This window comes from Billgrantia sp. Q4P2, assembly GCF_052806135.1.
On the sequence record NZ_JBRBAI010000002.1, the window covers coordinates 110408 to 223868 of the forward strand.

The 113461-nt window shown below is 62.2% G+C and carries 108 protein-coding genes and 4 tRNA genes (1 of these 112 only partly in view); 47 read left to right on the forward strand and 65 right to left on the reverse strand.

Annotation, left to right across the window (positions count from 1 at the left end; genetic code table 11):
• Window positions 1–107: 107 nt before the first annotated feature.
• On the forward strand, window positions 108–269 hold the full coding sequence (locus tag ACUY1T_RS03330) for an integrase core domain-containing protein (protein WP_446020736.1): 162 nt from the start codon (window positions 108–110) through the stop codon (window positions 267–269).
• Between the two features lie 18 nt (window positions 270–287).
• Here ACUY1T_RS03330 and ACUY1T_RS03335 read toward each other — a convergent pair whose 3' ends face one another.
• The 8 genes from ACUY1T_RS03335 to ACUY1T_RS03370 form a co-directional block, all read right to left on the reverse strand.
• Window positions 288–4856 carry an FkbM family methyltransferase gene (locus ACUY1T_RS03335; RefSeq protein WP_446020313.1) on the reverse strand — a complete coding sequence of 1523 codons (4569 nt, stop codon included), beginning with the start codon at window positions 4854–4856 and terminating at the stop codon, window positions 288–290.
• A gap of 117 nt (window positions 4857–4973) precedes the next feature.
• Entirely contained in the window at window positions 4974–5903 is a 930-nt protein-coding gene (locus ACUY1T_RS03340; RefSeq protein ID WP_446020314.1) for a flagellin N-terminal helical domain-containing protein, read from the reverse strand.
• A gap of 294 nt (window positions 5904–6197) precedes the next feature.
• A complete protein-coding gene (fliD, locus tag ACUY1T_RS03345; protein WP_446020315.1) occupies window positions 6198–7580 on the reverse strand; it encodes a flagellar filament capping protein FliD in 1383 nt (460 codons plus the stop codon).
• Window positions 7581–7735: 155 nt separating this feature from the next.
• Entirely contained in the window at window positions 7736–9169 is a 1434-nt protein-coding gene (gene fliD / locus ACUY1T_RS03350; RefSeq protein ID WP_446020316.1) for a flagellar filament capping protein FliD, read from the reverse strand.
• Between the two features lie 144 nt (window positions 9170–9313).
• The gene (locus ACUY1T_RS03355) at window positions 9314–9676 is read right to left on the reverse strand and encodes a helix-turn-helix domain-containing protein (RefSeq protein ID WP_446020317.1); all 363 of its coding nucleotides are present in this window, start codon (window positions 9674–9676) and stop codon (window positions 9314–9316) included.
• Window positions 9673–9969, reverse strand: coding sequence for a type II toxin-antitoxin system HigB family toxin (locus ACUY1T_RS03360; protein ID WP_446020318.1), 297 nt, complete (start codon window positions 9967–9969; stop codon window positions 9673–9675). The genes ACUY1T_RS03355 and ACUY1T_RS03360 overlap by 4 nt, the downstream gene beginning before the upstream one ends.
• A gap of 63 nt (window positions 9970–10032) precedes the next feature.
• Entirely contained in the window at window positions 10033–11046 is a 1014-nt protein-coding gene (locus ACUY1T_RS03365; RefSeq protein ID WP_446020319.1) for an OmpA family protein, read from the reverse strand.
• 165 nt (window positions 11047–11211) lie between these two features.
• A complete protein-coding gene (locus ACUY1T_RS03370; protein WP_446020320.1) occupies window positions 11212–13734 on the reverse strand; it encodes an EAL domain-containing protein in 2523 nt (840 codons plus the stop codon).
• Between the two features lie 307 nt (window positions 13735–14041).
• On the opposite strand from ACUY1T_RS03370, the gene ACUY1T_RS03375 reads away from it, so the two are divergent.
• Window positions 14042–14407 (forward strand): flagellar protein FlaG, encoded by a 366-nt coding sequence (locus tag ACUY1T_RS03375; protein ID WP_446020321.1) that lies wholly within the window; start codon window positions 14042–14044, stop codon window positions 14405–14407.
• Window positions 14408–14410: 3 nt separating this feature from the next.
• On the opposite strand, the gene fliE is transcribed toward ACUY1T_RS03375, so the two are convergent.
• Window positions 14411–14740, reverse strand: a complete 330-nt coding sequence (gene fliE, locus ACUY1T_RS03380; RefSeq protein ID WP_446020322.1) for a flagellar hook-basal body complex protein FliE — start codon at window positions 14738–14740, stop codon at window positions 14411–14413.
• Window positions 14741–15048: 308 nt separating this feature from the next.
• Between fliE and fliF the strand changes: the two genes are divergently transcribed.
• From fliF to fliR, 13 genes are all read left to right on the forward strand, one after another.
• Window positions 15049–16785, forward strand: coding sequence for a flagellar basal-body MS-ring/collar protein FliF (gene fliF, locus ACUY1T_RS03385; RefSeq protein ID WP_446020323.1), 1737 nt, complete (start codon window positions 15049–15051; stop codon window positions 16783–16785).
• A complete protein-coding gene (fliG, locus tag ACUY1T_RS03390) occupies window positions 16782–17786 on the forward strand; it encodes a flagellar motor switch protein FliG (protein WP_446020324.1) in 1005 nt (334 codons plus the stop codon). Before fliF ends, fliG begins: the two co-directional genes overlap by 4 nt.
• The gene (locus ACUY1T_RS03395) at window positions 17779–18528 is read left to right on the forward strand and encodes a flagellar assembly protein FliH (RefSeq protein ID WP_446020325.1); all 750 of its coding nucleotides are present in this window, start codon (window positions 17779–17781) and stop codon (window positions 18526–18528) included. Before fliG ends, ACUY1T_RS03395 begins: the two co-directional genes overlap by 8 nt.
• A gap of 15 nt (window positions 18529–18543) precedes the next feature.
• Window positions 18544–19944: a flagellar protein export ATPase FliI gene (gene fliI / locus ACUY1T_RS03400; protein WP_446020326.1), complete on the forward strand. Its 1401-nt coding sequence runs from the start codon at window positions 18544–18546 to the stop codon at window positions 19942–19944.
• Complete coding sequence (fliJ, locus tag ACUY1T_RS03405) at window positions 19941–20396, forward strand: flagellar export protein FliJ (protein ID WP_446020327.1); 456 nt, start codon at window positions 19941–19943, stop codon at window positions 20394–20396. Before fliI ends, fliJ begins: the two co-directional genes overlap by 4 nt.
• An 18-nt stretch (window positions 20397–20414) precedes the next feature.
• Complete coding sequence (locus ACUY1T_RS03410; protein ID WP_446020328.1) at window positions 20415–21704, forward strand: flagellar hook-length control protein FliK; 1290 nt, start codon at window positions 20415–20417, stop codon at window positions 21702–21704.
• 104 nt (window positions 21705–21808) lie between these two features.
• Window positions 21809–22285, forward strand: coding sequence for a flagellar basal body-associated protein FliL (gene fliL, locus ACUY1T_RS03415; RefSeq protein WP_446020329.1), 477 nt, complete (start codon window positions 21809–21811; stop codon window positions 22283–22285).
• An 18-nt stretch (window positions 22286–22303) separates the two neighbouring features.
• The gene (gene fliM, locus ACUY1T_RS03420; protein WP_446020330.1) at window positions 22304–23350 is read left to right on the forward strand and encodes a flagellar motor switch protein FliM; all 1047 of its coding nucleotides are present in this window, start codon (window positions 22304–22306) and stop codon (window positions 23348–23350) included.
• The gene (gene fliN / locus ACUY1T_RS03425) at window positions 23343–23921 is read left to right on the forward strand and encodes a flagellar motor switch protein FliN (RefSeq protein WP_446020331.1); all 579 of its coding nucleotides are present in this window, start codon (window positions 23343–23345) and stop codon (window positions 23919–23921) included. Before fliM ends, fliN begins: the two co-directional genes overlap by 8 nt.
• On the forward strand, window positions 23918–24355 hold the full coding sequence (fliO, locus tag ACUY1T_RS03430; RefSeq protein ID WP_446020332.1) for a flagellar biosynthetic protein FliO: 438 nt from the start codon (window positions 23918–23920) through the stop codon (window positions 24353–24355). Before fliN ends, fliO begins: the two co-directional genes overlap by 4 nt.
• Window positions 24352–25131 carry a flagellar type III secretion system pore protein FliP gene (fliP, locus tag ACUY1T_RS03435; RefSeq protein ID WP_446020333.1) on the forward strand — a complete coding sequence of 260 codons (780 nt, stop codon included), beginning with the start codon at window positions 24352–24354 and terminating at the stop codon, window positions 25129–25131. The genes fliO and fliP overlap by 4 nt, the downstream gene beginning before the upstream one ends.
• A gap of 42 nt (window positions 25132–25173) precedes the next feature.
• Window positions 25174–25443 (forward strand): flagellar biosynthesis protein FliQ, encoded by a 270-nt coding sequence (gene fliQ / locus ACUY1T_RS03440; protein WP_446020334.1) that lies wholly within the window; start codon window positions 25174–25176, stop codon window positions 25441–25443.
• Between the two features lie 7 nt (window positions 25444–25450).
• Window positions 25451–26242, forward strand: a complete 792-nt coding sequence (gene fliR, locus ACUY1T_RS03445; protein ID WP_446020335.1) for a flagellar biosynthetic protein FliR — start codon at window positions 25451–25453, stop codon at window positions 26240–26242.
• Window positions 26243–26420: 178 nt separating this feature from the next.
• Here fliR and flgL read toward each other — a convergent pair whose 3' ends face one another.
• From flgL to flgB, 11 genes are all read right to left on the reverse strand, one after another.
• A complete protein-coding gene (gene flgL / locus ACUY1T_RS03450; RefSeq protein ID WP_446020336.1) occupies window positions 26421–27683 on the reverse strand; it encodes a flagellar hook-associated protein FlgL in 1263 nt (420 codons plus the stop codon).
• A 20-nt stretch (window positions 27684–27703) separates the two neighbouring features.
• A complete protein-coding gene (gene flgK, locus ACUY1T_RS03455) occupies window positions 27704–29377 on the reverse strand; it encodes a flagellar hook-associated protein FlgK (RefSeq protein ID WP_446020337.1) in 1674 nt (557 codons plus the stop codon).
• Window positions 29378–29438: 61 nt separating this feature from the next.
• Window positions 29439–30563, reverse strand: a complete 1125-nt coding sequence (gene flgJ / locus ACUY1T_RS03460; RefSeq protein ID WP_446020338.1) for a flagellar assembly peptidoglycan hydrolase FlgJ — start codon at window positions 30561–30563, stop codon at window positions 29439–29441.
• Window positions 30563–31660, reverse strand: a complete 1098-nt coding sequence (locus ACUY1T_RS03465; protein ID WP_446020738.1) for a flagellar basal body P-ring protein FlgI — start codon at window positions 31658–31660, stop codon at window positions 30563–30565. Before ACUY1T_RS03465 ends, flgJ begins: the two co-directional genes overlap by 1 nt.
• 63 nt (window positions 31661–31723) lie before the next feature.
• Window positions 31724–32410: a flagellar basal body L-ring protein FlgH gene (locus ACUY1T_RS03470; RefSeq protein ID WP_446020339.1), complete on the reverse strand. Its 687-nt coding sequence runs from the start codon at window positions 32408–32410 to the stop codon at window positions 31724–31726.
• Between the two features lie 70 nt (window positions 32411–32480).
• Complete coding sequence (flgG, locus tag ACUY1T_RS03475) at window positions 32481–33263, reverse strand: flagellar basal-body rod protein FlgG (protein ID WP_446020340.1); 783 nt, start codon at window positions 33261–33263, stop codon at window positions 32481–32483.
• 45 nt (window positions 33264–33308) lie between these two features.
• Entirely contained in the window at window positions 33309–34064 is a 756-nt protein-coding gene (locus ACUY1T_RS03480; RefSeq protein ID WP_446020341.1) for a flagellar basal body rod protein FlgF, read from the reverse strand.
• A 20-nt stretch (window positions 34065–34084) separates the two neighbouring features.
• Entirely contained in the window at window positions 34085–35356 is a 1272-nt protein-coding gene (gene flgE, locus ACUY1T_RS03485; protein WP_446020342.1) for a flagellar hook protein FlgE, read from the reverse strand.
• Window positions 35357–35508: 152 nt separating this feature from the next.
• Window positions 35509–36201, reverse strand: coding sequence for a flagellar hook assembly protein FlgD (flgD, locus tag ACUY1T_RS03490; RefSeq protein ID WP_446020343.1), 693 nt, complete (start codon window positions 36199–36201; stop codon window positions 35509–35511).
• A 5-nt stretch (window positions 36202–36206) separates the two neighbouring features.
• Window positions 36207–36614, reverse strand: coding sequence for a flagellar basal body rod protein FlgC (gene flgC, locus ACUY1T_RS03495; RefSeq protein ID WP_446020344.1), 408 nt, complete (start codon window positions 36612–36614; stop codon window positions 36207–36209).
• 31 nt (window positions 36615–36645) lie between these two features.
• On the reverse strand, window positions 36646–37059 hold the full coding sequence (flgB, locus tag ACUY1T_RS03500; RefSeq protein WP_446020345.1) for a flagellar basal body rod protein FlgB: 414 nt from the start codon (window positions 37057–37059) through the stop codon (window positions 36646–36648).
• 183 nt (window positions 37060–37242) lie between these two features.
• Between flgB and flgA the strand changes: the two genes are divergently transcribed.
• The 3 genes from flgA (at window position 37243) to ACUY1T_RS03515 (ending at window position 38803) form a co-directional block, all read left to right on the forward strand.
• A complete protein-coding gene (flgA, locus tag ACUY1T_RS03505; RefSeq protein WP_446020346.1) occupies window positions 37243–37932 on the forward strand; it encodes a flagellar basal body P-ring formation chaperone FlgA in 690 nt (229 codons plus the stop codon).
• Between the two features lie 143 nt (window positions 37933–38075).
• The gene (gene flgM / locus ACUY1T_RS03510) at window positions 38076–38357 is read left to right on the forward strand and encodes a flagellar biosynthesis anti-sigma factor FlgM (RefSeq protein WP_446020347.1); all 282 of its coding nucleotides are present in this window, start codon (window positions 38076–38078) and stop codon (window positions 38355–38357) included.
• Complete coding sequence (locus tag ACUY1T_RS03515) at window positions 38354–38803, forward strand: flagella synthesis protein FlgN (RefSeq protein WP_446020348.1); 450 nt, start codon at window positions 38354–38356, stop codon at window positions 38801–38803. Before flgM ends, ACUY1T_RS03515 begins: the two co-directional genes overlap by 4 nt.
• Window positions 38804–39030: 227 nt before the next feature.
• Here ACUY1T_RS03515 and ACUY1T_RS03520 read toward each other — a convergent pair whose 3' ends face one another.
• Window positions 39031–41028 carry a diguanylate cyclase gene (locus tag ACUY1T_RS03520; RefSeq protein WP_446020349.1) on the reverse strand — a complete coding sequence of 666 codons (1998 nt, stop codon included), beginning with the start codon at window positions 41026–41028 and terminating at the stop codon, window positions 39031–39033.
• A 276-nt stretch (window positions 41029–41304) separates the two neighbouring features.
• Here ACUY1T_RS03520 and ACUY1T_RS03525 point away from each other — a divergent pair, with 276 nt between their 5' ends.
• Complete coding sequence (locus tag ACUY1T_RS03525) at window positions 41305–43050, forward strand: putative bifunctional diguanylate cyclase/phosphodiesterase (RefSeq protein WP_446020350.1); 1746 nt, start codon at window positions 41305–41307, stop codon at window positions 43048–43050.
• Window positions 43051–43093: 43 nt separating this feature from the next.
• Here the strand turns inward: ACUY1T_RS03525 and ACUY1T_RS03530 are convergent, their stop codons facing one another.
• Window positions 43094–44515, reverse strand: coding sequence for an amidase (locus tag ACUY1T_RS03530; RefSeq protein WP_446020351.1), 1422 nt, complete (start codon window positions 44513–44515; stop codon window positions 43094–43096).
• 295 nt (window positions 44516–44810) lie between these two features.
• Between ACUY1T_RS03530 and ACUY1T_RS03535 the strand changes: the two genes are divergently transcribed.
• The gene (locus tag ACUY1T_RS03535; RefSeq protein WP_446020352.1) at window positions 44811–45053 is read left to right on the forward strand and encodes a hypothetical protein; all 243 of its coding nucleotides are present in this window, start codon (window positions 44811–44813) and stop codon (window positions 45051–45053) included.
• 71 nt (window positions 45054–45124) lie between these two features.
• On the opposite strand, the gene ACUY1T_RS03540 is transcribed toward ACUY1T_RS03535, so the two are convergent.
• Window positions 45125–45200: transfer RNA gene (locus ACUY1T_RS03540), tRNA-Ala, on the reverse strand.
• A 262-nt stretch (window positions 45201–45462) separates the two neighbouring features.
• Here ACUY1T_RS03540 and uvrY point away from each other — a divergent pair.
• The 7 genes from uvrY to nadB all read left to right on the forward strand — a co-directional run bounded on the left by uvrY (window position 45463) and on the right by nadB (window position 50729).
• Window positions 45463–46110, forward strand: coding sequence for a UvrY/SirA/GacA family response regulator transcription factor (gene uvrY / locus ACUY1T_RS03545; RefSeq protein ID WP_446020353.1), 648 nt, complete (start codon window positions 45463–45465; stop codon window positions 46108–46110).
• Between the two features lie 49 nt (window positions 46111–46159).
• Entirely contained in the window at window positions 46160–47974 is a 1815-nt protein-coding gene (gene uvrC / locus ACUY1T_RS03550) for an excinuclease ABC subunit UvrC (protein ID WP_446020740.1), read from the forward strand.
• Between the two features lie 70 nt (window positions 47975–48044).
• Window positions 48045–48593: a CDP-diacylglycerol--glycerol-3-phosphate 3-phosphatidyltransferase gene (gene pgsA, locus ACUY1T_RS03555; RefSeq protein WP_446020354.1), complete on the forward strand. Its 549-nt coding sequence runs from the start codon at window positions 48045–48047 to the stop codon at window positions 48591–48593.
• A 71-nt stretch (window positions 48594–48664) separates the two neighbouring features.
• Window positions 48665–48739 (forward strand) — tRNA-Gly (locus ACUY1T_RS03560).
• Between the two features lie 109 nt (window positions 48740–48848).
• Window positions 48849–48922: transfer RNA gene (locus ACUY1T_RS03565), tRNA-Cys, on the forward strand.
• A gap of 40 nt (window positions 48923–48962) precedes the next feature.
• A tRNA-Leu gene (locus ACUY1T_RS03570) sits at window positions 48963–49049 on the forward strand.
• 87 nt (window positions 49050–49136) lie between these two features.
• Window positions 49137–50729 carry an L-aspartate oxidase gene (gene nadB, locus ACUY1T_RS03575; RefSeq protein WP_446020355.1) on the forward strand — a complete coding sequence of 531 codons (1593 nt, stop codon included), beginning with the start codon at window positions 49137–49139 and terminating at the stop codon, window positions 50727–50729.
• A 20-nt stretch (window positions 50730–50749) separates the two neighbouring features.
• On the opposite strand, the gene ACUY1T_RS03580 is transcribed toward nadB, so the two are convergent.
• Window positions 50750–51142, reverse strand: coding sequence for a hypothetical protein (locus ACUY1T_RS03580; RefSeq protein ID WP_446020356.1), 393 nt, complete (start codon window positions 51140–51142; stop codon window positions 50750–50752).
• Window positions 51102–51395, reverse strand: coding sequence for an FAD assembly factor SdhE (locus tag ACUY1T_RS03585; RefSeq protein WP_446020357.1), 294 nt, complete (start codon window positions 51393–51395; stop codon window positions 51102–51104). The genes ACUY1T_RS03580 and ACUY1T_RS03585 overlap by 41 nt, the downstream gene beginning before the upstream one ends.
• Window positions 51396–51596: 201 nt before the next feature.
• On the opposite strand from ACUY1T_RS03585, the gene ACUY1T_RS03590 reads away from it, so the two are divergent.
• Genes ACUY1T_RS03590 through lapB form a run of 3 tightly spaced genes read left to right on the forward strand, consistent with a single transcriptional unit; the run spans window position 51597 to window position 53416 of the window.
• Entirely contained in the window at window positions 51597–51893 is a 297-nt protein-coding gene (locus ACUY1T_RS03590; RefSeq protein ID WP_086508802.1) for an integration host factor subunit beta, read from the forward strand.
• 29 nt (window positions 51894–51922) lie between these two features.
• Window positions 51923–52228, forward strand: a complete 306-nt coding sequence (locus ACUY1T_RS03595; RefSeq protein ID WP_446020358.1) for a LapA family protein — start codon at window positions 51923–51925, stop codon at window positions 52226–52228.
• On the forward strand, window positions 52229–53416 hold the full coding sequence (gene lapB, locus ACUY1T_RS03600) for a lipopolysaccharide assembly protein LapB (protein WP_446020359.1): 1188 nt from the start codon (window positions 52229–52231) through the stop codon (window positions 53414–53416). It abuts the gene before it with no gap.
• A gap of 5 nt (window positions 53417–53421) precedes the next feature.
• Here lapB and pyrF read toward each other — a convergent pair whose 3' ends face one another.
• Window positions 53422–54123 (reverse strand): orotidine-5'-phosphate decarboxylase, encoded by a 702-nt coding sequence (pyrF, locus tag ACUY1T_RS03605; RefSeq protein ID WP_446020360.1) that lies wholly within the window; start codon window positions 54121–54123, stop codon window positions 53422–53424.
• Window positions 54124–54291: 168 nt separating this feature from the next.
• Here pyrF and cfa point away from each other — a divergent pair, with 168 nt between their 5' ends.
• Entirely contained in the window at window positions 54292–55443 is a 1152-nt protein-coding gene (gene cfa / locus ACUY1T_RS03610; protein WP_446020361.1) for a cyclopropane fatty acyl phospholipid synthase, read from the forward strand.
• Window positions 55444–55675: 232 nt separating this feature from the next.
• Window positions 55676–56602 (forward strand): GGDEF domain-containing protein, encoded by a 927-nt coding sequence (locus ACUY1T_RS03615; protein WP_446020362.1) that lies wholly within the window; start codon window positions 55676–55678, stop codon window positions 56600–56602.
• Here ACUY1T_RS03615 and ACUY1T_RS03620 read toward each other — a convergent pair.
• Window positions 56594–57208 (reverse strand): hypothetical protein, encoded by a 615-nt coding sequence (locus tag ACUY1T_RS03620; protein ID WP_446020363.1) that lies wholly within the window; start codon window positions 57206–57208, stop codon window positions 56594–56596. The genes ACUY1T_RS03615 and ACUY1T_RS03620 overlap by 9 nt on opposite strands.
• Before the next feature lie 111 nt (window positions 57209–57319).
• Here ACUY1T_RS03620 and ACUY1T_RS03625 point away from each other — a divergent pair, with 111 nt between their 5' ends.
• The 3 genes from ACUY1T_RS03625 to ACUY1T_RS03635 are packed head-to-tail and all read left to right on the forward strand — an operon-like array spanning window position 57320 to window position 58810.
• Window positions 57320–57454 (forward strand): hypothetical protein, encoded by a 135-nt coding sequence (locus ACUY1T_RS03625; RefSeq protein WP_446020364.1) that lies wholly within the window; start codon window positions 57320–57322, stop codon window positions 57452–57454.
• Window positions 57455–57502: 48 nt separating this feature from the next.
• Complete coding sequence (locus ACUY1T_RS03630; RefSeq protein WP_446020742.1) at window positions 57503–57622, forward strand: 4a-hydroxytetrahydrobiopterin dehydratase; 120 nt, start codon at window positions 57503–57505, stop codon at window positions 57620–57622.
• Window positions 57623–58810, forward strand: coding sequence for an amino acid aminotransferase (locus tag ACUY1T_RS03635; RefSeq protein WP_446020365.1), 1188 nt, complete (start codon window positions 57623–57625; stop codon window positions 58808–58810). It begins immediately after the preceding gene.
• A 95-nt stretch (window positions 58811–58905) separates the two neighbouring features.
• Here the strand turns inward: ACUY1T_RS03635 and ACUY1T_RS03640 are convergent, their stop codons facing one another.
• A complete protein-coding gene (locus ACUY1T_RS03640) occupies window positions 58906–59652 on the reverse strand; it encodes a Crp/Fnr family transcriptional regulator (protein ID WP_446020366.1) in 747 nt (248 codons plus the stop codon).
• A gap of 199 nt (window positions 59653–59851) precedes the next feature.
• On the opposite strand from ACUY1T_RS03640, the gene ACUY1T_RS03645 reads away from it, so the two are divergent.
• Window positions 59852–61390 carry an NCS2 family permease gene (locus ACUY1T_RS03645; RefSeq protein WP_446020367.1) on the forward strand — a complete coding sequence of 513 codons (1539 nt, stop codon included), beginning with the start codon at window positions 59852–59854 and terminating at the stop codon, window positions 61388–61390.
• Window positions 61391–61473: 83 nt separating this feature from the next.
• Here ACUY1T_RS03645 and ACUY1T_RS03650 read toward each other — a convergent pair whose 3' ends face one another.
• The 4 genes from ACUY1T_RS03650 to ACUY1T_RS03665 form a co-directional block, all read right to left on the reverse strand.
• On the reverse strand, window positions 61474–62052 hold the full coding sequence (locus ACUY1T_RS03650) for a hypothetical protein (protein ID WP_446020368.1): 579 nt from the start codon (window positions 62050–62052) through the stop codon (window positions 61474–61476).
• 451 nt (window positions 62053–62503) lie between these two features.
• Window positions 62504–62974: a Spy/CpxP family protein refolding chaperone gene (locus tag ACUY1T_RS03655; RefSeq protein WP_446020369.1), complete on the reverse strand. Its 471-nt coding sequence runs from the start codon at window positions 62972–62974 to the stop codon at window positions 62504–62506.
• 83 nt (window positions 62975–63057) lie between these two features.
• Window positions 63058–64428, reverse strand: a complete 1371-nt coding sequence (locus ACUY1T_RS03660) for an MATE family efflux transporter (protein ID WP_446020370.1) — start codon at window positions 64426–64428, stop codon at window positions 63058–63060.
• Window positions 64429–64483: 55 nt separating this feature from the next.
• Window positions 64484–66307, reverse strand: coding sequence for a putative bifunctional diguanylate cyclase/phosphodiesterase (locus tag ACUY1T_RS03665; RefSeq protein WP_446020371.1), 1824 nt, complete (start codon window positions 66305–66307; stop codon window positions 64484–64486).
• Between the two features lie 284 nt (window positions 66308–66591).
• On the opposite strand from ACUY1T_RS03665, the gene ACUY1T_RS03670 reads away from it, so the two are divergent.
• Window positions 66592–67386 carry a 2OG-Fe dioxygenase family protein gene (locus tag ACUY1T_RS03670; protein WP_446020372.1) on the forward strand — a complete coding sequence of 265 codons (795 nt, stop codon included), beginning with the start codon at window positions 66592–66594 and terminating at the stop codon, window positions 67384–67386.
• A 97-nt stretch (window positions 67387–67483) separates the two neighbouring features.
• Here ACUY1T_RS03670 and ACUY1T_RS03675 read toward each other — a convergent pair whose 3' ends face one another.
• From ACUY1T_RS03675 to asd, 18 genes are all read right to left on the reverse strand, one after another.
• Window positions 67484–68068, reverse strand: coding sequence for a YceI family protein (locus tag ACUY1T_RS03675; protein ID WP_446020373.1), 585 nt, complete (start codon window positions 68066–68068; stop codon window positions 67484–67486).
• Between the two features lie 38 nt (window positions 68069–68106).
• Window positions 68107–68661: a cytochrome b gene (locus ACUY1T_RS03680; protein ID WP_446020374.1), complete on the reverse strand. Its 555-nt coding sequence runs from the start codon at window positions 68659–68661 to the stop codon at window positions 68107–68109.
• A 150-nt stretch (window positions 68662–68811) separates the two neighbouring features.
• Window positions 68812–70008, reverse strand: coding sequence for an O-succinylhomoserine sulfhydrylase (locus tag ACUY1T_RS03685; protein WP_446020375.1), 1197 nt, complete (start codon window positions 70006–70008; stop codon window positions 68812–68814).
• Between the two features lie 11 nt (window positions 70009–70019).
• Entirely contained in the window at window positions 70020–71543 is a 1524-nt protein-coding gene (purF, locus tag ACUY1T_RS03690) for an amidophosphoribosyltransferase (protein ID WP_446020376.1), read from the reverse strand.
• 64 nt (window positions 71544–71607) lie between these two features.
• A complete protein-coding gene (locus tag ACUY1T_RS03695; RefSeq protein ID WP_446020377.1) occupies window positions 71608–72171 on the reverse strand; it encodes a CvpA family protein in 564 nt (187 codons plus the stop codon).
• 4 nt (window positions 72172–72175) lie between these two features.
• A complete protein-coding gene (locus ACUY1T_RS03700; RefSeq protein ID WP_446020378.1) occupies window positions 72176–72862 on the reverse strand; it encodes an SPOR domain-containing protein in 687 nt (228 codons plus the stop codon).
• An 18-nt stretch (window positions 72863–72880) separates the two neighbouring features.
• Complete coding sequence (gene folC / locus ACUY1T_RS03705) at window positions 72881–74167, reverse strand: bifunctional tetrahydrofolate synthase/dihydrofolate synthase (protein WP_446020379.1); 1287 nt, start codon at window positions 74165–74167, stop codon at window positions 72881–72883.
• A gap of 9 nt (window positions 74168–74176) precedes the next feature.
• Window positions 74177–75202, reverse strand: a complete 1026-nt coding sequence (accD, locus tag ACUY1T_RS03710; protein WP_446020380.1) for an acetyl-CoA carboxylase, carboxyltransferase subunit beta — start codon at window positions 75200–75202, stop codon at window positions 74177–74179.
• 75 nt (window positions 75203–75277) lie between these two features.
• Entirely contained in the window at window positions 75278–76093 is an 816-nt protein-coding gene (gene trpA, locus ACUY1T_RS03715; protein WP_446020381.1) for a tryptophan synthase subunit alpha, read from the reverse strand.
• Window positions 76094–76095: 2 nt separating this feature from the next.
• Window positions 76096–77310 (reverse strand): tryptophan synthase subunit beta, encoded by a 1215-nt coding sequence (gene trpB, locus ACUY1T_RS03720; RefSeq protein WP_446020382.1) that lies wholly within the window; start codon window positions 77308–77310, stop codon window positions 76096–76098.
• 61 nt (window positions 77311–77371) lie between these two features.
• Window positions 77372–78025, reverse strand: a complete 654-nt coding sequence (locus ACUY1T_RS03725) for a phosphoribosylanthranilate isomerase (protein ID WP_446020383.1) — start codon at window positions 78023–78025, stop codon at window positions 77372–77374.
• A gap of 23 nt (window positions 78026–78048) precedes the next feature.
• Complete coding sequence (locus ACUY1T_RS03730; protein ID WP_446020384.1) at window positions 78049–79059, reverse strand: hypothetical protein; 1011 nt, start codon at window positions 79057–79059, stop codon at window positions 78049–78051.
• A 41-nt stretch (window positions 79060–79100) separates the two neighbouring features.
• Window positions 79101–80336: a PqqD family protein gene (locus tag ACUY1T_RS03735; protein WP_446020385.1), complete on the reverse strand. Its 1236-nt coding sequence runs from the start codon at window positions 80334–80336 to the stop codon at window positions 79101–79103.
• Window positions 80337–80399: 63 nt separating this feature from the next.
• On the reverse strand, window positions 80400–80633 hold the full coding sequence (locus ACUY1T_RS03740; RefSeq protein ID WP_446020386.1) for a lasso RiPP family leader peptide-containing protein: 234 nt from the start codon (window positions 80631–80633) through the stop codon (window positions 80400–80402).
• A gap of 164 nt (window positions 80634–80797) precedes the next feature.
• A complete protein-coding gene (locus ACUY1T_RS03745) occupies window positions 80798–82711 on the reverse strand; it encodes an asparagine synthetase B family protein (protein WP_446020387.1) in 1914 nt (637 codons plus the stop codon).
• 265 nt (window positions 82712–82976) lie between these two features.
• Entirely contained in the window at window positions 82977–83891 is a 915-nt protein-coding gene (gene truA / locus ACUY1T_RS03750; RefSeq protein WP_446020388.1) for a tRNA pseudouridine(38-40) synthase TruA, read from the reverse strand.
• Between the two features lie 7 nt (window positions 83892–83898).
• Complete coding sequence (locus tag ACUY1T_RS03755) at window positions 83899–86481, reverse strand: FimV/HubP family polar landmark protein (protein WP_446020389.1); 2583 nt, start codon at window positions 86479–86481, stop codon at window positions 83899–83901.
• 219 nt (window positions 86482–86700) lie between these two features.
• On the reverse strand, window positions 86701–87813 hold the full coding sequence (asd, locus tag ACUY1T_RS03760; protein WP_446020390.1) for an aspartate-semialdehyde dehydrogenase: 1113 nt from the start codon (window positions 87811–87813) through the stop codon (window positions 86701–86703).
• Window positions 87814–88198: 385 nt separating this feature from the next.
• On the opposite strand from asd, the gene ACUY1T_RS03765 reads away from it, so the two are divergent.
• Together ACUY1T_RS03765 and ACUY1T_RS03770 are read left to right on the forward strand one after the other, a co-directional pair.
• Complete coding sequence (locus ACUY1T_RS03765) at window positions 88199–89407, forward strand: nucleotidyltransferase domain-containing protein (RefSeq protein ID WP_446020391.1); 1209 nt, start codon at window positions 88199–88201, stop codon at window positions 89405–89407.
• Window positions 89408–89534: 127 nt separating this feature from the next.
• The gene (locus ACUY1T_RS03770; protein ID WP_446020392.1) at window positions 89535–91250 is read left to right on the forward strand and encodes an ABC transporter ATP-binding protein; all 1716 of its coding nucleotides are present in this window, start codon (window positions 89535–89537) and stop codon (window positions 91248–91250) included.
• 13 nt (window positions 91251–91263) lie between these two features.
• Here ACUY1T_RS03770 and ACUY1T_RS03775 read toward each other — a convergent pair whose 3' ends face one another.
• From ACUY1T_RS03775 to leuC, 5 genes are all read right to left on the reverse strand, one after another.
• Window positions 91264–91536 (reverse strand): PqqD family peptide modification chaperone, encoded by a 273-nt coding sequence (locus ACUY1T_RS03775; protein WP_446020393.1) that lies wholly within the window; start codon window positions 91534–91536, stop codon window positions 91264–91266.
• A gap of 266 nt (window positions 91537–91802) precedes the next feature.
• A complete protein-coding gene (locus ACUY1T_RS03780) occupies window positions 91803–92279 on the reverse strand; it encodes a lasso peptide biosynthesis B2 protein (RefSeq protein ID WP_446020394.1) in 477 nt (158 codons plus the stop codon).
• A gap of 101 nt (window positions 92280–92380) precedes the next feature.
• The gene (leuB, locus tag ACUY1T_RS03785; RefSeq protein ID WP_446020395.1) at window positions 92381–93460 is read right to left on the reverse strand and encodes a 3-isopropylmalate dehydrogenase; all 1080 of its coding nucleotides are present in this window, start codon (window positions 93458–93460) and stop codon (window positions 92381–92383) included.
• A 220-nt stretch (window positions 93461–93680) separates the two neighbouring features.
• A complete protein-coding gene (gene leuD / locus ACUY1T_RS03790) occupies window positions 93681–94334 on the reverse strand; it encodes a 3-isopropylmalate dehydratase small subunit (protein WP_446020396.1) in 654 nt (217 codons plus the stop codon).
• A 3-nt stretch (window positions 94335–94337) separates the two neighbouring features.
• On the reverse strand, window positions 94338–95783 hold the full coding sequence (gene leuC, locus ACUY1T_RS03795; protein ID WP_263580292.1) for a 3-isopropylmalate dehydratase large subunit: 1446 nt from the start codon (window positions 95781–95783) through the stop codon (window positions 94338–94340).
• A gap of 559 nt (window positions 95784–96342) precedes the next feature.
• Between leuC and ACUY1T_RS03800 the strand changes: the two genes are divergently transcribed.
• Both ACUY1T_RS03800 and ACUY1T_RS03805 read left to right on the forward strand, forming a co-directional pair.
• Window positions 96343–97233 carry a LysR family transcriptional regulator gene (locus tag ACUY1T_RS03800; RefSeq protein ID WP_446020397.1) on the forward strand — a complete coding sequence of 297 codons (891 nt, stop codon included), beginning with the start codon at window positions 96343–96345 and terminating at the stop codon, window positions 97231–97233.
• Window positions 97234–97292: 59 nt separating this feature from the next.
• Window positions 97293–98621, forward strand: a complete 1329-nt coding sequence (locus ACUY1T_RS03805) for a hypothetical protein (protein WP_446020398.1) — start codon at window positions 97293–97295, stop codon at window positions 98619–98621.
• A 61-nt stretch (window positions 98622–98682) separates the two neighbouring features.
• Here ACUY1T_RS03805 and ACUY1T_RS03810 read toward each other — a convergent pair whose 3' ends face one another.
• Window positions 98683–99198, reverse strand: coding sequence for a zinc ribbon-containing protein (locus tag ACUY1T_RS03810; protein ID WP_446020399.1), 516 nt, complete (start codon window positions 99196–99198; stop codon window positions 98683–98685).
• Between the two features lie 206 nt (window positions 99199–99404).
• Between ACUY1T_RS03810 and leuS the strand changes: the two genes are divergently transcribed.
• From leuS to ACUY1T_RS03840, 6 genes are all read left to right on the forward strand, one after another.
• Entirely contained in the window at window positions 99405–101987 is a 2583-nt protein-coding gene (leuS, locus tag ACUY1T_RS03815; RefSeq protein ID WP_446020400.1) for a leucine--tRNA ligase, read from the forward strand.
• 22 nt (window positions 101988–102009) lie between these two features.
• Window positions 102010–102507 carry an LPS-assembly lipoprotein LptE gene (locus ACUY1T_RS03820; RefSeq protein ID WP_446020401.1) on the forward strand — a complete coding sequence of 166 codons (498 nt, stop codon included), beginning with the start codon at window positions 102010–102012 and terminating at the stop codon, window positions 102505–102507.
• A 39-nt stretch (window positions 102508–102546) separates the two neighbouring features.
• Window positions 102547–103605, forward strand: a complete 1059-nt coding sequence (holA, locus tag ACUY1T_RS03825; RefSeq protein WP_446020402.1) for a DNA polymerase III subunit delta — start codon at window positions 102547–102549, stop codon at window positions 103603–103605.
• Window positions 103606–103786: 181 nt separating this feature from the next.
• A complete protein-coding gene (locus tag ACUY1T_RS03830) occupies window positions 103787–104179 on the forward strand; it encodes a PA2779 family protein (RefSeq protein ID WP_446020403.1) in 393 nt (130 codons plus the stop codon).
• Between the two features lie 11 nt (window positions 104180–104190).
• The gene (locus ACUY1T_RS03835; protein ID WP_446020404.1) at window positions 104191–105141 is read left to right on the forward strand and encodes a PA2778 family cysteine peptidase; all 951 of its coding nucleotides are present in this window, start codon (window positions 104191–104193) and stop codon (window positions 105139–105141) included.
• Between the two features lie 45 nt (window positions 105142–105186).
• The gene (locus tag ACUY1T_RS03840) at window positions 105187–105612 is read left to right on the forward strand and encodes a DUF488 domain-containing protein (protein ID WP_446020405.1); all 426 of its coding nucleotides are present in this window, start codon (window positions 105187–105189) and stop codon (window positions 105610–105612) included.
• A 73-nt stretch (window positions 105613–105685) separates the two neighbouring features.
• On the opposite strand, the gene ACUY1T_RS03845 is transcribed toward ACUY1T_RS03840, so the two are convergent.
• The 9 genes from ACUY1T_RS03845 to ACUY1T_RS03885 all read right to left on the reverse strand — a co-directional run.
• Complete coding sequence (locus tag ACUY1T_RS03845) at window positions 105686–106528, reverse strand: aldolase/citrate lyase family protein (RefSeq protein ID WP_446020406.1); 843 nt, start codon at window positions 106526–106528, stop codon at window positions 105686–105688.
• Window positions 106525–107172 carry a sugar transferase gene (locus ACUY1T_RS03850; protein ID WP_446020407.1) on the reverse strand — a complete coding sequence of 216 codons (648 nt, stop codon included), beginning with the start codon at window positions 107170–107172 and terminating at the stop codon, window positions 106525–106527. Before ACUY1T_RS03850 ends, ACUY1T_RS03845 begins: the two co-directional genes overlap by 4 nt.
• 97 nt (window positions 107173–107269) lie before the next feature.
• Window positions 107270–108448 carry a hypothetical protein gene (locus ACUY1T_RS03855; RefSeq protein ID WP_446020408.1) on the reverse strand — a complete coding sequence of 393 codons (1179 nt, stop codon included), beginning with the start codon at window positions 108446–108448 and terminating at the stop codon, window positions 107270–107272.
• On the reverse strand, window positions 108445–109617 hold the full coding sequence (locus tag ACUY1T_RS03860) for a glycosyltransferase family 4 protein (protein WP_446020409.1): 1173 nt from the start codon (window positions 109615–109617) through the stop codon (window positions 108445–108447). The genes ACUY1T_RS03855 and ACUY1T_RS03860 overlap by 4 nt, the downstream gene beginning before the upstream one ends.
• A 2-nt stretch (window positions 109618–109619) precedes the next feature.
• The gene (locus tag ACUY1T_RS03865) at window positions 109620–110582 is read right to left on the reverse strand and encodes a D-2-hydroxyacid dehydrogenase (RefSeq protein WP_446020410.1); all 963 of its coding nucleotides are present in this window, start codon (window positions 110580–110582) and stop codon (window positions 109620–109622) included.
• Window positions 110583–110639: 57 nt separating this feature from the next.
• Window positions 110640–111407, reverse strand: a complete 768-nt coding sequence (locus tag ACUY1T_RS03870) for a hypothetical protein (RefSeq protein WP_446020411.1) — start codon at window positions 111405–111407, stop codon at window positions 110640–110642.
• Window positions 111407–112114: a hypothetical protein gene (locus ACUY1T_RS03875; RefSeq protein ID WP_446020412.1), complete on the reverse strand. Its 708-nt coding sequence runs from the start codon at window positions 112112–112114 to the stop codon at window positions 111407–111409. The genes ACUY1T_RS03870 and ACUY1T_RS03875 overlap by 1 nt, the downstream gene beginning before the upstream one ends.
• A 58-nt stretch (window positions 112115–112172) precedes the next feature.
• On the reverse strand, window positions 112173–113366 hold the full coding sequence (locus ACUY1T_RS03880; protein ID WP_446020413.1) for a CDP-glycerol glycerophosphotransferase family protein: 1194 nt from the start codon (window positions 113364–113366) through the stop codon (window positions 112173–112175).
• Window positions 113367–113379: 13 nt separating this feature from the next.
• Window positions 113380–113461, reverse strand: the 3' end of a protein-coding gene (locus ACUY1T_RS03885) for a glycosyltransferase family 2 protein (protein WP_446020414.1). 869 nt of this gene lie beyond the right edge of the window; 82 of the gene's 951 nt are visible here — the last part of the coding sequence; its start codon lies off the right edge, out of view — the gene reads right to left on this strand; it ends in the stop codon at window positions 113380–113382.

A 113461-nucleotide genomic window follows, 5' to 3' on the forward strand; every position in this document is an offset into this window, starting at 1 on the left:
CCTGGCCGATGCCTGGCCGATGCCTGGCCGATGCCTGGCCGATGCCTGGCCGATGCCTGGCCGATGCCTGGCCGATGCCTGGCCGATGCCTGGCCGATGCCTGGCCGATGCCTGGCCGATGCCTGGCCGATGCACGATACGAAATCAGTCAATGGAGAACCCACTACAACCATGTCAGACCTTACAGCTCGCTGGGCGATTTACCACTCGTGGCCTATGCTCAACAGTGTGCATGCAGAGGTGGATTCTCACATTGGAGTCGGACCTAAACCAGGGTGTAGGCCACTTTAATTATAACCCAATTTACTCATTATAGTGCATGTCTCGCTGTTAATAACTGAAATTTCTTCATTAGACAAACCTCCTTTCCAAATACCTCTTCTATCATGTATCGGTTGTGTCATTTGCCAAGCACGACGCTCCAGGTGACTTTTCTCTCCTTTACCATCCGTTTCACTTGGATCAGCCAACCCAAACCAAGCAGTATTATTCTTATAAAATTCAAGCATACCTGACTCAAATGAGACTCCGAGAAAATCACAAATATTCTTTACCATTTCTTTAGGATTCACAACCAGATCTTCATAACGCACAAGCAGGACATTTTTATTTTTCAGCTCCTCCAAAACAACCTTATTATCGCCCACCCACCTATTTAAAGCTGATCGAAAATCCCCCGTGCGATTCTTTATCGAAAAAACCACATCCTTGACATCTCTAGTCATAATTATAAATTTTGCTGAAGGAAATTTTTCTCTTATGGAAGACATTTTATGCAAATGCCTTGGGGTTTTCTCGCACAAAATCGTCTTATCTTCAGAAACAGCTTTTAAAACTTCTTTCCGATACTCCTCATGGAATTTCCCATCATCTGACAAAAACCAATTTGTTTCTCTAGGAATAGAAAAGATATTAGAATGAGCACCAAGAATACTAGCCATAAGAGTTGTTCCCGTATGGCCACAACCAGCAACGAAAACAAGCTGGTTAATTGAACTTAGCTTATTATTTAACGAAACGTCATTATTTAAAATTACAGAAAAATCATTTTTTATTTTTTTTATATATTCATTTTCATCAACACTCTCGCATGACGATAAAATACGAAGAGCAAGATCATAGCTTCCGTACGCCGAGTGCAAAATCAGCGCCATTTTCTTCTTCTGCTCTTCTGTCAACTCGTCAAGAAAATTCACATCTCTTACATATATAGCGTCAGCGGTAGTTAGCTGGTTAATGCCTTGGTGTATTTGTTTTCGGAGTACCATAGGAGCATAGAGGCGCTTCCGTTGTTCCAATAGAGCATGAAGCATAAAACCACGCTCTCGCATCCATTCATCAATATCGCTGAAAAGAGGCTGATTTTCATAAAGTGAGATAAAATTTACTTCAGTCTGAATCACCAACGCATCTTTTAACTTTTCTTCCGCATTTTGAAAAACAGTCAACTCTCCGCCTTGAATATCAATCTTCAGCCAGTCAATTTTGACGACTTCATCGATATCATCCAGGCGTACCGTAGGTACGCTTACTGTTTTTTCAACTTTCCCCCAAATAGGGTAGCCTTGAAAAAGATCAAGCACTTTTTTATTTGGCTTCAAGGTAGACGTCATGCCAGGCGCCTTGCATAAATAAAGCGTTGCCTCTCCACCATCCCCCACCGCATGCGGAAAGTAAGTCTCAGCTTCTCCCTTCAGTTGATTAAGTTTCGCAAGTGCCTCTCTTTGTGGCTCGAATCCAAAAAGCTGCAAAGCCCCTTTTCTCAATAGCTGTGAATAGGGAGGAGTACCATCAATGGGGTTAGCGCCAATATCAGCCACAAATATCTTGTCATTTATATGCCATTGATAACATTTTTTCTCCATTCCCCTTTGATCAACACTCTTATAGTTTTCGTCGCACCCTGTTCCCACGGGTGCTAACGCATCTATTTTTTGATTGACCTCGTTCCGCTCAAAAAATTCCGGTTTTCCAATTTCTTGGTTTTCGCCAGCAGCAAGAGATTCATCATGTATGTTTACCCCCCCCCCTGAGTGACAGGAGTCAATATATTTTTTGTTTAGCAAATCGTGGGGGAAATCATCCATAGCATATACTGTGCGCAGTATAAAGGTCAGCTTAACCCGTTGTTCTCTGCTTAGCTTAGTCATACGCTCTTGACTAGGCATGAACAACGCACCACAACTCTCTCTCTCAGCTGCTTGATATGGTGGCGAGGCATCACAAGCCGAAAAATCTCTACAATTCGACAAATCCACATATCCACTGAAACGAAAACCGTGCAGCGACATCCAACTGCCAATTTCATCAACATTGCACTGCCGTTCATGTGTTGGCTGAAATAGAACCTTCACCTGGATCAGTAATGTTTTTTTAAGCGTTTCCAGGCCATTTTCTAATACTTTCATAGCATCGTGAAGGTCATCAAGCACCAACATGTCCACGCTGGGCAAGCCTTCGATCTGGTCAAGCGCGACAGTATTGATAGGTAATTCCGCCAATACCTTGAGCTTGTCACGCATGTATTCAGGCTGCTGCTCTTCCGGTAACGGCTTGAGCGTGGAGCCTTTCTCTGCATCTAGCGTTGCATAGAGCGTCGCTGGCTGGCCGTCGCCCAGTAGCGCGTGCGGGTAATGATGCAGCTCACCATATCCCTTGAGTTCCTCCACACGCTTATTGAGCAGGCTGGCGGGGTCGAAGCTGATCACAGCCAAGTGGCCGCTGGCCATCCACTTGGGGTAGTCCGGGTGACGTGGTAGTACGGCAGCGTTGTCGATGATGGTGATGGGCTCGTCGAGCTGCCATTCAAAGGCTTTGCTCTCAGCTTCCTCCTCGCTGCATGCTTCAGGAAGTTCGAGCGGCTGCTTGTCGTCCTCAAACCAGAGCTCGCCTTCCTTATTGAAGGTCAGCGCTTCCGGCGATTTACCCTCACAGTAGCGTACCCAGATGGCGCGCAGGGCCTTATTGAAGTGGTTGGCAAATCGCGGGGCGTCGCACACCGGTGAGTAATGCAGAATGGTGCGCAGGCCTGCGCGGATTACCGCCAGGTTGGGCATGTCTTTGGCGAGTTCGAGCACACGCTGGCGGTACTCATCCCAGTTGTTCACTACCAGTTCTTGCAGCCCAGCATTGGTAAGGTGTGTTGCACTATGCCGCCCTGCAAAGGTAGGCCCTGGAAGAGTCACTACCGGCACTCCCATAAGGAGGGCTTCACAGGTCGTCAACCCACCGGAATAGGGCCAAGTATCCAACGCAATGTCGATACGTTGGTAAGTCTTTAAAAATTCTTCATGCTTGGTAGGACCTTCCAGTATGACGCGAGTCGCGTCAATACCAAAGCCTGTAAAAATTCCGTGAATCTTTTGACAAAAGCTTTCGCTTTCGTACTGAGCGCCACGCAGCAGAATACGGCTTTGAGGCAACTCATGCATCAGCTTAGCCCATTCAGCCAGCAGTTCTGCGCTAATCTTGGCCGGATTGTTCAAGCAGCCCAAGGTAATATAGCCATTCTTGAGAGCAGGCGGTGACGTGGTTGGCGGAGCATAGGGGCACGGCGTATAGCAGATATAGTCGTCTGGCAACCGAATCAGCTTTTCCGTATACTGGTCGTCCACCCCCTCTGGGGTTTCAATACTGTCCGAAAGCAGGTAATCAATACTTTCCACAGCCATGGTATTGACCAACCCGCCTACCCATTTGACATTTATCGGCGCTGGACGCATGGAAATGGCTTGCAGGCAACTACCATCCCCATGGCCGGAAAGATCGATCAAGATATCTATTTGGTCGTCACGTATCAGTTGCGCGAGCTTCGTTTGAGATAGATGACGGATTGGCCGCCATTCCGAGCAGGCCGCACGCAGCCGTTCGGTAACCTGATCGACTTGATCGTTAGTGGTATAGCCATAGAACTGGATATCGGTCTGGCTGTTTTCAAGCGCAGTGGTTATCATTTGCCCAACGGGGTGGGTCCGAAACCCAGAAGAAATCAGCCCTACTCGCAACACCTTGCCTCTCGCAAGCTCTCTTGCAACGGGAGGCATGGGGGGCAACGCAAACCTATCGTCCCAGCGCTTGGCAAATGTTATGATTTCCTCTTGCGTAGCCTTCGGATTATAATGCTTGGCATAGAAAATATTGGAATATGCCATGACATAATCAGGATTGACTTCAAGCGCACGGCTATAGTAGCTCTCTGCCTTCTGATAGTCGCCAATATCTTTATATAAATTCCCCAAGTTATTCAGTACAGCGTCACTCGGCGGAAAGCTTTCTTCCAGACAATGGTAGATTTCAAGCGCTTCACTGAAATACTTTGTCTGGTATTTCAGCGCCCCGATCAACACCCAGCACTTGAAAGCATCGAAGCCCAGCTCTTTCGCTTTCTCAGCATGTTTCAAGGCCTTCATCATATTGCCGGCTGACTGAAGCATTTCGGCGAGGTTGTACTGCGCCATTGCATAGTCTGGCTTTAAATCAACCGCCCTTTCTTGGTAAGTGACAGCTTTCTGAAACTCTCCCAGGCGGTAATAAGCGGCAGCCAGGCTTGTCAGCGCCAAGCCATCGTTACCATCCAGCTCACAGGCCCTCTCCAGGCAAGGCAATGCCTCCATCGGCTTTCTATCTTCAAGCAGGCTGGTACCCAAAGCCTTCCAGGCAAAAGCGCTTTCTGGGTAACGCGCCACAAGGCCTTGAGCGATATTCTGAGCTTCGGAAAGTTGCCTGCTTTCATAAAGCGACATGAAATGCCTGACGTCAGCTTGAGGCACCCCAAGATTCCCGTAGCCTTGGGACTGATACTTGGCTTTTGGGCCTTTCTTTTGTTTCAGGCTTTTCCTTGGATGTTTCTTGGACATGTCGAACCTTGAGTGGCAGCATTTGGCATGGTACCTACTCTACAGCGAAGCCGCTCGCCCCATAACGCAAAAAACCCGGGCAAATGCCCGGGTTTCTTGCTTTTGCTGTGGTCCAGCTTAGCCAAGCAGCGACAGAACGCTCTGCGGGCTCTGGTTCGCCTGGGCCAGGATGGAGGTACCGGCCTGCTCCAGGATTTGAGCCCGGGTCAGGTTGGAAACCTCGACGGCGTAATCGGCATCCTGAATCCGCGAACGGGCGGCTTGCAGGTTGGTCGAGGTGGTTTCGATGTTGTCCAGTGCCGTCTCGAAGCGGTTCTGCATGGCACCGAGGTTGCTGCGCTCCTTGTCGACCGCGGCAATCTTGTCGTCCAGGATAGCCAGCGCGGTACGTCCATCCAGAGCGGACGGATCGCTGTCATCATAACCTTCCATCACATCGAAGCCGAAGGTGCTGATGGTACGTGCCACACCCCCAACGCTCTCGGCTGCCGCAGTACCTGTAGATGTATACATATTCCAGCCACCGCTATCGGTTGCGGTGCCATCCGCCTCGGCGCCGCCGACCTCGATAGAGATGAACTCATCATCCTTGGAGCCGACCTGAATGGCGAATGCAGTGCCGGTCGTACCAGTAGCAAACAGCGAACGGCCGTTGAATTCCGTCTGCTGGGTAACGCGGTCGATCTCTTTCAGGCGCTCGTTGACTTCTTCCTGGATGGAATCGATGTCCTGAGCGGAGTTGGTGCCGTTCTGGGCCTGAACGGTCAGTTCGCGGATGCGCTGCAGGTTGTCGTTGATCTGGTCCAGAGCGCCTTCGGCAGTCTGCGCCAGGGAGATACCGTCGTTGGCGTTACGCGCGGCCTGGTTCAGACCGGTGATGGTGCTGGTCATGCGGTTGGCGATGGCCTGGCCGGCAGCATCGTCCTTCGCGCCGTTGATGCGCAGCCCTGAAGACAGGCGCTCTTGAGCCTGCTGCAGTGAAGCCTGCGAATTCTTCAGGTTGTTCTGACCGATCAGGGCAGTGATGTTGGTATTGATCACAGACATGGTGATTACCTTCCTATCAATTGAGGGCTCCATTGGCTGCCCGACCGCTAGGTGGGGCCTCCACAACGGCGCCGTTGGCCGTTACCCTATATAACGGCCGCCTCGGGCAGGACTTTAGGGCCAGAAGAAAAAAATTTTTGCGGCGGGAGCGTATCTAAACAGCAGCCATGAATTCATGGCTATTGCATGGCTACTACTGTTAGTTAGTAGCCAAAAAAAGCGAGCACTAACCACAAAGCAAGAAGCCCCGGCAAATTGCCGAGGCTCCAGAACCAAGCAGGCGTGGAAAGCCGATCACTTTCGGCGAATCATTTGAGCATTGAGCATGTCGAGCTGTTGCGTCAGGTAAGAACCTACCGAGTTCATCCTTGCCATCATGTTATCCAGCTGTCCGAATTGCTTGCGATAGCGCTCCATCGTACGCTCTATGCTTTGCTCCATACGTTCGAAGCGCTCCTCCAGCCCTTTCACTCGCTCCTCGGAGCCGCTGAGGGCTCGCTGGACCATTCCATCCTTGCTATCAAGAGCCAGTTCAAGCGTACCCGCCAATCGCCCCGCCATGCCGGATTTTTCATCGGCACCGGCAAAGAAATCGGCGAGGGCCTGAGGGTTGTCAGCGATGACATTGGCGAGCTTGGTTGAATCCAGTTCCAACCGGCCGTCTGCCTTGAGCGATATCCCGACCTGAGACATCCGGGTCAGGTCTCCACCACTGACGATGTCCGTCAGATTACGACTAAGGCGGGTTTCGATGGTTCGTATCGTCCGGTCACCTACCAATTCGCCAGCCGTAGCAGCATCACCAGTGACCTGTGTCATACGCCCCAGGGTAGATTTCAGTTTGTTGAAGGTATCTACAAAACTCTGTATGGCCTCACGGATCGCTTCATTGTCTTTCGCAACGACCAAGCTGAGTGTTTCGTTCTCCAGGCCAGGATCCAGCTCCAGTGTGACGCCCTGAATCGCGTCTTTCACCGTATTGGTAGAGCTGGTGATATCGATGCCGTTGATCGTCAGGCTGGCGTCCAGTCCGTCCTGCAGGGTGCCTTGATCCTCACCCAGCGTGACACCAGTTGCCAGCCCTGAGAATGCCATATTGGTAATGCCGGCATCGGCGCCGGTTTCGCGCGAGGAGAGCACCAGGCGATGGTTCGTGCCATCGAAGACGATCGAGGCGTTCACGCCCGCTTCGGCATCGGCGTTGACGGCATCGCGGATCTCTTCCAGGCTCGCGCCTTGCGTCAGGTCAATCTCCTTGGTGCTGCTGTCGCCGAAGGTCACCGTGAGCTTCGGATCGGTGGCATCGGCTGCGATCACGGGCATGTCGCGATCGGTGATTCCGGTGCTGGCCAGGCTGCCGGCCTGTGCCGTATTGTTGATGACTACCTTGTAGCTCCCCGGGCTGGCTTCCGCGCTGGTGGTGGCGGTCATGCCCTCTCCACCCTTCACGCTGGCCTTCAAGCCTTCGTACAGCGAGCTGCTATTCAGCTTGCCAATCGCATCTTGCAGCTCGCTCAACCCTGACTTGAGACGCCCATAGGCAGAGATTTTCGCCTGCTCCTGGTTCTTTTGCTGCGTAATGGGCTGCAGCTTCTGACGTTCTGCAGCACGCAATTGATTCAGCAGACCCGTAAGGTCCAAACCAGAGCCTACGCCGAGCGAGGTGATGCTTGCCATGGGTGTCGCCCTCCATGAGCGTCAATGGTCGATATTCATACTGTATCGGCTGGTTTTCCAGCAACTTTAGCCCCACACGATTTATTTTTGCACCGCTATCGTTACCCTGTCCTGCCTACTGCCCCACTCACCTCTTGCCTGCTGAGGACCGTGAATCAGAGTCCACTTCCCGATTGAGCGTTCAGGATGCTTAGCTGCTGGGTCAGGTAGGCGCCTACCTGATTCATTTGGGACAGCATATTGTCGAGCTGGCCGAACTGGGTCCGGTAGCGGGCGATGGTGGCGTCAATGCTCTGTTCCATGCGTGCATGGCGGTCGTTGAGGCTCTCGATACGGCTCTCGGCACCATTGACGGCTCCGCCCAGGGCGCCGTTGTTGCTACTCAGCTGGGTTACGGTCTCGCTGATCTGCCCAGCGAAGCCGCCCTGAACATCGTTGCCGGCAAAGAAGGCGCTCAGGGCATCCTGATCGCTGGCAATCACTTCATCCAGGCGCTGCGTGTCGATCTCCAGCGTGCCGTCGAGCTGGAGCGAGATGCCGATATCGCTGAGCATGGCGAAGCCGCCCTCTTCCGCCGCCACACCGCCTGCCAGCACGCCACGCATACGCCCTTCGATGCTGCGCACCGCGCTGTCGCCCATCAGGTCGCCTGCGGTTTCGCTATCACCATCGAAAGCGGTCAACTCGCCGATGGTACCCTTCAACGCATTGAAGGCCTCGACGAAACCGGTGATCGCCTCGCGTACGGCATGGGTATCCTGTTCCACCGTCACCGTACTGCTGCCCTCACCGGTCAGGTTCAACGTTACGCCCTGAATGGCTTCCTCCACCTGATTGGTGGAGCTGGTGATGGTAATGCCATTTACCTTGAGGCTGGCATCTGCGCCATCCTCAACGATCTCCTCGGCCCCGGTTGCGGTGCTGAACGCTACGTCGCCGGTGAAAAAGCTGTTGGGGTCGGCGTATTCATTGCCGTCTGCGTCGCCGAAAGCAAGGCCGGTAACGGTGGCCTCCGTTCCCGTTTCAGCGGACATCAGCGCCAGCCGGTAGCCCGCGCCATCGTTGACGATCGAGGCCGTGACTCCGGCGTCTTCGTGGGCATTAATGGCATCGCGGATATCTTCCAGTGAACTGCCTGCGGCGATGGCAACCGGCACCTCGGCCCCCGTGCCTTCGTCCACATTGGCGAAGCTCAGCGTTAGGGTCTGCTCGCTGTCGGTGAGCGCCTGGTCCAGGCTTTCGACCTCCTCCAGGCGCCCCGACGCCATGGTGCCAGCGGTTGCAAGGTTCTCTACCGTGATGGCGTATTGTCCCAGCGCGGCTTCGCTACCCGCCGCAGCCGTTACGGCTTCGCCACTGACGGAGGAAGAAAGGCTCTGGTAAAGCGATGCATCGTTGAGCACCTCGGCGGCGGCTTGAAAGGACGAGAGCCCCCCTTTCAGTTCGCCGTAGGCGGATATCTTGACCTGTTGCGTCTCGATCTGCTGCTCGATGGGCTGAAGCTTGCCGCGCTCGGCGGCGTTGAGCTGATCGAGCAAACCGTTGAGATCGAGCCCTGAGCCGATACCGAGGGATGAGATGCTGGCCATGGGGAACTGCCTTGTGTCGGTGCATTTACTTCCTAATACACATTACCTCGGCAGCCAAGCGAATAACTTTAGGCTTCAAGCCAAAAAAGCCAGCTTGAGGGCGAAAGGCGCTACCATCCATGCGGCTGTCCAAAGTGGCGTTGATCAGGCAGCGGACTCACTCATGAGACTCTCATAGGGTATGTTCAAGCCATCATGAAGCCTTTTGATCATGCGGAGGCTGAGCTTGCGCTTGCGATTGAGCACCTCGGATACCCGACCGCTCGAGCCGATGTAGGCCTCAAGGTCACGCTGCGTGAGCCCCTGCTGCTCCATTCGAAATTTAATCGCCTCGATGGGATCTGATGGGCCAATGGAATAATGTTCATCCTCGTATTTCTCGATCAGGATCGAGAGCACTTCCAGCTCGTCCGCCTCTGGCGTGCCATCTGCTGCACTCCATAGCGCTTCCAGGCGAGCGAAAGCACGTTCGAGATCCGCATCGGAGTGAATTGGCTGTATGTTCATATCGTCTCCGCATCCACCAGGTCATACTGGGCATGGGTACCAACGAAGCGTATCCAGGCAATCTGCTGCCTGTATCGTATCGCCACGATGATCCGGTACTTGTTGCCGCCGATGTTGAAGACGACTCGGCCTCCCTTGAGGATACTGGCCGTACGAATGTCGGTCTTCAGTGCCTGAGGTGTCGCCCAAGAAGCCTTCAACATCATGTTGTACCACTCGGTGAGAGGCGTCTCGGCATCGCCATGCCCTTCTTCCCAGAACTCTCGCAGTGTTCGCTTGGCGATGACTCTCATCCAACCTCCCATTTTGGGAGAAGCATAACTTCCCCCCTTTTGGGAGTCAAACACTGCCTCCCTTCAGCGCGCGTGGATGATCACCTCGACGCGGCGATTCTGCGCCCGCCCCTCCCCCGTGTCGTTGCTCGCCAAGGGGCGGGAGTCGGCCAGGCCCACCGCACGCAGGCGCTGCGAGTCGACGCCTGCCCGCTCCAGTGCGTGAACGATGGCGATCGCCCTGGCGCTCGAGAGCACCCAGTTGGAGGGAAATTCACTGGTCTGGATCGGACGGCTGTCGGTATGCCCTTCCACGGCGACTTCCCCCGCGTGGCGCTGGATCACCTCCACCAAACGCTGTACGAGCGCTTCACCATCCTCGGTCAGTTCGGCAGCGGCGGTCGGGAATAGCCACTGATCTTCCACTCGCAGCTTGATGCCTTCGGCCACCCGCGAGACTTCCACGCCCTCGAGGTCGGCCAGGTAGGGGGCGTCATCCAGCCGCTCGCCCAGCGCCTGTTGCAGCGCCAGCGAACCCTCCACGGCATCCAGATCGAGTTGACGAACCCCGGCCGGCGGTCGGTCCGTCAGCACCAGCATGAAATCTGCGGCGGGTAGCGGCATTTCACCGTTCGCCTGCACTAGCGGCTGCGGCAGTGCCAAGGGCGGCGGTATGCGCCGCTCGAGCAGGGCCAGTGGCGTGGGTGGCGCCACAAAGGCGACTATTTCACTCGATATCGGCGAGGGAGCGACGCGCCGCGGTAACCCAGCCACCCCCAGGGCTGCCGAAACGGCCGCCTGGCTCAACCGGCCAGGTACCGAACGGGACTCGGCCGGCACGGGCAAAGCATTGGCCATTTCACTGGGCAGCGGTATCGCGAAAGGTACGAGCGCGGTGAGCGGTGCCGCCTCGTCATCGGAGCGCCCGAAGCTGGAAAGCGTGATGATGAGCACCATCAGCGCTACCAGCAGGGTCATGATGTCCAGATAGCCGATCATCCAGGCGTTATCCTGATCGTGATCGTGATGGGTCGGCATCAGCGACTCATGGCGCATGGGGCCACGATGATCGCCGCTACTGGCGTGCAGGGAGCTCATCGAAACGGTAGTTGATCCGGGGCATGAGATGGCAAATGAAGAGAGGGGTGTAGACTAACGGGTCACGGCCACCAGTGAAACCGCGAAAAGCGCCCGCCGAAGCCGGTTCCTCTTCACCAAGTGCCAGGTGCCAGGTGCCAGCTGCCAGCTGCCAGGCGACAGCGTTCAGGCGTCTTGCGGCGTCACATCACTTCGGGAGAGCAGATAGCGGCTGGCGAAGAGGTCGGCCGGTACCGGCTGGCCGACGAGGTGGCCTTGGATCAGCTCGACACCATGCCGGGCCAGGATTTCACGCTGAGCTTCGGTCTCGACCCCGACGGCGGCAAGGCACAATTCCATTTCGCGGGCCAGCCCGGCCACCGCGGCTACGATTGCCGCACTGCCCCGCTGGCCGTTGTCCAGGCGCTGCACGAAACGCCGGTCGATCTTGAGCATGCTGATTGGCAGTTCCTGCAGGTAGCCGAACGAGGCATAGCCCGTGCCGAAGTCGTTGATGGCGACCTCGCCGCCAAGGCGCCGCAGGCGCTTGAGTACGACGGCTGCCTGGTGGGGCTTGTCCAGCAGGGTACGCTCAGCGATCTCGAAGCCCAGCAGGCCCGGTTGCAGCCTGTGTTCCTTGATCTTGGTCGCTACCCGTACGGGCAGGTCGTGCTGCCAGAACTGGCGCGCCGACAGGTTGATGCTGATGGGAATCGGGCCTGCCCCTATGGCACTCCAGGCGGCCAGTTGCGTGCAGATCTGCTCGAGAACGTACTCATCCAGCTGCGGCAGCAGCCCCGCGCGCTCGGCCACGGTGACGATGCTGTCCGGCGGCACGTTGCCCAGCAGTGGGTGGTGCCAGCGCAGCAGCGCTTCGGCGCCATGTAGCGTGCCTCCATCACGCTCGAAAACCGGCTGGTAGTGCAGCTGCAGGCCTTCGCCGGTAGCGAGGGCTTCGCACAGCGCGGTTTCCAGCGCACGTTGCCGGTCGTCCTGCAGGTTCATTTCGTTGCGGTAGAGGCGGTAGCCGTTGCGCCCTTCCTGCTTGGCCCGGTACATCGCAACATCGGCATTATGCACCAGCGATTCGGCCGTCGATGCATCGTCGGGGTAGAGGCTGATGCCGAGGCTACAGCCAAGACGAAACTCCTGGCCTTCGATTATGCATGGCTCGTTGACGGCTTCCACCAGGCGCCGGGCGACCCGGGCCACTTCGTCCACCTCTTCCAGATCGGGAAGCAGCACGAGGAATTCATCGCCCCCGAGACGGGCGAGGGTGTCGTCTTCACGCAAGCGCAGCTGCAACCTCTCGGCCATCATCACCAGCAGCTCGTCGCCAAAGGCATGGCCCAGGGCATCGTTGACCTCCTTGAAGTGGTCCAGGTCGACGAAGATCACCGCCAGCCGGCTCTGGTTGCGATGGGCATGACGTATCGCCAGATCCAGGCGGTCTTCCAGCAGGCGGCGATTGGGCAGCCCGGTGAGGGCATCGTAGTAGGCCAGCTTGCGAATGCGCTCTTCGTTGTCGCGCAGGTGCGTGATGTCGCTGAACAATGCGGCGTAATGGGTGGCCGCACCGCTGTCGTCGGTAATCGCCGTGATCGTCAGCAGCTCCAGGTAGAGCTCGCCGCTCTTGCGCCGGTTCCAGATCTCGCCGCGCCAGTAGCCGCTGCGCTGCAGGGCGTCCCACATCTGACGGTAGAAAGCGGCATCGTGGCGCCCCGAAGCAATGATCGCCGGGGTCTTGCCGATGACCTCCTCAGCGGTGTAGCCGGTCATGTGAGTAAAGGCGCGGTTGACGAATTCGATACGATTGCTGGGGTCGGTGATGATGATGCCTTCCAGCGAGGAATCGATCACGCGTTCGGCCAGTTGCAAATTCTCCCGCGACTGGGCGAGCGCGCGGTCGCGCTGCTCCAACGCATTGCGCAAATCCTGCATGTAGAGGTGTTCCGCACCCGCCAACATGTCGCGGAAGCCCAGCAGCCCCACTACCTCGTCGGCCTCGTCCAGCACCGCCAGGTGGCGTACGCGATGATTCACCAGTAGATCCCGCGCGGCAATCAAGGTGTCATCCTGGTGCACCGTCAGCAAGGGATGACTGGCGAGCCCCTCGATGGGCGTGTTGCCGGGGTGGCGCGCTACGAACCGCACCAGGTCGCGCTCGGTGAGAATGCCCAGCTCGCCATCTACACATTTGACCACCACGGCATCGCATTCCGAAAGCCGCATGGAGCGCGCGGCCTGAGCCAGGCGCTGCCCGCCTTCCAGCACCAGCACCCGCTGCCGCATGGCTGCCTGAACCTCGCGCAGCCGCAGATAGGGCTCGAGCCCCTGATTCAGGGCGACGTCGGTCTGCGACAGGATGCCCACCGAAGCCCCGCCGTCATCCACCACGAGGAAGTGCCGGCGCCGCTCGGCATTGAAACGCAGCGCCGCTTCACTGATCGGCGTTTCACAATGCAGGCTCGCAACCGGCTGGCTCATGACCTGGGAAATAGGTATGCGAACGGCATCGGGATCGGCGAAATTGACCGCCAGCGCATCGTGCTCGGTCCAGATCCCCAAGGGCTGCCCCGCCTTGACCACGATGATCGAGCTGCACTGGCGTGCCGCCATGCGCTCGGCGGCCATCCACAGCGGCGTCTCGGGTTCGCAGGTCAGAAGCCCGGTCTGCATGATGCGTTCGATAGGTAGCTCTTGGCTCATGGCGCCTCGCTGGCTTGACCCGCGTGCTTCCCTGCCCCTGTTCAGAATCCCTGCCTGGTCAAGATCGGAACATTCGGAATGTAGCCAATCCGTAACTGCATTTTATCTAGTTGGCTTCAGTTTGCATCAACGAATGAAAAAAATGGCCAACGGTGCGACCTTTTGCCCGCCGCAAAAATCTGCACAGAACACTAAAGTTGTCGCCGAGCTTGCCGATAGTGTCTGTGGGAGGGGCTGTCCGTCAGGCGGCCTTTGGGGAGGATGCTGATATCGCTTCAGCAAAGGGCATAAACAAGGAAAACACGATATGTCTTCGCCACTGACCGATGCCACCAACGCCTTGAGCGCCTCGGCACTGCATGACCTGACCCCGCGTCAGCGCAAGGAAACCGTACTCGCCACGCTGCCTTCCGCCGGCACCATGCTGGCGCAGGCCACGAGCCACGGCCAGTCGCCCAGCCAAGCCGACCTGGTGGAGCCGATTCAACGCATCAACGAAGTACTTCGACAGTACGGCATAGAGTTCGAGCTCAACGACACGTCACGGGTCATTACCCGAATCGTGGACCGTGAATCGGGCGACGTACTGCGCCAGATCCCCGCCGAGGAAGTGCTGGCCATTGCCGAGCGGCTGGAGGAACTACAGGGGAACTTGATCAGCCTGAAGGTGTGATGCTCACACTTGCATGTTCATGACGTCCTTATAGGCGCTTACCAGGCGGTTGCGGACCTGCAGGCCCATCTGGAAGGCCACGCTGGACTTCTGCATGTCGACCATGACGTCGTTGAGTTCGACGTTAGGGTCGCCGGCCTGGAACGCCATGGATTTGGCGGCAGATGCCTGCTGCAGGCGATTGATGCGCTGGATCGAGGCCTGCAATTCGCCGGCAAAGCCGCCTTGCCCCACCTGGGTGGAAACCAACTGCCCCTTGCCAGCCTGCCCGCCGGCCTGAGTCGCCAGGGTCTGCATCTGTGCCAGCGCCGATTGGATGGCAGGTGAACTCATGATCCGCGCCCCTCATTCGTCAAGAAACATTCATCAAGAAACGTTCGTTTTCTACCGTCAAAGGCTGCCAAAACCGGCCCCTGGCGAATGTAGAGCAAGGCTAACAGCTTACGAAGATTAACCAAACTGCCAAATGGCAGGTAAAAAAGGGGCTTTTCCCGCCTTTGGACTGGATAGCGGCTCGCATAATAGCGTTCATCACAGTTGCGCCCCATGGGGCAACCAGAACGCGGTGAACGGATGCAGTCGATGCCATCTTCCAGCAACACTTTCCTAGCAGCCGGCAGCGCTCTCCTTCGGGGGGACGCATGAGCAACGGCGCCACGACGCAAGAGCGTCAGGACTCCCCGGGCAGCGCGTCTTCCGCTGCGCTGCTGGAGCGTCTTCAGCAGCAACTACGCGGGAATCCGCTGATCGCCGTCCTGATCGGCGGTGCGGCGATGATCGCGATCGTGGTTGCCCTGCTGATGTGGGCCCGTGAGCCCGAGTACCGCGTCCTCTACAGCAACCTCACCGAAGCCGACGGCGGACGCATCATCAGCGAGCTGGAGAGCCGTGGCGTGCCCTATCGCTTCAGCGAGGGCGGCACCGCACTGCTGGTGCCGGGCGATGCCGTGCATGGGCTGCGCCTGCAACTGGCCGAGCAAGGCCTGCCGCGCGGTGGCAATGTCGGCTTCGAGCTGATGGACAACCAAGCCTTCGGTGTCAGCCAGTTCGCCGAGCAGGTCAACTTCCAGCGCGGCCTCGAAGGCGAGCTGTCGCGCTCCATCGAATCGCTCGGGCCGGTCTCGCGCGCGCGTGTCCATCTGGCCATGGCCCGCTCTTCCGTGTTCGTGCGCGACCGCGAGCCTGCCAAAGCTTCGGTCATCGTGACCCTGGAGCCAGGCCGGGTCATCGGCGATGGCCAGGTCAGCGCCATCATTCACATGGTATCGAGCAGCGTGCCGGAACTCACCGCCGAGAACGTCACCGTGGTCGATCAGAACGGCCGCATGCTGTCGATGCCCAACAGCCAGGCCCGCGGACTCGACGCGACCCAGCTCGACTACATCGCCGAGGTCGAGCGCTCCTTCCAGCAGCGAATCGAGAACATTCTGGCGCCAATACTCGGTCGCGAGAGCATCAGCGCCCAGGTCGCGGCGCAAATCGATTTCTCGCGCCGCGAGGAAACCAACGAACGCTTTGGCCCCAACCAGCCACCCAACGAAGCCGCGGTACGCAGCCGCCAGTCAAGCCTCTCCTATAACGGCGGCGATGACGTGGCGCTGGGCATTCCCGGTGCACTGAGCAACACGCCGCCGGGCGTGGCCCCCTCCCCTATCGAACTGCCCACCGATGAGGACGGCGAGCTGACCGAGGAGGCCCAGCAAGGCCTGCAGGCACTGAACAATCTGCGCCAGGACGACGTCGTCAACTTCGAAGTCGATCGCAGCGTTTCTCACATCCAGCATCGCCAGGGCCAGGTGACACGCCTTACCGCCGCCGTGGTGGTGGACTATCGCGAAGAGCGCGACGAAGAAGGCGAATGGCGCCGCGTTGCGCTCAGCGAAGCCGAGATCGCCCAGATCGAACGTCTGGTGCGCCAGGCCATCGGCTTCTCCCAGGCTCGCGGCGATGCGATCGAGGTGGTCAATAGCCCGTTCACCCGCGACGTGGAAGAGTTCGAGGAACACGAATGGTGGCAATCGCCTGAGGTTCATGCGCTGGCGCTGACCCTCGGCCGCTACCTGCTGGTGGCGCTGGGCATCCTGCTTGGTTACCTGCTGATCCTGCGCCCGCTGATCAAACGCCACACCGCGCAGCCCGTGCTGGCCACGGCACCCGGTACCGGCTTGCAGGTCCGCGTGGGTGACGAGTCGGAAGCCAACGAAGGCGAGCTGCAAGCGGCTGGTGACGAAGACGACGAACTGCGCCCGTACCAGAAGCCGAAGCGCAAGCGCCGCTCCTCGGCCTATGAGGACCATCTTGCCGAACTGCGCGAACTCGCCCAGGAGGATCCACGCATGATCGCCATGATCGTACGCAGTTGGATGAATAAAGAATGAGCAGTGCCAAGCCCATGAACGGTGTGCGCCGCAGTGCCATCCTGATGCTGGCCCTCGACGAGGACAGTGCCGCGGAGGTGTTCAAGTACCTCGGGCCCAAGGAGATCCAGCAGCTCAGCATGGAGATGGCGGAGATGGATCAGGTCTCTCATGAGGACATGCAGCAGGTCATGCTGGAGTTCCACCGCGAGACCGAAGAGTTCATCGCGCTGAACCTCAACTCCAGCGATCATATTCGCTCGGTATTGACCAAGGCCCTGGGCAGCGAACGCGCCACCAGCCTGATCGAGGACATCCTGGAGTCCACCGGCTCGAGCAGCGGTATCGATTCGCTGAACCTGATGGAAGCCTCCATGGTGGCCGAGCTGATCCGCGACGAGCATCCGCAGATCATCGCCACCATCCTGGTCCACCTGGAGCGTCATCAGGCCGCCGATGTGCTGGAGCTGTTCGACGACAAGCTGCGCAACGACGTGGTACTGCGTATCGCCACTTTCAGCGGCGTTCAGCCGGCCGCCCTGCAAGAGCTCACCGAGGTGCTCTCCGGCATGCTCGACGGCCAGAACCTCAAGCGCAGCAAGATGGGCGGCGTGAGAACCGCAGCCGAAATTCTCAACCTGATGAATTCTTCCCTGGAAGAGACCGCCATCGAAACGGTGCGCGCCCACAGCGAAGACCTGGCCCAGAAGATCATCGACGAGATGTTCCTATTCGAGAATCTCATGGACCTGGACGACCGCAGCATCCAGATGGTGCTCAAGGAGATCGACACCAACTCGCTGGTGGTGGCACTCAAGGGCGCGCCCGAGGGGCTCATGGAGAAGTTCCTGCGCAACATGTCGCGGCGTGCCGCCGACCTGTTGCGCGAGGACATGGAAGCCCGCGGGCCGATCCGCGTCTCCCAGGTGGAAGCCGAGCAGAAATCCATCCTCCAGGTGGTACGCCGCCTGGCGGATTCCGGCGAGATCGTGCTGAGCGGCGGGGACGACACCTATGTCTGAGCGGGCGTCCTCTTCTTCCGAGCGGCATGCGCCCTGGCAGCGCTGGCAAATGGACGAGCTGCATGCCGAGCGTGCGGAAGAGAGACCTCCAGCTCAGGAACTGGACCCCGCCGAGCAGGCAAGGCGCCGTGCCGCCTTCCAGCGCCAGGCAGAGCTGAAGGCGCTGCGTGAAAAGGTGATGCAAGAGGCGCGCGAAGAGGGCTACCAGGCCGGCTTCGAGGCGGGACGCAGCGAGGGCCATGCCATAGGCTTGAAGGAGGGCCGCGAGGAAGCCCTGCACGAGCTGAAGCAGCAGGTACGTGACACCGTTGCCCCCCTCAGGCCGCTGGCCGAGCAGTTTGCCAGTGCGCTGGAACAGCTCGACGAAGAAATCGCCACGGAAATGGTGGAGCTGGCCCTTGCGACGGGACGCCAGTTGGCTGGTGAAGCGCTCAAGGCCAGGCCGCGCCAGGTGCTGGAGCTGGTCAAGGCGTTGCTGCACACCGAGCCACCGTTGGTCGGCCAGCAGCGCCTGTGGCTGAACCCTCAGGATCACAAGCTGGTCGAGGAGCACCTGGGCAGCGAGCTGGCGGCCGCTGGCTGGAAGCTGCAACCCGATGCCCAGTTGACCCGCGGCGGTTGTCGCGTGACGAGCGCCAACGGCGAACTGGATGCCACCTGGGAGACACGCTGGCAGGCAGTGAAGTCACAGGTCAGAAGGCGGCACTCGGCGACTCCCGCCGATGATGGCAGCGACGATTAACAGCGAGACGCAGACATGACCGAAGCGGCGGTATCGACATCCAATGTGCACCGGACACGCTGGCAGCAAGCGCTGCGGCATGTGCGTGAGCGCGTGGAGACGGTACCCGGCTATCGCACCAGCGGCCGTGTGCTGCGCGCCACCGGCATGGTGATCGAGGCCATCGGCCTGCGCGTGGCACTGGGCAATGCCTGCCGCATCGAACTGCTCTCCCCCGGCAGCAACGAACCGCCGCACTTTGCCGAAGCCGAAGTGGTCGGTTTCAATGGCGAACGTCTGCTGCTGATGCCGCTCACGGAAATTTCCGGCCTGATGCCTGGCGCCAGGGTATACCCGCTGGGCGATGGCCCGGATCATGCCGCCCGCCGATTCCCCCTCGGCGAAACGCTGCTGGGGCGAGTGGTCGACGGCAACGGCGAACCTCTCGATGGCCTGGGTCCGCTGGACAACGCCCCGCGCGCGCAGCTCTCCACCCCGCCGCTCAACCCGCTGAGCCGCGCCCCGATCAATGAGCAGATCGACGTTGGCATTCGCGCCATCAATGCCCTGCTCAGCGTCGGTCGCGGGCAGCGCATGGGGCTGTTTGCCGGCTCAGGTGTGGGCAAGTCGGTTCTGCTCGGCATGATGGCCCGCTACACCGGAGCCGATGTCATCGTGGTGGGCCTGATCGGCGAGCGCGGCCGTGAGGTGCAGGACTTCATCGACAACATCCTGGGGCCGGAGGGCCGCCGCCGCGCCGTCGTCGTGGCGGCACCGGCCGACACCTCGCCGCTACAGCGGCTGCAGGGCGCCGCCTATGCCACGCGACTGGCGGAAGGCTATCGCGACCAGGGCAAGAACGTGCTGCTGATCATGGACTCTCTGACCCGCTACGCCATGGCCCAGCGCGAGATCGCCCTGGCCATCGGCGAGCCTCCGGCGACCAAGGGCTATCCGCCTTCGGTATTCGCCAAGATACCCAGCCTGGTGGAGCGTGCCGGCAATGCCGAACGCGGCCGTGGTTCGATCACCGCCTTCTATACGGTACTCACCGAAGGCGACGACCAGCAGGACCCCATTGCCGATTCGGCACGCGCCATTCTCGATGGCCACATCGTGCTGTCACGGGCACTGGCCGAAGCCGGCCACTACCCGGCCATCGACATCGAGGCCTCGATCAGCCGCGTGATGACCCACATCATCGACGACCAGCAGTTGGCCATGACCCAGGCATTCAAGCGGCTCTTCTCACGCTACCAGCGCAACCGCGACCTGATCAGCGTGGGCGCCTACAGCCCCGGGCACGATCCTCAACTGGACGAAGCCGTGCAGCGCTACCCCCAGCTGGAGCACTTCCTCCAGCAGGGCATGAATGAAAATGCCTCGATCGAGGCTTCCCGACACGTTCTGGCCGAGACACTAGGAGTCAGACAATGAGTGCATCGTCACAACTCGCCATGCTGAGTGATCTGGCACGCGATGCGCGCGATCAGGCCGGCCAACTGCTGGCAGGCGAGCGTCAAAGCGAACGTCAGGTGGCTTCCCAGCTGGAATCGCTCAACCGTTATCGGCTCGAGTATGCCGAGCGCCTGCAACAGGCCATGCGCGAAGGCATCGACCCAGCCAGCATGCACAACTACCAGCATTTTCTGGCCTCGCTGGACGCCGCCCTGCAGCGGGCCAGGCAGGCGCTCGATGCACAGCAACAGCGGGTCCAACAGAGCCAGCAGCAGTGGCAACAGGAACAGAAGAAGCTCTCGGCCTTCGATACCTTGATATCGCGCCGGGACATCGAGCGGCAGCGTCAGGAGACACGCCGCGAACAACGCATCAGTGACGAGATGTCTGCCGGGCGGCTATTGCGCCAACGCGCCGGGCACACGTCGTGATTCGGTAGAGGAGTAACCATGAATATCCAGATGATATTGTCCGCCCTGCCGACACAGCTCTCCGGCAAGCCGGAATCCGGCGCCGGCCAGGGCCACTTTGCCTTGGCCCTGAGCCAGGCGGCCCACCCCCTCCAGGCCGGTGACAGCACACTGCCCATCCCGCTCGATGCCATGCCGGGACAGGGCCTCCCGCAGACCCTGGCAGCCCCGCAAGCGCTGCTTCAGGCGTTGAATGCCCGCCCGGCGCAGCCGCTTGGCGACGAGGCGGCGCTTGCCCAACTCGATACGCAGCTGCCTCAACCCGATGCACAGCTGAGTGAGATCATGGCACGGCTCGCCCTGATCGAAGGCAGCCACCAGGAGCCCATCGACACCGACGTGCCGCCACTCCCCATTCACGAACTTTCAATAGCGGCTGACGATAAAGCGCCCGAGCTTGCCGAGCAGCCCCAGGCCGCCGCCCTGGTGACGGCCGTTGCGGCAGAGGCCCAGCGCCCGAACGTTGCCAATCCCGGGATGAACGTCCTGGGAGAAGAGCGCGCCACTCGCTCGGACCTGCCAGCCACGCCGGCTTCGCTGGTCTCTGGCACCCCGCTGACGGCGCAGCTGGCAACGGCCGGCACCGCTGCCGCCCCGGAAGCCGATAGCAGCTCCGGTACTTCGTCACGGCCAGCCGACTTCACGAGCGCCTTCGCCAAGGTTGCGGCTGCCCAGCCCGGCGGTTTAGAGCTGCGTTCGGTAGCAGCCGATGCATCGCGTGGCGGCTTCGTGCCGGAATCCGCACCGCTGGCACCGCCTTCCGCCAGCACGGCAGCACTGGCCAACGCACCGGCTCAGACCACTCCGTTCGCCCAGACCAGCCTTGCCGCCCCGGTGCAGAGCCCGGCCTGGCCCAGTCAGTTGGGCCAGCAACTGGTGCAGTTCGCCCGCCAGGGCGGTGAACGGCAGGTCGAGATGCGCTTGAACCCGGCCGAGCTTGGCCCGCTTTCCGTGACCCTGAAGATGACCGAACAGGGCGCTCAGGCACAGTTCCTGTCAGCCCATGCCCAGGTACGCCAGGTACTCGAGCAGGCCATCCCCCAGCTTCGCGAGGCACTTGCCGAGCAGGGCATCAGCCTGGGCGAAACTTCCGTGGGCGAACAGCACCGGCAGGATACCCAGGCATTCGCGGGCCATGACGGTCAGCGTGGCCAGGGAGCACAGCCGGGAGCCGAAGACGACCTGGCCCTGTCTGGAGCCGATGAAACGGGCACGGAGCCCTCCACCGCCGCGCTCTCTCTGGATGGCCGCGTGAATCTCTACGCCTGAGACAAAAAGCCAAGATAGACCCTTTCGCGCGGCTTGTTCCTGTCATCGGGGGCTGCGCGACTTGGACATAATGCTCTCCAACAGCTGACTCAATAGGCAAGGCAATGGCGAAATCGACGGGTGGCTCCTCCAAGCTCCTGTGGCTGATGATACTGCTGGTACTGCTCTCCACTGCAGCGGCCGGAGCGGCCATCTACATGGTCATGACTGACCGCGGCAGTGATGGTGAGAGCAGGCTCCAGACTCAGCAGATCCAGAGACAAGCGCCAATCTTCGTCAAGATCGATCCGTTCACGGTCAATCTCGCCGACGACAATTTTGGCTCGCGCCTGCTCTACACCGGCATTTCGCTGAAAGTCGGCAACGACGAGACTCGCGAGATTCTCAACGAGCACATGCCACAGGTCCGGAGCCGGTTGCTGATGCTGTTCTCCGGCAAGCAGGCAACCGAGTTGACCACGCCGGACGGCAAGCGCCGCCTGAGCGACGAAGTCGTCGCCGTGCTCTCGGAGCCGCTGACCGCGCCACAGCCGTCCCTCGAGATCCAGGACGTGCTGTTCACTGAGTTCATCGTGCAATAAACGGGTGCCCTGGCCACCATGTCCCAAGACGATCTGCTGTCACAGGATGAGATCGACGCCCTACTCAAGGGCGTCAGCGGCGACGACGAGCCCGATGCGCGAAGCGACGGCATCTCTCGTGTACGCCCCTATGACCCGGCGACCCAGCACCGCGTCATCCGCGAGCGCCTGCAGGCGCTGGATATCATCAACGAACGCTTCGCGCGGCACTTCCGCATGGGGCTGTTCAACCTGCTGCGCCGCAGCGCCGACATCACCGTGGACTCGGTACGCTACTTGAGCTACAGCGAGTTCTCACGCAACGTGCCGGTACCGACCAACATCAATATCATCGGCATGAAGCCGCTGCGTGGGTCGGCACTGATCGTGTTCCCACCCAACCTGGTCTTCATGGTGGTGGACAACCTGTTCGGCGGCGACGGACGCTTCCTGACCAAATCGGAAGGACGTGAGTTCACCAACACCGAGCAGCGTATCATTCAGCGCCTGTTGAACCTGGCCATCGACGCCTACGAGGAGTCGTGGAAGTCGGTCTATCCGCTACAGATCAACTACTTGCGCTCGGAAATGCAGTCGAAGTTCGCCAACATCACCAACTCGCCCAACGAGATCGTGGTGAACACGAACTTCAACATCGAGGTCGGCAATCTCTCCAGCAGCTTCCAGATCTGCATTCCCTATTCGATGGTCGAGCCCCTGCGCGACCTGCTGGCCAACCCGCTCAGCGATGGCCACCACGACCAGGATGGCTCCTGGAGCAAGCGCATGGCCGGAGAACTGCGTCGCTCCGAGGTGGAACTGATCGCCAATTTTGCCACTGTTCCCACCCGTATTGCCCATGTCATGGCACTCAAGGTGGGGGACGTCCTCCCTCTCGAGCTACCCGAGACGGTCACCGCCAGCGTCGACGGCGTACCGGTGATGGAGTGCGACTACGGTAGCCAGCACGAGCAGCGCGCGCTGCGTGTCATACGCATCATCGACCATGGTGCACAGAACCCGGTGTCAAAGGACGCCTTCATCAAGGGCGCAGCGCCTCAAGCCAAGGAATCCAAGCATGACTGATCCCAAGAAACCCGATCAGAACGTTTCCGACGACGATTGGGCCTCCGCCATGTCCGAGCAGTCCGAGAACGAGCCCGCGGCCGACGACGACCCCTGGGCGGAAGCCATGGCCGAGCAGGAAGCGGCCGAGGCCGCCACCAGCGCCGGGGGTGATGACGACCCCTGGGCGGAAGCCTTGGCCGAGCAGGAAGCGGTCGAAGCCGCAGCCGACGAGACGCCGGCGGCAGCCAGTGCACCTGCCTCTGCCCCCCAGTCTGCCGGCGACCGCGTGTTCCGCCCACTCGACAAGGGCAAGGAAGGCGGTACTGCCCGCGACCTCGAAATGATCATGGACATCCCGGTCAAGCTGACCGTGGAACTGGGCCGTACCAAGTTGACCATCAAGCAGCTGCTGGAATTGGCCCAGGGCTCCGTCGTCGAACTCGACGGCCTGGCCGGCGAGCCGATGGACATCCTGATCAATGGCTACCTGATCGCCCAGGGTGAAGTCGTCGTGGTCGACGACAAGTACGGTATCCGTATCACCGAGATCATCACCCCTTCCGAGCGGGTGCAGAAACTCAACCGATGAGCAACACCCTCTCTCCCGCAGCTTCCGCAGGGCTCGAGTCCCTTGCCGTAGGTGGCGATGCCCTGGTGGGCATGGCCACCCTCGGCAAGACAGCTGCCGCCTTGGCGCTGGTCATCGCCATCATTCTGGTCTGCACCGCTCTGCTACGTCGCTGGGGCCTTCAGAAACGCGCGGCCGGTGGCCATCTGCAGGTGATTGGCAGTGCCGCTCTCGGCAGCCGCGAGCGGGTGGTGATCGTCGAGGTCGAGGGTACCTGGCTGGTGCTCGGCGTTGGCGGCGGCCAGGTCAACAAGCTGCACGAACTGGCGGCCCCTGTTCGGCCAGTCGAGGAGGCATCGCATTCGCCACACGAAGGTGAGCGCTTCGCCGCTCGCTTCGCGCGGGCGTTAAAGCAGAACGCCGGCCTGGGCGGTCCCGGGCGGGGAGATTCATGATTCGCCCTTCTCTCCCGATTCGCCCTTCTTTCCCGTTGCGTCAGCTCGCCCTGCTTGCCGCAGTGGTACTAGCCCTGTTGCCGCTGGGTGTCCATGCCCAGCAAATTCCCGGCATCGTCAGCCAGCCGCTGGACAACGGCGGCCAGCAGTGGTCGATCCAGTTACAAACGCTGCTGCTGCTGAGTTCACTGGCCTTCCTGCCGGCAGCGCTGCTGATGATGACCAGCTTCACTCGCATCATCATCGTGCTCAGCCTGCTGCGCACCGCCATCGGCACTCAGGCTACGCCGCCCAATCAGGTGCTGCTGGGCCTGGCGCTGTTCCTGACCTTCTTCGTGATGTCTCCGGTCATCGGCATGGTCTACGAAACCGCCTGGGTACCGCTGACCGCCGAAGAGATCAATTTCGACGAGTTCCTGCTGCTGGCCCAGGAACCGTTCCGCGAGTTCATGCTGGCCCAGACCCGTGAGCCCGACCTGGCGCTCTTTGCGCGCCTGGCCGAGGTTGGCCCCATGCAAGGCCCTGAGGACGTGCCGCTGCGGATCCTGGTGCCGGCCTTCGTCACCAGTGAACTGAAGACGGCGTTCCAGATCGGCTTCACCATCTTCATTCCGTTCCTGATCATCGACCTGGTGGTCGCCAGTACGCTGATGTCGCTGGGCATGATGATGGTACCGCCGGCGACGATCTCGCTGCCGTTCAAGCTGATGCTGTTCGTGCTGGTGGATGGCTGGCAACTGATCATCGGCTCACTGTCGGAAAGCTTCTTCATCTAGGCCGACGTTCATAGGCCGAGCCATGCTCGGCGAGGAGTCAAAATGACACCGGAAATGGTCATGAGCATTGCCTACCAGGGCATGCGCGTCACGCTGTTCCTGGCCGGCCCGCTGCTGATCACCGCCCTGCTGACAGGCCTGATCGTGAGCCTGTTCCAGGCCGCCACGCAGATCAACGAGATGACGCTCTCGTTCATTCCCAAGATTCTCGGCGTGTTCACCGTGCTGGTACTCGCCGGCCCTTGGCTGCTCGGATTGATCGTCGATTTCACCCGCACCCTCTTTACCAGCATACCCAGCATGTTGATGTGAGGCACGCATGGTCGAGGTGACCTTCGCTCAACTGCACGGTTGGCTGGTGATCCTGCTGTGGCCCTTCGTGCGGATCCTGGCGTTCTTCTCCGCCGCGCCGCTATGGGGCCACTCCAGCGTACCCAGCCAGGCAAAAATCGGCCTGGCTTTTCTGGTCACATTGGTCATCGCGCCTGTGCTGCCACCCATGCCCGACGTACCAATCATGTCCTGGGCGGGGTTTGGCATCATGGTGGAGCAGATGCTGATCGGCATCGCCATTGGCTTGGTCATGCATGTGGTCTTTGCCGTGGTCCAGGCCGCCGGCGAATTCATCGGCCTGCAGATGGGCCTTGCTTTCGCTACCTTCTTCGATGCCGGTAGCGGCACCAACACCATGGTTCTCTCTCGAGTGTTCTTCATGATCGCCCTGCTGCTGTTCCTGGCCTTGGGTGGACACCTGATGATCCTGGAAGCATTGGTCTCGAGCTTTCATGGTTTACCTGTCGGCATCGGCGCCTTCAACCCCGCGGCCTTCGAGATGCTGGTGCGCTACGGCGGCACCATCTTCGTGGCGGGAATGTCCCTAGCGTTGCCGCTAATGGGCTCATTACTTATCATTAAGCTCGCCATGGGCATCCTCAACCGCTCTGCCCCACAGCTGACGGTATTCAACATCGGTTTTCCCATGACCCTCACCGTCGGTCTGGTGCTGCTGATGGTATTGATGACCGACATGGCGCGCTTCCTGCAGCGCCTGTTCAGCAACGGCATCCAGTTCATCTACTCGCTCATCGAAGCACTGGCGCCACTCGCCTGAGCCCACCAGCCATCTAGCTAGCGCGGCCATCTCGCCAGCAACAGCAACAAAAAAACCGCCCCGGCAGGCCAGAGCGGCGAAAAGAGACCCCATGGGCTTGCACCTATAAGGTCTGCAGGGAAGCGTTAAGGCCAAATTCCTGCGCGAGCGAATCGCTGCGTTGCATGCCCCCTGGACCTTACAGGAAATTGAATAGCGACAGGCTCTTTACGTCGACGAAGGCCTTCTGGGCCGCCTGCAGGCCCACCTGGCGCAGGCTGTACTCGGCAATGGCCTTGCTGTAGTCGAGATCGATCAGATCGGAGAGCGTCTGCTCGTAGTTCACCATGCGGTTGTCGCTGACGGCATCGACTACGTCCAGCTCATTGAGCCTTGCGCCCATGGAGGCACGCACGGTCAGAACGTTATCGAGGCTGTTGTCGAGTTCACGCATGGCAGTTCGAAGCGTATTGCGCAGCTCGGCTTTCTCGGCCGGTGTGCCAGCCGGATTCTCGAGAACACTTAGCGCCTTTTCCAATGTCTCGAAGAGGTTATGATTCATGCTGTCGGCGGTGGCAAACCTGACCCCATCGCCATCTTCCGGCGTGCCTTGCAGTTCGAGCCGCACACCTCCAACGCTTATCGTCTGTCCAGCTGGATCATAGGCCTCACCGTTCAGAGGCGGTACCGTATCAACCCAGTCGCCATTCTCGTCCTGCATCTGTACGGTGTACGTATGTGTTACGCCATCGCTGGTAAAATCGACACGAAACGCACTGCCATGATTCGGATCTGAGTTATTTACAACTTGCGGCCCGGAGAATGTCACGCTGCCTTCGTTTCTCGCGTTGATATCGCCGGCCACATCAAGCTTTCCTGCTTCCGACAAGTAACCGGCACCGCTCGCCACACTATTGAATATGCTGGCTCCGTTGTCCGAAACCGGCATCTCACGCGAGGCGTCGACACGCTGAGCTCGCGTATTGTTATCCCCTACGTAGGTGATAGCGTCACCGTTACGCACAAAGGGAGCGCTCGAATCCTGATAACCGCCGAACAGGTAGCGGCCGTTACCATCGGTCGCATTGGCCTGGCCGATCAGGGTCTCGTAGACACCACGCAGCTCAGAGGCCACGGATTGACGATCAGAATCACTCAGGGTGTCACTCGAGGCTTGTACCAGCAGCGTCTTGGCGCTGATGACAGCATCACTAACGCTATTGAGCACGCTCTCGGCCTGAGCCAGGGAGTTGCGCGCCGACACTCGGGCATCGGCATACTGCTTGGTCACGGCCTGGGCCTGTGATACGCCCACCGCTCGGGAGGCTGCCTGGGGATCGTCGGACGGGTTCACTACCCGACGGCCGCTGGCGATCTGCTGGCTGACCTTGAGGAAGTCGCCCTGCTGGCGATTCATGGATGCCACGCTCTGATCGAACATGGTCACGGTGCTGATACGCATCGAACTGGACTCCCTGATGATCAGTTACGCAAGCCGAGGATGGTATCGAACAGCGTCGAGGCGGTGTCGATGACCCGGGCGTTGGCCATGTAGAACTGCTGGTAGCGAATCAGATTGGCCGCTTCCTCGTCCAGGTTGATACCGGATTCGGACTGCTGCACCGCCTTGAGCTGGTCGGTGAGGCCCTGACGCGCATCGAGGTTGACCTTGACGATATTGGTACGGTTGCCCACGTCGCTGACCATGCCGGCGTAAGCCTGGCTGAGCGAAGCGCGACCGCCCACCAACGCCTGACTCTGCAGATTCTGCATCGCCAGCGCATTGCGGTTGTCGCCGGTGCCGGACATGATCCAATCCGCCGGATCGTCTTCCGGGTTGATCGGCTGGGCCGCGGCAACCTTGTCCAGATCGGAGATCTGCGACTCGAAATCGGCTGCAGCTCGACGCACCGGTTGCACCTCATAGCGATCGCCATTGGCCGGTGTGCCGCTGAACTGCAGTGTGATGCCCCCGAAGCCAAGGGTGGATGCTCCATCATCCCACGTGATTTCATCGGCCGGCATCGCCTGACCATTGTCCTTGCGAATCACCTGGGGAGGATCACCCGGGTTGCCAAAGCGCACCGTATAATCGGTGGCGCGCAGCTTGTCGATATTTGCCGTATCGAAGCTCGCCCCCACGACTTCTTCGCCACTGGTGTTGCGCGGGTAGGAGTAGGCCTGGGGCTGGCCGATAGCGAAGAAATCCTCGCCCGGGTCACCGTTGAGGTCCATGCCCAGGCGGTGCTGCTCGTTGAAACCCACCGTCAACGATACGGCCAGTTGACCGATCTGGTTCTGGGTCTTGTCCAGCGTTTCGGCACGGAAGGTCATCAGGCCACCCAGGGTACCGCCCTTGATGGTGTTTTCCGCCAGCGCCACCAGGTTGCCGCCTGAGTCGCGATAGCCCAACACGGTACGCTGCGGGTCGTTGGGCGCATCCATCGCCTCAATGCGATAGGAATTGGTACCGGATACCAACGGCTGCCCATTGGGCAGGCTGATGTTGTAGCTCTTGCCGTCCTGGATATCCAGGCGGATGTCCATGCGTTCGCTGAGTTCGGCCACCAGGTGGTCACGCTGGTTGAGCAAACTGTTGGGCGCCTCGCCGCTGCGCGCTCGCGCCAGGGCAATCTCGCGGTTGAGAGTGGCGAGCTGCTCAGTCATGTTGTTGATCTGGGTGACCTCGTCCTTGATCTGGCCGTTGATACCCTCCTGCATGTCCTGCAGGTAGCCGTCGAAGGCACGGAACTGGGCGGTCAGCGTATCGGCAGTGCCGAGCAGACCCTGCCGGGCCGCCGGGTCGGAAGGCGCCCCGGCAAGGTCTTCCAATGACGAGAAGAAGTTCTGCATCAGCGGTGCCAGGCCCGCTTCCCGGTCGGCCAGCAAATTGTCGATCTGGCTGATCTGGTTTTCGTAGGTCTTCAGCGCGCTGGAAGAGCTAGTGGCGGCGTTGAGCTGCGAGGCCACGTACTGGTTGAACTGGCGCTGGATGGCGTTGACCTGCACGCCGGCATCGGCGCGGCTCTGGCCGAGGATCGTCAGTTCCCGGTTGTAGCCGGGTGTATAGACGTTGCTGATGTTGTTGCTGGTCGTGTTCAGCGCGTTCTGGGCGGCATTCAGGCCGCTCAGGCCGACGGAAAAAATGATGCTCATGGTGTCGTTTCCTTTCGCCAATGCCCGTTATATCGGCCTGAAGACGCGAAACTTTAGAAGATTAATAACTGAAAAAGACCAACGAATCGCCGCGCTGCTGCATCGGCCCCATGCTGTTCATCACCGCGATCAGCTTGTCGGCGTAGGCCGGGTCGGTGGCATAGCCACCCGCCTGCAGCGCTCTCGCCGCCTGCTGGGCGTTCCCCGCCGTGGTCACTGCCGCATAGCGCGGGTTGTTGCCGATCAGCCGTGCATAGTCGGTGAAGGCTTCCTCGAAGGAGCCGTAGACGCGGAAAGTGTCGACGACTCGAGTACGCCGGCCGTTGACGTACTCATGAGTGGCGATATCGGTGGTGCGCCCCTGCCAGCTGCTGCCAGCCTTGATGCCGAACAGGTTATAGCTGTTGCCGCCAGTGGCAGTGGCGATCTCGTGGCGCCCCCAGCCGGTTTCCAGCGCTGCCTGGGCCAGTATCAACTCCGCCGGCACGCCGGTCTTGCGGCTGGCGGCCTGGGCGGGCGCCGAGAGACGCTCCACGAAGCGCTGCACGTGCTCGCCTGTGGGTGCATTCGCGCGAGACGCCTGGGGAGTCGCCGGGTTGCCCTGGGCCAACGTTGCTGCCTGAGCGGCTGGGGATGCGTCGTGCAGCTCGGCATCGAGAGCCGACATGAAGCCGCCACGTACCGCCTCGAGCTCCTCGAGGAAGTTGGCCGGCATCGTTGCCGCTTCCACCTCACGGGCTGACGTCTCACGCTCATCGAGGCGCGCTTCCTCTTCACTGACCGGCTGCAGGGCATCCTGGAGCACCCTGGGCGTTCCACGCGGAATGCCGGCGATCAATTCGCCCAGTTCACGGTCGGCCACGCCGGAGCGGGCCGAGGAGACACCCAACTGACTTTCCAGCTGTGCAACGAGATGGTCGGCCAGACCGATGCCACGTCCGGCCATGGTCTGGGCCCATTGCTGGTCGAGCATCGACTGGTAGAACTCGCCCTGCTGGCTGTCGAGCAGGCCACCCGAAGGAATGGTGTCGCGCATGCTCTTGAGCATCATCTGCAGGAACAGCGCCTCGAACTGCTGGGCGGCACCGCGCAGACCGGCAGCCTCATCGTTCCTCGCGGTGTGCTTGAGCCGTTCGAGCCCCTGGACGTCGAGGGCGAACTGACTGCTCATATCCTGGATGCTCATCAGATGATCTCCAGGTCGGCACGCAGCGAACCGGCCGCCTTGAGCGCTTCCAAAATCGACATGAGATCGCTGGGCGTGGCGCCGAGGGCGTTGAGCGCATTGACCACATCGACCAGGTCGGCGCCTTCGACCACGCGCAGATAGGCGTCCTGCTCCTGGATCTCGATTTCGGTGTCGGGTACCACCACCGTCTCACCTTCGCCGAAGGGAGCCGGCTGGCTGACCAGGAAACGCGTATCGATGACGATCGACAGATTGCCGTGCGCCACCGCGGCACGCCGCAGGGTCACGGCACTGTTCATGACCACCGAGCCGGTGCGGGCGTTGAATATCACCTTGGCCGGGGCTTCCATCGGCGTGATGCGGATGTTCTCCACCTGGGCCATGAAATTGACCCGGGAATTGGGGTTCATGGGCCCATCCAGGGCAATCACGCGACCGTCCCGCGCCGCCGCCACCGGGCGGCCGAATTCGCTGTTGATGGCGTTGACCACCCGCTGAGCGGTACCGAAGTCGGCCTGCTTGAGTTCGAGTTCGAGCAGGCCGGCATTGGCGCCGAGATCCAGCGGCACTTCCCTTTCCACCATGGCCCCACCGGAGATACGCCCGCCCGCCAGCTGGTTGACTTGCACCTGGGCGCCGCCCGCGGCCGCCCCGGCCCCGCCCACCAGCAGGTTGCCCTGCGCAATGGCATAGGTATCGCCGTCGGCGCCCTTGAGCGGGGTCATTAGCAGAGTGCCACCGCGCAGGCTACGGGCGTTACCGATGGAGGAGACGTTGACGTCCAGCCGCTGCCCCGGGCGCGAGAACGGCGGCAGGTCGGCAGTGACCATGACCGCCGCCACGTTGCGCAACTGCATGTTGGTGCCCGGCGGCACGGTAATGCCCAGCTGCGACAACATGTTGGTGAGACTCTGGCCGGTGAAAGGCGCCTGCATGGTCTGGTCGCCGGTACCGTCGAGCCCGACCACCAGGCCATAGCCGACCAGGACGTTGTCGCGCACGCCAGCAAAGTTGGCAATCTCGCGAATGCGTTCGGCCTGGGCTGGCAGCGCCAGCAGGCACAGCCACGCCAGCAGCATAAGTTTCGCCGCCATCGAAGGGGAACGGTTTGGCTTGGACATCGTGAGAGTCGTCATGGTCGCCTCGCTCGCGCTCGCTCAGAAAGGCGAAATGTTGAGGAAGAAGCGCTGCAGCCAGCCCATATGCTGCGCCTCGCTGATATAGCCGTTGCCGACGTACTCGATCCGCGCATCGGCCACTGCGGTCGAAGGCACCGTGTTCTGACCGGTAATGGTGCGCGGGTTGACCACACCGGAGAAACGGATGAACTCGACCCCTTGGTTGATGCCGATCTGCTTCTCGCCACGTACACGCAGATTGCCGTTATGCATTACCTCGAGCACCGACACGGTGATGGTGCCGGTAAAGCTGTTGTTGGCCTGGGAGCCACCGCCGCCATTGAAGCTGCTGTTGCCGGAAAGGTCGGCGGACAAGTCGACGCCGTACTCGGCCAGGCGCTCCAGCACATCGGGAAGCGCTGAAAGGTCGAGCCCCGCCGAGCCGTTGCGACTCATGTTGGACTGCGAGTTCTTGCTGGCGCTGACCTGCTCGTCCAATACGATGGTCAGGATATCGCCCACCATGCGCGGGCGGCGATCCTCGAACAGCGGCTGTACGCCACGGTGAGCCTGGTAGATGGAACCATTGGCCATTCGCGGCGGCGGCTCGGCGATGTTGATCTGCTCCTGCTCCCCCACCACCGAGGCGCGTGGCACTTGGGCGCAACCGCCCAAGGCCAGCATTGCGATGGCGGTGATCGCCAAGGCCACTCGTGCGGCCGACATAACCGTACCTTTCATTCTCACTCGCTTCCGGCCGAACCGTTCAGGCCAAGGTGTTTCATTGGAACGTCGATCAGAGCTGGCTCAGGCGCGCCAGCATCTCGTCACTGGTCTGCACGGCACGGCTGTTGATCTCATAGGCCCGCTGGGTCTGGATCATGCTGACCATCTCCTCCACCACGTTGACGTTGGAGGTTTCTACATAGCCCTGGAACAGACGACCGGCACCGTTCATCCCCGGCATGGTTTCATTGCGCGGGCCGGAAGAGGTAGTTTCCCGGTAGAGATTACCGCCGATGCTCTCGAGGCCGGTCGCGTTGACGAAAGTGGAGACGGTGATCTGACCCACTTCCAGCGCCTGGTTGACGCCGGGCTGGGTCACCGAAACGATGCCGTCCTCACCGATGGAGATCGACAGAGCGTTGTCGGGAATGATGATGGCCGGTTCCAGCGGGTAGCCATTGGCGGTGACCATCTGGCCGTTCTCGTTGAGCTGAAAGCTGCCGTCACGGGTATAGGCGGTGGTACCGTCCGGCATCAGCACCTGAAAGAAGCCGTTACCGTTGATCGCCAGGTCGCGCGAGTTCTCGGTCTGTTCGAGCCCACCCTGCGTGTGCAGGCGCTCGGTAGCAACCGGGCGTACACCGGTACCAACCTGCATACCCGAAGGCAGGCGGTTCTGTACGTCGTTCTGGGCGCCGGGCTGACGCAGGTTCTGGTAAAGCAGGTCCTCGAACACCGCCCGCGAGCGCTTGAAGCCGTTGGTGCTGACGTTGGCCAGGTTGTTGGAGATGACGTCCAGCTTGACCTGCTGGGATTCCAGTCCGGTCTTGGCCGTCCACAGTGACTTGATCATGTTTTTTCCTCGACCCTGCGGGCCTCAGTCCTGAATAGAGAGCCTTCAGCCCTGGATAGAAAGCAGATTATTGGCCCGCTGGGCGTTTTCGTCCGCGGTGCTGATGACTTTCATCTGCATTTCGTAGCGCCGGGCGACATCGATCATGGCCACCATGGCCTCCACCGCGCTGACGTTGCTGCCTTCCAGCGCGCCACTGGTGAGGAGGGCTTCATCGTCGGCTTCCAGCGCCGCGACCTCCCCCTCGGCATTGGGCGGCATACGGAACAGGCCGTCGTCGCCGCGCAGCAGGTTCCGCTCCGGCGTGACCAGCTTGAGCCGGCCCACGTCGACCAGGGCTTCCGGCCCTTCCCCTTCGCCGATGGCGCTGAGGGTACCGTCGGCACCGATGGTCACGCTCGAGCCCAGTGGCACGATGATGGGGCCGCCTTCGCCGATTACCGGGCGGCCCACTACGGTCACCAGGCCATTGCCATCCACCTCGAGGTCACCGCGCCGGGTGTAGGCCTCGGTACCGTCGTCGGCCTGCACGGCGAGCCAGGCGTTACCCTGCAGGGCAACGTCCAGCTCACGGCCGGTGCGCGTGATCGGCCCGGGGCTGAAATCGCTGCCCGGGGTGGTGGCCGCTACCGAGACACGGGTCGGCAGAGCTCCGTCACCCTGCACTGGCACGGCGCGCATGGCATGCAGCTGGGCGCGAAAGCCGCTGGTAGAGACGTTGGACAGGTTATGACTGACCACCGCCTGCTGGTCCATGCTCTGCTTGGCCCCGCTCATGGCGGTATAGAGGATGCGGTCCATGATTCAGGCTCCGTCCCGGCTTAACGCAGGTTGATCGCGGTTTGCAGGAGTTCGTCCTGGGTCTTGATCGTTTGCGAGTTGGCCTGGTAGGCGCGCTGCGCCACGATCATGTTGACCAGCTCACGGGCCATGTCGACGTTGGAGGTCTCGACGGCGCCGGAGACGATACCACCCAGCAGACCGGTACCCGGGGCACCGATCAGCTCCTGGCCCGATTCGTTGGAGGCGCGCCATACGTTATCGCCGGCAGGCGTCAGGCCCTCGGGATTGCGGAAACTGACCAAGGAAATTTGACCGGCGGGGCGCGACTCCTCGTTGGAGTAGTTGCGCATGATCACGCCATCTTCGTTGATGGTGATGCCCACCAGGGTGCCGGAGGTGTAACCGTTCTGGGTCAGGCTGCTGACGGTGGAGGTGTTACCGAACTGGGTGGAACCGGCGAGATTGAGGTCGAACTCAAGATCCAACGGCTCACCATTGAAGAATTCATTAGTAGGAAACTGTATACCAGCAATCGCGCCGTTAGCCCCTACGTTGCCTCCGCCATGTACAAGCTTACCGTTGGCATCGAACTCCAACGTGTACGTAGTAGCAGTATCAGGAGTCGCCCCACCCAAGGCTTGTCCATCCAGCGTCATCTTGGCGGTCCACTCATTGGAACCGACCTTCTCGTAGTAGACCGAGATATTGCGTGGATTGCCCAGCGAGTCGTAGACGGTGAAGTTGTTCGAATAGTGGTAATCGATCGATACCGGATCGCCATTCACGTCACGGGCCTCGACTGTGCTCATGTCGTCGGAGCCCGGCTGCATGCGCGCATCCAGATTTAGCGTAGTGCCGACACGTGTCGTGGCACTGGCGGCCAGCTCCTCGGCGGAAACGTTCAGCGGCACCGGCTGGCCACCCACCTGCACCTGGCCGGCGGCATTGAGGCCATAGCCCATGATCTGAAAGCCCTGGGCGTTGATCAGGTTGCCTTCCGAGGTCATCGAGAGCTGGCCATTGCGCGAATAGACCACCTCGCCGCTGGTGTCCATGTAGCGAAAGAAGCCATTGCCGGCCACCGCCAGGTCCAGGTTGCGGTTGGTGGACTCGATGTTGCCTTCGTTGAAATTCTGCAACACCGCAGAGACCCGCGTACCCAGGCCGACCCGGGAATTGGCGAAGACGTCGGAAAACTGGACGTTGGAGCCCTTGAACCCCACGGTCTGGGAGTTGGCGATGTTGTTGCCGATCGCCCCCAGTTTCTGCGACTGGGAGTTCAGGCCGCTCAATGCTTGTGAAAAGCTCATGTTTCGTTCCTCTGCCTACCGGCTGTATTTGCCGCTATGCGCGGTTCTTTTAGTAAGCACTGCACGAATGCCTGCACGAGTGTATCGCTGCGTTGCGCGGTGCTCGGCTATTCGTACAGCACTTCCTTGATGCTGTGTTAATGGATGAAGAATCAGAGAATCTGCTTGACCTGGTCGAGGCCGACCTGACCATAGACGGCACCCAGGTCCAGCCTCACGCCACCGTTCTTGTCGGGCGGCGTCACACCGCCGACCACGGCGTAGTTGAGGGTGCTGGCATCCAGCGCCTTGTCGCCGCTGGTGGCCTCGATGCGCACGCGATAGGAGCCCGAGGCGGCTGCCTCCCCCTCGCTGGTGCGGCCATCCCAGGTGAACGATTCCACCCCGGCCTTGACCGGCCCGATGTCGTAGCGGTTGATCACCTGGCCACTGGCGTTGGTGATCACCACGCGCACGTTGTCGGCCGACTGGGGCAGCTCGATGCCGAACGGGGTGGTATGCAGCTCGCCATCATCGCCATGTTCGAGTAGTAGGCGATCGCCCGGCACCAGCACGCCCTGCCCGATCAGGGCGGTCGCCTGCAAGGTCTGGCCGGCGTTCATCTGGTCAGTGATACCCTTCAGGGTCTTGTTGAGATCCTCGATGCCGCTGACCGTATTGATCTGGGCCAGCTGCGTGGTCATCTCATGGTTATCCATGGGATTGAGCGGATCCTGATGCTGCATCTGGGCGATCAGCAGCGTCATGAAGTTGTTGCGCAGCTCGGCGGACTGGCTGGCATCGCGGGCGGAAGGGCCACCCTGGTTCAGGCGTGTAACGACGTTGGCGTCGATGGTGTTGGACATGACGATCAGCCCTCGCCCAGCGTTAGTGTCTTGAGCATCATTTGCTTGCTCGTGTTCATGACTTCGACGTTGGCCTGATAGGAGCGCGATGCCGAGATCATGTTGACCATTTCATGCACCGGCTCGACGTTGGGCATGGTTACGTAACCCTCCTCGTTGGCCAGCGGGTGCTCGGGGCGATACTCCATGCGCAGGGGCGAGGGGTCCTCAACCACTTCGCGTACACCGACACCGCCAATGCCGTGGCCACCCTGCAGGCGCGATTCGAACAGCACCTGCTTGGCCCGGTAGGCTTCGCCGTCCGGCCCGGCCACGCTGTCGGCGTTGGCCAGGTTGCTGGCGGTGACGTTCATACGCTGCGACTGGGCGCTCATGGCCGAGCCGGCGATATCGAACACGGAAAACATCGACATGGTAAGATCTCTCTCCGTCTGATCCGGTCTGTTATTCCGGCTGCATGGCGTTCTTCAGCCCCTGGATGCGGCTGTTCATGATGGTCAGCGCCGCCTGATAGCGCACTGAGTTGTCGGCAAACTGAGTACGCTCGCGATCCATGTCCACGGTATTGCCGTCCAGGCTCGGCTGGTCGGGAACGCGGTAGAGCAGCTCTTGGGAGGGCGCCGCCATGGCCTGGCCCGACAGGTGCCGCTCGGAGGTACGTGCGAGCGATAGCCCGCCGCCGGTCGTGCGCCCCTGCTCGACCGCCTTCTTCAGTTCACTGGCGAAATCGATGTCACGCGCCTTGTAGTTCGGCGTATCGGCATTGGCAATGTTGCTCGCCAGGATCTGGTGACGCTGCTGGCGCAGGCCCAGCGCCTGCTGGTGATAATTAAAGGCGGCCTCGAGCTGGTCGATCATGCCGGCACTCCCCGTCCAAACCCAGTGGATGACATGCGGAACTTCTTGAGGTTGAAGAATAGCGATGCCCCTGTCATTTCAATGGCAGGAACAGGCCGGTTTTCCTTGTTCATTTCCACTGTTTCAGCCTGGCGCGGCCAGCTAGAATCCTGCCATTACCCTCATGCTGGACGGCCTTGCCCCATGCGTTTGACCCGCCTCGCCCTGTTGCCACTGCTGTCGCTGGCCGGTTTGCTGGCGATACCGGCAGCCTCGGCCGATGACACCGAGCTGCTGCAAGTCGTGCACGGCTTCCTGCACGAGGAGGCCAGCGCGCTGGGCGACGAGCTCGTCATCGAACTGCATCCCCCGTCCGCCAGGCTGCCGGCCTGCGAATCTCCCCAGCCCTTTCTCACGCGCCCGGGCGAAGCCCCCCTTGGCCGCGTCTCCGTCGGCGTACGCTGCGGCAGCGACGGCCGCCAGGTACGCTACCTGCAGGCAGAAGTCGGCGTGATGGGTGAATATCCGGTACTCGGCGCCCCGCTTTCCCCAGGCGAGACCGTGCGCCGCGATCAACTGATCATGCACTCAGGCAACCTCGCCGAGTTGCCAAACCGAACCCTGCTCGACGTCGACGAGATCGTCGGCCAGATGGCGACGCGCGCCCTCGCCCCCGGCCAGCCGCTGCAGGCCCATCAGTTCCGCAGCCTGCCGCTGGTGGAGAGAAACCAACGCGTCGTGGTCGAGGCCAGGGGTACGGCATTTCGCGTTTTGCGAGAGGGACAAGCGTTGGAACCGGGAGGACTCGGCGACCGGATCCGGGTTCGCTTCGATAGCCGCGAAGTCGTGACGGCAGAGGTGGCCGGAGAGGGCGTCCTTGTCGTAGACTTCTGACACTGACCGCTGCGCGTTGACGCAAGCACACCAGGAATGGCACGCGCATGTCCGCCTGAGACACTTGCGCCCGCAAACAGGCCTAAAGTTATCCAGCGCGCTGCCGATAGCAGGTGAAAGCATCCGGTCATGAGGCCATTATCGTGAAGATCAACAGCCAGAATCCCCTGACTCGCCCGACGCAGACGACACCGCGCGAGGAGACTCAGCCAGTCAAGGGCGCCACCCCCTCAGGGCAGCAGGAGCCCGGCCCCTCGGCGGCCACCCATCTCAGCCATCAGGCTGCCGATACCTCGCGCGACGTCGATATGGCGCGGGTCGAAGAAATTCGGGAAGCCATTCGCGAGGGGCGGCTGGAAATCCGTGCCGACCGTATTGCCGATGCCCTGATCGAATCCCTGACAGCGGAGCGCGGTGGGGAATGAGCCTGGCGAAGCTTCTTCAGGAACAGCAGCAACGTCTGGACGGCGTCATTGGACTGCTCCAGCAGGAGCGCACCTTGCTGGCCGATGCGAAAATCGATGGCAACGTGCTCGGCGACATCGCCGCACGCAAGCAGGCGCTACTGGCGAAGCTGGAAGCCAGCGAAACCCTGCGTCAAAGCGTGCAGCAACGGCTGGGCTATGCCAGTGGAGCGGAAGGTGCACGTCAGGCGGCAGCCGACGCCGGCTGCGAACACGCCTGGACACATACCCTGGAGCTGACTCGTGAAGCTCAGCGCCTCAATGCACTGAACGGCAAGCTGGTGGAACTGCGCATGGAGCAGAACACACGCCTTCTGACGTTCATCCATGAAGCCGCGGAAAAGACCGTCTATCGCGCCAGCGGGCGCGTTGCCGCCCAATCGGGGCACATCAACGCCTCGGTTTAAGCCGCTCCCGGCCGCCTCTCTCGCACCCCTTCTTCCGCCCCGCCTTCACGAGTTCAGCGATTCAGCGATTCAGCGATTCAGCGATTCAGCGATTCAGCGATTCAGCGATTCAGCGCATTATTGCCGGCCGGCCAGTGAGGCCGGCCGATAGTGATAGTACGTGCTCGCTGCGCGCCAGCAAGGCAACGTCCTCGCAACCGCGCACCCCCTACCCGTTGTCGGGTCCGTTACCACAGGCTGTCGATCAGATCATCATCGCAGGTAGTGATCACCACGGTATTGCGCCCATCAGCCTTGGCCTTGTAGCTTGCCTCGTCGGCACGAGCGAGCACGACTTCGACGGATTCGTCGCCCTCCTGCAGCGCCGTGACCCCCATGCTGAGCGTGATGCTGTAGATCTTGCCCTCGTTGGTCACAGTGACCTCGGATACCGCGCGACGCAAGGATTCGGCGATCTCACCCGCCTGCTTGAGCGTGCAGCTGGGCAACAGGACCGCGAATTCATCCCCTCCCTGGCGTGCGACGTGGTCGCTGCGCCGCACTTCCCAGGCCACCACCTGAGCGACTCGCCGCAGCATTTCGTCACCCAGGGCATGGCCACCTTCATCGTTGATCGGCTTGAAGTGGTCGAGGTCGAACAGAATCAGCACCGAGGGCGTGCCGGTCTTGGAGTATTCCGCCAGCGCCTCTTCCAGGCGCCGCTCGAAGCCACGCCGATTGAGCAGCCCGGTCAGCGGGTCGTGCTCGGCCTCCCAGCGCTGGAGCGCCTCCTGCTGCCGCCGCTCGGTGATGTCCTTGACCATGCCCACGAATCCCAGCGACTGTTCATTGCCTAGCACTTGGCTGGCATGCACTTCGACCCAGAGCGTAGCACCGCCAGGATGGAGGAAACGCAGTTGGCGCACGAAGTCGCTGCCGGTCGCCAGGGTATGACGCCACATGTCTTCGGTGCCCTGCTTGTCGGCGGGGTGAATACGCTCCCACCACTCCCTGGCGCTATGCATCGCATCGAGCCCGAGCAGTTCGAGCAACGCCGGGTTCAAGTAGTTGAGGCGACCTTTCAGATCCGCCACGAACATGCCGATGGGTGTCGAACCCAATACCGCATCGAGAAATGCCTGGCGATCGCGCAAGTGTTCGAGCGCTGCCAGCCGCTCATGCTCCAGCCGGTTGAAGCTACTGGCCACCTGACGCAGCTCGTGCATGCTGGTAGAGAGTTCGAGGTAGCGCCTCTCACCCGCCCCGACCTGGGCGATCTGCCGCTCGAGCCGATGCAGGGGGCTCAGCAACCGCCTGACCAGCAAACGCATGGTGACCAGCATCATGATGGCCAGTACCAGCCAGGCCCACCACAGCCGCACCAGAAAATCGCCCAGCGGCACCCGGACCTGAGCCTGGGGCACCGCCACCTTGACGACCCAATCTGCCGGCCAGATCTGACGATACGACATGAGAATCGGGGGGCCGCCACCACTCTGGCTAACCGTCTCGCCTTGCCAGCCGTCCAGTGCGAGCTGCAGCGTCGCAGAGTCGTCGAAGGCTTCACTCAGGGTCACCGACGGCTGGCGCCGCGGATGAAAGAGCAGCTCACCCGCTGCGGTGAGTACCGACACGTAGCCATCCTCACCCAAGCGGATCCTCTCCAAACGACGGAACAGGCCACCGTGAGTAAGATTGATCATGCCGCCGACCAGGCCGGCAAAGCTTCCCTGCTCGTCGAAGCGAGGCACCAGCATGAGCACCAGGGAATCACCGCTCGCCCTGCCGATGAAGGGCTGGCTCACGTATGGCCATGGCGAATGACGAACCAAGCGGAAATATTCCGTGTCGGCAGTTTCGAGTCCCACTCGCCCCGGCACGACAGGCCAGTCCGCCACGACGCGACCGCCAGCGTCGGTCACCATCAGGCCCTCGAACCACTCCAGCAGCACCTGGTTGCTCGCCAACCGGGACGACAACTCTTCCATTTCCGCACCGCGCATGCTTTGCTCGAGCCGTTTCAGCGCACCCAGCCTCCCCTCGACCTGCTCGGCCAGGTCATCGGCGATCAGCTGCGATTCGTAGCGCAGATGAGCAAGATTGACTTCATCGACGAGCCCCTTGCCGAACTGCCAGGCCAGCACCAGTACGATGCCGACAATCACCAGCCAGGTCATGGCCAGCCCAGCAAGAAGACGACCTTGCAACGAGCAGAGTGAGCGAGCCAGGGACGCGATAGGTGCCATCACGTGCAAGAAGATTCCCCTTGATCGAGGTAAATAGCTTGTCAGTTCAGCTTTACAATAGGCACCGCCTTCCCATGGCAGCCCGCAAGGAAGCAGGAGAGCTACTTACGTTATCGGCACGCCCAAAGCGAACTTGAGACTTGGAAACACATCAAAGCATCTTACCCAACATCGCGTCGCCATCCCTCAACGGAAGAGAGCGCCAGGCTCAAGTCTTGGCGAGAAAGGACGATATAGACCCAATGACACGAATTTGACTTAACCGAAGCCGTTCCGATGACCCATAAAGGTAACCGCCCACCGGGCAAGCACGTGCAACTCCTTGCCCAGCATCCGGCTCGGCTGATTCAGCATGCCTTCGAGCAGAGCCAGACCGGCATGGTCATCACCGACGGTGAAGGACTCATCTTGAGAGTCAATGACGCCTTCTGCCGCATTGCCGGGAGCGATCGAACCGAAACGACCGGTTGGCCGATCGAGCATTTTTACGCGTCTCTACGCACCCCTTCGCACCTGCCGGCTACGGCGGGTACCACACAGGGCCTGGCCCGCTCCTGGCAGCAGGAAGTGCTTTGCCGCCGTGCCGATGGGGAGTCGGTACCGGTACTGATGACTGTCGACGCCCTGCTCGACGAGCACCAGCAGGCGCGTCATTTTCTGCATACCTTCGTACTATTCACTCCTGCCAATGGTGAAGTGCTCGACGATCGTCACTGGATACACATCGACCCCATGACCGGCCTGCCCAACTGGCTGCTGCTGCGGGATCGCCTGAATCACGCCCTGGCCCAGGCCGAGCGCACCGACACCACGCTCGCGCTGCTGTTCATCGATATCGATCGGTTCAAGGCCATCAACGATGCGGTAGGACATATCGAAGGCGATCGCATGCTGGGCGAACTGGCCCAACGCCTGCAGCGCGAGGTACGCAGCAAGGATACCCTGGCAAGGCTCGGCAGCGACCAGTTCGTGGTGCTGCTGGAAAAGGACGGGGCAGCCGAGTCGGCACAGCGGGTAGCGGAACGCTTGCAGGAAGCGCTGGAAGCGCCATTTACTTCCGGGGATCGCTACCTGCTGGTGACGGCATCGATCGGCATCGCGCTCTACCCCACCGATGCGCAGGACGTCGAGACACTGATAACGGCGGCGCGCAGCGCCATGTTCATCGCCCGCAAGAAGGGGCCCGGTCGCCTGGCCTTCGTCGATCGTCGACTGACGGCACGGCTCAAGGAGAAGCACCGGATCGAGAGCCTGCTCAGCGAAGCCATTCATATGCCGGATCAGCACTTCGTGCTGCACTACCAGCCAGAGTTCGATCGCCGTGATCTGCACTGCACCGGCATGGAAGCCGTACTGCGCTGGAAGCAGCCCAAGCGCTGGCAGCATTCACCCGGGCATTATCTCGACATGATCGCCCGCCAGGGGCTCGGCGTACGCCTCAACCGCTGGATGATCAAGACGGCGGTCGCCGATCATCGCCAGTGGCACGACACCGGCTCCCCTCTGGGCAAGCTGTCGGTTTCCATCCACCTGTGCGAAGCGCATCTGGCGCATGACACCTTCGATCGCCGGCCGCTGGACCACTTCCTGCGGCATCAGGAAATGAACTCCTTCGAATGGCTGACGCTCAAGGTTCCCGCCCAGGGCCTTGGCAACGACCTGGACAAGGCAACCCACCTGCTCAAGCGGCTCGAACAGCTCGGCATTCGTCTCGCGGTGGAGGGGCTCGGCAATGATCCGATCGATCTCGTCTGGCTGTCTCGCCTGCCCTTCCACAAGGCCACCATCGATGCCCGACTGGCCGGCATTCACCACGATGGCCGACGCTTGGTCGAGGCGTCATGCCGTATGCTGAACTCCCTCGATATCGAGCCTGTGATCGTTGGCGTTGACGATGAAAGCCTGGCGACCATCGTGGAAACCGTCTCCGCACGCCTCGCGCAGGGCCGCCTGTATTGTCCGCCCATGGCCGCAGAGGCGTTGGCACACTGGCTCGAGGAGCATGGACCAGCCGACGAATGACGAAAGTCGAGCCAACGGGGGAGGCGCCGCCTCGGCCACAACGCTACGCCGAGCTGTCGCGAGCCATATCGAGTTCATCGGGAAATTGCGGCGGAAAGGCCGAGAGATACGCATGACTGACCCGTAACACCCGCACATCGTCATGCTTGCCCCCCGCCAACTGGAACCCCACGGGCAGGCCATCCGGCGTGAAGCCACAGGGCACGGACGCAGCCGGCTGCTGACTGAGGTTGAAGGGATAGGAGAACGGCGCCCACTCCTCCCAATCACGCATACTGCTGCCCGGCGGCACATCGTGCTTGAGGGGGAAAGGACGCACCGCCACCGCAGGCGTCATGACCAGATGATAGCGCTGATTGAAATGTTCGAGCCTCTCCGTCAGCAGCGCCCTCTCCTTGAGGGCGTAGAACATGTCCAGCGCACTGAACTGCTCGGCCCGCTTCGCATCGGCCACCATGCCGGGATCGAGTAGCCGGCGCTGCCGCTCGCCGTGTTCGCGATACACCGCAAGCGACGCCGTGAACCAGAGCGTATTGAAGATACGAATGGGCGACTCGAAGCCAGGGTCCACTTCCTCGACCACGGCACCCAGCTCTTCCAGGCGTCGAGCGGCCTGGCGCACGCACTCGGCCACCGCCGGCTCCACTCGGGCATAGCCCAGCGTCGGAGAATAGGCGATGCGCATACCCTCTATCCCAAGCCCAAGCTCCTCTCCCCAGTCGGCGGGCTGTCCACGCAATGCATAGGGGTCACGATAGTCGTAGCGGCCGATCACGTTGAGCATGCGCACCGCATCGGGTACGGTACGTGTCAATGGCCCCAGGTGAGAGAGCGAAGCCTCCTTCGAACGCGGCCACTCCGGCACCCAGCCGAAGGTGGGCTTGAAACCGAACACACCGCAGAACGAAGCGGGTATGCGGATCGAGCCGCCTGAATCGCCACCTTGGTGAAGCACCCCCATGTTGAGTGCCGCAGCCACCGCCGCACCTCCCGACGACCCTCCCGGCGTCAATCCCGTGTCCCATGGGTTGGCCGTCGCACCAAAGATGCGATTGTCGGTAATGGCCTTCCAACCGAATTCCGGTGTATTGGTCTTGCCCAGGATCACCGCACCGGCCTCGCGCAGCATGCGTGCCGGCGGAGAATCCCGCTCGCAGGGGGCGTCCGATTCCGTCAGCGATCCCTTGCGCGCCGGCAGTCCGGCAGATTCGGTCAGGTCCTTCAACGAGACGGGAATACCATCGATGTGACTCAGTGGACGCCCTTCGCGCCAGCGCCGGGCCGAAGCCTCGGCGGCAGCTTCTGCGCCCTCCCGGTCGACCACCACGTAAGCATTGACGCTATCGTTGAAGCGATCGATGCGCTCGAGTGCGGCTCTCGCCGCTTCCAGGGGCGAGGCCGCGCCGCTTTCAAAGAACTGGCGCAGCTGGCCCGCATCCATGGTGCCAAGATCGGTGTCGCTCACAAGAACCTCCGTTTTTCCAGTGAGACCTCTTACGATTGTGGATAACACCCATCCAGAAGGGCAAATTGGACTGACCGACACATGGCAACCTTGACCACGGCCAACGGCGAGCCGAGCGACCCTCCCGATGCTTGCCGCTCAGCCCTCTGATGCAAGGGGGGAGCGAAACTGGCCGTGCCCGCAACGTAGCCGACGAGATGCGAGATGACACCGCGAATGCAGTCGACTTTGTATCCGTGCGTTTCGAGAGGCTAACCTTGGTTAATAAACTCGAATAAATGACAAGGAATAGGCCATGAACAAGGCATTGGTGGCTGCCGCCTGCGTGGTCGGCATCGGCGCTGGCATCCATCTGCTCAATGATGCAAAGGATCGGGCAGTGACGGTAAACCCGGCTGACCTGACACCAGACCAGCAGCGCTACTGCGAGAAGGTCGAGCAGTGGTACAGAGAGGAAATGCTCGATGTCGCGCCCAAGTGGCGTCTCGGCCACCCTGACGACCAGGGCACCTATGCCCAGTGGTGCACGGAAAGATAGCGGAAACATCGGAAGCACACGAAAAAGCCGCCTAGAGAGTTACTCTAAGCGGCTGATTCTTTGAAACTTGTTGGTGGAGCCTAGCGGGATCGAACCGCTGACCTCAACACTGCCAGTGTTGCGCTCTCCCAGCTGAGCTAAGGCCCCAGGCGTTCTCGCCTTGCGAGAACGAGGCATATCTTACCCATCTCAGCAAGGCACGTCAATACTGCTGCGCAAGATCCCTCCCTGCGTTGATGAGAAGCGGAAATTGAGATGCGCGTTCAATTTCCCTCGCTCGACGACTGTGGCAAGCTTGCTCCTGAAAGGTAAGGGTTCTGCGCCGCCAAGAGCCAGCCCCGAGTTCAAGCTCCGCTGCGACTGTCTGTCCGTCGCCGCCAGCTCTCCGTTATGACGAGGAATGTCAGCCTTGATCAAGGTGCTCATTGTCGATGACCATCACCTGGTTCGCACCAGTCTTGCTCGCCTGCTCGAGAACGAAGAGGACTTGGATGTCGTGGGCGAAGCCGCCAGCGGTGAGGAAGCCATTACCCTTTGCCGCCAGCTCGAACCGGATGTGATATTGATGGACCTGCGCATGCCAGGTATCGGCGGCCTTGAAGCGACTCGCAAGATCATGCGCAACAACACTGACGTGCGCATCCTGGCGCTGACCGGCTTCATGGAAGACAACTTCGCCCAGCGCATGCTCGATGCCGGTGCGGGCGGCTTCATCAGCAAAGACACTCAGGTGCCGGAGATGGTCGACGCCATCCGCAGCGTGTTCGCTGGGCACCGTTACATCAGTCCCGACATTGCCCAGCGCCTGGTGCTCTCCCGCTTCGATTCGGAAGAGAACCCGTTCGATAAGCTCTCGCAGCGTGAGCTGCAGGTCGCCATGATGATCGTCAACTGCCAGCGAGTCTCGGAGATTTCCGACCGACTGTTCCTCAGCCCGAAGACCGTCAACACCTACCGTTACCGGATCTTCGAGAAGCTCGGTGTCGAGACCGACGTGGAGCTGACGCACCTGGGCCTGAAGCACGGCTTGGTCGAGGGATTCGACACCGCCAACTGAGTGGCCGCTTCTGGTAACCTAGGCTTCCATGCAAGACAGCCAGAGCACCATGACCTTCGATTCGCGGCAGTTCCTTGCCAACCTCACACAAGCCCCCGGCATCTATCGGATGCTGGACGAGCGCGGCGATACGCTCTACGTGGGCAAGGCCAAACGCCTGAAGGCCCGCCTGGCCAGCTATTTTCGCGGTGCGCTCAACACCAAGACCCAGGCCATGGTGTCGCGGATCGCGGATGTCCAGGTCACGGTGACGCGCAGTGAGATCGAGGCCCTGCTGCTCGAGCAGACCCTGATCAAGGAGCTGCGGCCGCCCTATAACATCCTGCTGCGCGACGACAAGTCGTATCCCTTCGTATTCGTCAGCGATCGCCACCCCTACCCGGCGCTCGAATACAAGCGTGCCCGCAGGCGTCACGACGATGGTCGCTATCTAGGCCCCTACCCAAGTAGCGGCGCGGTACGGGAAAGCCTGTCGCTGATGCAGAAGATCTTCCGCATACGTAACTGCGAGGACAGCGTTTTCGCTCACCGCACGCGCCCATGCCTGCAGTATCAGATCCATCGCTGCAGCGCGCCTTGTGTCGGCTATATCGGCGAAGCCGACTATCGGCGAGATCTGGAGCATGCCGTGATGTGCCTCGAGGGACGCAGCGAGCAGGTAACCAAGGAACTGACCGAGGCCATGGAAACCGCCAGCCGTAACCTGGCCTTCGAGGATGCCGCCCGCCTGCGCGACCAGATACAGCATCTGCGCCAACTGCAGCAGCGCCAGTTCGTCGACACCGAAGGCGGTGATGCTGATGTCTTTGCCCTGGCCGAGCGCGAGGGCGCACTCTGTATTTCGATCCTGGCGGTACGTCAGGGGCGGCTACTGGGTGCACGCCATCACTCGCCGGACAACGGCCTCGGCCTCGAGGCCTCCGAGCTGCTGGGCGAGTTCGTCAGCCAGTACTATCTCGGCCAGGGACGCGAGATCCCTCGTGAAGTGATCAGCAGCCTGCCCCTCCCCGACAGTGACATCCTGGAGAGCGCACTGAGCAGCCGTGCCGAACGACGCGTACGCGTGACACACAAGGTGCGTGGTCACCGCAGTCAATGGCTCGAGCTGGCGCGCACCAATGCCGAGCAGCAGTTGGCCAGCCGCCTGGCCAGCCAGAACGAACTGGATCGCCGCTTTGATTCCTTGCAAGAAGCCCTGGCGCTGGAAACCTCGCCGGCGCGGCTCGAGTGTTTCGACATCAGTCACAGCCACGGCGAGGCGACCGTGGCATCCTGCGTGGTTTTCGACCGCAATGGACCGCGCAAGTCGGATTATCGGCGTTTCAACATCGAGGGCGTGACTGCCGGCGATGACTATGCCGCCATGCGCCAGGCACTGAGCCGACGCTTTCGTCGACTCGCAGAGGGCGAGGGAGCCATCCCGGACATCCTGCTGCTGGATGGCGGCAAGGGCCAGCTCAACCTGGCGCGCGAGGTTCTCGGCGAACTTGGGATCGACACGATCCGGCTGCTTGGTGTGGCCAAGGGCACCACGCGCAAGGCCGGCCTCGAGACGCTGTTCATCGAGACCACCGATCGCACCCTCGACCTGCCTGCGGCATCACCGGCCCTGCACCTGATCCAGCACGTGCGCGACGAGGCGCACCGCTTCGCCATTACCGGGCACCGTAACCGGCGTGACAAGGCCCGCCGCAGTTCCGCCCTGGAAGATATCGAAGGCATCGGCCCCAAGCGCCGCCGGGAACTGTTGCGCTTTTTCGGTGGGCTACAGGGCGTCAAGCAGGCCAGCCGCGAAGAACTTGCCCGCGTCCCCGGCATCAGCGCCACCCTGGCGGAGACGATTCATCGCTCCCTGCATGGATGATGGCGCCCGGTACAGATAGAATGGTGCCCACTTTGGCTTTCCTGACCCCAAGGCAAGGACTCCCCGTCACATGAACATCCCCAACATCCTGACGCTGGCAAGAATCGCCTTCATCCCGCTGCTGGTGGTGTTCTTCTATCTCCCCTACGCCTGGAGCATGCCGGTTGCCGCTGGCCTGTTCGCGCTGGCCTCGGTCACCGATTGGCTCGATGGCTACCTGGCCCGGCGCTGGGATCAGTCCACGCCCTTCGGCGCCTTCCTCGACCCGGTAGCGGACAAGTTGATGGTGGCCGTCGCCCTGGCCCTGCTCATCGAACGCTTCGACAGTATCTGGCTGACCCTGCCGGCCCTGGTAATCATCGGACGCGAAATCGTGATTTCGGCGCTGCGCGAATGGATGGCCGAGATGGGCAAGCGCGGCAGTGTAGCCGTGTCCTGGCTGGGCAAGTTCAAGACCTCCCTGCAGATGATCGCCCTGCTGCTGCTGCTGGCCTTTACGCCCGGCACCCAGCTCTCCCTGCTCGGGGTCGCCACCCTGCACGTCGCCGCGATCATGACGCTCTGGTCGATGCTGATGTACCTCCGCGCGGCCTGGCCCCACCTGTCTCGTTCGATGTAGCCGGGCATCACTCAACGCCAACAAGTGATTGACATTAACGAGCTTATCCTTATAATTCGCACTCGAGTCGAGCGGGAATAGCTCAGTGGTAGAGCATCGCCTTGCCAAGGCGAGGGTCGGGAGTTCGAATCTCCTTTCCCGCTCCAATCTCTTCGGGAAACGTCTTCGGGCAACCCCAAGAGAAGCGGTATCGAGGGTCGTGAGCCGGTGCGCCGGTCCGATCGATCTCCTTTTCCGCACCAGACGACTCATTGAGGCTGGATGGCAGAGTGGTCATGCAGCGGACTGCAACTCCGTGTACGCCGGTTCGATTCCGACTCCAGCCTCCATTTCTTGACCCCTTTCAGCTGCCTGCTCGAAAACCGTGCCGCCCGGATGGCGAAATTGGTAGACGCAAGAGACTTAAAATCTCTCGGTGGCAACACCGTGCCGGTTCGAGCCCGGCTCCGGGCACCAGGCTCTTCGCTATCCTCTCACTCCTATCCCGACGGGCACCTTTGCGGCATGCTGGCTGTTGCATAGCAAGCTTCAGCGAGAACGCGCATGGCTCCTAGTACCCCGACTCGTAGCGAACACGATATATTGGTGATCGGCGGAGGCGTTGCCGGCCTGACCCTGGCCCTGCATGCCGCCGAGACGCGCCATGTCACCCTGGTACGCCCCGCCAGCGACGACCAGGGCGCCAGCCGCTGGGCCCAGGGCGGCATTGCTGCCGTACTCTCCCCCCAGGACGATTTCGATGCCCATGTGGCCGATACGCTGGTGGCCGGCGATGGCCTGTGCGACGAGCGGGCCGTGCGCTTCACCGTCGAGCAGGGGCCCGGCGCCATCGAGTGGCTGCTTTCGCTCGGCGTGCCATTCACTCGCGACGACAGCCCGACCGCCAGCTATCCCTATCACCTGACCCGGGAAGGCGGACACGGTGCCCGTCGCATCATTCATGCCGAGGATGCCACCGGGCGTGCCGTACTCGATACCTTGAAAGCCCACGCCCAGGCGCATCCGGCGATCGTCATCCGCGACGATCTCGTTGCCATCGGCTTGCTGGCCGATGCGGAGAAACGCTGTCGCGGCGCCCGCTGCCTGGATGAACGAGGCCAACTGAAGGAATTACTGGCCGGCGATACGGTACTTGCCACCGGCGGCGCCAGCGGACTCTACCGCCATACCACGAGCCCCCACCCCGCGAGCGGCGAGGGCATGATGATGGCCGCCGAGCTGGGCGCCGAACTGATGAACCTCGAGTTCCAGCAGTTTCACCCCACCTGCCTCTACGACCCCGACGGCCCGCCCTTCCTGATCAGTGAGGCAGTCCGCGGCGAAGGTGGGCGACTTTACAGCACCGATGGCCGGCGCTTCATGCCCGAACTCGACGAGCGTGCCGAGCTGGCCCCACGGGATATCGTCGCCCGCGCCATCGATGCCGAGATGCAACGCACCGGCTCACCTCATGTGTGGCTGGACGTGACCCACCTCGGTGAAGCGGCCATTCGTCACCACTTTCCCACCATCCATGCCCACTGCCTTACCCGCGGGCTGGACATCACCCGCCAGCCGATTCCGGTCGTGCCCGCCGCTCACTACAGCTGTGGCGGGATTGCCACCGACCTCGACGGCAGCTCCAGCGTGCCGCACCTGCACGCCATCGGCGAGGTAGCCTGCACGGGCCTGCACGGCGCCAACCGCATGGCCAGCAACTCGCTGCTGGAGTGTCTGGTCTACGCGCGCAGCTGCGCCGCCAAGCTAGCATCCAGCAAGGCGCCCGTCACGTCTCCGCTGCCGTCAGACAGCTCGGGCGGCAGGCAGCTGGAGGCCCAGCGCATCCGGCAGTGGCGCACGGCCATGCGTGACATCATGAGCCGCCACGTGGCGATCGTTCGCCGCGACGCGGGACTCGATGCCGCGGCAAACGAGCTGAGCGAGCTGAGCCGAGAGATAGAGGCCGCGCTGGAAGGCGCCGCACCCAGTGCGGCGCTGGCGAGCCTAGGGCATGCCATCAGGCTGGCTCGTCTGACCGTGCTGGCAGCTCGTCAGCGCCGTGAGTCACGCGGCCTTCACTTCAATCCGGACTGCCCGCATCACTTGTCGCCTCAGCCTTCGAGATTCCATCTGGATGACCTGATACGCCCCGCCTGAAACCCCTTCGAAGCCCCGCCTCAGCGAGCCAAGGCGCGCCGCAACTCACGTAACGCTGCAGACGAAGCGCTGTCGGGCCATAGCCAGGTCCGACGGCGTTCGATGTCCAGCGCAAGCAGCCAAGGGCCGAGGTAGGCGCAGCGCAGCTTGACGGGAACGGCCTCGGCGGCCGCCGCCGGGCGCCATAACCAGCGCCAGCCGCCCCCGGCTTCCGGCAGCATCTGCAGTTCGCCGCGGGCTTGCCCACGCCAGAGCCACCAGCCCAAGGGCAGAAGCCACGCCAGGGCCGGTAGCGTCAACCAGTCAGGCGCCTGGGCCAGCACGGTACCGGTGACCACCAGCGCCAGCAGCCACTGACAGACCCAAGCCAGCCTAGATGGGGCGACGCGGATCGTTATCGGCGTTTTCGGCATGTTCCTGGATCAGCGCCACGATACGACGAAACTGCGGGGCGGGCTCCTCACGCTGCATCAGCCAGGCAAAAAGATCCTGATCCTCGCCTTCGATGAAGGCACGATACGCTGCCTGGTCGTCGGCTCCAAGCTGGTCGTAGCAGTGCTCGAGAAAGGGAATCAGCAACAGGTCGAGTTCCCACATCCCGCGGCGGGAGTGCCAGTAGAGCCGCTTGCGCAAGGCAGCGGCATCGGGGGTATTCGCTTCGCTCAACGTCGGCCTCGGTGGTAGGAGGAATGAGTCGGCCAGTATACCGGAGCCGGGAAAATGAGGCAGTGCTTCGGCATACTTTGCCATCTTTCCTTGACCATGGTCGTAGTGCGTTGTTTTATCTCGGTTTGAGCAGTATGCTGACGAAAGAATAAGAATGCCGCCCAGGTCCCACCGGACCGGGAATCGCCTGGAGATGACCCGATGACCAAATCCGAATTGATCGAACAGATCGCCATGCGACAGCCTGAGCTTTCGATCAAGGAAGTCGAATCTGCGGTTCGCCTGATTCTCGATGACATCACCGATACGCTGGCCGAGGGGGGGCGGGTCGAGATCAGGGGCTTCGGCAGCTTTTCCTTGCATTACCGGGAGCCACGGGTCGGCCGTAACCCCAAGACCGGCGAACCAGTCGCGCTGGAGGGCAAGTTCGTGCCACACTTCAAGCCTGGCAAGGAGCTTCGCGAGCAGGTCAATGCCAGCCGCGCCCTCGGCTATTAACACTTTCGTCACTCACAAGGGATAGACTCATGCGTTGGCTCAAAGGCCTGATCCTGGCCATCATCCTGCTGGCGGTACTTCTTGTCGGCATTCTCTTCGCCGTCAACAACCAGCAGACGGTACCGCTCAACCTGATCTGGGTGGAGCTACCGGCCGTATCGCTCTCCGTCTGGCTACTGGCGGCGCTGGTAGGCGGTGTGGTGCTGGGCATGCTGGCGATGACAGGGGTCTGGCTGAGGCTACGCACTGCGCTCTCCCGCGCCCAGCGCTTGAACCGACAGCAGCGCAAGGAACTTGACCGTCTTCGCGTTCAGGAGCTCAAGGAACTGCCCTAAATGCCTGATGCCCTGCTGCTTGTCATGCTGGTGGCCGCCGTTGCCATTGGCTGGTGGCTAGGCCGCCGTGAGCGCCAGGGTAGCCACGATCCCGCGCCACCGAACACGCTGTCGCGGGATTACTTCGTCGGCTTGAACTATCTGCTCAACGAACAGCCCGATCGCGCCATCGAGACCTTCGTCAGCGCGCTGGAAGTGAACAGCGAAACCATCGACACCCACATTACCCTGGGCAACCTGTTCCGCACTCGCGGCGAGGCGGACCGCGCCGTGAAGATCCACCAGAATCTGCTGGCTCGCCCTACCCTGACGGCCCTGCAGAGCGAGCAGGTACAGCTCGAGCTGGCGCGGGACTTCCTCCATCTGGGGCTATTCGATCGCAGCGAGCGACTGCTCCAGCAACTGGTACACGACTCCAGCCACGACGATATCCGCCATGCCGCCAAGCGCCTGCTGGCGGACCTGTTCGATCGTGAAGGTGAGTGGCTGGCTGCCTTCGACGTGGCCTATCCCAGCCTGATTCGCCAGCACGAGGACATCCGCCGCTCAGCGGCCCACTGGCTCTGCGAGCTAGCCGATCAGGAACGCCATTCGGCCAGCCCCGGGCTTGCCCGCAAGCACTTGCGCCGGGCACTTTCCATCGACCCTCGTTGCGTGCGCGCCAACCTGTTGCTGGCGGCATTGTCCCAGGATACCGGGCATTATCGCGAGGCGATCCGGATTCTCATGCGCATCCCGGATCAGGACCTGGACATGATGCCGATCGTGCTGGAACCGCTCCACCACGCCTATGTGTTGCTGGATGACGAAGCGGGGCTGGTGGCTTGCCTGGAGCAGTTGCTCGAACGCGCCCACGTCACCAGCCTGATCATCATGCTGGCGGAAGCCCAGCGCAAGCGGCATGGACTACAAGTAGCCATCGACCTGGTCAGCGAGCAGCTCAGCCGGGCGCCGAGCCTGGGTGCGCTCGACTACCTACTGGACCTCTACCAGCACCAGCAGCAGGAACAGGGCGCCCCCGACAGCCGGCTGCAATTGCTCAAGCAACATACCCATACCCTGCTGACGGCACGCCCAAGGCATCGCTGCCAGCGCTGCGGGTTCGCGGGGCAGCCGCTCCACTGGCAGTGCCCCAGTTGCCGCAGTTGGGGTACCACACGCCCCATTACCGGCATCGAAGGAGAATGACGGGTTCAACCCGCGGCCAACTCCTGCTCGATGGCCGTCAAGGCTGCCATCGGATCGTCCGCCTGGGTCACCGGCCGACCGATCACCAAATGCGTGCTTCCTGCCGCCATCGCCTCGGCCGGCGTCATTACGCGGCGCTGGTCGCCGTGCTCGGCGCTATGGGGCCTGATGCCCGGTGTCACCTTCAAGAAGCCGCCGCCGCATAGCTCGCCCAGCCGAGCCGCCTCCTGTGCCGAACATACCACCCCGTCCATACCGCATTGACGCGCCAGCACGGCAAGTCGCTCGACGTGCTGTGCCGGAGTCGCATCGATGCCCACGTCGGCAAGATCGCTTGCCGTCATGCTGGTCAACACCGTTACGGCAATCAGATGGGTGGTCAGGCCATGGCGATCGATTCGCTCACGTGCCGCTTCCATCATTCGCCTGCCACCACTGGCGTGAACGTTTACCATCCACACGCCCTGCTCGGCGGCTGCCTGCACGGCTCCGGCCACGGTGTTGGGAATGTCGTGAAACTTGAGATCGAGAAATATCTGGAAGCCGCGTCCATGCAGCGCATCGATCACCTCCGGACCGCTGCGGGTGAACAGTTCCTTGCCCACCTTGACGCGACAGCGCTCGGGATCGAGCCGGTCGGCCAGGCACAGGGCCGCATCGAGAGAAGGATGGTCGAGGGCAATGATCAGTGGTGAATCACTAGACACGTTGAGGGGCTCCGGCTGCGTGGTAGGTAGCTCGATTATACCAGCCACGGCCGGTTAACCGTTCTCTGCAGCCTGAACTATGCTCTTACCTAATATGAACAGCCATTGCGCCCGCACGACGTACAGCGGCTAACGCCATGCCTTGAGCCGATGGACCGGGAGGACTCCATGACAAGTGAACAACGCATTGGCCCCATCGCCCTGCCTGACAGCCGAGCCCAGCGAGTGCTGAGTTCCTTGCTGGAGGGCTCCGGGGTGACCCTCAACGGCGAGGCCCCCTGGGACCCGCAGATCTATCATCCCGAGTTCTGTTCGCGGATCCTGCGTCAGGGCTCCCTGGGGCTGGGGGAGTCCTACATGGACGGCTGGTGGGAGTGCGAACAGATCGACGAGATGGCCTGCCGTCTCCTCCAGCACGGTCTCGGAGAGCGTGCCCGCCCCCCTGCGGATCGCATCATGTATCGCCTCCAGACGGGGCTGCTCAACCTGCAGAGCAAGGCCCGGGCCTATATCGTCGGCGAAGCGCACTACGACCTGGGCAACGATCTGTTCGAGCGCATGCTCGACCCCACCATGTGTTACTCCTGCGGCTACTGGAAGGAGGCCAACACGCTCCACGAAGCCCAGCTTGCCAAGCTCGAGCTGGCCTGCCGCAAGCTCTCACTACGCCCCGGTATGCACGTGCTCGATATCGGCTGCGGCTGGGGCAGTTTCGCCGAATACGCCGCCCGTCACTACGGCGTCTCGGTCACCGGAATCACCATCTCCAAGGAACAGGTCGAGCTGGCACGCGAGCGCTGCGCCGGCCTGCCCGTGACGATCGAGCTCAAGGACTACCGCGAACTGACCGGTTGCTACGATCGCATCGTCTCCATCGGCATGTTCGAGCATGTGGGGCATCGCAACTACGAGGTCTACTTCCAGACCGCAGAAAAGCTGCTGGGGGACGACGGCCTGTTCCTGCTACATACCATCGGTTCGAACAATTCCGAGATCAGCGTCGACCCGTGGATCGACCGCTACATCTTCCCTAACGGGGTCCTGCCCTCGGCCCGCCATATCGCCGATGCCAGCGAGGGTTTGCTGCTACTCGAGGATTGGCACAACTTCGGCCCCGACTACGACAGGACCCTGATGGCCTGGCGCGACAACTTCGACGCTCACTGGCATGAGATCGCAGACCGCTACAGCGAGCGCACCGAACGCATGTTCCGCTATTACCTGTCGGTATGCGCCGGCGCCTTTCGTGCCCGGGACATGCAGCTTTGGCAGGTCGTCTTCTCTCGCGGCAGAAGGGCGCGCTACGACGCACCGCGCTAAGGGCCGCCACGGCATGGGTTTATTCTTACAAGCGGTATAGTCAATCTCTTACAGCTTCTGCTAGATGATTTACTCACTGTTACATCGTATATTAGGCATTCTCTCAACGGCTCCTTCCTGCAGGTAGGTGGCTTCTCGTAGAAGCCAGGCATGCTTTTGGCGAGGCGCTGAGCCGTTACATAACAACATCAGGATGTATGCCTGTGCGCAGCAGGCCACAAGGGACACCCGCATGCCTGAAGAGAATGCCATGACGGGAGGGGAGCTGAATGAATCGATCAGCATGCGTGACTTCACGGAACGCCTGCCTGGCGTCGTCTTTCAGTTTCATCGTGACCATCACGGACACATGCATTTCCCCTACCTGGCCGGAAGCGGCGCCGGCCTGCCAGGAATCGACCGCGACGCCTTGAGCCAGGACGCGCGCCATATGCTCGACCGCCTGGATGAAGAGGACTATCCACGTGTGATGGCCGCCATCGAACGTTCGGCTCGCTGGCGCATTCCCATCGCGACCAAGTTCCGCATACGCCTGTCGAGTCGCCGTTGTCGCTGGGTCGCGCTTCGCGCCCAACCCGAAGACGCGACGTCCGGCGTACTCTGGCATGGCCTGATGATCGATATCACCGAACAGATGGCCGAGGAGGCCAGGCTGCGCCGGCTCTCGGATACCGACGACCTGACCGGCCTGGCCAACCGACGCAGGCTGATGGCCCGGCTGGACGAGGAGACCGCCAGGAGTAACCGGCATGGCAACCCGCTGTCGTTGATGCTGATCGACCTTGATCATTTCAAGCGCATCAACGATACCTGGGGACACCTGCAAGGCGACCAGGTGCTTGCCGAGTTCGCCAACCTCTGTCAACAGTTACTGAGGGAAGAGGATGTCGTAGGCCGGCTCGGCGGCGAAGAGTTCGCCGTGGTGCTGCCATTGACGCCCCAGGTAGCCAGCCTCCCTCTGGCCGAACGACTGCGCCGCGCCATCGCTGAGCACGATTTCGGCATCGAGGCCGGCCAGGTCACGGCCAGTATCGGCCTGGCCGAGTATCGCCTGGGCGAGTCGAGAGATACCTTGATCGACAGGGCCGATCGCAGCCTTTATGCGGCCAAGCGCCGGGGGCGCAACCGGGTCGTCACTTGCAGCAAGGGTTCAGCGTAGCAGGCGGCGGCCCTGCAGCCAGCACATCGCCCCATGCACCGGCAGGTAAAGTACGAGCGGCCAGGCCACAGTCAACATAGCCAGGTAAGGCAATGGGTCGAGCAGCGTCTGTTCGCTCCCGAAGGGGCCGTGCACCCAGTTGATATTGCGCTCGGGCTCGGTGAACAGATACGTCAGCGGCAGCAATAGCCAAGTCAGGCCTGCTTGCCACCACAGGGCACGCCGGTCATAGCCCAGCCTCACCATGGCAAAGCCCGCCACTAGCGGCAGGAAGAGGTGATAGAGCGACAAAACCCGGGCCAACCAGGGGTGCTCCGGATCGAACATGTACTCCGTGCCGCCGATGGGGTGCACACCGGTCATCCAGGCCGAACCGACATCCAGGGACCAGAAGATGCCCACCACTGCCACGGAGAGCCACTGCATCGAGAGCAGCAAACGACTCTCCAGCCACAAGCCGGCCAGGATCAGAAAACTCGCCACGTTGCATAGCCAGAAATAGTTCTGCGCTCCAAGCATCAACGCAAAGGAGGGTGCCCAGAACAGGATCCATCCCGTGAACAGCAACTTGAGCCAGAGCGGCAAGGCGCTATCCTGATGAAGCATTGGACTCCCCCATGCATAGTACGCATCTTGAAGCGTCCAGCGCGGTTCGGGATTCGAGAGACATCTATCGTCAGCGTAGCCACATCCGGGCCAAGCGTACCAGGAAGCCATATGACACCACTCTCACGCCAGCCCTGCGATGCCTGTCGCAGCGGCACGCTCACCGTTGCGGAAGCCGACATCAGGCCGTTCAAGCCCGAAGTACCCGAGTGGCAGATTGTCGAGCGCAGTGGCATCATGAGCTGAGCGGGTCTTTACCGATCGCGTGGGCGAAATTGCCGGGGCCGCGGGTTAATACCGGCGCTGCTCACCGAATGGAGCAAGGTCGCCGTGAGCTGGTGGACACGCGAGATCCTGGGCCTGCATCGCAACGACTTCATTCTTGCCGCTAGAACCGACGAGGTAGCGAAATAAATGTTCGAACATATTGAGCGGGTTCCCGGGGACGCCATCCTCGGCCTGATCGAGGCCTTCAAGAAGGATACCAATCCCGAAAAGGTCGATCTCGGCGTTGGCGTCTACAAGGATGCCCAGGGCAACACCCCTGTGATGCGCGCCGTCAAGGAAGCCGAGGCCCTGCTGCTCAAGAACGAAACCACCAAGACCTACATCGGCTCCCACGGGGCGCCCGAGTACGGCGAGGTGATCCTGCCGATGGTATTGGGCGAAGGCTCACCGGTGCTCGCGGCCGGCCGCGCCAGTGCGACCCAGTCACCGGGAGGTACCGGTGCGCTGCGTCTGGCTGCCGACTTCATCAGCACCCAGCTCCCCGGCAAGGGTATCTGGGTCAGCAACCCCACTTGGCCGAACCATCACGGCATCTTCACTGCCGCCGGTATCGAGCTGCACAAGTACCCCTACGTCGATGCCGAGAATCGCCTCGATTTCGACGGCATGTTGTCAGCTATCAAGCAGATTCCCGCTGGCGACGTCATCGTCTTGCACGCCTGCTGCCACAACCCCACCGGCTTCGATCTCTCCCGCGAGCAGTGGCAGCAGGTGCTGGAAGTGGTCCGTGAGCGCAACCTCCTGCCGCTGGTCGACTTCGCCTACCAGGGCTTTGGCGAGGGCCTCGACGAGGACGCCTATGGCGTTCGCCTGCTGGCCGAGAACCTCGACGAGGTGATCATCACCAGTTCCTGCTCGAAGAACTTCGGCATCTACTGCGAGCGCACCGGCTGTTTGATCATGGTGGCAAAGAACAACGAGCAGATGGAGAACATTCGCTCGCAGGTGGCCATCGTCGCCCGCGAGAACTACTCCAACCCGCCCGCTCATGGCGGCGCCATCGTCAGCGAGATCCTGCATTCCGCCGAGCTGGCCGCCATCTGGCGCGAGGAGCTCACTGAAATGCGCGACCGCATCAACACCCTGCGTCGCGATTTCGTCGAAGCGCTGAGGCCCTACGGACTCGACCAGAAATACGCCTGCGTGGCCGAGCAGCGCGGCATGTTCTCCTATACCGGCCTGCAGCCGGAACAGGTCGACCGCCTGCGCGATGAGTTCGGTATCTACATGGTACGCTCGGGCCGAGCCAACGTGGCCGGCTTCTCCCATGAGAACCTGCCCTACCTGGCCAAGGCCATTGCGGCGGTCAACTGACCGATTTACCGCTTCCCGGTAGCAGCGCAACGCCCCGGCCCATGGCCGGGGCGTTGCGTATCATGGCGAACATTCCGGCCTGGCCGGTGTTCGCTTCAAGCCTTCGAATCCTCGAAGAGCGAGCGCATGTTCTCGATCAGGTAGCGGTCGTCGAACCCAGCCTCCTGCGTCAGTGCCTCGAGGTCCGGTATCGTCACGCTGTAACGCTCACGGAACACCAGTCCTTCATCGCTCAGCGTCGTGAAGGTCCGGCTGACATGTACCGGGCTGAGCCCGAGCAGATCTGCCAGGATCTCCTGCGATAGCGGCAGGCGGAAGCTTTCGCAGCCGTCACCGTGGGTCTGCTTGGTGCGCTGACACATTTCGAGCAGAAAATGGGCCAGTTTCTGGCGCGCGCTGCGCCGTGCCAGGTTGACCAGACGCTCCGTCAGCATCACCTGCTGGCGGCTGGCGATGGCGAACAGGATCGAGGTAAGGGTGAACGACTGGCGAAAGATATCGACGAGATTGCGATGGGGAAAGAAGCAGATTTCACCATCCTCTATCATCTGCACCCCGGCCAGTCGCTGCGAGAAAGCGAACTCGCGCAAACCAATGATATCGCCAGGCAGGTAGATATCGAGAATCTGACGCGTGCCGTTTTCCAGTTCGCGATACGAAAACGCCCAACCGCGCTTGAGAGTACAGAACTCGTACGCCTGGTCCCGCTCATTCCACAAGACAGCCCCCGCCCTGACCGGAGTGGAGCTATCTTCCAGTTGGACCAGCAAAGCCTTGTCCTCGGTGGACAAGGGGTAGTACTGATTGAAATGGCGGACTATGCAGCTCTTGTCTGGGTTCATCGAGCATCCCTCAGCTATAGGTTCATGGGGCTCGCAACGCGACTGTGCGCCATAGCGCAACGAACTCTCGCAATGAGTCAACACACTTCGCTTGCCCGTTTCGCGGCGGATACGACAAAGGCAGTCTTGACCAATTAGTCAGGTGACAGTCAAACTGATGCTGCCTTGACTACAACCCCAACACACAAGAGGCTTTATCATGGCGGCTTCCCCTGTGCATTACCCTTGGTACAAGAAGGAGGACACCGATGCCTTCTTCGCTCTCTTCCAGAACAATATCGCTAACTTCGTCATCATTGCCATCAGCATGCTGGGCATGGGCTTCCCCGCCTCCATCGTATTCGGCCAGGTACTGCCGGGGGCAGCGGTAGCGGTAATGGTGGGCAATTTCTACTATGCCTGGACGGCAGCCCGCCTGGCGCGCAAGGAGAACCGCGCGGACGTCACCGCACTCTCCTACGGCATTTCCACCCCGGTCATGTTTGTCTTCCTGTTCGGTGTGCTGCTCCCCGCGAAGCAGCTCACCGGCGATGCCGAGCTGGCCTGGAAGGTGGCCGTCGCCGCCTGCTTCATCAGCGGCGCCATTGAGGCAGCCGTCAGCCTGGTCGGCCGCTGGGTCCAGTATCATCTGCCACGAGCCGCCATGCTCGGTGCCGTGGCCGGGGTTGCGCTGACCTTCATTGCCGGCGAGATGCTGTTCAAGACACTGGAAATGCCGGTCATCGGGCTGCTGGTACTGGCGATCATCATCGTCGGACTGGTAGCACGGGTCAGCATGCCTTTCCGCTTGCCCACCTCGCTGTTCGCCATCGTCATCGGCACCGCCATGGCTTACCTGATCGGTGACGCCGGCGGCGAGCGCTTCAGTGACGCCTTCACCCACCTCGGCTTCTACCCGCTGCTGCCCAACCTGGCCTGGTTCGAAGGCCTCGGGCTGTTGTTCACCGGCATGCTGGCAGTACTCACCGTGGTATTGCCGATCACGCTGTACAACGCCATCGAGACCATGAACAACGTCGAGGCAATGGAAGCCGCCGGAGACAAGTACGACGTCCGCGAGTGCCAGGCCGTGGATGGCGCTGGCACCATGATCGGCGCCCTGTTCGGCGGCGTCTTCCCCACTACCGTGTACATTGCTACCGTCGGCGCCAAGTGGATGGGGGCGGGCCGCGGTTACAGCATTCTCAACGGGGCGGTCTATGCCTTGGCCACCATGTTCGGATTGATCGCCGCCCTGGCGGCCATCATCCCGGTCTCGGTGGTTGCCCCCATCCTGGTCTTCGTCGGCATGTCGATGATTGCCACCGCCTTCCAGAGCAACGACACGCGTTACTACCCTGCCGTGGCGCTGGCCATGCTGCCCTACTTCGCCAATTACGTGATGACTCGCTTCAACCGTGGCGCCGGCGATGTAGTGGCCGACATCTCGGGCGGTATCGTCGCCATGGGCCAGGGCGCCATGTTCATGGCCATCTTCATCGGTGCCATGACCGTCTCGGTCATCGATCACCAGTTCCGCCGGGCGGCCATCTTCGCCGCGGTGGCGGCCGCCTTCTCCTTCGTCGGCCTGATGCATGCCCCAGAGCTGGCCCTCAATGCCGCCTGGGACTTCACCCTCGGCTACCTGGTAATGGGCGCCCTGTTCCTCTACTTCGCCTGGCAGCAGGAGAAGCTGGCGGCACCGCGCGTCTCCTCATCGCGGCCTGCTCCGGCCACACCACCGCCGCCGGCCGACTGACCTGAACGAATGCCGGGGGGCTCAGCAGCGCCCCCCGGGTTCCCTTGATCTCTCCAGCAGGATCCAGATTGCGGGATGCTGCCTCAGTTGGCGTCGATGCCGCCTTCGGCTTCCGCCTCAGTCTCCGCTGTGCCCCTGATACGGTCACGATTCGCTTCGATCCGATCCCGGGCAGGCTCTGCGGCCCGCTCCATCGCGCGATCCAGCCCGGGGGCTTTCGTACGGCTATCGGCTTCGACCTGGGTCTCCACTTCCGCATCGGCCGCCACACCTGATTCCACCCCGGTGTCCACTGTGGAGTCCGTCTCCACATCGCTCTCGGCATCCCCTTCTAGGCTACCTTCGGCATCGCCTTCGAGACCACCATCGGCACTGCCATCGAGGCCGCCATCGGCACTCCCATCGAGGCCGCCATCGGCACTCCCATCGAGACCGCCATCGGCACTCCCATCGAGACCGCCATCAACTCCGCCTTCGACGCCGCCTTCGACGCCGCCCTCGGCATCACCGGCCTGTGCCAACAGTACGGTAGACCCACTGGTCATCGTCGACATGGTGGCAAGATTGCCGCCCTGCCACTCTTCCGTCTCGGCATGAACGGTTGCACCGGCTAGACCGGCAAAAATCAAGGCCATGCTGGCAGTCAATGTCTTGAGCTTCATAGTGCCTCCTCGTCCCGTTTCCTTGGGGCTATTTCGGTGAGAGTCCTCGCGAGCGGTTTTCAGTGATACCGCTCATACCCCACCTAGCGAGAGGCATGCCATGGCATAAAAATAACCATATAAAAGATATAGTTATAGAAGAACACCGTTCTATTAACTACTTGCGTCATGCATGACAGCCTCATTGGCTGTCGCAGCAAAGCAACGGGAAAAGGTAAAGAGTCGTGAAGAATGCCGAGCTGACGGGATGTAGACCACTGTCCGCATTTCGCTACACGAGGTTCACGAGAGCGCCTGAAGACTTGCCAGTGCCACTCTGATGCAACAAGGCCCTACCGATCTCGGCAGGGCCTTGGCCACGGCTTCGACCTGGGCTTCGCTCCTGAAGAGCTGGAGCAGGCTGCCCTGGCGCCAGAGGCTTCCCGAAAGGAAGCCGCTGTCGAGGCCGAACTTACTGTGCGGGTTGGGCCGGTTGGCCCTCCTGCTGCTGCATCTGGTTCTGCAGGTCTTGCATTTGCTGCTGCTGCTGGGCGATCGCCTCATCCAGTTGCTGGCGCTGCTCATCGGTAAACACCGATTCGATGCGAGACTGCAGCAATACCGTCTCGGCGGTGATTTCACCGGTCAGATCGCCAAGCCGCGACGCATCCTCACGAATGGCGTTTTCGTCGAAATCGGGCCCGACATGATCGCCCAGGCGCGCCTGGAGCGCCTGGGCCTCCTGCTCCTTGGGTGCCAGCTGACGTTCGGCCTCGTCCAGCAGGCTACGAATTTCCTGCTGCTGGTTCTCGTCCAAATCGAGCAACTGATCGAGCTGATCCACCTGATCCCCCTGCGGCGGGGCCTGCATCTGCTGTGCTGCCGCTACACCGGCAATACCCAGAGTGAGCGCGATCGTTGCCAGAAACTTGGTGAACTTCATTACGTACTCCATTCCATCAGAGTTGCTTTCATGACCCGATCCAGTCGAGCCACTACGTCCTAACCCTGACAGCGGAATGAGCGTCAGGTTCGCCCACGCGGTAAAAGTTTCGCCTCGGAGCGGGCACTGGCCTCTCTTCGTGACAGCATACGGCGCATCAGTTGCCAGGCGGCTACCCCGGCCAACACGTTACCGAACGCCGCCCCCGTGGCCAGCCCCGGCAGGCCGCCAAGCGAAGCCCCCAACCAGAGGAACGGGAGATAGCACAAGAACAGCCGCGCCGTGGACATCAGCATGGCACGCAGCGGCCAACCCAGCGCGTTGCCAGCGGAAACCACCAGCATACAGACACCAAGGGCGGCATAACTCGGCAGTAGAAAACGAATCAGTACCGTCAAATCGGCACGCACGTCAGGACTGCCCGCCAGCAATTGAGCGGCCCAAGGTGCAAGCAAAGCCAATGCCATTCCCAGAGCGAGCTGCCATGCCACCACGATCCTCAGCGCCAGGCGCACCAGTTGCCTGACCTGTGTCCAGTCGCCGGCGCCATAGCAGCGCCCCAGCCAGGGGGGCAGCGACATGGTCATGGCCAGCACCACGACCAGGACCAGCATTTCGAGCCGGCTCGCAAGGCCCCATGCCGCCACGGACGATTCCCCCAGGCTCGCCACCACCGAGACGGCGAGCATCGCCGCCAGCGGTGGCATCAGTTGGCTGACCATCGCCGGCCCGGCAATACCGAGAAAGGGCCGCGCCGAACCTGCCAGCTCCCGCCGGAGCCCTCCACGCGCCAGCCAGTCGTTCTGCCGCAGCCGCTTGACACCCAACAACAAGCCACCGGCAAAAGCGATCGCCGTGGCCCAGGCCGCCCCGGGAAGCCCAAGCCCGGCCCAGGGGCCAACGCCGAAGATGAATAGCGGATCGAGCAGCAGGTTGATGAGACTGGTCATCACCATCATCTTGCCGGGCAGTCGCGTATCGCCGTGGGCACGGAACAGGCTATAGATGAAGTAGAGAACCGCCCCCAGCCAGGCCGCGAACAGCTGCGGCGCCCAGTAGTCGCGAATCAGCTCTTGCGTTGCGGCATCGGCCCCCAGACGAGAGAAAATGGGCGCCTGGGCCCACCACAGCACGAACGAGAGCAGGGCGATGGTCACGCTGCCCATCATCAGCACCAGCGAGCCAAGGCGCTTTGCCCTGGCCGTTTCGCCGGCACCCAGCGCACGCGAGATCAGCGCCGCGATAGCGATGCCAAGCCCTACCTGCACGCCGATGATGAGAAAAGTGAGTGGAAAGGTGAACGACTGCGCCGCCAGCGGCGCCGTGCCCAGGCGAGCGACGAAGGCGCTGTCTACCAGCTGGAAGCCGAGCAGTGCCAACACTCCGATGGCCATCGGCCAGGTCTGCCGCCAGAGCATCGGCCCCAGGGAGGCATCGGTTGAAGAAGGAGGCATGGGCAGCTCCGTCGGCATGCGGGGAGACGCATTCTACGCGAAAGTACGCCCCTGCTCAGCCTTGCAAGTCCCCGGGGTTGCTTGCCACCAGCCCCAGCAGGACACGCTCGGTCATCGCTGCAGGCATCGGACGGTAGAAGTAATAGCCTTGCACGAGATCGCACTTTATCTCGCGGATCAACTCCAGCTGCTGCTGATCCTCGACTCCCTCGGCCACGACCTCGAGCCCGAGGCGGTGACCGATGAATACCGCCGCCTCCATGATCGCCCTGTCCTTTGGCTCCCCCGGGGCATCACGCACGAAGGTGCGATCGATCTTCAATGCCGTCACCGGGAATCGCTTCAGGTAGCTCAGCGAAGAGTAGCCAGTACCGAAATCGTCGATGGCAATGCGAAAACCACGATGATAGAGCTCCCAGAGGCATTCCAGGATCCGGCCATCGGCTTCGATCAGCACGTTCTCGGTCAGTTCGATGCCGATCTCTCGCGGCCCGAGCCCGTGGCGTACCAGGCACTGGTGCAGCCGTTCGAACACATCCGGCCTCGATAGCTGTCGCCCCGAGACATTGATGTCGATACGCTCCAGCGGCACACCGGCATCACGCCACAGCGCCCGCTGCCGGCAGGCTTCTTCCATGACCCAGTCGCCCAGGCGGTGAATCAGTCCGGAGCGTTCGGCCACGCGGATGAACTCATGCGGGGATACCGTCGGCCCTTCGCGCGGCTCCCAGCGCAGCAGGGCCTCCAGATTTTCGATTCGTCCACTGATCGCCGATACCTGTGGCTGGTAATGTAGCGTGAGTTCATGGGCATCGAGGGCGCGCTCCAGGTTCTCGGCCATGCGGTGCTCCCGCACCAGCTCGTCGTGCAGGTACTGGTGAAAGAAGCGCACGCTTCCACGCCCTTCCAGCTTGGCACGGTTCTTGGCCACGTCGGCATTACGGATCAGCTCGCGCGCCCCGCTGCCATGATCGGGAAAGAGGCAGACGCCGATGCTGGCCGAGATGCGACGCTCATGTCCTTCCAAACCAAAGGGGAGCTTGAACAGCCCCTGAATCTTGTTCACTACCTGCAGCACGTCCTCCTCTCGACGCAGGCCGGGAAAGGCCAACACGAACTCGTCGCTCGATACACGGGACAGCAGGTCGGTGGAACGCAGCTCATGGTGCAGGCGGCGGGTCAACTCCACCAGCAGTTGGTCGCCCTGTTCATAGCCCAGGGCGTCATTGATCTCGACAAAACGATCGATATCGAGATAGAGCAAGGCCAGCCCGACATCGCGCCGCCGGATGCCACCGAGAACATGGTCGAGGTCGGCCTCGAAGGTCTGCCGGTTGGGCAGTTTGGTCAGCCTGTCATAGCGTGTGGCGAATTCGAGGTCCCGATGTGCCTGCTTCTGGTCGGACAAATCAACGTCGACACAGAACATGAGTGGGTCGTCGGTATGCTCCTTGAGCATTACGTGGTGCGAGAAGACCGGCACCAGTTCGCCGCTCTTGTGTTTGAGTTCCAGTTCTTCCGCTGGTATCTCGATGCCTTGCCGAATCCAGGCCCGGTGTGCCTGGATGACTCCCTCCCGCATGAAATCGGGAATGATCAAATCCTCGAGCAGACCGCCGAGAGCCTCCTCGGCCTTGTAGCCATAGAGCCGTGTACTGGCCGCGTTCCAGTAGATGACTCGGCGATCGCGGTCATAGCCCTGCACCGCCACCTTGGGCAGGCTCTCGAGCAAAGCTCGGAAGCGTTGTTCGCTTTCCAGGTACTGACGGCGCACGCGCTCGACGGCATCGTCGCTTTCCGCAGAGCCTGCGGCTACCGCGGCCGATGGCTTTACCAGCCATCGGCGCAGCCACCGTCTGAAGCGCTGTTCGCGGAACATACGACATTCCTCGCAAGGGGCATGACGGTGCTCATGTTTCCATAATGAGAACAATCTCACCGTTTTTCGTTACATCCTACACAGCATTGTCAGAATTCTCCTACGTCGTTGGTCGTAAGTCTTCCGTCTTTTTCTGCCTTGGCCTTCAGGCTTCAGCCTGACGGTCTAATATTTCCAGCTACAATCTTTGACATTTAGTTTCATTTCTTTTCATTTTTTATTTGTTGCACGGGGCATCCCCGACAACATCGGGCAATCCCGCCCGGCCACCTGGAGATAGCGACATGAAACTCGACACACTCAAACATGGCTACGATTTCACCGGCATGCCAATCGATCCGCTGGTCCACTACTGGGCACCAGACGTCAGCCGCGACCTGGCCACCCGTCACTGGGCCTTGACCGACGTTCGCTCACGCGTGGATTTGTCGGCCTGGCAGGCATTCACTGCCGACCTGCCTCGCGACCCCTACGTCAACAGTCGCTGGAAGCGCATGTCCTGGCTGGCGCTGGACGAGGCCGGAGAGGTCAGGGACATGGGGCACTGTCCCATGGCCCAAGGTGGCGCCTTCAATGCTGCAGAAAGCATGGCAGACCGGCTGCGTTACTATGACCCCCTCACACCGGAGTTTCTAGCCCGCCCCGACGTCAAGGCCTTCGTGCACGCCTGGGCGATGCTGTGGAACCTAGGGCCCAACGAACCGATCCTGATGCAGATTACCGGGGTGCGTGGCGAAGGCCAGGTCGATCCCCTGCAGGGCCAGGGAATCCATGCCGACGGCTGCAAGGCCTTGAGCATCCTGGTGCTCCAGCGCGAGAACGTCAGCGGTGGCGCCAATCATCTGTATGCCGACCAGGCCGGCACGCAGTCACTGATGGAAGCCACGCTGCAGGAAGGCGACATCCTTCACCTGCACGACGACCGCCTCTACCACAGCATCGACAGTATCGCCCAGCAGGACCCGGATGCCACTTTCGAGCGGTTCATCATCATCATCAATAGCCGGTTCGTGGATGACTTCCAGAACCGCATCCTCAGGCGGCATTTCCCCGATGCCGTGCTCAACGAGACCCGCTAAGACCGACCCGCTCCCGCCTGCCTCCCAATAAACGACACCCCCGGCCATGGCCGGGGGTGTCGTTCGTGTTGCCTGGCGAATCGCTCGTCGACTGAGCTTACTGGCGTACCCCCTCGAAGGTGACGTAGAGCTCGAGCTCGTGCATCACTTCGGGGAAATCACTCATGTCGATACCGAAGTCGGCAAGCGTCAGCGTGGTCGAGCCCTCGAAACCGGTACGGTAGCTGCCCCAGGGATCCTCCCCCTCGCCCACCAGTGTCACCGGCATCTCGATCTCACGGGTCTCGCCCTTGAGGGTGAAATCACCGGTGAGTACGCCTTCATCGTCCCCGGTCGGCTCGAAGCCGGTGGAAACGAAGGTCGCGGTGGGATAGTCGTCGGCACTGAGGAAATCGTCGCTCAGGAAGTGACGGTCGCGCTCCGCGTGGTTGGTGTTGAGGCTGCCCACCTGCACTTCCATTTCGACGCTGGAAGCCTCGAGGTCTTCCGGGTCGTAGTGGAAGCGACCTTCGAACTCCTCGAAGTTACCCAGAATGTAGGAATAGCCAAGGTGATTGATCTTGAACTGGATGAAGGCGTGCTGCCCCTCGGTATCCACCACGTAGTCGTCGGCCAGGGCCTGACCAACGGTGGCCAGGGAAACGGCGCCAAGGGCAGTAGCGAGTGCGGCTTTCTTGAACATGGGTCTCTCCTTGGTGAAGCGCGCTGAGGCGCTGGTGTTCAACGGCGACGCGTACGTGCCGGATTCAGCATGCGAGTGAGGGTATCGTGGCGATCGAGAAAATGATGCTTCAGCGCCGCACAAGTATGCCCTGCTGCCAGCAGTAACAGTGCCAGGGCGCTGTACCAGTGGATCTCACCGGCAATGCTGGCCTGATCGGGCAGGTGGCTAATAAAAGCGGGCACGTCGAACCAGTCGAACACGCTGATGCCACGCCCACGAGCAGTGGAGATCAGGTAACCGCTCACCATTACCGTCAGCATGAGGACGTAGAGGGCGATATGACCGAGGTGTGCGGCGATGCGTTCGACACGGCTCCCCTGGGCGATAGGAGTCGGCTGGAACAGCCGCCAGAGAATACGCAGCAGCGTGGCGAACAGCAGCAGCATGCCGATGGAACGGTGCCACCATGGCGCACGGTTGTACCAGGGATCGAAATACCCCAGGTCCGTCATCCACCAGCCCAGCAGGAACAGCCCCACGATCGCCAGGGCACTGATCCAATGGAAGGTGATACTGACCAGGCCCCAGCCTGACCGGGTGTTGCGCCACATCTCGTCGCTCCCGTTGAGCTTCGTCATCGATGGAGGGCAGCATACCGTAACGCATGATCAGGATGCGCTGAAAAAACCGAACGTTACGTTCGTAAAAATTACCCGTTCGACTACCGGGATGCGCCGCGCGCCACGCATCCGGAATCGAAATCAGCTCAGCGCATCGAGTCCGCGCGCCAGATCGGCACGGATGTCATCGAGCGCCTCGAGCCCCACCGCCACGCGGATCAGCCCCTCGCCGATACCTGCCGCTTCCTTCTGCGGCTGCGAAAGCCGCCCGTGGGTAGTGGTGGCAGGGTGGGTGATGGTGGTCTTGACGTCACCCAGGTTGCCGGTGATCGACAGCATGCAGGTGGCATCGATGACCGACCAGGCCGCCTCGCGCCCCCCTCTCACCTCGAAGCCCAATACTGCACCGAAGCCGCCCTGCTGGCGGCTGGCCAGTTCATGCTGCGGGTGGTCCGCCAGGCCGCTGTAGTGAACCCGCGCTACCGCCGGGTGCGCCTGCAGCCATTCGGCCAGGGCCTGGGCATTCTCGCAGTGGGCACGCATGCGCAGGTTGAGCGTCTCCAGTCCCTTGGTGAAGATCCAGGCGTTGAACGGGCTCAGGCACGGCCCACAGGTGCGCACCACGCCGAAGACCTCCTCGAGTTCCCGATTGCGGCCCACCACCGCACCGCCCACCGCCCGACCCTGCCCGTCCAGGTACTTGGTGGCGGAATGGATGACCAGGTCCGCCCCCAGCGCCAGCGGCTTCTGCAGCGCCGGGGTCAGGAAGCAGTTGTCGATGGCAAGCAATGCGCCATGACGCTGGGCAATCTCGGCAAGCGCCGCGATGTCGACCACCTCGGAGAGCGGGTTGGAGGGCGTCTCGGCGAACAGCAGACGCGTACGGGGCGTGATTGCCGCCTCCCAGGCCGCCAGGTCGGAAAGCTCCACATAGCGCGTGGTGATGCCCAGCTTGCCGAAGTACTTGTCGAACAGGCTGACGGTCGAACCGAACAGCGAGCGCGAGGCGACGATCTCGTCGCCGGCCTGCAGCAGGGCGAGCACCGTCGAGAGAATCGCCGCCATGCCGGAGCTCGTCGCCACGCAACGCTCTCCGCCCTCGAGCGCCGCCAGGCGACGCTCGAAGGTGTGCACCGAGGGGTTGGTGAAGCGGGAGTAGACGTTCCCGGCCTCTTCGCCGCCGAACTTGCGCGCCGCTTCGGCGGCGCTGCCATAGACGAAGCTCGAGGTGGGAAAGATCGGCTCGCCATGCTCCTGCTCATGGGTACGCTGGTGGCCGCAGCGAATCGCCAGGGTTTCCAGTGCCCAGCTGTCGTCGGGGGATGTCTCGTCATGCATGCTCGGCCACCTCAGTCATCGATGTCGTCTTCCTGGTTATGCATGCCCACCAGGGCGTGGGCTCCGGCGCCCAGTTGCTGCTTGGCGGCATCGTTGCGCGAAGCTTCCAGCGCTGACAGGTAGCCGGCATCGATATCGCCGGTCACGTAGCGACCGTCGAACACCGAACAGTCGAACTGCTCGAGCCCGGGGTTGACCTCACGACAGGCATCCTTCAGATCGTCCAGGTCCTGGTAGAAGATGCGGTCGGCGCCGATCAATTCACCCACCTCGGCTTCGCTGCGGCCATGGGCGATCAGTTCCGCAGCCGCCGGCATGTCGATACCGTAGACGTTAGGATAGCGCACCGGCGGCGCCGCCGAGGCGAAGTAAACCTTGTTGGCGCCGGCCTCGCGAGCCATCTGGATGATCTGCTTGCAGGTGGTGCCGCGCACGATGGAATCGTCCACCAGCAGCACGTTCTTGCCCTTGAACTCGACGCCGATGGCATTGAGCTTCTGGCGTACTGACTTCTTGCGCTGGGTCTGGCCCGGCATGATGAAGGTCCGCCCGATGTAGCGGTTCTTCATGAAGCCTTCGCGATAGGTCACGCCCAGGTGCTGGGCGAGTTCCAGCGCCGAGGTACGCGAGGTATCGGGGATCGGAATCACCACGTCGATGTCGTGTTCCGGCCACTCGCTGCGGATGCGGTCGCCGAGCTTGCGCCCCATCTGCATGCGCGTGCCGTAGACGTAGGCGCCATCGAGGATGGAATCGGGCCGTGCCAGGTAGACGTGCTCGAAGATGCAGGGTGTCAGGGTAGGCGTATCGGCGCACTGCTGGGTGTGGAACTCGCCCTCCATGTCGACGAAGATCGCCTCGCCCGGCGCCAGGTCGCGATGCAGCTCGAAACCGCCCACATCGAGCGCTACGGACTCCGAGGCGATCATCACCTCCTGCCCCTTGCCCTCGTCGCGGGTACCGAACACCACCGGACGGATGCCGTTGGGGTCGCGGAAGGCCACCAGCCCGACGCCGTTGATGATCGCGACCGCAGCATAGCCGCCGCGGCAGCGACGGTGCACCCGCCGTACTGCATCGAAGATATCGCCGGGTGAGAGGTGCAGCCCCTGCTTGCCCAGTTCGTGCGCGAACACGTTGAGCAGCACCTCGGAATCCGAACTGGTGTTGATATGGCGCAGGTCGGAAGAGAACAGCTCCTGCTTGAGCTGGTCCGAATTGGTCAGGTTGCCGTTATGTGCCAGCGCGATGCCATAGGGGGAATTGACGTAGAACGGCTGCGACTCCGCCTCGCTGGATGAGCCCGCGGTGGGGTAGCGCACATGACCGATCCCCAGGTTGCCCTGCAGCCGCGCCATGTGGCGAGTGTGGAACACATCGCGTACCAGGCCGTTGCTCTTGCGCAGCAGAAAGCGCCCTTCGCTCCATGTCATCATGCCCGCGGCATCCTGGCCGCGGTGCTGAAGCACCGTCAGGGCGTCATAGATCGCCTGGTTCACGGTCTGCTTGGCCACAAGGCCGACGATACCGCACATTCCACCTTACCTCGCTTGCAGGGGGGCCGACCGCAGTCGGCTTGATAAAAGCATGATTCTCAGCTCACAAGGCACCAGGCTCGGGGTTGCCACCGTCGCGCCGCTCGGGCAGCGGCATGTTACGCCACGCCTCGGGCGCCTCGGGCACGCGTCCTTCCCAGGCCTCGAGCTGATTGACGGCCCAGTCGCGCAGCTGCTCGAAGGAGGGCCGCAGCTCCGCATCCTGCCACGCCTGCAACTGGGCCAGCGGCGTCAGGCTGATCAGGATGGTCGCCACTATCAGCACCGCCGCACCTCGTGCGATGCCGAAGCAGGCACCGGCCACGCGGTTGAAGAACCCCATGCCGACCCACTCCACGGCGGCATGCACCATGCGAATGACGATACCGCAGAGCAATACCACACCGAGAATCACCAGCACGAAGGCCAGCACCAGCCGGCCGTCGGGACTATCGATCAGCCCGGAAAGCAGATCGGCTACCGGCTCGGCAAGCAGGCGCGCCGCCAACAGCGCGATGATCCAAGCCGCCAGCCCCAGCCCTTCGCGTACCAGGCCACGCATGAACCCTGCCAGGGTCGAGATGGCCAGTACGGCAAGAAAGCCCCAGTCGAGCCAAGTCAATGTCATACCGTCACTCTCTCACTCGAACCAGCAGGCCCTGCAGGTTGACGCGTTCCTTCACCGCACTCATGGCACGCTCGCCGGAATCCGAGGAGTCGAAGGGCCCCACGTAGACCGTCGTCATGTTGTTGTCGCGCCGCCGGCTATAGACGGGAAACCCCTGCTCCTGCAGCTGCGCCTGGAGCCGCTCGGCATTGCCCGGCTCGCCGAAGCTGCCCACCTGAACGGCCCACTCGCCCCCCGGCGATGCGCTCACCGGTGAGGCCGGCCGTTCGGGCCCGGAGTCCGGGGCGGCGGGCGGGCTGCTCTCGGCCCGCTCGGAAGCCGCCTGGGCCAAGTCCGCGATGGGGTCCTCGCGCGGTGCCGTGCTGCCCGTTTCGCCCTGCTGTACCGCCACGGCTGGCGCTGGCTCCACTCGGGCTACCTCACCGGGTGTGGGCTCGACGTCTTCCAGCGGCGGCTGCGGTTCCACCAGTTCGGGGCTCGTCTCGGGCGCGCGGATCTGGCCCAGGCTCTCCGGTGGCTGCGGATCGGGCACGCTGCGCCGTTCCACCGGCACCGGCTGCTCGATGGTCAGCATCGGCTGGGGACGCTCGTCGCGAGGTGCCGGCTCATCGAACAGCATCGGCACAAAGATCACCGCCAGGGCGATCAGGATGACCGCCCCGCTGATTCGTTCGCGCATTCCATACTTCATCGTGCCCTCCTGCCCCCGCTAGGCTGCCTGCGCCTGCTTCCATGCCAGTATGGCCGCCACCGTGAAGAAGGAGCCGCATACCAGCACGCGATCGTCGGGCGCCAAGCGCCCGGAAAGCCATTCCGCACCCGCTTCGGGCGACTGGGCCTGGTACGCGACATGTCCCCCGTGAGCCTCGATGCGCCCTGCCAGATCCGCGGCTGTGCGTGCCCGATCGCCGACCAGGGTCACGCTCACCCAGCCATCCGCCGCTGCGGCCAGGGCCTCGATGACACCATCGGCATCCTTGTCGGCCAACATGCCGAGCAACACCCAGGTACGCCCGCGGCATGGCTGAATGGACAGCCTTTCCGCCAGGTAAGCGGCGGCATGCGGATTGTGCCCCACATCCAGGCACCATTGCCCCAGCCACTGCATACGTCCGGGCACCTGCAGCGCGCTCAGGGCCATCCGGCAGCTCACTTCATCGAGCACGATGCCGGCCGCTGCCAGGGCCTGCAGCGCCGTAGCGGCATTGTCCAGCGGCAGCCCCGGATCGGGCAAGTCTTCGAGGGTTGGAAAAGTCCCATCGGCATCGGTTCCCTGCCAACTGAAGCGATCGCCGGCGCTGGATTGCCAGCGAAAGTCCTGCCCCAGCGTCATGGCCGGGGCGCCCCGTTCATCGGCGCACTGGCGCACGCTTGCGGGAAGCTCTCTACTGCCGAGTATGACGGGATGGCCGGCACGCATGATACCGGCCTTTTCACGACCGATCCCCTCGAGGTCGGTGCCGAGGAAGGCGGCATGGTCGAGCGCGATGGTGGTAATGACGGCGACATCGGCATCGATGACGTTGACCGCATCGAGCCTGCCGCCCAATCCGACCTCCAGCACGGCGAGGTCGGGCCGGCGGCGGGCAATGGCCCACAGCGCCGCCAGGGTTCCGGCCTCGAAATAGGTCAGGCTCACCGGCTCATCGGCCAGGCGTGCTGCCTCCACGGCTTCGAAGCCGGCAATGAGCGTGGCATCGTCCGCCTCGCTGCCGCCGAGCCGCAGCCTTTCGTTGTAACGCAGAAGATGAGGCGACGTGTAGGCTGCGGTGGTGAGACCATGCGCACCTGCCAGCGCCTCGATCATGGCTACCGTCGAGCCCTTGCCATTGGTACCGGCCACGGTGATGACACGCGGCGCCAGGCGATTGGCCAGTAACCCCATGCGGCGGGCAACCTCGGCCACCCGTTCAAGGCCGAGGTCGATGCCCACCGGATGGATCTGCTCCAGGTAGCTGAGCCAGCCGTCCAGCGTGCGAGATGGCGTCGAAGGCATCACGAGCGATCAGCGCGCAGGGTCAGAGCGGTCGGTGTCCTCGGATGCCCCCGGTGACGAAGACTCTTCCGACGCCTCGGGCTCGACGGCATCAATGATTTCACCCTCCTCCGCTGCCGCACGCTCGGCCTCGTCGACCAGGTCGGGCTCGATGATCATGCTCTCCTCGAGGCCGCTGGGCGGCTGGTGGGTCAGTTTGCGCAGCACGGCACCCAGGCGGTCGCGCATTTCACCACGCGGCACGATCATGTCGACCGTGCCATGCTCGAGCAGGAACTCGCTGCGCTGGAAACCTTCCGGCAATTTCTCCCGCACGGTCTGTTCGATGACCCGCGGTCCGGCAAAACCGATCAGGGCGTTGGGCTCGGCCACGTTGAGATCGCCAAGCATGGCCAGCGACGCCGACACGCCACCGAACACGGGGTCGGTCAGCACCGAGATGTAAGGCACACCGGCCACACGCAGGCGCTCCAGCGCAGCCGAGGTCTTGGCCATTTGCATCAACGAGAACAGCGCTTCCTGCATTCGTGCCCCACCCGAAGCGGAGAAGCAGATGAAGGGGATGCGCTCTTCGAGGGCGAGACTGGCCGCTCGCACGAATTTCTCCCCCACCACGGCGCCCATGGAACCGCCCATGAAGGTGAATTCGAAGGCGACCACGACCACCGGCAGGCCATCCAGGGTGCCACGCATGGCCACCAGGGCATCCTTCTCGCCGGTCTCCCTCTGGGCCGCATTGAGGCGGTCCTTGTACTTCTTGGAGTCGCGGAACTTGAGGCGGTCCACCGATTCGAGATCGGCCGAGATCTCCTCCCGCCCGTCCTTGTCGAGGAACCAGTCGAGCCGCTTGCGTGCGGTCAGGCGCAGGTGATGATCGCACTTGGGGCAGACGTTGTGATGCTTTTCCAGTTCGGGCAGATAGAGTACCGCCTCGCATTTCGGGCACTTGCGCCACAGGCCGTCGGGCACGCTGGCCCGCCGGTCCTTGCGCTGAATCCGCCCCATGGAGGGAACAATCTTGTCGAGCCAGCTCATGTCAGAAAGGCTTCCGTATGCTGTTGCGCCCGGCGGAACCGGGCGTCATGAGTCGAATCGTGGGCAAGGGCAAGCTCAGCGAGCGGGCAGCGCATCCAGGGCCTGGCGCATCTCCCCGAGTATGGCCTTGAGCTCGCCGGCGATCGCCTCAGGCCGCTCGGCGTTGTCGGCGATACGACTGACCAGCGCGCTACCGACGATGACGCCATCGGCCACCTTGCCGACCTCGGCCGCCGAGGCCCCGTCGCGGATGCCGAAGCCGACGCACAGCGGCAGCTCGGTCAGGCCGCGCAGCGGCGCCAGGTGTTCGGCCACGTCGTCGGCATTGAGCGTGGCGGCCCCGGTCACGCCCTTGAGCGCAACATAGTAGAGGTAGCCCTCGCCATGGGCGCATATTGTAGCGGCCCGCTCCCGCGAAGTGGTAGGGGCGACGAGAAAGATCGAGGCCAGGCCATGCTGCTTGAGCAATGGGCCGAACTCGTCAGCCTCCTCAGGAGGCATGTCCACCGTCAGTACGCCATCGATACCGGCAGCCGCAGCCTGCTCGGCGAACGCGGCAAGGCCGATACGCTCGACGGGGTTGAGATAGCCCATCAGCACCACCGGAGTGTCGTTGTCGTTCTGACGAAACTCACGCACCATCTCGAACAGGTGGGTCAGGCGCACGTTGTGCTTGAGCGCGCGCTCACAGGCCTTCTGGATCACCGGGCCGTCGGCCATGGGATCGGAAAACGGCACCCCCAGCTCGAGCACGTCGGCGCCCGCTTCCACCAGGGCATGCATGAAGCCTACCGTGTAGCGCGGCGCCGGATCGCCGGCGGTAATGTAGGGAATCAGCGCCCGACGGCCCTGAGCCTTGAGTTCGGCGAAGCGTTGGTCGATTCGGTTCATCGTCAGAACTCCAGGCCGTCGATCTTGGCGACCGTCATGATGTCCTTGTCGCCGCGGCCGGACAGGTTGACCACGATGTTCTGGTCGGGCCGCATGGTCGGCGCCAGAACCTTGGCATGGGCCAGCGCATGGGCCGACTCCAGCGCCGGCATGATGCCTTCCACCCGGGTCAGCTCGCGGAATGCCTCGAGTACGGCATCGTCGTTGGCGGCCACGTACTGCACCCGCCCGACATCTTTCCACAGCGCATGCTCGGGGCCTACGCCCGGGTAGTCGAGGCCGGCCGAAATCGAGTGGGTGTCGGAGACCTGGCCGCCCTCGTCGGACATCAGGTAAGTGCGGTTGCCATGCAGCACGCCGCGCGGCGCATTGGACGCCAGCGGCGCGGCATGGCGACCGGTGTCGACGCCGTCGCCGCCGGCCTCGACGCCGTACATGGCGACCTCGTCATCCTCGACGAAGGGGTAGAACAGGCCCATGGCGTTGGAGCCGCCACCGACGCAGGCAATCAGCGCGTCGGGCAGCCTGCCGAACTCTTCGAGCGACTGGCGGCGCGCCTCGCGGCCGACCACGGCGTTGAAGTCGCGCACCAGCATGGGATAGGGGTGTGGTCCGGCCACGGTGCCGATGATGTAGAAGGTGTCGTCGACGTTGGTGACCCAGTCGCGCAGCGCCTCGTTCATGGCATCCTTGAGCGTGCGCGTGCCCGACTCGACCGGGATCACGTTGGCCCCGAGCAGACGCATGCGATAGACGTTGAGCTTCTGGCGCTGGACGTCCTCGGCACCCATGTAGACCTCGCACTTCAGCCCCAGGCGTGCCGCCACGGTGGCGGTGGCGACACCGTGCTGGCCGGCACCGGTCTCGGCGATCACCCGCGGCTTGCCGCTCATCTTGGCCAGTAGCGCCTGACCGATGGTGTTGTTCACCTTGTGCGCACCGGTGTGGTTGAGATCCTCGCGCTTGAGCCAGATCCGTGCCCCGCCGAGCTTCTGCGACCATCGCTCCGCATGATAGAGCGGAGAGGGACGGCCCACGTAATGGGCCAGGTCGTAGTCGAATTCGGCCTGGAAGTCCGGATCGTCGCGAAGACGCAGGTACGTCTTCTCCAGATCGTCCAGGGCGAAGCTCAGGGTCTCCGAGACGAACCGGCCGCCATAGGGGCCGAAGTGGCCGCGGGCGTCCGGCAGTCGGGTCAGGTCACTGAACTTGCTCACTAAAGACACCTCATAGGGTCGCCATAAGGGACAGGGGTTGAATCGGGCTTGGGCAAAGCAATCAGCCAAGGCGCCTGCGGTCGGCCTGGGCCACCGCCGCGGCAAAAGCCGACAGCAGGCGGGGATCCTTGCAACCGGGCTCGGCTTCCACACCACCGGAGACGTCCACCGCAAAGGGGCGCACACGCTCGATGGCACCGGCGACGTTGTCCGCGCTCAACCCACCCGCGAGAATAACAGGTTTTTCCAGGCTTGCGGGGATTCGCGACCAGTCGAAGGTCTCCCCGGTGCCACCCGGCACACCCGGGCGGTAGGCATCCAGCAGCAGCGCCTGGGCGCCGTCATAGGCCGTGGCCGCAGCATGCAGGTCGAGGCCGTCGCGCATGCGCAACGCCTTGATCCAGGGTCGCTCGAAACCGGCACAGAAAGCGGGCGTCTCATCGCCATGGAACTGCAGCAGGTCGAGGTGGCGGCTGGCACGCAAGACGAACTCGGGCGTCGCGTCGACGAACAGGCCCACCCGAGTGACGAAGGCCGGCACGCACGCGGCCAGCACCGCGAGGCGATCCTCGTCGACATGGCGACGGCTGCCGGGCCAGAGCACGAAGCCGAGCGCATCGGCACCGGCGGCCACGGCATCGGCCACGTCCCGCTCACGGGTCAGGCCGCAGAACTTGATGCGGGTACGACATCCCACGGCCTGTACGTCGTTCATGCTCATCCTTGCCATCCTATCTATCACCGTTCGCCGGTCGCTCCACCGAGGTCGGCGAGCACTGCCCGGTGCAACTCGGGGAGATGCTGATAACCGCTAGGATAACATAGGCGCTTGACCACGACGGCCCGTGCAATGGCCGCGAGACGATGGAAGCGTGTTCGTGTCATGTCCGCTTGCGCAGTGCCGCCCTGCCTGCCCGCAGTCCCACACCCCTCCAGTTCCTCGGCCAGGAAGGAGTGACGCACGAGCTGGATCAGCGCTTCGCCCGGGCCGAGCGGCTCCAGGCGTATCGCCGTGTCGCCCCCGGTGACGACACGGCGCTCCAGCAGGTAGATCCTCGCCACGGGCAGTGACTCCCAGGCGATGCCACCCACTCTCTCGGCCGGCACACTGAGCTTCGGGAAGGAAGGATGGACCGGCTCGAAACCCTCGGCGGTGCCGACGAAACGCTGCGCCTGCTCCGGGGTCAACTTCAATTGCGGAAAGGCATGCCGACAGGTTACCCGTGCATCATCCGGCTCCAGCGCTGCAATGTCGTCGGCGAGGAGGTGAAACCCGGCCGCGACCAGGGAGGCCACCAGGGTGCTCTTGCCGCCGGTGCGATCCGCCGCGAACAGCATCGCCTGACCATCATGGGCCACCGCCCCGGCATGCAGAGCGCTCACGCCGGTCATCTCGAGGTAATAGGAGAGAACGTCCCCGAGCAGATAGAGATCAACCATGAAGCCAGCTCCGCCGTCCTGCAGCCGGCAGTCGATCCGCCCGGGAGCGACCAGGAATTCCGCCACCCGGGGAAAGCGCATGAGGCTGCCGCCGGCCACGGCATAGATCTCCAGATCAGGTTCCCCGAACCGGTTCCTGGCCGGACTCAGATAGAGGGCATCTCGGCTCGAGGGTGTGGGCCACGCCCTCTCCAGCTCACAATGAAAGGTCAGGTCACTCTCCGCCGTGGCGGGTGCGACACTCAAGGGGAAGCGGAAACGATGCGTCGTCTCCATGCAGAGCCCAAAGACCCGGTATCGGTATGCCACGCGCCCTGAACTCCCCTGTCGCCGACTCAGCGCCGGACGATTCATTGCCGGACTATGACGCCATTCTCCTCGAGTTCCACCACCAACGAGGCTAGGTCCCGTCGCAGCGCCTCCGGCGCTACGGCATAGCCCTCCAGCAGCACCGAGATGGCGCCCTCCCGACTGCCGGTTTCCAGCAGCGCTCGCCACATGTCTGCCGCCGTCGGATCGAGCTGGAAACAGGGCGCGGACCCCGCGGCCGCCTCCGGGAAGTGTGCCACCGCGATCGATTCACCGATCGGCACCCACAGCACGCGATCGGCGGACCTGAGGGGGCCAGACTCCACCGCCTGCAGCCCGATCCCTGTCAGTGCCTCTCCCTCCGCCAGGCCAGCCAACTCCGCCCGCAGCCGCGAGGCCTGGACACGACGCTTGAGGCACAGCGACGGCGGCCAGGCGTTCCAGCCGGCTTCGAAGCGCCCCGTTCCCGCATCCCAGTACTTGGTCTCGGGCTCGCACCAGGCGAAGGCCACGTACTCGGCGATCCCGCACCAGTAGGCATCCTCGCCGATCCGCTCCCGGCACTCCCTGAGCCAACGGGGATAGGCCTCGCCGAACCATTCAGGCGCGACATCCCTGAGGTCTTCGGCATTGAGGCAGGCCAGGACCCTGGGCTCGACCCGCTCGATGGCGCGACACAGCTCCCGGGGGGCAAACAGCGGACAAAAGATGACGGCCGGGGTGTCACAGCGCTGGAGAAACTGCTGGAAGCGCACCCCGGACAGGGCACAGTCGTCCACCACTACCCAGGGCTGCGGCTCCCCGTGCTCGGCCATCCCGGGCACGCCGATCTGATCGGGGCGCAGATCGAGCAGGTAGGAGAGCATACCGAGCACGATCCAGCCCCCGCGGGGGATGGCGGTATAACGAAAGTGCGACAGGGCGTCCTCGCCGAAGCGCGCCCGGAGGGCCGTGGCGAGACGCTCCACCGCCTGCTCCGCGGCGGGGTAATCGATATAGCGATGATGCTCGAGCACCTCATGGAGTTGAGCAGCCAGATCCGCCAGCAGGGCCTGCTGCTCCCCCGAGAAATGGCCGAAGACCGCGACCATAGGCTCGGGCCAGGCTCGCGCCACGAGCCTGGCCCCGTTCATTCTGACCCACAGTGGATTGGCTTGAATCCCCTCGCCCAGCGCCCGCAAGGCCGACTCCCGGTCGGGCTGCCGGGTAAAGGCAAGAAGCGGCTCGATGGCCTCTCGGCCATCGAGCAGCAGGACGGCATCGATGCCCCTGTCCACGTTTTCCCTGTCCACGGGTCGAGACAGCGCGCTGGCTGTTCGATGCCAGCCCCTTTCCAGGGCCTATCTATTGTGCCCGGGCGGGTTGCGGCTGCCGTTCGAATGCGGTGCATTCCCCGGGAATACATCCGACCCCGGCCTGGTTAGCCCCACCAGCGTGAGATCGGCGACAGTCCCCCAGCGTGTCAATAGGGGCTTGCGATATTCACGCCGAACACCACTCTTCCTTTCCTGGGTATTGTCCATCACCTGAACCTCCGACCCGTTCCGACGCTGGCTAGCGAATTCCCCAGCCATTCAGCCCTCATCGAGGGCTAACATTTCCTTACAGTTAGACTAGGCCAGCCTTGGGTAGTCAACCATGCCAAAAAAAACTGGTTTACAATGGTTTATCGCCTGATTTTTATCACTCCTGGGACAGTGACTGAGCCACACGTGCTTACCTGAACGGAGTGCCACGCCTACCAGAATCGTCTCAGCCAGATTTCAAGAGACAGGGTCGGCCAGAGGTCGAAACTGGGCGCATTGCCGTGCACGAAACACTCGAAGCGCTCGCGTAGCATCGCTTCATCGACGAAACCCAGTTCGGCACAGCGGCTATGAGTCATCAGGCCGAGGACCTTGTCGTAGGCCTTGTCACGCAACGCAGCGAAGTAAAGGGGTTCGGGGGAAACCTTGCCGATCGAGCCGATGGCTTCGATCGGCATGATGCCCGCCATGGCCCGTCGCGCCAGCCGTTTCACCTCGATGACACTATCGATACTGTACTGGGGGCAGGCGAGAATGAACTCGGCGATGCGCCTGTCGCTCCAGGGGTCGGCATTGCCCACGCCATGCATGGCGGTGATGCGCTCGGCGTAAGTCATCCCCTGCTGGACCAGCGGCGAGAAGACATGGATGTAACGCTCCCGTGGGGCGCGGCGTGGCCAGTTCGCCGCCTCGGCTCGTACGGGCTCGACCTCTGGCAATCCGGCCCGGTGAAGGAAGCCCGGGAAGACGTAGGACTCCGCGCGTCTTATCGGCCCCCGCCGTGGCTTGCGCGATGAATCGAAGCATCGAGCGGCGTGCAAGCCACGAGCGAGACGACTCCCCCCAAGGAGATCCGACAGCATGGGCCGCACCAAGTAGCGGGACAGGGTAGAGGCACGCGGCAGCGAGGTTATCCTCGACAGGGCCTCCAGCTCACGCCATGCCCTATGAAAATGGCCGGCCAGCAGCATACCGGGCACGTCGCTGACGGCTCCCCCACAGATGACATCACCGCGTGAGCCATAGAACATCACGCTGACCCGATCGGCCGCCGCCGCAGCCAGGGAACGGTCCAGGAAGGGCTGAAACATCGAGAAGAAAGGATCATCCTCGTGGGGCTGGTTGGCGGCCTCCTCGACCAGGGGGTAGGTCTCCTCCGCCGGGACCTCGCGGACCGGCATGCCGAAATGATCCGCAATACGATAGATGTTCTCGCGCTCGTCGCATTCCGGCAGCTCGGAGAAGATCCAACTGTAGGCGCGCATCGGTGGCACGGCCTCCCCTTGCTGGCGGAGCCAGCCCGCCAGTGAGGCGACACAGGTGGAGTCGACTCCGCCGCTCAGGCTCACGCCCACCGGGCTCCGGGCACGCAAGCGACAGCGCACCGCCTCCGTCAACAGCTCGCGCAACTGATCGGCATAGGCCCTCTCGTCGCGGTAGCGAAGGCGTCGCTCTGGATCCGGAGCCCAGAAGCACCGACTGCGCTTACGCCCCGCCATATCGATCACCACTTCCTCGGCGGGCTTGAGCCCCTCGATCCCTTCATAGAAGACCTGTCCCGGCGGCGTCTGCATGCCGCACAGGTGCCAACCGACGGCCTGCGCATTCAAGCGACGCGGCACACCGTTCACCGCCAGGATCTGCCGGACCTCGGTGGCAAACAGTACCCGCCCAGGCTCGATCCGATAGTACAGGGAGCGCATGCCCAGGGGATCTCGAGCCAGGTGCAGCTCACGATGGCCGGCATCCCAGAGCACATAGGCGAAGTCCCCGAGCAGCCGTGCGGGTCCATGCTCGCCGGCATGCCGCAGCATACCGAGCATGAGCTCGGCGTCCGTTGCTACCCCGGCATGAAGATGGGGGCTCACGCCGGCACAGTCATTGCGGTTATCGAGGCGTGCATCGGCCGCGAACAGTAGGCCATGCTCCGGCACGACCACCGGGCGGCATGCACCGGTACCGTCGGGCGTCGTATCCAGCGACAGGCAGGCGATTCCTACCGGCCCGTCACAATGGTACGCGATACCGTCGGGGCCTCGGTAGACGACCCGTGACGCCATCAGCTCCAGCTCGGCACGACTGACCGAGACGCCATCGAGACGAATGATCCCGCAGATACCGCTCACCGGGGATGGACCTCCCTCAGGCCTTCGGAGCCAAAGTCTCACGATCGCCAGGCGATGGACCGAGTGATGATCGACGCGGTTGTTTTCGCTCGGCAAGAGGCACGTTCACCAGAGGGACCAGAAGACCGCTGAACTCGGCCGTAGTGGAACGGCGTCATCAGGCTTCTAGAACACTGTAGCAGAGAAAGCCGAGACTCATGGAGGCGGGCTGCGGGGCGCACCTTACGCTTGCGCCGTGCGGTGGGGATTCCGTCGTGCGCCCGTCCTATCCCCGGGCTTGCGCTACGGGTCTCCCGCGCCGAAACTCGACCATAGGACAGTCGGGCAATGGCCGCTCGCCGGTCCACTCCCCCAGAAACGCCAGTAGATTCGGCCCCAGCGGCTCCTGCGGTAGCCCCCAGGAGTCATCGTAGAGCGAATCGACGAAATGCAGGCCACAGGCTGGCGCCGTGACGTCGGAAAGGGTGCGATCCTTCAGCGCCAGCAGTTCGGCCAGGTAGGCATCACCCTGTTCACCACGCCCCACGCTGACCAGCGCACCGACGATGTTGCGGATCATGTGGTGCAGGAAGGCGTTGCCCTGCACGTCGACCACTACCAGCGGCCCGTGGCGACGCACCTCGATGAAGTGCAGGTGGCGCCAAGGGGTCTTCGATTGACAGCCCGCAGCACGAAAGCTTGAGAAGTCGTGCTCGCCGACCAGCGCCTGCGCTGCGCGGTGCATGGCATCGGCATCCAGCGGATCGCGACACCAAGTCACGTTGTGCCGCTCCAGCACCGGCCGGCTCATCTGGTTGAGGATGATGTAGCGGTAGCGTCGCGCCAGCGCCTTGAAGCGAGAGTGAAAGTCGTCAGGTACTTCACGCACCCAGCGTACCGCAACATCGCGCGCCAGATTGGCGTTGACACCAAACACCCAGGCTTTATTCGAGCGTGGCACAGGCGCGTCGAAGTGCACGATCTGGCGTGTGGCATGCACGCCGGAATCGGTTCGGCCGCTGGCATGAACCGTTATCGGCTGGCTCGCCACCTTGGCGAGCGCCCGCTCCAGCTCGGCCTGAACCGAAGGCGCGTGCTTGAGTCGCTGCCAGCCACAGTAGGCGCTGCCGTCATATTCCACCCCCATGGCCAGGCGGCCGCTCAGGGAGTGACGATCGTCGAGAGGTCGAAACAGGGTCATGCCGCCATCAGAGTCGATAGTGAGTGATCAAATGCTGGGTCTTGTCGCGCAGCTGCGGATCGTCAGAACCCAGCAGTTGCTGCAATAGCGGGCGCGCCCGTTCCACCTCGCCGTCTTCCAGCAGCCGGCGGGCTTCTTCCAGGTCATCGCTCTGGTCGGGATTGCCCAGGGCAACGCCATTATCGCGGTCCAGCGGCGGGAAGGCCACCTCTTCCACCTCCCACTCGGTCTCCTCCGCCGAATTAGCGCGCGAACGTTCCGGCGGCTCGTCGCCCTGCGTCGCGCCGTGGCCATCGTTCGGCGGCGGAAAATCGATGCTGGGCTGCATGGGCGTCTCTTCACGAGACGGTGGTTCCGGGTCGAGCACCGGTGGCTGGTAATCGATCATGCCCCACTCCACCGTCGCGCTGCGCTCAGCGGAAGGAGCCTGCTCCGAGGTACCTGCTCCCGGCACCTCCTCATCAAGCTCGTCTTGCGCTTCATCCGGCTCCTCGGCTCGCAATGACTCCTCCCGGAGCGCCTCCTCAGCCAGCGGCTCTTCCCCGCGGCCGGCATGCTCAGCACGAGGGAAGTCGACCCGTTCGTGCTCATCCCCCAGCAGCGCCTCATCCTGCCCCGCTGCGAGCACCCGGGACTCAGCCACCTCACGGCCCTCTGGCTCAACGCTGGCCGGGGGCGGCTCATCGCTGCCAGGAAGAGAATCATTGCTGGGCGGTGTGGGATGATGCCTGGCCAGCAGCCGCCCCGCTTCGGCCACCAGCGCGGAATCGCCAGTCTCGGCCAGTTGCTGTGCCTCGTGCTCGGCCGCCTGTCGATTGCCCTGTTCGACGTAGACGCCGAGCAGCTTGAGGCGCAGGTCGTGTCGCTCGGGGTCACGGGTCAGGCCCGCCTCCAATAGCTCCCTGGCCTGGTCGTAGCGGCCATAGGCCATGAAGATGTCCACCTCACTGATGGCCTCGGCCTGCGGCATGGCCGCGCGTGGCACCTCCTCCGGGTGAGGGCTTGCCTCACCGACGGTCATTCCCGCGACCATCGGCGGGATCGGTGCAGTCGGGCTCGGTGGCATCGCCGCATCGTTGGTGGGCGGCATGCCATGAATCATATTGGGCATGGCAGTTCTTCCCGTTAGCGCTGCAGCATCGCGGCGCTGTCGGCGGCGCACCCATAGCCAGAGACCCAGCAAGGCCGCCAGACCGGCGCCGCCCAGGATCAGATTGCGATCGATGGACACCGGATAGGCTGCTCCCCACCAGGGCGCATCGGCCTGCGTCTCAGCGTCGGACGGCACGACCACCGTGCCGGGTCCGGCACCTTCTTCGACACCTCCGGCCAGCAGGGCCAGCTGTTCACGCATGGCGTCGATTTCTTCACGCAGGCCACCCAGCTCCTGCTGCAGAACGTCGCGCTCGGCCTGCACCTCTTCCAGCGCTGCCTGACTCTCCTGCCAGCGCCGTTCGAGCAACGCGAAGCGCGGATCGCTCTCCCTCAGCGTTAGCTCACCGGCTCCAAGCGCTGCCAGCACGTCGCCATCGAGCGCCCCACCGCCAAGCGCCGCGCTCACTTCTTCGTCACCCTCGGTAACGTCCGGCACGGCTTCCGCGGCCAGTTCCTCGTCGCTGAGCAGCGTGAGCCGCGGCAATGCATCGGCACCCTCGGCTGAGGGCATGACCTCAGTTTCGGCCTCGCCTTGGTCGGCCGGCGGCGCTGGGGCGGCCTCGCCAGCGGCGGATACCGCAGCCACATCGATAGTCTCGCCGGCAAGCATGGAAGGCCCCAGAGAAACGCGCGCGGGAGCACCGCTGCCACGACTGGCCCAGGCCTGGTTCATGGCCTGTACGATGCGGTCGGCTTCAGCGCCTGTACGTGCGGCAATGGTCTCTCGCGATGGCACGACCAAGGCGTGTCCGGCACGCATGGCATTGATATTGCCCGAGGGGAAAATGTCTGGATTGGCCTCGACCAGCGCCACCATCATCTGGTTCATGCTGATATCGTTGCCGGGCCGCAGCCGCCCAGCCATCGACCACAGGGTATCGCCGCTGCCTACCCAGGCGCGATCCTCCGCCTGCGCCTGGCTCCTGCGTGTGACGACAGGCCGGGAGGAGGCTTGGGAGGCAGGTTCGGAAGTCGCAGCCGAGGGCCGTGCAGCGGACTCGGGTCGGCGACTCGATCCGCTGACCAGTAGAGGCATGCTGTCGTAGTCAGGTGGGTCGAGCAGCAATGTCACCTCGCGCAGCTGACGACCGGATGGCCAGTCGAAGCGTAGCAGCAGGTCCATCCAGGGCTCGCGTACCGGCCGCTCGCTGGCTAGCGTCACCACCCAGCGGCCCTGCCGCACCTCCACCTCGGCCCTCACACTGGCCGCCAGTGACGTGCGCACGAGCCCGGCCGAATCGAATTCGCGGGGCTCGGCCACGCTGACACGCAGCAGCTCAGGGTCGAGCCCAGCCGTATCGGTGAGCGGAATGACAGCACGCAGCGGTGCATTGAGGGAGGAGAGCACATCGACCTCCCCTATCCCCAGCGCCAGCGCTTGCGGGCTTGCGGCCGACAGCGCCAACAGCATGGCTAATGTCAACTTGCGTCTCATTGAGTTCCCTTGCGTTGCTCGCTTGCCATACGGCGTTCGACTCTTGTGATGCCGACGTTCAGATCATGCAAGTATATGTATTCTATACTCGTGCAGCTTGTTCCCGCGTCAACGAGGCCAGCGCAGCGGAACACTTCTTCGAGGCGAAGGTCAGCGAACCCCCATGCAAAACGGGGCATCTCCCGCAGGAGATGCCCCGTCAATGGCACTGCGAAAGGATCACTGCTCGCGCAGGATCTTCAACATGCGCTTGAGCGGCTCGGCGGCGCCCCACAGCAACTGGTCGCCGGCCGTGAAGGCGGAGAGATACTCTCCCCCCATGTTCAGCTTGCGCAGACGACCCACCGGAACACTCAAGGTACCGGTAACGACCGAAGGCGTCAGCCCGGCAATAGTCGCTTCCTTGTCGTTGGGAATCACCTTGACCCATTCGTTGTGCTTGGCGATGCGCTCCTCGATCTCATCTATCGGCACATCTTTCTTCAACTTGATAGTGAAGGCCTGGCTGTGCGAGCGCATGGCGCCGATGCGAACGCAGATGCCATCGATGGGTACCGGGTTGTCCTGGAGTCCGAGGATCTTGTTGGTTTCGACACTGCCTTTCCATTCTTCACGGCTCTGGCCGTTATCCAGCTTGGTGTCGATCCAGGGCAGCAGGCTGCCGGCCAACGGTGCGGTGAAATTGTCGATCGGGAAATCGCTACCGCGCATGGCCTCGGTGACCTTGCGGTCGATATCGAGAATGGCACTGGCGGGGTCGTCCAGCTCGCTGGCTACGCTGTCACGCAGCGCCCCCATCTGGTTGAGCAGCTCGCGCATGTGCTTGGCACCGGAGCCAGACGCGGCCTGATAGGTCATGGAAGTCATCCACTCGATCAGATCGGCCTCGAACAACCCGCCCAGGCCCATCAGCATCAGGCTGACGGTACAGTTACCACCAACGAAGGTCTTGGCGCCTCGCGCCAGCTGTTCATCAATGACGCGGCGGTTGACGGGGTCGAGCACGATGGTCGCCTCGTCTTCCATGCGCAGGGTGCTGGCGGCATCGATCCAGTAGCCCTTCCAGCCGCCGCCACGCAGGTCGCTATAGACCTGCTTGGTGTAGTCGCCGCCCTGGCAGGTGATCACGACATCCAGTGCCTTGAGCTCGTCGATGTCGGTGGCATCCTTGAGCGGAGGTACGTCCACGCCGATGTCGGGGCCGGGCTTGCCGACCTGGGAGGTGGTGAAGAAGATCGGCTCGATGCCGTCGAAATCTCCATCCTCCTGCATGCGCTGCATGAGTACCGAGCCCACCATGCCGCGCCAACCGACGAAACCGACTTTCAACATGTGAAGTCCTCCTGAAGAGAATGAGGCCAATAGTATACATGACCCGGGCCTACCTCGCAGGCGGGCCCGGGTCCAGGGTAACGACTAGAATGAAGGCTGGCACTCAGGCCGCCTCGAAGGCCGCCAGCACCGCATCGCTCATTTCACGGGTGGAAACGGTGCGCGAACCTTCGAGGCAATATCCGTCGTCCGCGGGCTCTCGTCCAGCACTTTTCCATGGCGACATTGATGCTTGGGCCTGATCGAACTCGGGCATGAGTGTGCAGCGCAGCCACCTGGCAAAGCGCCGGAAAGTGTAATACTAAGTAACAGTACACCTGCTCGGCGGCCGGCACTCTGACCGCCTTCCTGGGCGGTCAGGTCTACCATCTGGAGGATCGCAGCGATGCTTCGCGACAGTGCCTGCTCCACCGACTCTCCTCCCCCAATGCTACGTTTGCTGTTTCTCCTTGCCAGGCTAGAACTCTCGAAGGCCCAGGAGCGGGAGGTGATTGCCCTTTGTTCCTGCATTGAGGACTGGGCGGAGTTGATGAGATATGCCCGGGACACCTTCGTTCTCCCCCTCGCTTATCGCCACCTGTGCCGGTTCGCACCAACGCTTCTGCCACCGGATGCCCTGGCGGAGATGCGTCGCCAGTGTCTGGTGATCGTAGCCCAGAACCTGCAAGTCGCTGCCGAGCAGAAACGGCTGGTACATGAACTCCTGGCCCCACTGGACACTCCCTACCTGTTTTTCAAGGGCCCTGCACTTGCCGCCCGCTACTACGATGATCCCGGCGTGCGATGTTGCGGTGACATCGACCTGCTGATTCCCCGTAGCCGGTTTCCCGAACTGATTGCCAGAGCCCTCCGGAGTGGTTATCAACCCAGCGATCCGCCGTGGCTGACCTCGGACCAGACCGCGCTGGACTTTGCCATCAGCCGCCAATCCGTCATCAACATCCTCACTCCGGCAGGGATCGAAGTGGAAGTGCACTACCAACTGGACAAGCGGGCTGCACTCTATGACACCGACGCTCTCCTCGCGGCTCGGGAAACTCTGCAGGTGGGCGATACCACTCTCCACGTCATGCCGACAAACGAGCTGTTCGTCTATCTCTGCCTGCACAACACGCGTCACTACTGGTCGCACCTGCACTGGCTGGTGGATATGGATGCGCTTCAACGGCATCCCGACTTCGACCTGGCCGCCGTCTACGCCTGCGCACGGAAGCGCGGCCTGACCGCTACCGTTGACGCTAGTCTGGAACTTGACAGGCTGCTGGCCGATCCCGACCTGGATGGAGCGGCCAACGAGCTCAGCCAACAGGGGCGCGCGCTGTATCAGGCCTGCCTGGCCACTCTCCAGGGAGGGCTCCAGGCCGAGTTGGCCTTACGACGCAGGCGGCCCGCGCCCGAGTTTGCCTTCGGCTGGCAAACCACCCGGTCCTATCGGATCACGAGTCGTCTACGACGATGGGCACAGCCCTTTCGTCCAAGCTACTTCGACTATGCCAATCATCCTCTGCCACCAGGCTGGCAATGGCTCTATTACCTCACGCACCCCTGCCGGAAGCTGCGCAGCCTGATCATGTCGAGAAGATCACACTCATGATTCACATCCTGGCCAGACAAAGATGATGAACCTCCGGCGGCTACTGGCTCCCGTCGACACCTTGAGAGCCATCCTACCCCTGCTGTGGGTAAGCAGCCGGAAATGGACGCTGCTGAGCACACTATTCATGGCCATGGAAGCGTGCCTGGGTCTCGCCACTCTCTACTTATTGAAGCAACTGGTCGACGTGGTCACCCGGCTGCTCGGCGACGGCGCCTCGGCGGGCAACTTCACGCCCGTGCTGTGGTACGTCGCACTGACCGGTATCGCTACACTTGCCTTCATAGCAGCACGCGCCCTGTCGAATCTCGCCAAGGAGATACAGTCGCTGCTGGTGGCCGACCACATCGACCAGGAGATACACGCCAGGGCGGTGGCGGCCGATCTCGCTTTCTATGAAAGCCCGCGCTACTTCGACACCTTGGAACGCGCCCGGGAGGCAGGCAACCAGCGGCCGGCCCAGGTAGTGAGCAATCTCATGATGCTCGCCCGCAACAGCATCATGTTGACGGCCATAGCCGCGTTGATCCTGTCGCTCAATTGGCTGCTACTGCCGGTATTGGCGATCGCCATCATTCCGGCGCTGCTGGTGAGGCTTCACTTCACCAGGCATCTTTACGACTGGCAGCATCGGCGTACTCAGATGGAGCGACGCGCCAGCTATCTCGACTGGCTGATGACCTCGGATCACCACGCCAAGGAGCTACGTCTCTACCAGTTGGGTGATCACCTGAGGCACTGTTACGGCAAGCTACGCGAGCAGATCCGGCACGAGCGACTGCATATCACTCAACGGCGCACCCGGATCGAAATGGCCGTAGGCGCCATTGCCACCATCGCCTTCTTTGGCGCCCTGGCCTACCTGGCATGGCAAACGGCAGAGGGTCGCAACAGTGTCGGCGACCTGGTTCTGTTCCTGCTGATCTTCCAGCGCGCCCAGTCCATGGGGCAGGAACTGGTCCACCAAATCTCCAATCTCTACGAAGACCATCTCTTCATGGGGTTGCTGCTCGAGTTCCTGGCCATTCGTCCCGTCATCGCCGACCCCGACTCCCCCACACCGCTGCCCGACCCGATACGCGAGGGGATCCGTTTTCACGACGTCAGCTTTCACTATCCCGGCTGTACCACGCCCGTCCTGAACCATATCGACCTCAGTATCGCCCCGGGGCAGATCGTGGCGCTCGTGGGTACCAATGGATCCGGCAAGACATCGCTCATCAAGTTGCTCTGTCGCCTTTATGATCCGACGCTAGGCAAGATCACTCTGGATGGCGTGGATATCCGCGACTACGGGCTGGACGACTATCGCCGGCTGTTCAGCGTGATCTTCCAGGATTACTCTCACTATGCCGACTCGGCAGGAGAGAACATCCGCTTTGGCGATATCCAGGCACCTTGCGACACCCCTGTCGTGCGAACGGCAGCCATCAAGGCCGATGCCGATGGCTTCATACGACATCTGCCCGCTGGCTACGACACGCCCTTGACCCGCATGTTCGACGACGGCCAGGAAATCAGTATCGGGCAGTGGCAGAAGATCGCCTTGGCACGAGCCTTCATGCAGCAGTCCAGCGTGATCATCCTCGACGAGCCCACCAGCGCCCTGGATCCGGGCGCCGAGTTCCAGTTGTTCGAGAATTTTCGGGAACGGATCGACCACCGAGCCGCCCTCATCATCAGCCACCGGCTTTCCACCGTGAGAATGGCCGACCGGATCTATGTCATGGACAAAGGCGTGATATGCGAGGACGGAACCCATGATGAGTTGATCAAGCGCGGGGGCATCTACTGTCGATTGTTCAACCAACAGGCCCACCACTATCGCGAAGTGGGCGCCTGAAAAGCGGTTCCAGTCAGCGCACCACGACCAAACCTTCTACTTCAAGTTGCTCAAGGAACTGCACTACGTCATGCTCACAGGTCTCGCGGTCGATCGAAAACTCGGCCAGAAGCTGATCGCAGATACCCGAGACACTTACTTCGTCCTCCATCATGGTCCAGATGCGTCCCCCTACCGCCTGGGTACCGTAATACATACCCCGTTCGGCACTGAACATTACGAGATCGTCATCCACCTGTGAAGCGAGCAACGACGGGTGCCGTTTCACCACCGTAGTCATATCCATCTTACGCTTGCCCCCGCTAATGACTCCAAGCCCCTGAGCCGCTTCAGGCGCGACGAGGGAGGAGGCCAACTGACGTAACCATATGTAAAGAGTCGTTCCGAGACCTGGCCACGTCAAGGCATGGCATCTCGCCTTTAAGCACTAGAATGAAGATATGGAAAATCTAGTATCGACTGGCTGGCACTCCGCCTTCACAGAGAGACGCACGACCCATGACGTCGGTTCAGCACCCAACAGAACAGACGGCCTCTACAGTACGGAGCACATTACCGGGCCGCCTCCTCTCGGGAAGGATAACGACGCACGAAACTGGAGATCGCGACAAACGGCTCATCCGGATTGCCCAGGATCACGCCGCTGGCATCCTTCACCCAGGCATGCGCCTTGAAGGAGAGACGACGTTCCGAATCCTGCTCGGTCAGCGTGCCTAATACCAGACAGGAAGAGATTCGTCTTCGATGCATCATCCACTGAGTTGCCATGGCCAGCATGAGACAGGTGAACCTTCCCCCCAGCCGCGCATTGATGGCGGTTATCGACCGGCAAATCTCCTGCACCCGGAGATCACGCCCGGCGTCGACCATATCGACCTCACCCGCCATCTGGTGACCTAGCCAGTGTGACCAAAAGCGAAACGGCAGGCCTCGAACCAGCACCCAGGCCAAGGCCAACCAAAGGAAGCCCTCCAGCAGCAGGGCCTTACGGCACCAAGGCAGGCGAAGGAAGCGACGGAGGGTCTTCACGGCATGTAGTCCGGATCGAGGTGACTCGTCAAAGCTTAGCCGAGATATCCAGCTCAGCGGCAGACCCTCCAAGCGAATTCAACGCTTCCCGCCCTCAGCCATCAGAACGCCTCGAAAGCCGCCAGCACGGCGTCTCCCATTTCACGAGTGGAAACGGTGCGCATGCCCTCCGAGGCAATATCCGCGGTGCGCAGGCCATCATCCAGCACTTTCCCCACGGCGTCCTCAATGCGGCTTGCAAGTTCGGGCTCGGAGAGCGAGTAGCGCAGCATCATGGCCACCGAGAGGATGGTGGCCAGCGGGTTGGCGACCCCCTTGCCGGCGATGTCCGGCGCGCTGCCGTGGCACGGCTCGTACATGCCCTGGCCGCTCTCGTTGAGCGAGGCCGAGGGCAGCATGCCGATGGAGCCGGTAAGCATGGCGGCGGCATCGGAGAGGATGTCGCCGAACATGTTGCCGGTGACCATGACGTCGAACTGCTTGGGCGCTCGCACCAGCTGCATGGCGGCGTTGTCGACGTACATGTGCGAGAGCTCGACGTCGGGATACTCCGGCGCCAGGCGCTCCATCACCTCGCGCCACAGTATGGTGACCTCGAGCACGTTGGCCTTGTCGACGCTGCACAGGCGCTTGCCGCGCTTACGGGCCAGCTCGAAGGCGACCCGGCCGATGCGCTCGATCTCGCTCTCGGAGTAGACATAGGTGTTGAAGCCGACCCGCTGTCCGTCGCGCACCTCGATGCCGCGAGGCTGGCCGAAGTAGATGCCGCCGGTGAGCTCGCGCACGATCATGATGTCGAGGCCGGCCACCAGCTCGGGCTTGAGGCTGGAGGCAGAAGCCAGTTGCGGGTAGGTAATGGCCGGGCGCAGGTTGGCGAACAGGCCGAGGTTCTTGCGCAGGCCGAGCAGGCCCTTCTCGGGGCGCTTGGTGAGGTCTTCGAGCTTGTCCCACTTGGGGCCACCCACGGCGCCGAGCAGGATGGCATCGGCGGCCTTGGCCTTGTCCAACGTAACAGCGGGCAGCGGCTCGCCGTGTTCGTCATAGGCGCAGCCACCGACCAGCCCTTCCTCGATGTCGATATCGAGACCGCGGGCCTGGCAGGCGGCGAGGATGCGGCTGGCCTCGGCGGTGATCTCGGGACCGATGCCGTCACCCGGCAGTACCAGAATCTTGCGTGTCATGTGTTGTTCAATCCTTGTGCTTGCCTTTCTCGAGCGATGGCGGCGGGCTGTACGGCGACAGGCCTGCGAGGAGGCGCTGTGAACCCATCCCTGGGCGCTACTTTTGCCATCCATGGCAAAAGACCTCCTCTCCGACCTGTCCCCTACGCCCTTCAATTCACGGTTGGTCAATCCGTTCCCGGATCAGCCCCTCCAGTGACAGATGCAAAGTTAAGAGCGGTCAGACCTGAGCGCTATCGCGGAACAGCCACGGCCGCTCGGCGCGATGGCGCTGTTCGAAGGCACGAATGGCATCTTCATCCTGCAGGGTGATGCCGATGTCATCGAGCCCCTCGAGCAGGCAGTGTTTGCGGAAACCATCGACCTCGAACTCGAGGATCTCGCCCGAGGGCGTGATCACCCGCTGGTTCTCGAGATCCACGTCCAAGCGATAGCCTTCGCTGGCTTCCACCTCGCGGAACAGGCGATCCACCGTCTCCTCCGGCAGGGTGATCAGCAGCAGGCCGTTCTTGAAGGCGTTATTGTAGAAGATGTCGGCAAAGCTCGGCGCGATCACCACGCGGAAGCCGAAGTCTTCCAGTGCCCAGGGGGCGTGCTCGCGAGAGCTGCCGCAGCCGAAGTTACGGCGCGTCAGCAGCACGCTGGCACCCTGGTAGCGCGACTGGTTGAGCACGAAATCGGGATTGAGTGGGCGCTGCGAGCAGTCCTGCCCCGGCTGCCCTTCATCGAGATAGCGCAGCTCGTCGAACAGGTTGACGCCGAAGCCGGTGCGCTTGATCGATTTCAAGAACTGCTTGGGGATGATCAGGTCGGTATCGACGTTGGCCCGGTCGAGTGGTGCAACGATGCCTTGGGTGCGTTCGAACTTTCTCATGGCTCAAGCCTCCTCTGCGACGGGCTGGGCGCCGAAACTACGTACATCAACGAAGTGACCGGCAATGGCGGCGGCGGCGGCCATGGCCGGGCTGACCAGGTGGGTACGCCCACCGTAGCCCTGTCGCCCCTCGAAGTTGCGGTTCGAGGTGGAGGCGCAGTGCTCGCCAGCGCCGAGCTTGTCGGCGTTCATCGCCAGGCACATGGAGCAGCCCGGCTCGCGCCACTCGAAGCCCGCTTCGACGAAAATCTTGTCGAGCCCTTCAGCCTCGGCTTGCCGCTTCACCAGGCCGGAGCCTGGTACCACCATGGCGAGCTTGATGGAGTCGGCCACCTTCTTGCCGCGCGCCACCTTGGCCGCCTCGCGCAGGTCCTCGATGCGCGAGTTGGTGCACGAGCCAATGAACACCTTGTCGAGCCTGATGTCGGTGATCTTCTGCTTGGGCGCGAGGCCCATGTACTCCAGTGCACGGGTGTAGCCGCGCTTGACGGTGTCATCGTCCTGCTCGGCCGGGTCGGGCACTGCGCCGGAGATACCGGTGACCATCTCGGGGCTGGTGCCCCAGCTCACCTGGGGTTCGATCTCGGCGGCGTCCAGCGTCACCACCTTGTCGAACTGTGCATCGGGGTCGGAAACCAGGTTGCGCCAGTCGGCCACGGCGGCCTGCCACTGTTCGCCCTTCGGGGCGAAGGGGCGCTCGGCGAGATACTCGATGGTGGTATCGTCCACCGCGATCAGGCCGACTCGGGCGCCGGCTTCGATGGCCATGTTGCACACCGTCATGCGCCCCTCCATGGAGAGGTCACGAATGGCGCTGCCGGCGAACTCGATGGCGTAGCCGGTACCGCCGGCGGTGCCGATGCGGCCGATGATGGCCAGCACGACATCCTTGGCAGTGACGCCGGTGCCGAGCTTGCCCTCGACACGCACCTGCATGTTCTTCATCTTCTGCGCCAGCAGGCACTGGGTGGCGAGCACGTGCTCGACCTCGGAGGTGCCGATGCCGTGGGCCAGGGCGGCGAAGGCGCCATGGGTGGCGGTGTGGGAGTCGCCGCAGACCACGGTCATGCCCGGCAGGGTGGCGCCCTGCTCCGGCCCCACCACGTGGACGATGCCCTGGCGCGGGTCGTTGATCTTGAACTCCTCGATGCCGAACTCGACGCAGTTGTCGTCGAGCGTCTGCACCTGGATCAGCGACACCGGGTCCTTGATGCCGGCGTTGCCCTCGGCACGTTCCTTCACGGTGGTCGGCACGTTGTGATCCGGCGTGGCCAGGTTGGCATCGAGACGCCAGGGCTTGCGCCCGGCCAGACGCAGGCCCTCGAAAGCTTGCGGCGAGGTCACTTCGTGCAACAGTTGCCGGTCGATGTAGATCAGTGCGGTGCCGTCGTCGCGCTCCTTCACAAGGTGCTGCGACCACAGCTTGTCGTAAAGTGTCTGGCCTGCCATATCGTTCTCCCGGGCTCTATGGCCCTTTGCCTGTCCGGTCTAGGGAACACTGCACAAATGCCTGCGCGAGCGAATCGCTGCGTTGCGCGGTGCCGAAGCGTCGGACCGTCGGAATCCTCACATATACCCCATATGCTCCGGTTGACTCGCAGCCTTCGGCTTCTCGCCCCTTCGGGGCCAGCCTACGGCTGTTTGTCGCTTCGCTCGGTTCTGTGCTCCGTGCGCCTTGCGCTTCATCTCGCTCGGCGATTTGTTCAGCGCTCCCCAAGGTTCACCGATCTAGTACGTTTTGCCTCAAAGGGCCATCGCAGCAGAGCTTGCCGAGGGGCGTCGGGGACAGGTCAGAGAGGAGGTCATTTGCCATGGATGGCAAATGTAGCGTCCAGGGATGGATTCACAGCGCCTCCTCGAAGACCTTGTCGCCGGCAAAGCCCCGACATGCCAGGGCTGCGCCTCTCCTGCACGCCATGGCCGAGTGATTGCAGTCTTGCGCGACTCGCCCATAAAAGCAATTCATGTTATTTATTCATTGGATTCCATAAAGGAATACAAACGAGAGATGGACACCCAAAGCCTGCAAGCCTTCCTCGCCGTGGCCGACAGCGCCAGCTTCTCGCGTGCCGCGGAGCAGCTGCACCTGACCCAGCCAGCGGTCTCCAAGCGCATCGCCACGCTCGAGGATCAGATCGGCGCCCGCTTGTTCGACCGCATCGGTCGCCGCGTCACGTTGACCGAGGCCGGCCAGGTACTGCTGCCCCGGGCGCGGCAGATTCTGGTCATGGTGGATGACAGTCGCCGCGCGCTGGTCAACCTGACGGGTGATGTTGGCGGTAGCCTGACCCTCGCCACCAGTCACCATATCGGCTTGCATCGCCTGCCGCCGCTGCTCAAGGCTTACACCCGCACCCATCCCGAGGTGCGCATGGACCTGCGCTTCCTCGACTCCGAGCTGGCCTATCAAGGGGTGCTGGACGGTGAGCTGGAGCTGGCCGTGGTGACCCTGGCGCCACATCCCGACCCGCAGCTCGACGTGGTGCCGGTGTGGCAGGATCGCATGTGTTTCGTCTGCGCCCACGACCATCCGCTGGCCGGGCATGGGCGGCTTACGCTGCATGAGCTGTGCACCTTCGATGCGGTACTGCCCGGCCCCATGACCTTCACTCGTACCTTGATCGAGTCGCGCTTTGCGGCCGCCGGCCTTACGCTACCCGTGGCGCTGGCCACCAACTATCTCGAAACCCTGAAGATGATGACTTCCATTGGCCTGGGCTGGAGTCTGCTGCCAGAGCGGCTGGTGGCTGGGGAACTGCACGAGCTAGAGGTGGAACATCCGCCCATCCATCGCTCCTTGGGCTATCTGGTGCACCGCAGTCGCACCCTCTCCAATGCCGCACGGGCAATGCTGGCACTGTTGGAAGAGGCGCGTGATACAGCGAGTCGCCGAACATGAGGAAATATTGTTAGACTGCTCACAATAATTTTCGACTCCACCTGGAGCCCTACACCATCGTGTCCTCTCCCGACTCTCCCGCCACATCGACACGCCATGCCCTGGCGGGCGTGCTGATTCTGCTTGGGTTGGTGCAGCAGATCCTCGGTTTTGCCGGGGCGGTACCTCTTCCGCACGGGGTCGGCTACGCCCTGTGGCTGGCCACGCTGCTGCTGTGGCGCGATATTCCCCGGCGAACCCGCTGGCAAGCCGGAGCGCTGGCAGTCATTGGTCTGGCGCTGCTGGTGATTGCACGCTGGCACTATGGCGCGCAGATCGCCTGGCCCGCAGTCACCAGCGGTAACACCTATGTGGTGGCGATGCTGGTAGGGGTCAGTTTCATCGGACTGATCGGCAACCGCAGCGGCTCGTCGCGCCCGCTCGGGCGGCCGATAACGGGGCGCCGGGGCACCCTGGGCACCTGGCTCGGGGTCCATCTGCTCGGCACCATTCTCAATCTGTCTACAGTGTTCATGATCGGCGACCGCCTCGCCCGGCGAGCCCCGCTGACTACCCCCCAGTTGCTGGCGCTGAATCGCGGACTTTCCAGTGCTGCCCTGTGGTCGCCCTTCTTCGCTTCCATGGGTGTGGTGATGACCCTGGCGCCGGGCATGGAGTACTCGCGCATTCTCGCAGTGGGGCTGCCGCTGGCGCTTGTCAGCGGCGTTCTCACCACGCTGGAACTGTCGCGCCGCTTCGACCTCGCCGATGTGGCGGGCTTTTCGCTTTCGCCGCGCAGCCTGCTGATGCCGGTCGCCATGGCGGCTTTAGTGATGCTGTTCCATTACCAGCTCACGCCTGCGCTTGGCATCGTCAGCATCATCACTTTCCTGCTGCCGGCGGTGGCCTTGGCCAGCAACCTGCCAGCGGGAGCCCGCTGGACACTGCGACGCGTGCGCCAGCATACGCTGATACGCCTGCCGGCCATGCGCGGCGAGATCGCCCTGTTTCTCTCCGCCGGACTGCTGACTCTGGGGCTTTCGACCCTGGTGGCCGCCGCCACGGGCAGTGAGTGGACGCTGTTCGCCCGCTTCGGCCCCGCTCAGGCAGTCATCAGCTTCCTCGCGATCGTGGCCAGTGCCGTGGCGGGGCTGCATCCGATCATCGGCGTCTCGGTACTCGCTTCGACACTCGACCTGAGCGGCAACGAGCAGACCCTGTTCGCCTTCACCGCCCTCGCCTCCTGGGCGGTGGGCACCTCGGTGGGGCCACTGTCGGGCATCAACCTGTCGCTGCAAGGCCGCTACGGCGTCAGCGGCTACCGCATGATGCGCCACAACCTGGGCTATGCCTTGGTACTCAGCGGCATGGTGGTGATGGCGATACTCGTGCTCGATGCCTGGCTATAGCACTTGAGCGATGCAGACATGACGGGCCGGCACGCTGCCGACCCGCAAGAGTCGGGTGGGGTTATTGCGAGACGCGATAGAAATAGCGATGGCCGCACTGGTGGCAGGGCTCGATGCGGGTCACGCCTTCGAAGTCGACCACCGCGTCGCAATGCACGCAGGCCATGCGCCCCGGCGCGGCGATCTCGCCTTCGCAGTAGTCGGCACGGGCAGCCTCGAGATCCTCCTGGAGACGTTCGTTATCGACGATGCTGCGATCGGCAATGGAGAACAGCGAATCCACTACCTTGCGCGAGAGCTGGTCGAGGTCGATACCCAGCCAGGCAGCCACGCCACGGCCACCCGCCCGCAGGTAGCGACGCATGTCGATCAGGTCGCGCTCTACCCAGGCGCGCAGCAGAGCCAGCTCGTCCTTGGTGAACTCCTCGAGATCGGCCTCGAATTCGACCGCCTCGTCCAGCTCCCGCTGCAGGTTCTCCCAGGTCAAGTCATCCGCGCCCTCACGCAGCCTGGCCAGCATGCGCTCATAGCCTTCGCGCAGCCGATGTTCGCGATGGGAGTCGGGATGTTCGCTCATGGTCATCTCCTCGAAGCGGTTTCGGCATGGGCCGGGCATGGCCGGGCATGCCCTACTGGGGTATCCTTGGTTACCATTTAGACGCCATCACGCCGTCAGTTCAACGTTTTATCGCCACGATGCAGCATGGACTGACGGCGGACAATTTCCTGCGCAAGCGCACGGCAGCTCCGTGCCCGAACACTCTAAGGTCATTTCGAAAGCCGATGGACGCACAGTACAAGCCCTTTGAAATCGAACGCGACGCCCAGCAATTCTGGGACGAGAACCAGTGCTTCAAGGCGGTGGAGGATGCCAGCCGCGAGAAGTTCTACTGCCTGTCGATGTTCCCCTACCCCAGCGGCAAGCTGCACATGGGGCACGTGCGCAACTACACCATCGGCGACGTGGTCTCGCGCTTCCAGCGCATGCAGGGCAGAAACGTGATGCAGCCCATGGGCTGGGACGCCTTCGGCATGCCTGCCGAGAACGCCGCGATCCAGAACCGGGTACCGCCGGCCAAGTGGACCTACGACAACATCGATTACATGCGCAACCAGCTCAAGGCGCTGGGTTTCGCCTACGACTGGAGCCGTGAGTTCGCCACCTGCGACACCGACTACTATCGCTGGGAGCAGTGGTTCTTCGCCAAACTGGTCGACAAGGGGCTGGTTTACAAGAAGATGTCCACCGTTAACTGGGACCCGGTGGACCAGACGGTGCTGGCCAACGAACAGGTTATCGAAGGGCGCGGCTGGCGCTCCGGCGCGCTGGTGGAACGCAAGGAAATCCCGCTGTGGTTCCTCAAGATCACCGACTACGCCGATGAGCTGCTGGCCGATCTCGACAAGATCGAGTGGCCCGAGCAGGTCAAGACCATGCAGCGCAACTGGATCGGCAAGTCGCGCGGCGTGGAGCTCAGCTTCGATATCAGGAACGCGGACGGCAGCGCCGCCGAGCCGCTGTCGGTCTACACCACCCGCCCCGATACGCTGCTGGGTGTGACCTACGTGGCGGTGGCGGCCGCCCACCCGCTGGCCAGGGCGGCGGCGGAAGGCAACGCCGGGCTGGCCGCCTTCTGCGAGGAGTGCGCCCGTGGCGGCACCTCCGAGGCCGAGCTCGCCACCAAGGAGAAGAAAGGCATGGCCACCGGCCAGGTGGCGGTGCACCCACTGACCGGTCGCGAAGTGCCGGTGTACGTCGCCAACTTCGTACTGATGGAGTTCGGTACCGGCGCAGTCATGGCCGTTCCCGGCCACGACCAGCGCGACTGGGAGTTCGCCACCAAGTACGACCTGCCCATCGAAGCGGTGATCAGCGACGAGAGTGGCCAGGCCCCGGATCTATCCGAGGGCGCCTATGTGGAATACGGCCGGCTGATCAACTCCGGTGAGTTCGATGGGCTCGATTTCGATGCCGCCTTCGAGGCCATCGCCGGCAGGCTGGCCGAGCTGGGTCGCGGCGAGGTGAAGATCAACTATCGCCTGCGCGACTGGGGCGTGGCCCGCCAGCGCTACTGGGGCGCACCGATCCCGGTCAAGTACGGCCCCGAAGGCCAGACCGTGCCACTCTCCGACGACGAGCTGCCGGTGGCCCTGCCCATGGAGGTCACGGTCGACGCCAGCGGCTCGCCGCTGAAGCGCATGCCCGAGTTCTATGAACTCGGCGACGGCTGGGTGCGCGAGACCGATACCTTCGATACCTTCATGGAGTCCTCCTGGTACTTCGCCCGCTTCTGCTGTGCCGACAATCGCGAAGCCATGCTCGACGAGCGTGCCGACTACTGGCTGCCGGTGGATCTCTATATCGGCGGTATCGAACATGCCATCCTGCACCTGCTCTATGCTCGCTTCTTCACCAAGCTGATGCGCGACCTTGGCCTGGTGAAGGTCGACGAGCCGTTCCAACGCTTGCTCACCCAAGGCATGGTGATCGCCGAGACCTTCTACCGTTCGACGTCCAACGGCGGCAAGGAGTGGTTCAACCCGGCCGATGTGGAGGTCAAGCGCGACGACAAGGGCCGCCCGGTCAGCGCGGTGCTGATCGAGGACGGCCAGCCGGTCGAGATGGGCGGCATCGAGAAGATGTCCAAGTCGAAGAACAACGGTGTCGATCCGCAGTCGATGATCGACCGCTTCGGCGCCGACACCGTGCGCCTGTTCATGATGTTCGCCGCCCCGCCCGAGCAGTCGCTGGAGTGGTCCGATTCCGGCGTCGAGGGCGCCAGCCGCTTCCTCAAGCGCCTGTGGCGTCTGGTGGCAGAGCACCTCGAGACCGGCGTACCAGGCACGCTGGACACCACGGCGCTCGATGAGCCCCAGCGCGAACTCCGCCGCAAGACCCACGAAACGATCAAGAAAGCCAGCGACGACATCGGCCGCCGCACCACCTTCAATACCGCGATTGCCGCAGTCATGGAACTGACCAACGCGCTTGGCAAGTTCGACGACACCTCCTCGCTGGGCCTGGCCGTAGCCCGCGAGGCCGTGGAGGCCTGCGTGCTGCTGCTCGCACCGATCACGCCACATGCCTGCCACGCCTTGTGGCGCGAGCTGGGCCATGACGAGCCGGCCATCGACGCTGCGTGGCCGAAGGTGGATGATTCGGCCCTGGCACGCGACACCCTCGAGCTGGTGGTGCAGGTCAACGGCAAGCTGCGCGCCCGTATCGAAGTGGCCGCTGACGCCTCCAAGGAGGCCATCGAAGCCGAGGCCTTCGCCGCCGAGAATGTCCAGCGCCATACCGAGGACAAGGCGGTGCGCAAGGTGATCGTGGTGCCGGGCAAGCTGGTCAATATCGTGGTGGGCTGACGCAGATCGAACGGGAGCACCCATGCAGCGACGCGGATTTCTCAATCTCGCCATGACGGCCGGTGCCGCCCTGGCACTGGCTGGCTGCGGCTTTCGCCTGCGCGGCTTCGATACGCCGGGGCTGGCAGTCGACGAACTCGCCCTGGCAGGCACCGACAGTGAGCTGTCCCGCCTGGTGGCCGAGCGCCTGACCTCGGTCGGTACCCGGGTACATGATGATGCCTCGCAGATCCTCAATCTCGGCCCCGAGACGTTCCGTGAACGCCAGCTGAGCGTACTCGACAGCGGCCCGCAGGAGCGGGAAATGGCGCTCTCGGTTCCCTTCTCGGTTCAGCGCCGCAGCGATGGCGCCTATCGTCTGTCCGAGCAGCGTCTCGAGGTATCGACCCGCTTCACCGTCAGCGACGACAATCTGCTGGCCCAGGACGACCTGCGCGAAGAAGCGCGCCAGGAGCTGCGCCAGGAGGCCCTGCGGCGCCTGTTCGACCGCCTGCGCACGCTGAATGGCGTCCAGCCATGAAGCTGCCCCGTTGAAGGTTGCTCTCGTGAAGGTACTGCTGTGAAGGTCTTTGCCGACAAACTGCCCGAAGCGCTGGCCAAGAAGCTGCCAACTGTCGTGATCGTGGCTGGCGAGGAGCCACTGCAGCACATGGAAGCCTGCGACGCCGTGCGCACGGCGGCCCGCGAGCGCGGTATCGAGGAGCGCGAGATACTCCATGTGGAAGCCAACTTCGCCTGGGGGCGGTTGCGCGAAGCTGCCGCCAGCCTATCGCTGTTCGCCTCGAGCAAGCTGATCGAACTGCGCCTGGGCAGCCAGAACCTGGGGCAGGAGGGGGCAAAGGCGCTGAAGGAGTACGCCGACACCCCGGGCAACCGCGACAACGTCCTGCTCGTCAGCATGGGCAAGCTCGACTTCCGCCAGCAGAAGAGCGCCTGGTTCCAGGCACTCGACAAGCTCGGATTGTTCGTTCCGGTGTGGCCGGTCGATGTCTCTCGGCTGGGCTTCTGGCTGCGTGACCGCGCCGAACGTCACGGCCTCTCGCTCGACCTCGATGCCGCCCGCCTGCTGGGCGAGCGCACCGAGGGCAACCTGCTGGCGGCGGACCAGGAGCTGCAGAAGCTCGCCCTGCTGCTACCGCCCGGCACTCGCATCGGCCCTGCCCAGATCGCCGGCGGCGTCGAGGACAGCGCACGCTACGATGTCTTCACCCTGGCCGATGCCTGCCTCAAGGGTGAGCGTGCACGCGTCTCACGCATCGTTCGCGGCCTGCGTGGCGAGGGCGTCGAAGCTCCTATCGTACTGTGGGCACTCAATCGCGAGCTGCGCACCTTACTCTCTCTGCATCAGCACCTCGACCAGGGCCAGAGCTTCGAGCACGCCTGCAAGGCGCAGAAACCGGCCATCTTCGACAAACGCCGCCCCGCCTATCAGCAGGCCATTGCGCGCTTGCCAAGGAAACGCCTGCACAAGCTGCTGCTGTTCGCCCAGCGCCTCGATCTCTCGATCAAGGGCGCGGCCCCCGTGCCGCTATGGGAAGGACTCCACGATCTGGCACTGACACTCGCGGGCGGCCGAGGCCTTCTGGCGGAGCTGCCTTCTTCCTACCGGGTGGGATGATTCGACAGCCGCTGTCGGGTAATGTCGATATTCGTTACGCAAGGGCATGAAATTTCACGCGCTTTCTGCTTATACTTATACAGCATCGCTGGAGCATATAGGACGACTGCGCTCACCGAACCGGGAGCGTTGGATCATTCAAGAGCCGGAAGCCTTTCCCCAAGAAGAAGGAACACTGATCATGAAAACTCTCCGTCGCTTTCTCAGTCCCCTGCTGATCCTGGCCCTGGTGCTCGGCAGCGTCTCGGTTTCAGCCGCCCCGCTGCCTGCCAGCGAGCTGGTCTCTACCCAGGCAGCCCTCTCGGCTGAACGTGCCGACACCGACCGCGAGCGCATCAACGAGATCCTGTCTCGTGCAGACGTTCAGGAACAACTCCTTGCCCAAGGCGTCGACCTGGCCGAAGTCGAAGCCCGCGTGGCCGCACTCTCGGACGAGGAAGCTCGTCAGATGGCCGAGCAGCTCGACCAGTTGCCCGCCGGTGCCAGTGTCGTCGGCGCCCTGCTGCTCATCTTCCTCGTTCTGCTGGTCACCGATATCCTGGGCCTGACCAACGTCTTCCCCTTCACACGCTGATGAGACACGACATGCAAGGCCGTTTCGAGCCAGCATGCAAGAACGCCCGCTTAGCGGGCGTTCTGCTGTTGAGCCTGTGGTTGCTGATACTGACGGGCTGTGCCACCACGCCGCGCCTGGCCGAGAGCACCGAGCAGGCGCTTCCGCGCCAGGCGTGGATAGAAGGCGTGCCCTTCCATGCCCAGCGCGACTACCAATGCGGCCCCGCCTCGCTGGCCATGGTGCTCAATCACGATGGTGTGGACGTGGCCATGGAGAGCTTGATTCCGCAGGTATTCATCCCTGGCCGCGAAGGCAGCGTTCAGCCCGAAATGCTTGCCACGGTGAGGCGTCACGGCCGCATCCCCTTCGTGCTGAACGACAGCTTCGATGCACTGCTGACCGAAATTGCCGCCGGCCATCCGGTGGTCGTCATGCAAAACCTGTCACTACCAGCGTGGCCGATGTGGCATTACGCCGTGGCCATCGGCTACGATCTGGATGCCGAGGAGATGGTCCTGCACAGCGGCGAGGAGGCAGAGCGTATCGAGTCCTTTCGCCGCTTCGATGCTACCTGGGCACGCAGCGGGCGCTGGGCTTTCGCAGCCTTGCCCCCGGGTGAGCTGCCTAGCGCGATAGGAGAACAGCGTGCCCTGCAGGCGATCGCTGACTTCGAGCAGGTGCAAGGGGCCGATGCAGTGCTGCCTGCCTGGGAAGCTTTCATCGAACGCTTTCCCGGCTCTGGCATGGGTTACTTTGCCTTGGGCAATGCCCGCCATGCCGCAGGAGATGCGCCGGGTGCGATCGCGGCATTTCGCGCATCGGTAGCACATCGGGACGACTTGGGCGTAGCATGGCTGAACCTGGGCCTGCTGCTAGGCGCGCAGGGCGAAACCGACGAAGCCCGCCAGGCCTTGGGCCGCGCTGCCGATCTGCCTGGCCAATGGCAGCCACGCGCCAGGGAGGCACTGCAGCGGTTATAGCCTGGCTCGGCCAAGGTAGAGCCGACAGCATGAAAGGGAGACGGCGTGAGCTACGAGATCGTACTCAAGCGAATCTATAGCCCGAGCGAACCAACGGATGGCGCCCGGGTCCTGGTCGATCGCCTCTGGCCTCGCGGCAAGCGCCGCGAGAGCCTCGACCTGACGGAATGGTACCGTGATGCCTCGCCATCACCATTGCTGCGACGCCAGCTCCATGAGGGCGAGATCAGCCACGCTGTCTTTGCCGTGCGCTATCGCGGCGAGCTGCGCGACCACCCGGAAAATCTGGCTCCCCTGATGCGCCATGCGCGCCAGGGGAAATTGACGCTGCTTTCCGCCGCACGCAACCTCGAGGACTCCTATCTGCCCCTGCTGCAACAGGCATTGCTGGAAGCACTACAGCATGAGGACATCGAAGACCTCGAGCCCGCTTCGCCGCCATGCTATCGGCATCAATTTCGTGAAGAATGAATAAAAAACGCCTGGCAGAGCTTGTCTGCCAGGCGTTCATGAACCGTGGTTCTTTATTTTCTTTCTGACTAATTCACGCGACTTTCTGCTGCTGTTGTTGCACATTGATTGCCGCAGCGCGTAACGCCAGGCTTGCCTGATTCGCCTCGAGAACGTTCGGGCCCGTCAAGGCGAGTTCCTGATAGCAGCGCTGTAATGCCGCCAGCTCGACGGCCAGGTCCAGACGGGCCAGGAGTGCGGCCAAGGTATCCGCACCACCGTGGAATGCCCGCGATAGAATCACCCACTCCGACCCGAGCCGGACATGCTCGCTGAGAACCCACTCCGCCGGCACCATGCCATTACCGAGGCAGCCGACACCGCCAATGCCGAATGGAACGCCGGCTTCGCGGCAGAAGGCGGCTGGACCGTCGAGCAGGCGCCCCCCCAGGACCTCGAAGAGGAAGTCGAGCCGCATGTCGATACACAGATCATTCAGACCGAAATGTATTCGATCATCGGCCTCGAGCAGGGGCAGGATCAACGGCAGGCGCGCCAGGCTCGCTGCCGTTTCCACCAATAGCGTGACCGGAACCCGCCCCGCCACGGCGCGCTTGAAGTCGACCACCTCGGCCACATTGCGAAACATGGGCAACATCAGCCGCTGAGCACCTGCGTCAATGGCGGCATCGACCTCCGCTGACGTGCCCTCCCAGGGGGGATTGATCCTGACCAGCAGCTCGGCCCTGGTGAGGACGGCGGCAATACGGGCCACATCGGCATAGGTATGCGCACTCTTATGGGTGTCCAGATGCCCCTGTCGTTCTGCCTTGCCGCGTGTCTCCATGTCAATGAACAGCGTATCGACCCCACTGTCCTGAGCATGCAGGGCAATCTCCGGAACCACGGTAATCAGCATGGTGTGCAAGTGTTTCACTTCGATTCCCTCACGTCATGCTGGCACCGATTCTTCCGATATTGGCGCCAGTTCTGTTCCGTGCTGCCATAGATATCCTTAAGGGTCAGCACGACGTAAACCGTGGTCAGCATGAGCTTGAAATCGAACCCGATACTGGCACGCTCGGTATAGCGAACATCCAACGCCAGCTGTTCAAGCCAGCCGAGACTGCGGCGCCCATATACCTGGGCCAGCCCCGTCAGCCCTGGGCGCACCTTGAATCGCTGCATGTACTCGTCGGGCACGGCCTCGACCTGTTCGACCAGTACGGGGCGTGGGCCAACCAGGCTCATGTCGCCCTTGAGGATGTTGAGCAGTTGGGGCAGTTCATCCAGGCTCGTCGCTCGCAAGTAGCGTCCGATGCGGGTAATGCGCGGGTCATGCCCCGAGCGGATCACGCCTTCGACCAGCGGATCGATCACCGCGGCATCGCGGTCTTGCATGGTGCGGAACTTGTAGATCCAAAATGGCTTGAGGTTGCGACCCACGCGGCGCTGGACGAAGAGTGCTGGCCCAGGTGTGTCGCAGCGAATCAGCAGGGCAATCAGCACCAGCAGCGGCGCCAATACGAGCAGCGCCACCGCGGAGACGGCAATATCGATGCTGCGTTTCATGGCGGCCATGGATAAGTACCTGCAGGGAAGGACGACTCCGCCCGCACGGGCGAGGCCGCAAGCCAGTGGATAATCAACGAGAGCCCACTCGGGCCAATACAAGACTTCAGGGCTGAGGCTGTGGCTTTGCCAGGGGTGACATCGAAACCAGACGCTGTTCTGCCATGGCGTTCTCACCAGCGGTGATCTGCTCCGCCAGCAGCGGATCATCGATGTACCAGCGATGTGCGGCCAGATAGTAGCGCTGCAGGATCTCGTCGCGACTGGCGTTCGAATCGAGGGGGATCGGTTCGCCACACAGACGCGCGATCAGCGGTAGCCGGGGGGCGGCTGTACCGCTATCGAGCAGGGTAACGGCATGTCCGTAGATTCCCGCCTTAGCGAGCCGTGACATTGTTGCCCAGTGCGCAGGGCCACTGCCCATAGGGGTTATGCACTGCGTGGTCACTCCTGCGCCGGCTAGCACCTCTTTGATGCGTGCAGCTAACGTTGCGCTGCCTTCACCGTTCACCAGGAAAAGTACGGGCGCCACCGGACGCTTCAATGGCACGCGCTGCCGACGCCCGAGAACGAACCGACGCCGACGGCGTAGCGCAAGCGACACCCCACCATGGCGCAGAGAGGCTTGCGCCGCTCGCAACAGAAAAAAGACACGGTCTCGGCCCGCGATCCGTCGTCCTGAGAGAATCGCCTGGGCACGATCTGCCAAAGAGGCATTGAAGGTTACGCCTAAATCGGCAAGCCATGCCCTACGCTGCTCGGCGGGCGCCAAATGCCACTGTAGCGAAGCCTCGGCCAGCCGGCTCGGGGTTAGCGTCTTGCCACGCAGCAGCTTGCGCAGCAGCAGGTCGGACACGGCTGCGACTCCGGTCAGCATCGGACCGTGAAGCCCCGGGCGGATGGAGATCAGTGGCTCCCGACAGGTCAGCGCCGCACCCACTCTGAGGTCGCCATAGGTAATGTCGATGAGTTGCCCATCGAACCGCTTCGACATCACCAGCACGAGATGCCGCAGCCAACGGGGATCGGACTCCAGCGAGGCAGTGCCCGTGGCGACTGGGGCCAACGCATGTACGAAGGCTGGGACATCCTCGCTATGGACCCAAACGTCGAGATCCTTGACCCCATCGGCAGCGAGCCAGGCGGCAAGGCCGCTTTTTCCACCGCGCAGGGCCCAGCGAATTCCATCGGGCACCGTACCTTGCAGATGCTCGAGCAGGGAGAGTTTAGCCGCGCCACTCCCCTCACTTGGCTCACTTCGCGGCACATCCGTGAACGTATTCATGCCATTCTCTCCAACGGCCGCTCAGCGTTGGCGATAGGCATTTCCTTGAGCATCTGTTGGTTGACGAGCTCGGTGCTGAAGCGTGACTTCGCCAATTCTCTCCCCGCTTTTCCCATCCGTCCGACCAGAGCCGGATCATCGATGAAGGCTTGCATGCGGGCAGCCAGCGCTTCGGCATCGCCTGGAGGTACCAACCAGCCGTTGACACCCTCGATGACGGTCTCACGGCAGCCGGGTGAATCGCAGGTGATCACCGGCCTTCCCGTGCTCATGGCTTCGAGCAGGCTGCGTGGTATTCCCTCGCGATAGTAGGAAGGCAGAACCATTACCGATGCTGCCCGGAGATGGCTACGAACGTCGCGCACCCTGCCGGGTAGCGTTACGATACCTTCTTCGCGCCATGCCACTACCTCGGCCTCCCCGATGCCATTGACCGTCGACTCGTCGACTTCCCCCAGGGCCACGAACTCCACCTCCGGATGATCCGGCACGAGCCGCCGCGCCGCGTTGACGAATTCGCGAATGCCCTTCTCCTCGAGGAAGCGCCCCATGAAGAGAAATCGGAGCGGAGCGGTTGAGGGCTCACTGAAAGGATACTCGTCGAGATCCACGCCAGAACCGTCGACCACCACGCTGCGAGTAAATCGACGAAAGAGAAAATTCTGCTGGAGTTCGTCGCGATCGTCAGGATTCTGGAAGAAAAATGCCCGGCTCAGGCTGCCCGACAGGGCGTAGCAATAGCTGGCCAGGGTGCGGATCCAGCGCGTGCGACGGTCGTGACGGCCATACAGATAGCCAAGCCCCGTCGCCAGGCAGTAAGTCTCGCCTACCCCAGCCAATCGCGCTGCTGGAATACCCAGGATGATCGGCTTGACGGAGTAAGCGAAGACCGCCCGGGGAGCGATCTCCCGGATCATCCGGCGCAGTTCCAGAAAACGTGCCATCTCCCCTCGTACTCCCATGCTGTGACGCTCGAGATGGTAGCGCCAGGTCGTGACGCCTAACGCATGGACCTCCTGCAGGAACTCCTCGTCTGGCACCAGGGCGCCAACACTGAGTCCCCGCTCCTGTAACGCGCGGATGAGTGCCCCGCGGTTTACCGCCAGCGATCGCGTGTTGGCAGCAATGAACAGGACGTCCGTACTGTCGAACCCGGTGCCTTTACGCATGTTCAATAGCCTCGCTGTGGGAAGACTTCCGTAAGTAACGGCGCCCCTGCGAGATAGGCGGCCATGTTTTCCCTGAAGATTGCCAGTCCCAGTTCATGGCCCGATGCAAAGCGGCCGGCCACATGGGGGGTAATCATCAGATTGGGCGTGGACCATAGCGGTGAATTACCGGGAAGAGGCTCTTCACGAAACGCATCCAGTGCTGCTCCCGCCAGTCGCCCCGAGCATAGGGCCGCTATCAGGGCACTTTCATCGACGAGCTCTCCCCTCGCCACGTTGACGAAGATCGCCCCCGGTTTCATCGCATCGATTACGTCTCGGCTGAAGACATCGCGAGTTTCACTGGTCAGTGGCAAGGCGCAGAAAACGTAGTCGAACCTACCGACCACATCGGGCAGCTCTGCCAAGCGATGGATACACTGAAAAGGAACTCGCGGAGTGGTATCCCGAGCAATGGCCTCGACCATGACGCCGAGCCCATCAAACACAGCTCCCACCGGGTGCCCAATCCCCCCCGCTCCGCATATCAGTAGGCGTTTACCGGCCAGTTGGCCAAGGATCGGCCTCTCCCACTGCCGGTACACCATGTTCTCGGCAAAGCGCCCCAAGTGCTTTTCGAAGTGCAACAGGACCGCCAACAGGTATTCCGCCATCGCCCGAGCATGAATGCCGCGCACATTGGCGATACGAAACGCGACGGGAGCGCTACCAATGGCTTCGAGAAGGCGATCAACCCCTGCGCTCATGATCTGCACCCAGCGGAGGGACGCAGGAGGGGCTGCCAAACCGCCGATCAGCGCTTCGCTCTCGTGTCCCACCACGACCTCGGGTGCTTGACAGTGGAAGGACTCCGGCTCGCTGCAATCGACGATGGTCAGATCGGGAACCAGCTCGGACAAGGCCGAGCTGACTTTCTGTTCCCAGTAAACCTGGCTCCCTGGAGGGAAACAGAGGCCCACTTTCATGGGTATACCTCAGTACTGTCGCATCAGATGAAATAGCGCTTCATGGGTGTGGAATGGTCATGGAACCTCACTGAGGCCGGCAGCGTGCTCCTGGGATAAGGCCTCCGGCGGCTGATAGCCAAGCCCCAGGGTCTGGGCCAGGGCGGCCAACGTCTCTTGGGTCGGGTTGCCGGCGCTGTTATCGAACGTGACCATTCGCAGCTTGCCTTGTGCTTCCAGTAACTGGATGGCCTCGAGAATTTCCTGGACGATCCGAGCCGGGTCGTGCTGCCCCTCATGCTGCCTATCGATTACGCTCTGTCCGCCTACCCTATTGCGCTGCCTTAGATGGATCGCTTGCGTCTCGGCAACGACGTGCAAGACGACGATCGGACGCGGCGGCAGCAACGAAACAGTGAGTGCGATCCATTCCTGCAGGGGAAAGAGATGCCCCCCTGACGACCTCGTGCGAAAGCGCAGCGACCATATGGCCTGAAAGATCCCCTGGCAGAGCAGGATGGGTCTTTCCTGACGGTGCAGGCGCTGCAGCATCGAGAGCAGCTGCAGCCAGTTCAGCAAGGCACGTCCGGCAGCCAAGGCGCCGGCCCAGGGAGTGCGCCCTACGAGTGAGACGAACCGTCGCCACTCGAGACGCAATGCCGGCAAGTAACTCAGGATAAGCCACAGCTTTCTTGGCACCCGCCATAGCCGCTTGCTTCGCGTGATCGGGAAGAGTTCTGTCTGGATGCCGGCATCACGTATTTCCGGCAGCCTCAGCAGACGCTCTGTCACATAACTCTTGCCGACCGCAGGGCAACCGAATGCCTCAATGTAGGGTGCAATCATCAGCTCCGCTCCAAGTGCCGTTCCAGGACGGCCATGACTTCCGGGAGCGTGCCAGAGTTGTCGATACGTTCGACCCTATGAGCGATGGGCTGAAAATCGAGATTGTCGTGATAGCGACGGATGATGTCCTGGGTGCTCTCCTTGCCAGCCTTCACGCGTTGAGCGTTACGTAGGATGGCCGTCTGCTCATCCACGACAAGATAAAATGCAATGTCAGCCGGTTCGACATGTCGGTAGATGGCACTCTCCCAGCCAGCCAGGAGCCGCAGCACGTCACCCTTGAACCCCGGTAAGTCCCTGTCAATCTTCGGACCATCCATCTTGCCATGTTCAAGCGTCGGCCAGCGGTCTGCGACGACGGTAACCCCGGAGCAGGCAAGCCGACGGGCATGGCGCGATAAACGCCAGCGCAGAACGGCGAGTACGAGGCTTGGCAGGGCATCGCGAACGATGCGGGTCTTGTTTCTCGACTGGACTCTATCGCCGCATCTTCCGCCATTGCCCTTGTCACGACGCAATCGAAGACGCAGCGCCTCCATCCAGGCCGCCTGCGGCTTGCCACCACTGACACGGGCGACCTGCTCCGTTGTCCCGAGACGCGCTGCAAGATTTTCCACCACTGTCGACTTGCCGGCACCGTCGATACCGGAGATAACCAGGATGCGCCCTGCCTGGGGCATGGTGCCATGAAGTACTTCAGTACTCATATGTCCCCCGACACGATACTAACGTTTCGACAAGGAACTTGGCGGATTCGGCTCGAACCTAAATCTTTTCCTTGATTGTCTTTACGATCGTGGCGCACGCCTTCGTGGCATCAGCTCCACAATGAAGTTCCCTGAACAGCTCTGCCTTGACTGAAGCCAATTTCATCAGCTTGGGATTCAGAACCTCGCATAAGGAATCGATCTTCAAGGCTGGCTCTGCCTCTCCATAATTTTCGTAGAGCCCAGTATCACTGATAAGGTAATCATCAAGATCAGGCGCATAGAGAAATGAAGGACGCCCCAGAATGCAAAAATCGTAAATGATACTCGAGTAATCCGTGAGCAAAACATCAACGTCCTGCAGGGCAGAGTTGATATCCTCGACCTGCTGGCAAGTCGCTTCCAGAAACCCACGACTCAACAGTTCTCGGCTGGCCTTGTCACTTATATCGATCTGCAGGGAGGGATGCGGTCTTAGCACAACGAAATATCTTTTCTCGTTGGCCTTGATCACGAAGTCAACGAAATCCTGGCCCAGCTCCAGCTTGAACGACTTGTTGGCGCGTCGAGTTGGAGCATACATGATGATTTTTTCAAATTCTCCGCCACGATGAACACCCTTACTTTCCTGGATAAATCTCCACAGAACCCCTTGGCTTTCGATTATCCCCAGCCAACGCGGATACCCTGAATTCACGACTGCAATAGAACTCCCTCGATAGGCACTCTCGAAGCGAAACTTGGATATCTCGGAGGAAACGAAAGCTATGACAGGCGTTTTTCTCTGCGGACTGATGGACCGAAAAAATTCATACAGCCGCCGCGAACTACGCTCAGGATAGAGAAATACATTATCCCTCCCCATTCGCTTCATTGGCGTACCATGCGTTATCTTGAATATCTTGGCACGGTAGGAAGCGAATGGATTGACATCGTCTGCCGAATGACTTACCACGGCCACCCCTGCGCGGAGTGAATAGAGAACGCCCTTCAGTGACAGCCAAAAATAGGCCCGATAGCCTTTCGACCTCACCTTTTCAACCACTTCGCGGGATTTCGATATCCATATAGGGCAGATGCCACTTCCATTGGTACTCAGCGATTCAAAGAGATAGCGAGGATTGTCGGAATACTGCATGCCGTTCCATGCCCCGAACACCCATATCGAACCATTCTTCCTGACCACGAAGGACAGTATCACCAAGGGGATAAACAGTGCCGTTGTCAGCCCGCGTCGTATCAGTGTCCGCATTGTCTCGACCTTTTCATAACGTCTTCCCTACGAGCGTACGACAGTGCGCGAACAGGTTGTCGGGTAGCAGGAGCGTGAGGCAATGGAGTATCTGT

Excerpts from the sequence above, each read along its gene's own strand:
- ACUY1T_RS03330 (WP_446020736.1), top strand. The coding sequence starts at position 108 with ATGCCTGGCCGATGCCTGGCCGATGCACGATACGAAATCAGTCAATGG.
- ACUY1T_RS03335 (WP_446020313.1), bottom strand. The coding sequence starts at position 4,856 with ATGTCCAAGAAACATCCAAGGAAAAGCCTGAAACAAAAGAAAGGCCCA.
- ACUY1T_RS03340 (WP_446020314.1), bottom strand. The coding sequence starts at position 5,903 with ATGTCTGTGATCAATACCAACATCACTGCCCTGATCGGTCAGAACAAC.
- fliD (WP_446020315.1), bottom strand. The coding sequence starts at position 7,580 with ATGGCAAGCATCACCTCGCTCGGCGTAGGCTCTGGTTTGGACCTTACG.
- fliD (WP_446020316.1), bottom strand. The coding sequence starts at position 9,169 with ATGGCCAGCATCTCATCCCTCGGTATCGGCTCAGGGCTCGATCTCAAC.
- ACUY1T_RS03355 (WP_446020317.1), bottom strand. The coding sequence starts at position 9,676 with ATGAACATACAGCCAATTCACTCCGATGCGGATCTCGAACGTGCTTTC.
- ACUY1T_RS03360 (WP_446020318.1), bottom strand. The coding sequence starts at position 9,969 with ATGAGAGTCATCGCCAAGCGAACACTGCGAGAGTTCTGGGAAGAAGGG.
- ACUY1T_RS03365 (WP_446020319.1), bottom strand. The coding sequence starts at position 11,046 with ATGAGCTCCCTGCACGCCAGTAGCGGCGATCATCGTGGCCCCATGCGC.
- ACUY1T_RS03370 (WP_446020320.1), bottom strand. The coding sequence starts at position 13,734 with ATGAGCCAAGAGCTACCTATCGAACGCATCATGCAGACCGGGCTTCTG.
- ACUY1T_RS03375 (WP_446020321.1), top strand. The coding sequence starts at position 14,042 with ATGTCTTCGCCACTGACCGATGCCACCAACGCCTTGAGCGCCTCGGCA.
- fliE (WP_446020322.1), bottom strand. The coding sequence starts at position 14,740 with ATGAGTTCACCTGCCATCCAATCGGCGCTGGCACAGATGCAGACCCTG.
- fliF (WP_446020323.1), top strand. The coding sequence starts at position 15,049 with ATGAGCAACGGCGCCACGACGCAAGAGCGTCAGGACTCCCCGGGCAGC.
- fliG (WP_446020324.1), top strand. The coding sequence starts at position 16,782 with ATGAGCAGTGCCAAGCCCATGAACGGTGTGCGCCGCAGTGCCATCCTG.
- ACUY1T_RS03395 (WP_446020325.1), top strand. The coding sequence starts at position 17,779 with ATGTCTGAGCGGGCGTCCTCTTCTTCCGAGCGGCATGCGCCCTGGCAG.
- fliI (WP_446020326.1), top strand. The coding sequence starts at position 18,544 with ATGACCGAAGCGGCGGTATCGACATCCAATGTGCACCGGACACGCTGG.
- fliJ (WP_446020327.1), top strand. The coding sequence starts at position 19,941 with ATGAGTGCATCGTCACAACTCGCCATGCTGAGTGATCTGGCACGCGAT.
- ACUY1T_RS03410 (WP_446020328.1), top strand. The coding sequence starts at position 20,415 with ATGAATATCCAGATGATATTGTCCGCCCTGCCGACACAGCTCTCCGGC.
- fliL (WP_446020329.1), top strand. The coding sequence starts at position 21,809 with ATGGCGAAATCGACGGGTGGCTCCTCCAAGCTCCTGTGGCTGATGATA.
- fliM (WP_446020330.1), top strand. The coding sequence starts at position 22,304 with ATGTCCCAAGACGATCTGCTGTCACAGGATGAGATCGACGCCCTACTC.
- fliN (WP_446020331.1), top strand. The coding sequence starts at position 23,343 with ATGACTGATCCCAAGAAACCCGATCAGAACGTTTCCGACGACGATTGG.
- fliO (WP_446020332.1), top strand. The coding sequence starts at position 23,918 with ATGAGCAACACCCTCTCTCCCGCAGCTTCCGCAGGGCTCGAGTCCCTT.
- fliP (WP_446020333.1), top strand. The coding sequence starts at position 24,352 with ATGATTCGCCCTTCTCTCCCGATTCGCCCTTCTTTCCCGTTGCGTCAG.
- fliQ (WP_446020334.1), top strand. The coding sequence starts at position 25,174 with ATGACACCGGAAATGGTCATGAGCATTGCCTACCAGGGCATGCGCGTC.
- fliR (WP_446020335.1), top strand. The coding sequence starts at position 25,451 with ATGGTCGAGGTGACCTTCGCTCAACTGCACGGTTGGCTGGTGATCCTG.
- flgL (WP_446020336.1), bottom strand. The coding sequence starts at position 27,683 with ATGCGTATCAGCACCGTGACCATGTTCGATCAGAGCGTGGCATCCATG.
- flgK (WP_446020337.1), bottom strand. The coding sequence starts at position 29,377 with ATGAGCATCATTTTTTCCGTCGGCCTGAGCGGCCTGAATGCCGCCCAG.
- flgJ (WP_446020338.1), bottom strand. The coding sequence starts at position 30,563 with ATGAGCATCCAGGATATGAGCAGTCAGTTCGCCCTCGACGTCCAGGGG.
- ACUY1T_RS03465 (WP_446020738.1), bottom strand. The coding sequence starts at position 31,660 with ATGGCGGCGAAACTTATGCTGCTGGCGTGGCTGTGCCTGCTGGCGCTG.
- ACUY1T_RS03470 (WP_446020339.1), bottom strand. The coding sequence starts at position 32,410 with ATGTCGGCCGCACGAGTGGCCTTGGCGATCACCGCCATCGCAATGCTG.
- flgG (WP_446020340.1), bottom strand. The coding sequence starts at position 33,263 with ATGATCAAGTCACTGTGGACGGCCAAGACCGGACTGGAATCCCAGCAG.
- ACUY1T_RS03480 (WP_446020341.1), bottom strand. The coding sequence starts at position 34,064 with ATGGACCGCATCCTCTATACCGCCATGAGCGGGGCCAAGCAGAGCATG.
- flgE (WP_446020342.1), bottom strand. The coding sequence starts at position 35,356 with ATGAGCTTTTCACAAGCATTGAGCGGCCTGAACTCCCAGTCGCAGAAA.
- flgD (WP_446020343.1), bottom strand. The coding sequence starts at position 36,201 with ATGTCCAACACCATCGACGCCAACGTCGTTACACGCCTGAACCAGGGT.
- flgC (WP_446020344.1), bottom strand. The coding sequence starts at position 36,614 with ATGTCGATGTTTTCCGTGTTCGATATCGCCGGCTCGGCCATGAGCGCC.
- flgB (WP_446020345.1), bottom strand. The coding sequence starts at position 37,059 with ATGATCGACCAGCTCGAGGCCGCCTTTAATTATCACCAGCAGGCGCTG.
- flgA (WP_446020346.1), top strand. The coding sequence starts at position 37,243 with ATGCGTTTGACCCGCCTCGCCCTGTTGCCACTGCTGTCGCTGGCCGGT.
- ACUY1T_RS03515 (WP_446020348.1), top strand. The coding sequence starts at position 38,354 with ATGAGCCTGGCGAAGCTTCTTCAGGAACAGCAGCAACGTCTGGACGGC.
- ACUY1T_RS03520 (WP_446020349.1), bottom strand. The coding sequence starts at position 41,028 with ATGGCACCTATCGCGTCCCTGGCTCGCTCACTCTGCTCGTTGCAAGGT.
- ACUY1T_RS03525 (WP_446020350.1), top strand. The coding sequence starts at position 41,305 with ATGACCCATAAAGGTAACCGCCCACCGGGCAAGCACGTGCAACTCCTT.
- ACUY1T_RS03535 (WP_446020352.1), top strand. The coding sequence starts at position 44,811 with ATGAACAAGGCATTGGTGGCTGCCGCCTGCGTGGTCGGCATCGGCGCT.
- uvrC (WP_446020740.1), top strand. The coding sequence starts at position 46,160 with ATGACCTTCGATTCGCGGCAGTTCCTTGCCAACCTCACACAAGCCCCC.
- pgsA (WP_446020354.1), top strand. The coding sequence starts at position 48,045 with ATGAACATCCCCAACATCCTGACGCTGGCAAGAATCGCCTTCATCCCG.
- nadB (WP_446020355.1), top strand. The coding sequence starts at position 49,137 with ATGGCTCCTAGTACCCCGACTCGTAGCGAACACGATATATTGGTGATC.
- ACUY1T_RS03580 (WP_446020356.1), bottom strand. The coding sequence starts at position 51,142 with ATGCCGAAAACGCCGATAACGATCCGCGTCGCCCCATCTAGGCTGGCT.
- ACUY1T_RS03590 (WP_086508802.1), top strand. The coding sequence starts at position 51,597 with ATGACCAAATCCGAATTGATCGAACAGATCGCCATGCGACAGCCTGAG.
- ACUY1T_RS03595 (WP_446020358.1), top strand. The coding sequence starts at position 51,923 with ATGCGTTGGCTCAAAGGCCTGATCCTGGCCATCATCCTGCTGGCGGTA.
- lapB (WP_446020359.1), top strand. The coding sequence starts at position 52,229 with ATGCCTGATGCCCTGCTGCTTGTCATGCTGGTGGCCGCCGTTGCCATT.
- cfa (WP_446020361.1), top strand. The coding sequence starts at position 54,292 with ATGACAAGTGAACAACGCATTGGCCCCATCGCCCTGCCTGACAGCCGA.
- ACUY1T_RS03615 (WP_446020362.1), top strand. The coding sequence starts at position 55,676 with ATGCCTGAAGAGAATGCCATGACGGGAGGGGAGCTGAATGAATCGATC.
- ACUY1T_RS03620 (WP_446020363.1), bottom strand. The coding sequence starts at position 57,208 with ATGCTTCATCAGGATAGCGCCTTGCCGCTCTGGCTCAAGTTGCTGTTC.
- ACUY1T_RS03625 (WP_446020364.1), top strand. The coding sequence starts at position 57,320 with ATGACACCACTCTCACGCCAGCCCTGCGATGCCTGTCGCAGCGGCACG.
- ACUY1T_RS03635 (WP_446020365.1), top strand. The coding sequence starts at position 57,623 with ATGTTCGAACATATTGAGCGGGTTCCCGGGGACGCCATCCTCGGCCTG.
- ACUY1T_RS03640 (WP_446020366.1), bottom strand. The coding sequence starts at position 59,652 with ATGAACCCAGACAAGAGCTGCATAGTCCGCCATTTCAATCAGTACTAC.
- ACUY1T_RS03645 (WP_446020367.1), top strand. The coding sequence starts at position 59,852 with ATGGCGGCTTCCCCTGTGCATTACCCTTGGTACAAGAAGGAGGACACC.
- ACUY1T_RS03650 (WP_446020368.1), bottom strand. The coding sequence starts at position 62,052 with ATGAAGCTCAAGACATTGACTGCCAGCATGGCCTTGATTTTTGCCGGT.
- ACUY1T_RS03655 (WP_446020369.1), bottom strand. The coding sequence starts at position 62,974 with ATGAAGTTCACCAAGTTTCTGGCAACGATCGCGCTCACTCTGGGTATT.
- ACUY1T_RS03660 (WP_446020370.1), bottom strand. The coding sequence starts at position 64,428 with ATGCCTCCTTCTTCAACCGATGCCTCCCTGGGGCCGATGCTCTGGCGG.
- ACUY1T_RS03665 (WP_446020371.1), bottom strand. The coding sequence starts at position 66,307 with ATGTTCCGCGAACAGCGCTTCAGACGGTGGCTGCGCCGATGGCTGGTA.
- ACUY1T_RS03670 (WP_446020372.1), top strand. The coding sequence starts at position 66,592 with ATGAAACTCGACACACTCAAACATGGCTACGATTTCACCGGCATGCCA.
- ACUY1T_RS03675 (WP_446020373.1), bottom strand. The coding sequence starts at position 68,068 with ATGTTCAAGAAAGCCGCACTCGCTACTGCCCTTGGCGCCGTTTCCCTG.
- ACUY1T_RS03680 (WP_446020374.1), bottom strand. The coding sequence starts at position 68,661 with ATGTGGCGCAACACCCGGTCAGGCTGGGGCCTGGTCAGTATCACCTTC.
- ACUY1T_RS03685 (WP_446020375.1), bottom strand. The coding sequence starts at position 70,008 with ATGCATGACGAGACATCCCCCGACGACAGCTGGGCACTGGAAACCCTG.
- purF (WP_446020376.1), bottom strand. The coding sequence starts at position 71,543 with ATGTGCGGTATCGTCGGCCTTGTGGCCAAGCAGACCGTGAACCAGGCG.
- ACUY1T_RS03695 (WP_446020377.1), bottom strand. The coding sequence starts at position 72,171 with ATGACATTGACTTGGCTCGACTGGGGCTTTCTTGCCGTACTGGCCATC.
- ACUY1T_RS03700 (WP_446020378.1), bottom strand. The coding sequence starts at position 72,862 with ATGAAGTATGGAATGCGCGAACGAATCAGCGGGGCGGTCATCCTGATC.
- folC (WP_446020379.1), bottom strand. The coding sequence starts at position 74,167 with ATGCCTTCGACGCCATCTCGCACGCTGGACGGCTGGCTCAGCTACCTG.
- accD (WP_446020380.1), bottom strand. The coding sequence starts at position 75,202 with ATGAGCTGGCTCGACAAGATTGTTCCCTCCATGGGGCGGATTCAGCGC.
- trpA (WP_446020381.1), bottom strand. The coding sequence starts at position 76,093 with ATGAACCGAATCGACCAACGCTTCGCCGAACTCAAGGCTCAGGGCCGT.
- ACUY1T_RS03725 (WP_446020383.1), bottom strand. The coding sequence starts at position 78,025 with ATGAACGACGTACAGGCCGTGGGATGTCGTACCCGCATCAAGTTCTGC.
- ACUY1T_RS03740 (WP_446020386.1), bottom strand. The coding sequence starts at position 80,633 with ATGGCTGGGGAATTCGCTAGCCAGCGTCGGAACGGGTCGGAGGTTCAG.
- truA (WP_446020388.1), bottom strand. The coding sequence starts at position 83,891 with ATGACCCTGTTTCGACCTCTCGACGATCGTCACTCCCTGAGCGGCCGC.
- ACUY1T_RS03755 (WP_446020389.1), bottom strand. The coding sequence starts at position 86,481 with ATGAGACGCAAGTTGACATTAGCCATGCTGTTGGCGCTGTCGGCCGCA.
- asd (WP_446020390.1), bottom strand. The coding sequence starts at position 87,813 with ATGTTGAAAGTCGGTTTCGTCGGTTGGCGCGGCATGGTGGGCTCGGTA.
- ACUY1T_RS03765 (WP_446020391.1), top strand. The coding sequence starts at position 88,199 with ATGCTTCGCGACAGTGCCTGCTCCACCGACTCTCCTCCCCCAATGCTA.
- ACUY1T_RS03770 (WP_446020392.1), top strand. The coding sequence starts at position 89,535 with ATGGCCATGGAAGCGTGCCTGGGTCTCGCCACTCTCTACTTATTGAAG.
- ACUY1T_RS03775 (WP_446020393.1), bottom strand. The coding sequence starts at position 91,536 with ATGGATATGACTACGGTGGTGAAACGGCACCCGTCGTTGCTCGCTTCA.
- leuB (WP_446020395.1), bottom strand. The coding sequence starts at position 93,460 with ATGACACGCAAGATTCTGGTACTGCCGGGTGACGGCATCGGTCCCGAG.
- leuD (WP_446020396.1), bottom strand. The coding sequence starts at position 94,334 with ATGAGAAAGTTCGAACGCACCCAAGGCATCGTTGCACCACTCGACCGG.
- leuC (WP_263580292.1), bottom strand. The coding sequence starts at position 95,783 with ATGGCAGGCCAGACACTTTACGACAAGCTGTGGTCGCAGCACCTTGTG.
- ACUY1T_RS03800 (WP_446020397.1), top strand. The coding sequence starts at position 96,343 with ATGGACACCCAAAGCCTGCAAGCCTTCCTCGCCGTGGCCGACAGCGCC.
- ACUY1T_RS03810 (WP_446020399.1), bottom strand. The coding sequence starts at position 99,198 with ATGAGCGAACATCCCGACTCCCATCGCGAACATCGGCTGCGCGAAGGC.
- leuS (WP_446020400.1), top strand. The coding sequence starts at position 99,405 with ATGGACGCACAGTACAAGCCCTTTGAAATCGAACGCGACGCCCAGCAA.
- ACUY1T_RS03820 (WP_446020401.1), top strand. The coding sequence starts at position 102,010 with ATGCAGCGACGCGGATTTCTCAATCTCGCCATGACGGCCGGTGCCGCC.
- ACUY1T_RS03830 (WP_446020403.1), top strand. The coding sequence starts at position 103,787 with ATGAAAACTCTCCGTCGCTTTCTCAGTCCCCTGCTGATCCTGGCCCTG.
- ACUY1T_RS03835 (WP_446020404.1), top strand. The coding sequence starts at position 104,191 with ATGCAAGGCCGTTTCGAGCCAGCATGCAAGAACGCCCGCTTAGCGGGC.
- ACUY1T_RS03850 (WP_446020407.1), bottom strand. The coding sequence starts at position 107,172 with ATGGCCGCCATGAAACGCAGCATCGATATTGCCGTCTCCGCGGTGGCG.
- ACUY1T_RS03855 (WP_446020408.1), bottom strand. The coding sequence starts at position 108,448 with ATGAATACGTTCACGGATGTGCCGCGAAGTGAGCCAAGTGAGGGGAGT.
- ACUY1T_RS03860 (WP_446020409.1), bottom strand. The coding sequence starts at position 109,617 with ATGCGTAAAGGCACCGGGTTCGACAGTACGGACGTCCTGTTCATTGCT.
- ACUY1T_RS03865 (WP_446020410.1), bottom strand. The coding sequence starts at position 110,582 with ATGAAAGTGGGCCTCTGTTTCCCTCCAGGGAGCCAGGTTTACTGGGAA.
- ACUY1T_RS03870 (WP_446020411.1), bottom strand. The coding sequence starts at position 111,407 with ATGATTGCACCCTACATTGAGGCATTCGGTTGCCCTGCGGTCGGCAAG.
- ACUY1T_RS03875 (WP_446020412.1), bottom strand. The coding sequence starts at position 112,114 with ATGAGTACTGAAGTACTTCATGGCACCATGCCCCAGGCAGGGCGCATC.
- ACUY1T_RS03880 (WP_446020413.1), bottom strand. The coding sequence starts at position 113,366 with ATGCGGACACTGATACGACGCGGGCTGACAACGGCACTGTTTATCCCC.